We start from the raw sequence: 115,343 nt of genomic DNA on the forward strand, positions 1-115,343 counted from the left end.
AGTTGTATATCTATATTTGGTCAGAACAAAATAGATGGAAAAGTTGTGGGAGACGAGTCTGTTATGCTAACAGTAACTCCTGTAAACAATGACTCTATTCTTGCTTTTACTAATGTAGACGAAAATGGTAATTTCTCTCTAATAATAGATGCTCCTACATTCGCACAGTTAAAGATTATAGTAACGGGATTCAACGTAAAAACTATTGAAAAGATAATTAAGAACGAAACACAAAGTCTAACGTTTAACGTAAAACCAGAAGTAAAACAACTGAAAGAAGTTATTGTAAAAGCAAAAAAGATAAGAGAAAGAGGAGATACTATTAATTATGTAGCAGCAAGTTTCATTGACAAGAATGATAAAGTTTTAAAAGATTTGTTGAAAAAATTGCCAGGGCTGACCATAAGTAGTGAAGGTAAAATTTCTGTCAACGGACAATGGATAAAAGATTTTTATATAGAAGGAAATGATATATTAGGCGATAGATATAATATTGCAACTACTAATATTAATGTAGAAAGTATAGCTTCTGTACAGATATTACAACATCACGAGGAAGCCAATGTACTTCGTGGAAAAAAAACTAACGATCAGCCATCTATCAACATAAAATTGAGAAATTCTGCTAAAGGAGTCATTACCTCCAATGCTGATATTAAAGTAGGTGGAACTCCAATTGCACGCGATGTAAACCTAAATATTATGCAGTTTACACAAAAAAGACAAAACTTATCTTTCGTAAAATCTAATAATATTGGAAATGACCTACGCACGGAACTACATGCTCCCACAAAAATAAATTCTTCGTATGGCATTGGTCTCATTATTCCAAACAATGCACCTATCAATAAAAGCTGGTCTTACAATAACAATTCTACAGCAACTACAATAAATCAACTCTTCAAACTTAACGATACTCGTACGTTAAGTTGTAGTTTTAATTATCTATATGACTATGAACATCGAAAATCACATGATTATCTGCGTTATTATGCTGACAGTAAACAAGATTTAATTTATAACGAACAGAATAATCTCAAAAACAGAATGCATCATATTGCTACTTATTTGAATTATAAAATTAATTCACAAAGTTTATACTTAAAAAATTTGCTTGGGATTAATTTGAACTTCAACCATGCATTAGGCTCTGTCTTAGAGAATGACTCTTCTATTTCTCAACTATTGAAACAAAACGATTTTTCAATATCCAACAGTCTACTACTTAACACAAATTCTAAACATCTGTTTAACGAGTTTACCTCAGAAATGAAGTTTGAAACATCAAAATCAAATTTGAGATTTAACGAAACTACTCAAATATTCCGTGCACAGAATTTTATAATAGACAATACTCTTTCGATATTTAGTTTCCCTATAAATTTCGTAAAATTTGATATAAAGATACAAGGTAAATTAAACTATGAACACCTAAAGACAAGTTTACCCAATTCTATAAATGATATAAGGGTGATAAAATATGGTTACTACATTTTGCCAAAATTTGTTTACTATTCGCCAAATAAAATAAATTTTGCTGTTTACATACCAATTGGTATGATGGGATATAACCAAAAGGATATATTAGCAAATAGGAAAGAGAATAGACAGAAATTTTCTTTTAACCCATACGCCACATTTAGTTGGAAACCTTTAGAAAATTGGGAAGTAATATCTATTATCAGTCATGATAGACAATTTGGTAACGGCATAGATATTTTACCACAGATGTATTATCTGAACTATAGGAATGTATTTAACAATGCACAGCCTTATCGATTAGAATTGAACAAAACATTAAAAGGAGATATTGCCATAAGCTATAAAAATGTATTAAAGATGTTCTTTGCAAACGTTGGATTTATATATGTGAATGCAAAAGATGGCTATCTCCATGCCTATAATATTGTGAATCGCCAATTGGTTTTCCATCTTTCTCCTACAATAGGAAATTATCGCATTATGCAACTTAAACAAGAAGCATCAAAAGCCTTTTATCGTTGGAATACTAAAATTTCAGAACAATTAAGTATAGGAAAAAGTTACCAAAACTATGAAATCAACAATAATACATACGAAGGCAGAACAGACTTTTTTCAGACAGGAATAGATTTTAATGCTCAGTTCACCAAATGGTTTGGAATTTCTAGCATAAATCTCTATACATTCAACAAAACTTACATTAACAATAAAACGAGTGAAAAAAACATTTCTACATTCAATAGCTTGAATTCTGCGTTTATTAATCTAACCAAGAACCTGACTCTAAACGTAGAAGGGCAGTATTATTACAACAATTATTTTAGAAAAGAAAAAACTAGCCTATTTCTTAACTCTACACTTGAATGGAGACTAAAGTCTGTAACTCTAAATATGGAATGTATTAATCTATTAAATAAAAATGTTTTCCATAAGATAACAGACAGCAGTGTTCTTAAATCGGAAAATAGTTTAGAACTCCGTGGAAGGACATTCTTAGTTGGTATACGTTTCAGAATTATCTAAATCTTTAATAAAATGGAAAAAATGAATTTAGCAAAACGATTACTCATCGTAACAATTATGGCAATGTTCCATCAGAGTATTAAATCGCAAGTAACAATCACTTATGCGATGGATAGTCCAGGACTCGTTCTTATGAGTCAAGATGTAAGTAAGTATGAAACAATTGATAAATCATATCTTAATTTAATTTACCATGTTAAAATAAAAGCATCGGCAAATGACACTAAAATGCAATTTGAAGATGATATGATCTTACTTATTGGCAAAAAATACACATCATTCTATAGTAAGAACCTCCATGAACTTGATGTAAAAAGAGACTCTATCATAAAACTTTATGGAATGGCAACCCCTGAACAAGGTTGGCAAGGATATGAAATAAGGACAGATTTACAGAAAAAGGAACTCACTGTTGATAATCGTATCCCTTTTACAAAAGATGTATGCAGATATACAGAGCCTTCACCACAAATGAAGTGGAATATAGAAAACAGTGTTGATAGTGTGTTTGGTTATAAATGTAAGAAAGCAACAACCGAATATGGAGGACGAAAATATATTGTGTGGTTTACAAATGATATTCCAATAAGTACAGGTCCATGGAAATTTGCTGGCTTGCCTGGAGCTATTCTTAAAGTAACAGATACAGAACACAATTTTTCTTTCGAATGTATAGGACTTACACAACAAACGCTACCCATAGTTAATTATGATTGGAAGTATAAAAATATGTCAAAAACAGAGTGGATAAAGTTTGAAAAAAATATGTATGAACACGCAGGTCTTTTTATATCCAGCACAGGAGCACGTGTAATTATTATGGATAACTCAGAAAAAGGTAGCCACCCTATTTCTGAACAGCTGTCATTATTTTATAATCCTATGGAAAAATAAGAAATAAAGAAGATGATTAGTATTCTAAATGTATGCTAATCATCTCTTATACAAACAGAACTATTAGAAATATGAATATTATAAGAACAGATAATGGGTATTGTTATCTATCTTCTTCTTTTCGTTTTATTATAAACAAAAACAAATTTTTAGAATAGCTTTTTTGAGATAGCTCTCGAAATTGCTTCTGAAATATTTGTTACACCTAATTTTTCAAAAATGTTCCGTTTGTAGAACTTGATAGTATGTAACGAACGGCACATTTTGTTTGCAATTTCTGTCATTGTAAACCCTGTAGCAGACAATTTAAGCACCTCAACTTCTTGTTCGTTGAGCGCTATTTCTTTGCGTGCTTCCCAATTATGTTTTTCAAAAGAATATTCCCAATAATGTTCAAAATCTTTTTTATGAAATTCAGCATGTCCAATAGTCTTATGCGAAGATAAAGATACAACACACATAACAACTCTTATTTTTCCGTCGTCTGTCAATAATATGGGAGTGATTTGTTGATTTACCAAATTATTTTTTATTCCACTTTTCAAATGAAAATGATACGACATATAGCATTGAGATTTGTCGATATCATTGAAAGTTTCCCATAACTTAAGAGCATTACTATTTAACTCGATGAGCATTTCTCGTTCTTCCTCTGGCACATGTTCCAAGAAAAAGCTATATCCTAAATTTTTCACTTCTTTTGCAGTGTGTCCACATAGAAACAAAGGGTTGTTAGATACATAAAGAAATTCTTGTTTATAATAGTCTAACAAGAATATACTTTTATATGTAATACGCGAAAATGCCTCTGCTATATGAATCAATGTAGACTGCATATAGAAATCTTCTTTAGGTTCATTATATACAGATTTATCTTTTGAAAAGAAATTTTTAATATCTGTCATTTGCTTAATGTTAATAGTTCTTTGTTTTATCTATCACAAAGATACATTTTCTTTTTGAAATATTGCATAGAATACAATAGAAATGTGTAGAAACGCAATAGGAAAAAGAAAAATATACTTTTGTATAAAGCAATATAGCTGGCAGGAAAGAATATGGACAAAATATACCTTTAGCAGTATACGCCACATTTAGCTAAATAACATTTAATTGGCGTGTAAATACTATTATAACGATATTTAAACTACGAATGAATGCCATTGAACTGAACATTTATTCATAGTTATAACAAGCTAAACTATTAGTGGAGACGAAATAATAAAAAGTATTTTTATAAATCTTAGCCCAATTGAAGAATAAAAGACATATATCGTAGGTATAAAAGTATATATTGCTAAACACAAGTTGCTCTATAAAACAATTTACAGCTAAAGATTTACACCATACCCAAACAATGCAAAATCGCCTTTTAGGGGGTCGTCTGGGAATATTTTAAGTAAAACATCGGTCAATCGGCGTGCAACCGACATTGTTGTTGATGTTGTATTCAGCAACTTCAATCTATTTGCTTGCTGCAATACATGTGTGTCTAAAGGAATTATAAGCGATTGTTTATTGATAAAATCGTGCCATATACCCAAATCGACAGACGAATTGTTGCGTACTAACCAACGTAAAAACATACAAATGCGCTTACACGAAGATGAAGTATTTTTAGGTACAATGCCAATTACTTGTTGTTCTGCAAAGAATGTACAAAGAGCTTCTATTGCAACAATTGCTTCTATTTTTGTTTCGGAACTTCTTTCTTTTTCGTTAGCATAACATTTTATGTAGTTTTTAATACTACCAAATGTATTTAGCATTTTTTCGAGCGCAACAAAGAAAACATACATAGTGTGGTTTGTATAAAGCCGGTAGAAACAAGCATCGTTATCGGGAATATCTTGTCGAAAAATGCCCTCCCGAATCCACTCGTATGGATTTTCTTTTGCACAATTGAGCAAAAACTGAATGCGGGGCATAAATACTTTTCGCGAGCCATAACTTAAACAAGCTGCTATAAATGCTATAGTTTCCTTGTTTAGTGTACCATCTACTTGGTGCATAAACCACGATGGGTCGCCATTAATAAAATCTTTTGTTTCGTATAAAGCAGCAAAAGCTACGAGTTGTTCTTTCGTAGCTTTGCTTATTCTTTTTGTTTGTTTCACAATTGGTTTTTATTCTGCTCCTAATTTCAATATTTGTTCGGCATGCTCCTTTACCTTTATTTGTTTTGGTGTGAAGATTTCTTCAATCACACCTTCTTCGTTTATAATAAAGGTGGTGCGGAAGGTGCCCATATAAGTACGTCCACACATTTTCTTTTCGCCATAAACACCAAATGTTTCGTTAAGTTTCTTATCTACATCTGCAATAAGTGGAAAAGGCAAATTGTTTTTTTCTATAAACTTCTTATGCGATTTCTCGTCCTGAATGCTTACACCAATTACTACATAGCCACGTTTCAACATTAACTCGTAATTATCTCGTAAGTTGCAAGCCTCTGACGTACAACCAGGAGTAGAATCTTTTGGATAAAAGTAAAGCACTACCTTTTTACCTTTATAGTCGCTTAATCTTATTTCTTTTCCATCTTGGTCTGTTCCCAAATAATCGGGAGCTTTATCTCCTACTTTCATACTTTTATTTATTTAGTTTGTTTTTGTTAATTTACTACGAATGCAAAGTTAAACATTATTCTTCATTATTCCTGCTTCTATCATAAATATTCTCATACAAAAACATAAAGAAACAATGCGCACATATCCACTATTTTTACATAGAATTGTTTTTTGTGTATTGTTACTCAACCTTCACTATGATATATAAATGGCAAGAACTTTCAGATGGCTATAGAAAATGTAACAACTATTTTGTTAAAATATGATAACAGTACTATGTTTCGTAGAGGAAGAAAACAGTTACAATATAAAAAGTTGTACTTTTGTAGAATACATAATACAAAAACAAAAACAGTAGAATGGAACTTTTAGTGATTGCAGAATTGTTTGTGGTTTTAACCATGATATTTATTGGTGCAAGAGTTGGTGGAATAGGTTTGGGAATATATGGTATGATTGGCGTTTTCGTACTTGTTTATGGTTTTGGTCTTAAACCTGGCTCAGCACCTATTGATGTTATGATGATTATTGTTGCTGTTATTACAGCAGCAGCTTCGTTACAAGCTTCTGGTGGATTAGAATATTTAGTGGGTGTCGCTGCCAAATTTTTACGAAAACACCCCTCGCAAATCACTTACTTCGGTCCTTTAACTTGCTGGCTTTTTTGTCTTGTTGCAGGAACAGCACATACATCTTATTCGTTGTTGCCTATTATTTCTGAAATAGCACAAGCAAACAAAATACGTCCTGAACGTCCAATGAGTTTGAGTGTTATAGCAGCATCTCTTGGAATAACAGGAAGTCCTGTAAGTGCTGCCACAGCAGCTTTAATTAGTCAAGATATTCTTGGTGCAAAAGGTATAGAGTTAGGAACTGTTCTTATTGTTTGTGTTCCTGCATCGCTTATAGCTATTTTGGTTGCTGCTTTCATTCAGAACCACATTGGTAAAGAATTGGAAGACGATCCAGAATATAAGCGAAGAGTTGCTGAGGGAATAATTAATCCAGACGAAGACAAACGAAACTTAGAAAAGGCGGAAGAAGAATCTAATCCACGTGCGAAATACTCTGTTTGGGCTTTCTTTGCTGGTGTTTTATTGGTGATTGTTTTCGGTTTCTTCCCTAAATTGCGTCCGGAAGGAGTTACAATGAGCCAAACCATAGAAATGATAATGATGTCGGTTGCAGCTTTAATACTTTTTGTTGGTAAAGCTAAGCCAACCGATGCAGTTAATGGCAATATATTCAAAGCAGGTATGAATGCTGTAGTGGGCATATTTGGTATTGCATGGATGGGAAGCACATTCTATACAGGTAATGAGGAATATTTAAATCAAGCCTTATCGGGAATGATAGCTAGCGCTCCTTTCCTATTTGCGGTTGCTCTGTTTATTATGAGCATTATGCTATTTTCACAAGCTGCAACTGTTAGCACTCTTTATCCTGTAGGTGTAGCTTTAGGCATTAATCCTATGTTATTAGTAGCAATGTTTCCTGCTTGCAATGGCTATTTCTTCTTGCCAAACTATCCAACAGAGGTAGCAGCTATTGATTTCGACCGTACAGGTACAACACATGTAGGTAAGTTTGTTATAAACCACAGTTTTCAATTGCCAGGATTTGTAACAACTATTGTTTCTATTGCTGTGGCTGCGCTGATTATTCAATTCGTTTAATAAGGCTCCGGCAGCATATAAAAGAAAGCATATAAAAGAAAGCATATAAAAGAAGGTAACAAAAATTAAACAAGTAAATAAAACTTATCAAACTTAATTATTATGAGAAGATTTAAGATTTCACTTCTAATCGTATTGGCATTTGCAGTGTCTACAATTGCATTTGCGCAAAAACCTAAAATTCGTATTCTTGCAACAGGTGGTACTATTGCTGGTGTTTCTACATCGGCAACAAATTCTGCATACGGTGCAGGACAAGTTGGTGTTCAAACACTAATAGATGCAGTTCCACAAATAAAAGATGTTGCCGATGTTTCTGGCGAACAAATTGTAAATATTGGTAGCCAGGATATGAACGATGCTGTTTGGTTGAAATTAGCAAACCGTATTAATCAGCTATTAAACGAAGAAGGCTACGATGGTGTTCTTATTACTCACGGAACAGACACTATGGAAGAAACAGCTTACTTCCTTTCTCTAACTGTTCACTCTGATAAACCAGTAGTATTGGTTGGTTCTATGCGTCCTTCTACTGCTATTAGTGCCGATGGTCCTGCTAACTTGTATAATGGAATCTGTGCAGTTGCTTCTCCATCGTCAAAAGGTCAAGGTGTTATGGTTTGTATGAACAACGAATTGTTCGAAGCTAAATCTGTTATAAAGACACACACTACCGATTGCGCTACTTTCAAAGGTGGTTTGTATGGCGAAATGGGTTACGTTTATAATGGTAAGCCTGTATATTTGCACAAACCAATGGCAAAACAAGGTCTCCAATCAGAGTTCGATGTAAAAAATTTAACTTCTCTTCCAAAGGTTGGTATTGTTTATGGTTATGCCAACTGTTCTCCTATTCCAATGCAAGCATTTGTAGATGCTAAATATGATGGTATTGTTTTGGCTGGTGTAGGCGATGGAAACTTCTACAAAGATGTTTTTGATGTTGCGCTGAAAGCTGTTAATAATGGTATCAACGTTGTACGTTCAAGTCGTGTTCCGTTTGGTCCTACCAATCTGAATGGCGAGGTAGACGATGCTAAATATCACTTCATTGCTTCGTTGAACCTTAATCCACAAAAGGCACGTGTGCTTTTAATGCTTGCTTTAACAAAAACAAGAGATTGGCAGAAAATTCAACAATACTTTGCTGAATACTAATAAATAGAACAGAAATCGCAAGAGAACTGTGTTACTAAAACCTGCTCTTTTGCGATTTTGCGTTAGCTTTTTTCTCTTTTACTCACAAAAAAATGTTTTATACGTTCAACATAAAAAATAAACAATTATGAAACACTCTTTACTTTTAGGAATGTTGCTGGCAGTTGCCACTAGTAGTAATGCACAAGATAACCACGGTTATGGTGCAGGAGATGGCGATTTCAAATCGCTGTCGGAAGAAATTGCGAAGTTGAAGAAACATAACGATATGTTTAATGTCTATTTTAACTATGCTGCTTCTGGACAGGTTGCACAAGATGCCAATAAAGACTGGGGGACAAAGTTCGCTAACAAACAGCTTCGTATTGAAATTAAAGGTAATCTTACCGATAAACTTTACTATCGATTCCGCCACCGTCTAAACAAAGCTAATGGTGCACAAAGCGAAGACAACTTTGCAAAGGCTACCGATATTATGATGGTTGGATATAAGTTTAACGACAAGCTAAAAGTAGAAGCTGGTAAAATGTGCCAAATTTGGGGAGGTTTTGAGTTCGACGAGAATCCTATGGTTATTTACCAATACTCTGATATGGTAGACAATATGGATAACTTTATGGCTGGTGTTGCTGTTAGTTATAAACCTGTTGCTACACAAGAATTAGCTTTTGAGGTGAGCAATGCTTACAACAATAAGTTTGCTGCCGAATATGGAAGCAATCCTATTAGTCTAGAAAAGAACAGTGTACGCGACTTAGAAGCATCAAAAAATCCACTTACATACATTGTAAACTGGAATGGTAGTTTCTTTGGAAACAAATTGCTTACTCGTTGGTCGTGGGGCATTCAGACACAAGCAAGACACAAATACTCTCGTATGGTAGTTTTAGGACAAGAACTAAATTTACCTAAACTACAATGGTATTTCGATTATATGGGTGCATTCGATGGTTTAGACCGTTTGAAAATTGCATCAACCGAACTTACAGCTATGCCAGCATACACAGGCGGTTCTTATTTCAGCGATGTTCACTACAATTCATTCATAACAAAGCTGAATTGGCAGTTTGCTCCACAATGGAACCTTATGCTGAAAGCTATGTACGAAACTGCTAGTGTAACTAAGGTGAAACCACTAAAAGACTATCGTAAGAGCTATGCTTACATTGGTAGTATAGAATATTATCCGGTTAAGAGCCAAGACTTCCGTGTGTTCTTAGCATACGTTGGTAGAAAATACGATTATAATGAGGGTTCTGGTTTGAGAGACTTCAATACAAACCGTATTGAACTTGGCTTTATGTACAGAATAAAGGCATACTAAGTTTCATTGCTTACATTAAAACCACAGAAATGTTTGCCTAAAAATAAGGCTATCATACATTTAATTTAGCAATTTTGTGCACTAATAGAATAGGAGATAAACACTAAGTAAATAGTCCTCCCTTATAAACCTAATATTCCTCTGATTCATAGTATATTATGCTATAAATTATTTGCAAATATCTGCAAGTTTTTGTACCTTTACACTATAATTCTTGCAGATATTTATGCTTAAACGTACATCTAAACAGCTCTCTATGTTCTCTTCTTTAGAAGACATGCTTAGTCATCAACATCCCCTTTTCTAACTTAGTAATAAGATTAATTGGGAATGTTTTGAAAATGCTTTCTCTCCATTGTATTGCAGTACTAATGGTCGCCCCGCTCATCCTATTCGCTTGATGTGTGGCCTTTTAATTTTAAAACATTTGCGTAATGTTTCAGATGAAATGGTGGTTTCTCAATGGAGCGAGAATGCTTACTACCAATATTTCTGTGGTGGACTTGAATTTATGCCCAAACAACCCTGTGACGCTTCCGAGTTAGTTCACTTCAGAAATCGTATCGGTGAAAAAGGTATGGAGTTAATATTAGCAGAAAGCATCCGCGTTAATACCGACCATGATAACGAAGATCATTTTGATACGGCTTTCATTGATTCTACCGTGCAGGAGAAGAATATAACCTATCCTACAGATGCGAAGTTGCATAAAAAGATAATCAAAAACGTTCTGAAGATCGTTCATGACAAGAGTCTTCCTCTACGACAGAGTTATACGCGTACGTTGAAAGGCATTTACCGTTCCCAACGTTTTCGTAATCATCCCAAGAATCGTAAGAAAGCTCTTAAGGCAGATTGTAAACGAGCTGGTATAGAACCAACGGTAGGACATCTTAAAGCAGACCACCGATTATCTCGCAACTTTTATAAAGGTGTGAAAGGAGATGCTATCAATGTATTATTAGCTGCGGCAGCATATAACTTCAAAAGAGCAATGAGAGTTCTTTTGTACCTTATAAAAAGAATCAGCATAGAGCTTGTCAATACAAGCTTTATGCTGAAATATAGTTTTTAAGGGATGACTATTTATATACAGTTAGTTTTAGTTTTAAGTTGCTGTCACTTTTAACAATTCGCGTAATAGAGTAAATATTAAATGATTACATGCTTAAAGATGATGATAGCAATGACAGGAAAATAAGTTTTGATGGATTCTTTTCTCCACTTCTTCTTATAACACAAACAGCGTGGCGCATATAAGATTTACATACACATATATTAGGTCGAATGATAGGTCCGTTTCTAATCAGGGATGTATGAGCCGATTAGTTCAAAACATAAAATAATTGAAAAATGTAAACGATTAGATTTTAGGTAATATCATATAGCTGTTAGAAGGCAAGTTCTTTCTGGCAGCTATATTTTTATCGAATAGTTTTGATGTAAGAGACTTATGGTAAAAATGTGACCTATACGCCAAAAATGTAGCAGAAGATAAGAAGTTTAGGTTAATATTTTATAAATGTAATTTTTATTATCTAAATCGGAGGGGGTAAACTTGTTTATCTAAAAAAGTATAAATACTTTTGCCCTACTAATTCGATGACATCTATCAATAAATAATGTGATTTACAGAGATGCCGCATGTAGATTAGAGAGGATATAATCCTATAAAAAAAAACAGATATGCAAAGAAAAAATTATGTAAAAAAGGAATACTGTTGCCCCGAGCTTTCAGTTATTCCTGTATCGGCAGAACCAATCATGGGGACAAACTCACCCTTTGTGTCTGATCACAAAAAGGCAGATGATGACAACACTAACTCGTATGATGTTGACCCAGATTAACTCAAAATAATTATCAATAAGAATTATGAAGATTAACAAGTTCACAAGTTTGTTTGCTACATGCTTGCTTATGGGGCTGACGGCTTGTTCTAATGACAATGTAAGTGACGCGGATTATAGCAATAGTGCTAAGGATAAGGATTTAACAGGTAAGACTTCTTTCTCTATTACTTCGGAGGCTAAGACACGTACCTCAGGCGTTTATAATTCAGGGGTAGATTTCTACTGGACTACAAACGACAATATTTGGGTAAATAGTGGCTCTACAACATCTCCTACACTAACAGCAAGTAGTTCCAACAATATTACATCAACAACAGCTTCTGCAAAGTTCTATTTCGATGGAACTTATACGGCAGAGAGTTATCCTGTTAGATACACAGGAAACGCAAACACTTCAGGTAACACTGTTACAATAGCAACAAGTCAGAATCAGGACGTAGCCAACAATGCGACTCAGTTAGGAACTGTTGGAGACTGCGGTGTCGGTACTGCAACACGCCAAACAGATGGATCCTATAAGTTTACTCTCAGTCATGAGGCTTCGTACATAACATTTATGCCATACTACTCAAAAGAGGCGTTGGATGCTTCTGCTGTAGTAACACAAATCGAAGTTAAAGCGGCTAACGATGAAAAGCTTGCTGGAACGTTCAATTTTAGCGACAGCGGTTTAGGAGCTGCAAATAGTTCTTCTAACAGCGTAACCTTGACTTTGAACGGAACAAGTTCAACAACTGGTTTCCCTATTCCTACTACCGCTACAGCATCTAAGAATGCAGCCATAATGGTTGTAGCTCCAGGAACTTACTCAACCTTTAAGGTTACTTATACTCTATATGATTCCGTAACTGGTACAAAAAGCACTATTTCATATACATATAGTGGTATAAATTGTATTGCTGGAAAGAATCAGGTAATCAAGACTGACCTTGGCATGGCGACATATACTTCTTGCAAGTCCAATTATTACATGTGGGATGCAAAGAAAAATTATTGGGATGGGTTTGCAAGCAGTCAGCCTTTACTCAACAACGCTGCAAATACAAACTATGCAAAATCATCAGCGGACTCAAGATGGTACAATACTGCATTCACGCATAATGTCCAGACAAAGGCTATAAACTCATGCAAGGATCAGCCGACCTTCGAAGCACTTACATGGTATATTGAAGGAGGATCTCCACAGGTGGATAACAAAACTTTATGGGTATTTGCAAACCATCTTTATGCAGGAGGCATCTGGCTAAAGAAACAGAGTAAAATTCCAGGTTTTATTTCTACGATGAGCTATCCAAGTGCATTTACGTGGAATTTAGGTAAAGATATTCCATATAGTGTACCAATCTCTGGCAAACCAGAAGCATCAGTAAGAAGTAGTTATTTCTATCTTCCGGCACTTGGAAAATACGTTGATGGGAAATTAACCGGTTTAGGAGTTAGTGGCTATTACTGGGCAAGTACACCAAATCCAGTTAACAATGGTGACAGAAGTGCAGGTTATGGTAAGGTCATATCAGCCAACTGTCTTCGCTTTACGATAGATGAATCGAACATGGATAATGTCTATGTACGTAGTTACTATGAACGTTATGTAGGCATGCAGGTACAGAAATTTGAATAGGTTCCCACAATAATGTAAGTAAAAGAGAGGCTGGAAACAATACCAAGCCTCTCTTTTTTCATCTGGAACCTTTACTGAATAAGAATGTAGAGAACACATTTATAAAGAGAGTATAATATAAAAATAGTTCTCATTGTGGCTCTCCCGTTAAATACGTAGATTGGAAAAAGAACAAAGGCTTATACACTTGTAAGGTATGACTGTCCAAAATCGGACGGTCTCACATAAAGGGATAAAGCACAAGATAAGAATGCAGAAAAGGCAAATATTTACCATGTCCTTCCGTCTTCTACAAACAACTTATTCCCATATCACTCAACGTTTGTAAACTATTTTCATTATTATAGACTGGTAACCTATATATAAAGCATGTAGTTCATAGACTTCTTTAAGCTGTAATTTATCAACATGAAAAACAAATTCTCCATTTTTATCTGTTTGCGAAGATAGAACTATTTTCTTTTCATTATTATAAAGGCAGACTGTAGCAAACTCTATTGGAGTTTGAGAGGAATTGGCTTCAATAATTCTACCTTTTAGAGTTTGTGCATTACCAGGAATACTTAAAAGGAGTAATAATATAAAAGGTATGTAAAATGAAATCTTGTTTTTCATAACTATTTATTTTTCTATCATTAGTTATTTACACGTTTGCAAAATAGCAACATATTAAATTCTGGTGATTTTTTAAGTTTCTTTTTATTCTTAACCTTTTAGGGACTATTTTGTCTTTATTGGTCGGAAATAAATTGTTTAATTGTTAATGTATTCTTTTATTCTAATGTGATTGTCGGTTTACAAGAGTTTCTTCGTTGTTTAATATAAAAGAAAAGCTCTATCATTCCATTACGCTGCAAATGTAAAAGAAAAAAACGTTACGTCCAAATTTATTCAAAATATTTTCCATTTTATCTTTCTTTTGCCATTATTCTCTCTTGTTTTCTTATATTAAAAGTGGGACATGCTGGTTATGTTCAAAATAATAATAAGAAATTTAAAAATATTAATTACATTTCTCTTCATTTCTTATTAATATTCATCTGTGTTTTAATGAAAAAATTTTTAAATGTACCATTAGGTAATTGCAGACAGAGCATTTGTTCAGTTATATTGCCAGGACGTTTGTTATCGAATTTGACAAAAATAGCTATATCTACACTATCGGCTGCTGTATTTGTTTTTTAATTGGTACCATGAACATTTACCATTACAAATAGGAAGATAAAAACATTTCTTACAATTAGGATCATTAAAACAAGAGCAACTACTGTGGTAGCGATAGTATAACTAAGGATTTGTTATCACAATCTAATGTAGGAGCAACGACTACGCCTAAGGAACTTTTATCATTCTGTGAGGCCTCGCTGATAAATCTCAATTTATCAATAGTCATCATCTTCAGACTCATCGCTCCATTTTCATTAAATTAGGTATTTCCCACTTAATACTTCCCGAAGTAAGTATTTGGTCTGGCTTTTCAGTAGAACTACATTCTACACCAAGTGCACTATAAGTTGCTACAGGATCGTTGTAAAGGTTGGTAAGAAAACTAATGGCTTTTTCGCGTGTCATTTTTTGCTGCGGACGTGCAAATGTATAAATTTGTTCGTAATTTCTACCTTTTCTAATTCCTATTGCTTGCCAACTTGCGCCTTCTAATTCAATTTTCATAATCAATCCAGGTAATCCCATAAAACAATAAGGACCGGCATCGTATGGAAGTTCTTCAGAAAACCATGCAACTACGTTTTTGCCACGATAGGTTGTTGTTGCTTTTGAGCAAACATAACCTAAAATTTTTTGTTTTTCATCTTCGAAGAAACTCCATTGTAATTCATTGGCTGGTTGGATAAACGATATAATTAGATTGTCGAAAGGCACTCGATAACCTATTTCTACTGTCTTTGCTTGTATATTTGTCCAAACTTCGTATGGAATAGTAGGGTTAGAATAGAGCGGTACTCCTTTTGCACCTTTAGCAATGAGTGATGTTGCTACAGAATCATTTTGATAGAGTGCTTCGTTACGTGAATAGATATGGTTGCGCCCAATTAATAAAGTTCGTTGTTCTGTATGTGGCTGCGAATTGTTAGCATAAGTCCATGTGAATTGGTAACGCACTTCTAAGAGTACTGTATCAAGCGGTTTTTTATTTTTCATATTTAATTCCGTATACGAAGGAGAATTGCCAAACACAAATGCTTGTGAGAAGGAGGTTTCTGACAAACCAATTAGGAAAAGAAATAGACTTCCTCTACGTGCAAGGTTTTTAAAAGAAGATTTCATATTATCTAATAAGTTTATAGGTTGAACTTTAATGAAAGAATCATACTGCGTGGCACAAGAAAGAATGTGTTGCGCTGCTGCTCTTGTGCATTAACCGAAACTATATTCAGTTGTTGTGCGTTGAACAGATTACGAAGGTTTAAACTCCATTCAACTAATTTTGTCTTATAATACAATTTCGCATTTGCGAGAAAAGTATGTGTATGGTCTTGCTGCGAATATAAGGTGTTGCAGGAAATACTCCATTTTCTGAACGTTGCCATTATCTTCCCTATTAACATTGCACGAGTTGTAACAATGTTGGTATTTTTATTGGTGGGTTCTGACATGCAGCTTCGGTTGACAAACATCTGAATTTCGGTGAGCAAACCTTTTACAGGCGTAATACCTCCCTTCAGAGAGAAACTGCTTTCATTGATCTGAAAGGGATAACTAATATCATTTAGCATTTGTGAAGAAGAAAACCGTGTATGACTTACTTTTAAACCCACGTTTGTTTTCTTCCAATAAAAAGCTTTCGATAACTCGCCACTTAAACTCAATGAATGGGTATCAAAATTCAGTGGAATAAGATAAAGTGCTATGTGGTTATCCTTTACCACTTTATTTGTCATCATATCGCTGTTCAGATAATTATAATTTATGCGTAAATTACCAAAGAGTAATTTGAAAGCGTTGGCATAATTGATTTTTGCTGAAAGATAATGATTATTTGTTGAAGTTATATCGTTTATATTTGCACGAGTCTGCTCGTAGCTGTTACGGATAATAAAAGCTTGCAAAAAATCTTCTGGTTTATTGTCGTGAACCTCTCTAGACCATTGTAATTGCAGCGAAATATGAGATAACAAAGAGCGTTCTATCGTTAAATTCGGAAGGATATGTAGTGAATGTTTTTTGGGGGTGATATAAGGAGAATATACGGAGATATGTGAATAAACTAACGGAATATATCCATAGATTCGAAAATGTGCCATAACCGACTGAAACGATAAACCAAATCCAGCTTTCGCACGGTTATAATGCATATCGTCACTTAAAGCAAAACTACTTTCTGGAGAAAATAAACCTGAAGAATACAATGCAGTAGATAGCATATTTTTATCAGCAATGCCAAACCAATAAGGATCGAATGTACAATTGCCAAGTCTGATTGTAGAAAGCATCTCTTGTCGCAGTTCTGCGTAATAGAATTTTTGCTTTACTTCTTGCCGTGCTGTGGGCTGTGGCAAAGAGTTGATTCTCGCTTTTTGTGCTAAAAAGAGCAGTTCACGACTATTGGTAAATTGTAAGTTGAACTGCGTATCCAGTCCATTTACTTCGTTCCATTTGTATATTAACCTTAATTTATTATCAAGTGCAAATTCTCTTTGGTTGAGACTTTCGTCAAGTTGTGTAGTTTGTATAAGTTGTTGTACGAATGGCAACTCTCTATTACAAGTTCCAACCAATTTGTTCATAAAAAAATATCGCGATTTATTTTGTTCGTATTTAAGAAGGAAATCTATATTTCGGTAATTATTTCCAAATTCAAAACTTCGTTTATGCGTTTTCTCTTGTTGGTTAATATGATAAGTATATTCCATACTTGCGCACCCTTCGGTATTTTCGTTCATTGCTATTATTGCATAATTCCATTTGGAATCAGGAGTTTTATTGTATAGTCCGTTTATTGACAACGCCTCACTCTTATTTGTCATATAATCATTCTTGTTGAGCATACCACTTTGTGGTGTGGGAGAAGAAAGTAAATTACTGGATAGCGAGGTTAAAGGCACGGCATAAATATCTCTTAATTGTTCGCCACTATTATTTGCCGAAGCAGTGACAAAAATTTGATGTTTGGCATTAAATAAACCTCCATATAATCGTGCGGTATAAGCTAAATTATCTTTGTTGCCTTCTCTATAACCACCACCAACTTCCATTTTTCCAGTCAAAGTGTTTTTTGAATTTGGAGAAAGTTTCACATTAAGTGCTACATCATCTGTAATACGGCTACCCTGCAAAGCACGTATGGGCTGATGGTGTTGCATTATGTCTACTGCAATAATATCTTTTGGGTCTATACGTTCAAGTGCTATAGAATATTTTCCCTCAAAAAGATTGCCCCCTTCTATCTGAAATTCTGTAATTTCCCTACCATTATATAATACTCTTCCTGCATCGTTTATGGTAATTCCTGGTAAACGTTCTAAGGTTTCTCGGAGCTTTCTGTCATTTTTATCTCTAAAATGAGAAAGATGATAAGTCAGCGTATCGCCTTTGGCATTTATAATCGTCGGTTTTACATATACTTCCTCTAATTCTATGCTTTGCGATTCTGCAACAAAGTCTAAAGTTTGAGAAATATTGGCTATTTCCTTTCGAATGGGTTTGATATTGAAGTTGGAAATATATAAAACAATTTGCGGACTGCTATTTGAAAGTGTAAAAGCATAGTGTCCTTGTTCATCGGTTCTTGTATTGGCAACAATACGTTCTCCTTTTTCTGATGGAATTTTAGCTATAATAATGGCATTTTCAACAGGACTTCCATTATGTAATTTTACGCTACCTATAAATTTAACTTGTGCATTACAGATGGTACACAAGCACAAATAGAACAATATGATAGTAATGAATTTCATCAATTAGCGAAGTTACAATTGTTTATAAGTTAATGTAGGAAACTCTATATTAAAAAATAGAGAAATACACTATGGACTAAAGTTACTACAAATGTAAAAGAAAAAAGCGTTACGTTCAAATTTATTGCAAAATATTTTCCACTTTATCTTTCTTTTGCCCTTATTCTCTCTTGTTTTCTTATATTAAAAGTGAGAAATGCTGGTTATGTTCAAAATAATAATAAGAAATTTAAAAATATTAATTACATTTCTCTTCATTTCTTATTAATATTCATCTGTGTTTTAATGAAAAAAGCCATATAGCTATAGTGGTTTCAAAGTTAAAACACTTATTTTGCTTTGTGCCACTATAGCTGTACGGCTCGTACAAGAGATATTGTTGTATATTTTATTTTACAAGCACTTTTTTTCCATTTACAACATATACGCCTTTGGGTAAATGAGATGTTTCGGCTTTGTTACTTATTTTTTGTCCATAGAGCGTATAAACGCCCGATGTGTTTTTATGTGTATTGTTTTCTACATTTGTTATGCCGGTTACAACTTTAACAAATTTGTATAGTTGCACTGGTTTCTGTGTGGTTGTGGTGTAAGTAGCAAAACGTGCCATTTGTGTGTTATAGAATATGGAACGGTTGTCGGATAAGTTCGACTTTATTTCGGCATTTCCATCGTTAGAGAAAGTAATGGTCCACGATGCCGATTTATTTGTTACGCCTTCTAACACATTCTTTTTTGTTTTACTTATAAGGTAAACTTTTCCAGCAACATCGTATAATGCGTATGCGCCATCTGTTCCGCTTATGGTTATTTGGTGTGGGGTGTTGTTTCCATCAACTGCGGTTGTTATGGTAGAGTTGTTTATTTCTACATTTGCAGGCGCATAAAAGCTTGATGTTTTTGTTCCATCAGCCTTGCTTAGTGCTGTGTTTGCTTGTTCGCATACAATAATATATTGTGTTTCGGGCTGTAGTTCGCTACTTTTGGTTATTTTTTTAAACACATATTTATCGGTAGAATTTTCTGGATTAACAGGTTCTGTTGGATTTTCACCATTATGTCCTGGATAAACGCCTCCTATATCGGTAGGGTTTGCTGGGTTCGGGCTAACGTAATGGTCGTAGCTAAACTTATCGTTTACCTTATTTCCCCAAACATATTCTTCTAATCCGGGATAGTCTACATAAGGGTTGCGGTTTCCCTGAACTTTATAAACAGCTTCGTTGCGTAGAATTTCTTTTTGGCTCACGGGGTCTTCTTTAGCCCAACGCAACAGCATATCCATTTGCCACTTTACGTATGGCTTATATTCGTCGCCGCTCATTACGGGTGATTTCCAATTGGCAATGGCAGCTTCGTAAGCTGTAGCCATATAGAAGTATATACGTGCAAAGTCGCCTTTATATTCATCGGCAGGTTCAAACACTGTTCCTGTATAACCAGCGGTAGTGCATTTTCCTTTCTTTGCAAAGTTGCCTTGTCCCTTAAACATTTCACCATTGTTTTCGCCATAAGGTAAATTACCTCGCACGCTATTTACATACGTGTCTGACGGAACCACATGGAAAGCATCGTTGTGCATTGGAGTTTGCTTGTTAAACCAGCTCTTTGGTACGGAATGTTCACGATTATAACCATCGCCTTCACGACCGGAAGGGTGCCCCTGCGAAGAGCTACCAATTTCGTAGCTTGTTACTTTAGAATACATATCCCACAATTTGCCATCTGGACGCTTATCTGTTGTTTTGTAAGTTTGCCACAATCCGTTATAATCAGTAGTGTGCAGTTTTCCCACTATATGATACAACTTTGTTTTTAAAGTTTTACCAGAGAATCCATCTGCGCCTTTATAGTACGTTCCTGTACCATTAGGACCTTGTGCGTATACAGCTAAAGCAACGCTTAGAGCTACTAAAAGCAGCACTTGTTTTAGTTTAAACATAATTTTTCTTGTATTTATTCTTCAGTTTGAGTTATATCGTATCTATAAAATATTAATGTGCTTTAAGAGGCTAATACAGAAGTAACATTCCCGCTACTGCAGCATAACAAATCATTCTAATTGGATTTATCTTTAACCACATAGTTCCAATAAAAGTTGCAATAAACAAACCTATACTAATAGAAAATTGCCACACATTTATACTTGGCAGCGAGAAGTTTTCGGCATTGCAAAGCAACAAAGTAGCAGCAGCCAACAAGCCTACCACTACTGGGCGCAATCCCATAAATATAGATTGAACAGCAGGTGTCTTCATATATTTAAGAAACATCTTGCTGATAAGTAGCATCAAAATAAGCGAAGGTAACACTAAAGCAAACGTGGCGGTAATGCTACCAAATATAGCCATTGTGTTGGATAGTCCCATATTGTGCACAGCAGCGTAGCCACAATATGTAGCCGTGTTAATGCCAATAGGGCCAGGTGTCATTTGCGATATAGCCACAATGTTGGTAAATTCGGCAGACGACAACCAATGATGATGCATTACAGTTTCTGTTTGAATAAGCGAAAGCATTCCATAACCTCCACCAAATCCAAATAATCCTATAATAAAGAATGTATAAAAGAGTTGTAGAAATATTATCATCGCTATTCGGTTGGAACAATAAATTTACCATATAAATAGCCACCAATAGCGGCTGCAATAAGCACATATATAGGGTTCACGCCTAAATAAGCAATAAGCAAAGCTGTGAGAATTGGTATCCAACAGTTAGCGAGAGTTATCTTAGCACTCTTCGCAAGGCTAAACGTTGGCACAGCTATTAATGCAACAACTGCTGGACGAATGCCACGAAACATTGCCGCTACCCAAGCTATGTCCATAAAATGATGAAAGAACATAGCAATAAGAAGTATTATAAGGAAAGAAGGAAGTGCTGTACCCAAACTGGTGCACAATGCACCAGGAGTCTTTCGGATTTTGTATCCAACGAAGGTACTTATATTAATAGCAAATACACCGGGACAGCTTTGAGCAACCGCTATAAGGTCTACAAAGTCTTCTTTACTTATCCATTTTTGCTTATCTACAACTTCACTCTCTATAATAGAAATCATAGCATAGCCTCCGCCAAGTGTAAAGGCTCCTATTTTAAAGAATGTTTTAAAGGCATTCCAATAAATGGCAAGCCCATTCTCTTCTTTTTCAGAAGAAGATAGGCTTGCATTGTTAAGTTCTTTGTTTTTGTTGTCTAACATTTATTATTCTTATCGTTCGATTCTCACTCGTCGAAAAGTGCGTTTTCACGCTTTAGCAATACACTAAATAAAATTAGTATTCGCTCTTCCGACTTAATGAAGATGTTCTTCTACCCATTTGCGAGCATTCACAAATGCTTCTATCCATGGAGTAACCTCGTCGTTACGATGTTCCATAGGATACCAACCTTGTTGCCATGGAAAGATTGAACGCTCTAAATGAGGCATCATTGCAAGGTGTCTACCATCGTTTGAGCAAATACCTGCCACATTATAATTAGAGCCATTCGGATTACCAGGATATTGTGCATAATTGTATTTTGCCACAATATTATAACGGTCTTCAGGCTCTGGAAGCATAAACTTACCTTCTCCGTGTGCCACCCAAATACCAAGTTTATTACCGCTAAGCGAGCCAAACATTACACTCTTATTCTCTGGAATGTTCAGTCCTAAATAAGCACTCTCAAACTTATGACTATCATTATGCACCAGTTGTGTTCGATGCTTATGCTCTGGATTAATTAAGTTCAGTTCTACCATAAGCTGACAGCCATTACAAATACCAAGTGAGAGTGTATCTTTACGGGCATAGAACTTGTCGAGAGCTTGTTTTGCCTTTGGATTATAGAGGAAAGCTCCCGCCCAACCTTTAGCAGAACCGAGTACATCTGAATTAGAGAAGCCACCACAGAACACTATCATATTTACTTCTTCAAGTGTTTCGCGCCCAGAGATAAGGTCGGTCATTGTAACATCTTTCACCTCGAAGCCTGCGAGATAAAGACTATATGCCATTTCGCGGTCGCCGTTTGTTCCTTTCTCACGAATAATTGCAGCCTTTGGAGTTTGATGAGTTATAGGTGCATTATCTTTCCAACGGTTTGGATTTAAGCCATACTGTTGCAACGTACCAGTAAAGTCTGCATTGAATTTCATTTCAATAGGCTGTACCTTATAGTTGTTGTGGCGTTTCTCTGCTAATTCGTTTGCTGTTTGTTTACGGTCTAACAAATAAGATGTTTCATACCATTTCTCACGTAAAGCATCAATATCAAATTCGTGTTTCCAACTTCCGTCAGTAATGGTTAGCATTCTATTCTTAGTATTTGGATTACCAATGCGTGCAAAACCAATACAATTATCTTCTAAGAATGCCTTTACCTCATCGTTGTGTTCATCGGCAACTTGAATAATAACACCAGGATTTTCTGCAAATAACTTACGCACAATGTCATCGCCTTGCATATCGTGCAAATTAATATTCAATCCGCCTTCAGGATTTGCAAAGGTCATCTCGAGCAGTGTTGTAATCATACCACCAGCCGAAATATCATGTCCAGCAAGTATCCAACCACGTTGAATCATCTCTTGAATAGCATCGAAACAATCGCAGAAGTAGCGTGGTTCTTTTACAGTAGGAACGTCAGAGCCAACCTTTCCTAAACTTTGTGCAAAGGCAGATCCACCCAAACGCTGTTCATCGAAACTGAAGTCGATATGGTATAAGCGTGTTTTCTTATTATTTACTAACACTGGCGAAACCACCTTACGCACGTTGCTCACCTCTGCTCCACTTGAAACGATAACTGTTCCTGGCGAAACAATCTTCTCACCGTTAGGATATTGTTGTGTGAGCGATAGCGAATCTTTACCTGTTGGCACATTAACACCAATGGCACAACAGAAGTCTGACAATGCTTTCACTGCACTATAAAGGCGTGTATCTTCTCCTTTTTGTGCACGACAAGGCCACATCCAGTTTGCAGAAAGACTAATACTATCCATTCCTTCAGCAAGCGGAGCCCATACTATATTGGTTAAGGCTTCTGCTACAGATAGTACCGACCCTGCTTCTGGCGATGCCAATCCTGCCTGTGGAGCGTGTCCAATGGCTGTTGCTATACCTTTATAGCCACGATAGTCGAGAGCTACTACTCCACAATCGGATAGTGGCAATTGCACTTGTCCTTGACATTGCTGACGTGCTATGCGTCCTGTAACTGAGCGGTCTACCTTATTTGTTAGCCAATCTTTACAAGCAACGGCTTCCAATTGTAGCACACGTGCAACGTAATCGTCTATCTTTTCTATATTGTAAGTAACGTCAGCGTACTTGCGCTCTACTGTTTCGTCTTTCATTATAGTTTTTGGCGAATGTCCGAACATCTGCGCAACATCAAGATCAAATGGTTTCACACCATCTTTCTGAACAAACGAGAAGTGTGCATCGCCTGTAGTTTCGCCTACTACATACATCGGAGCGCGTTCGCGTTCAGCTATACGGCAAACGTGGTCTAAATGTTTTTCGTCTATCAACAAGCCCATACGTTCTTGCGATTCGTTTGCTATAATTTCCTTTGCGCTTAATGTTTTATCGCCAATAGGCAATTTATCCATTTCTATTTTGCCTCCGCAGTCTTCCACTAATTCGCTCAAACAGTTCAAATGTCCTGCCGAACCGTGGTCGTGAATAGAAACAACCGGATTTTCGTTTTCTTCTACCAATGCACGAACAAGATTATAAGCACGCTTCTGCATTTCTGGATTGGCACGCTGAATTGCATTCAATTCTATTCCGTTTGAATATCTACCTGTATCTACCGATGAAACAGAGCCTCCACCAAGTCCTATGCGATAGTTATCGCCACCCACCACAACTACTTTATTTCCTGGCTGTGGTTCTTTCTTTAAACAGTCGCGCTTTGTTCCGTAGCCTACTCCTCCAGCAAGCATTACAACTTTATCGTAAGCATATTTTTCACCATTTTCTTGATGTTCGAAAGTCAAAACAGAACCTGCAATCAATGGTTGGCCAAACTTATTACCAAAATCGCTTGCTCCATTAGAAGCTTTTGTAAGTATTTGTTGAGGTGTTTGATACAGCCATTTGCGCACTGGCAGAATGTCTTCCCAATCGCGTAAAGCTGGTGTCTTTCCATTTTCGTCTTTCAATCGTGGGTATGCCGTCATATAAACTGCAGTTCCAGCAATTGGCCAAGAACCTACGCCACCACCCATACGGTCGCGAATTTCGCCACCCGTACCCGTTGCAGCGCCATTAAAAGGCTCTACTGTGGTGGGGAAATTGTGAGTTTCGGCTTTTAACGAGATTACACTCTCTATGTTTTTTATCTTAAAATAGTCTGATGTGCTTTGGTTCTCTGGAGCAAATTGTTCTATTTCTGGACCTTCGGCAAAAGCTACATTATCTTTATATGCAGACAAAATTTTGCCCGGATTTTCTTTTGTAGTCTTCTTTATAAGGTTGAAAAGGCTGCTTTCCATTTTCTTTCCATCTATAACAAACTCTCCTCCGAATATTTTATGGCGGCAGTGTTCGGAGTTGATTTGTGCAAAACCAAACACTTCTGAATCGGTTAATGGACGGTTGTTTTGCTTCTCTACCTCATGTAAATATTCTATTTCTTCTGGCGACAGTGCCAATCCCTCTTCTTCGTTAAACTTTTCTAGGTTATCAATAAATTTTATGTCGGCTGGCTGAATGTCTACAGTAAAAATGTCTTGATTTAATCCATCGTAGTTTCTGAATATCATTCTATCTGGATTTGCCTCCATAGACTGTGTGGGGAAGTATTCTTCTATACGCGAAATGCCGTTGATACCCATGTTCTGAGTTATTTCAACGGCATTCGTACTCCATGGGGTTATCATTTCGCGACGTGGCCCAAGATAGTAACCCGACAGTTGCTTGTCGTTTATTAACTTTGCATTGCCGTAAAGCCAACTCAACTTTTCAATCTCTTCCTTTGTTGGATTATGGTCGATTTCAGTAGCAATTACTGTATCGTAAGAAGCCAAGAAAAATAGAATCATATTCGTTTTATGTAATTAGGTGTGTATCATAGAGGTGCTAAATATAATTAGTATACCTCTTATTTATAAGATTTTCTTTTGCAAAGATACACTTTAATCGAAGAAAGAACAAGAAAAAACTTCCTTTTTTAGGATAGTTAGCAAATTTAGTTACTGTATTTATTTAGTCTAAAAAAACTAATGCAAAGCCAAAACGACTATTAAACCAAAATTGGTCATTAGACTACAATATATATAGTTCTTATCACTATGGTATTGTTCCTAACATCTTTTATTTTCTTATCGGTATCTTGTCTGTCTTTGTAACTTTACATAATCCGCTACGCCTGCATTGCAGCAACAGGCAATCTGCTCGATAATAAAACAAAATTTGTTTAGGTTCTAATGAGTGATTTGGGGTAAACTGTAGCACCTTCATACCTTTTCAGCTACAACTTCGGTTACCTCTTGTTTTATGGTTGCAGTTTGTTTCTCTTTCTATCTTGCTACTGTTTGCTATGCCTTTGTTATAGGGTTAAATAACAGCACAGTTGGAAATATGCTAATAAATTATAAATAGTGCTTACTGCCTAACCAGCAAGTAATTAAAATTTTTCTTATGGTGATAAAAAAATGTAGAATACAGTTACCTTTGTTTTAGATATCTGAAACGATCGTCTTAGATATCTGTAACAATCGTCTTAGATATCTGTAAGTTGCAAATTAGATATCATAAAAAACTACAACCTTTATGAGGCTATATTCTAACACCTAAAAAATATTTCTTTTGTTGAACTGTATGAATTCTCTTATTATGTTATGTTGCTATTTAAGTATTATTGTAAAAGCCTAACCAACAATGTATAACGCCGAATTTAGCCATACTGCAAAGTTCGGCTATTGTTGTGTTGCAAACCCAAATATCAAATTAAGCAAAGCCACAACATTTATTAAATATGTATGTACGAAGAATAAGAAAATTCTATAACCGATATATAAAACAAATACGGAAACTCTCAACGAGCTTCCGCATTTATGTTGTTTAACTAAATTGTTATAGTCTATGAATAGAGAAAATCTCACGATTTCCTGATACCCTTTATTACAACCTGTTAAACTTTTACCTTTAAAAAATAACTAAAAACCTAAATCTATTACTACTAACCTAAACAATCTATTAACCTTTTGACAATGCAAAGGTACGCATAAATTAAACTTCCTGCAAATATTTCAAAGATTGTTTTGCCTAAAAAAGATAAATATTGATATAAATCAACGAAAATACGCAAAGAGGTTCTTATATTGCACAAAAATTGTATATTCTTGCTACATAAAGTCTTAACTAATTTGATGCCACTTAGATGGTTTTACAGAAATATTCATTGTTCGTTCTCCAAATGCCGTTCTTATTATCTTATATTTATGTATTTAATATTTCACTCTACATTTTTTTATACCAAGCAAAACCAGTCCAAATAATATTTCGTATATTTGCAACTGTTATTTACTTATTGTTGTCCATCAACATATAGATATAAAAACCAACCATAGACATGCAACAAGAGATGAAGAAATTTATTCTTTTATTGTTATTAGCTATCTGTTATAACATCTTACCAGCTTTAGCACAATATGAATATTCGCCTCAATGTAAAATGAATTTTGGCAAGGGAGAAGTATATTCCATAGAAGTGGGAGGCAACGAAAAGGAAAATAACGATACTATATTGGGCAATTCTGTTGCTATTATATTGCTGAAGAATGGTAAAGAGATATCACGTTTTAACACATTTACCATAGACGATAACTGTCCAGCCGATGGCTTCCGCGATATAAAAGTTAAAGGACATTACTTTACAGTAGAAGATTCGTACTGTGCAGGGTTCTATTTCGTATTAACTTACACTACATTCCGATACGACACAAAAAGAAAAGAGTTTGTATTGCATCGCTATGGTGAAAGCTATGTGTACAGAGGAGATCCTGAAAAGGATATACCCGACAACTCATACTTAGTGAAAGAGTATATTCCTTTCAGTAAAATAACAACCGAACTGTTGCTGGAGCTAAGAAATAATTTCAAGTAATCGAAAGAGTCATATACAAATATAATAAATCGTTCAAATGGATATATTATATATAAATAAGGAGAAAATACTCTGTAACTTCGAAGAATTGAGCAACGTATGGGATACTTCGACAAATATATCTCTACACCTGGACATTCAAATACCAGACTTTGAACTTATCGTTACTGAATTGCTGAAGAAGCCATTAAACGACTTAGCCTATAGCATTCTGGCAGAAATTGCAGAAAAGAACGGTTTAGACGAAAGATTGATGCGCTTGATTTATGAGCAAGGAGACAAGGCTTGCAAAGTTGCAATCTGTCTTCGGACCGACTTGCCAATAGATTTGAAAATAAAATGTGCACACTCTGACGATGCAGACATTAGAGAACATTACGTCAATATACCATAATTTGTATTAAACTAAAGAAACGATGAAAGTATCTAAACAAGAACTTGAAGCTGTAATAGCACTATCGCCAGAGAAACGTTACAACTACTTTGTAAAACGAATATGCGATTGGGAACAAGTATGGACGCTTTATGAAGACGATTATATCGTGCTGAACGAAGCAAAGAATGGCAAGCTCTATATACTATTGTTTCCGTTTAAAGACTTTGCTGAACACTATGCAACAAACACAAGGGGAATGAAAGGTGTTTCGTATAAAAGTTTTGAGATTAACGAATTTCTAGAAACAATTATAAAAAAGCTACAAGCAAACAACGTTAGTAATGCTTTGGTGTTTCCAGTTGCCAACGGTTATGGACTGAATGTATCTATGACAGATATGGTTAAAGATATTCAAAGCGAATTAGAGAACTATAAATAAAAGTATGAAGCAAAGCATTATTAAGAAATTGAGCGCCTTCTTTAAAGAAAATCCAACTCTATTGGGCGTTGCCGCTACCAACGAAGAAATTGAAAATGCCGAAAAAGAACTTCACTTAACAATAGATAACGACTATAAAGAGTTTATCTTGAATTTCGGAGGTGCGTATGCAGGCATAGCTATTTATGCTTTTAAGAACGGAACATCAATAGGGAAAGAAACTATTATTGACCTAACGATGAATGCGCGGAATCTTTTTAATACGGCAAATCTCTTCCCTGAAATAAATAATTGTCTTGTTTTCTCTGATGATGGAGCAGGTAATCCAATAGCAATAGCGCCGAATGGCGAGGTTATACTCTTTGACTACGACACTGAAGAAAAGCAAACGCTTGCCAATAGCTTTGAAAAACTGATTGAAGACAACTTTATCAACTGTTAAAACAAGACTCAACAAAGAAGCAAAACTATGAGCGGAAACAGAGAAAGATGAGGTAAGAACAAATAAAACGACTATAAAAAAAGTCTTCAAATATTGCATATTGCACATTTGAAGACTTTTCTATTGATAGATTTTTCTCAATCCTAATGTAGCAAATAATAAGTTGCTTCGCCAACCGATTTACCCGCATAGTAAATTACATAGCAACACAATGCAACAATGGTATAGCGTTTCATCAATCGCCTATATAATTTAAATGTGAGATAGATTTGCAGGAGATTTTGAAATTCTATCTATTGTTAAACCAAATTAATTCTATTTCTCAGCAGACTCTGGAGCCTTACCAATGAGGTCCATAAACTGATCGAGCTTAGGAGTAATTATAATTTGTGTGCGACGATTACGTTGCTTTCCAAGTTCTGTATCGTTGGTTGCAATAGGATTAAACTCGCCACGACCGCCTGCAGTTAAACGTTTTGGGTCTACACCGAAATGATTTTGCAAGTATTGTGCTACTGATGATGCGCGCAAACAAGAGAGATCCCAATTGTTACGAATATTCTTCATCTGTGCACTTTGTGTGTTTACAGGTACATTATCTGTGTTACCTTCTATCAAAACATCATAATCTCTGTAATCGGTAATAATCTTTGCTATCTTGCTAAGTGTTTGTTCTGCTCTATCGTTTACTTCGTACGAACCACTCTTATAAAGCATATTGTCTGCCAAAGATATGTAGACTACACCTTTCAACACTTGAACATCAACTTCTTTAAGTTCTTCTTTGCTAAGGCTCCGAGTAAGATTGTTGGTAAGAACAAGATTAAGAGAGTCGCTCTTCGTTTTTACTTCCACAAGATGTCTGATATATTGGTTACTCTCATTTATTTGATCTACCAACTTAGATATATTGATATTGTTTGAATTTGCATTATTCAAACTCTTATCAAGACTACCTTGCAATGCTGCAGCACTAGCCTTTGCCTGAGCCAATTGGTCTTCTAAGCTTCTAATTCTAGCATTATTTGCTGCAATTGTTTCCTTTGCATTCTGATATTCACTCGTTAATCGTTGATTTTCTGATTGGCAGTTTTGCAAATCTTTCTTGCTAGCACAGCCTGTCATTAACAGTGCGCCAGCACACAAGGTTAATACTAAAATGGTCTTTTTCATATTACTAATAGTTTTTTATTTATACTTTTTAAAAATCAACTTGCTACATTCAGCAAGCGCAGACACATTATGCCTGCTTATTGTACAAAGATATTCATTTTGTTGCAGATAGCTATAGAAGTAAGAAAGCTTTAGCTTATTTTAAGCGAGTTTAAGCATTTTCAAAGTAAAAACACTTATTTTCGTCATTCTATTGGTTCTACCTTAGGTGTTTTAATATCAGACGATGTTGTGCTATTATCGTTTGATTCTTCTTTTGTTGAAGGTGGTGGCGTAGCTGAAACATTAATTGGATCGGGTTCTGGAATACCTTTTACATTGCTATTAGCATCTTCTGTCTCAACATAATCTACCTTCTTATTTTCTTTTACTTCTACTTCTTTCGCTTCTTCTTTTGTTAATACTGGTATCTTCGATGTGGTATCTACGCCTATTACTGTTCCCGCCATATCTACTTCATACTTGCGTGGTGGTGCCATTGTACGTGTAGCCATAAGCACTGAAAGCAATATTGAGCCAAAGAAAAGTACTCCAGCACAAATTGCAACAATTTTAGTGTATGTTGGTTTCTTATTTTCTTGTGAGTTCATAAGTGCATTGTAGAATAACGAACGTATGCAAAAGCAATGTTACTACCATTGTACAAAAGTACCTAAAATATCTAATAATACCAAAGGAATATACTAAATGCTACTATTTCTTCTTATTTATCTGGCGATCGGATACTGCATCACTCGCATTATTGAGTGTCGTTCCTAGTTTATTTCCAAATCTTTTACCAGCATCGCTTATCTTTTTTAGAAACTTTTTTCCATTCTTTTCAGCTTTACCAGCTATTCGTCCAATAGCTTCAGACTCTCGCTCCATAAATAGCTCCATTCCATCTCCAATGGTACTAAGTCCTTGCTTTATTTTCTCTTCCGATGTATTCTTTTTATGCAATATAGTATCAGTTGTATTGATATTATTGTCTATAGTATTGTAAGTATGTCTTTTAACTTCCGTTCCTGTGTATTGTTTAATTTGCTTCTGTGTAGAAACTTGCTTTTTTGCAGGCATCGGATAGTTTAAAACAGCATTTGTCTGTGCGCACATACGTGTACCAATTCCTATAAACAGGAAGAATAGTAGCGTACAAATAATCTTTATTTTCATATCATCAGAAAGTTTGATTTATAGAAATAACGCAGAAATACTAATAATATTACTTTTTTGTAAACAACCTAACTACAAACCAAGCATGTTTTGCTATTGTTGGAAACACGCCATAATGTTTACACATAACTCGAAAACGCTCATAAAGCGATGCTCGATGATGTTTTGTTGTTTGTCCCTCTTCCAAATAATTGGCTATCACAGCGTGAACATTTCGTAATAACAGTCCTTCTTTCTCGCCTTCACGCATTATTTTTATGCACCAATCTATATCGGCAGAATAACGAAAATGTGTATTAAAGGGAATCTTCTTAGCTATATCTAATCGAGCATAAAAAGCTTGATGACATACCAACATACCATCACGAAACGAACGCCAAGTTAGTTTTTCTGGAGGCTGTAATCTACGATGATATAAGAAATTTCCTTTTTCATCTATAATGTCTGTATCTCCATACACTACAACTGGACGTTTTTCACCATCTCCAACTTCAGCTGCTAAAGCCACTTTTTCTATTGTATCGGCAGTAGGAAAACGGTCGCCAGCATTTAAAAACACTACATAATCGCCATTTGCACGTGCTAAACCTTTATTCATTGCATCGTAAAGACCTTTATCTGGCTCACTCTTTATACGAACAATGTGCCCATTTTCTGCACTATCCGATAGTTCTTTATAAGCGTTTGCTATTGCTAAAGTGTTATCGGTTGATGCCCCATCTACAATTATATGTTCTATTGTGGGAAAACTTTGTCGTAATACACTATCGAGTGTAGGCTTTAATACATCGGCAGCATTATATGTTATGGTTACTACAGAAAATGTTATCATTTTTGTTTATAGTTTGAATTAGTAAGTGCTTTCTTATAAATATCTATATATTGTGTAGCTACACGTGTTTGCGAATAGTTCTCTTTGACTTTCTTTATCGCTTCAGCAGACAACTCATTATAGTTGGCAATATTCAAAACCCAATATATACCATTGGCTAAATCGGCAGAATCTTTCAGACGAACGATATATCCATTGCACTTATGATCTATCATTTCTGGTATTCCTCCTACTTCAAAACCAACGCAAGGAACGCCACATGCCATTGCTTCCATAATTGTATTGGGCAAATTGTCTGATAAAGATGGAGTAACAAACACATCTACAGCATTGTAAACGTCTACTATTTTTTGAGTATCAACCACGTAACCTAATGGATACATCGGCAATCTAAAGCTATTACATAGTTCTTCTGCATGTCCACCAAGTACAACCACTGCTGTATTTACTAATATTTCTGGATGCTGTTTTGCCATTTTCTCGCATGCTTCAACCAGATAGCTCATACCTTTATTATTATTTGTTACGCGTTGAGAAGCGAAAAGTATCAGACGTTTATCGGTAGGCAAGCCTAATTTTTTACGTGCTTCGTTCTTATTAGTTTTGCAAAAGATATTAGTATCTATAGGATTTGGAATGCTTTCTATGACATTCGTTCCTATTAATGCGCTCTTTTTAGCTTCGTTCTGTAGCCATTTACTGCATGCTATATATATAATGTGTGAACGTCCTTTTATTAATTCCTTTCGTTGCCACGTTCTTTTTGCAATATCACACCCAATAGGAAGAGGTAACAAATAACATTTTTCGCATTGCGTTTCAAATTTTCGACAATCTAATGTTATATGGCAAATTGCTGTAGCTGGCCATATATCGTGCATTGTCCATATAAGAGGTTTTCCCGAATTTAGTATCTTTTCTATATTGTTGAGCGATAAAAAACCTTGATTTACCCAGGCTAAATGAATAATATCTGCATTCTTAAATTCTGGCAATTGGGTAATATCGGTTCCTGTATTTGCTATATCTATCGCAAAAAGATTTCGCTTTGAAAAACGTAAATGACAAAAAACACACCAACGTTCCCACAATTTGTTCCATCTTGTACGCCAATTATTTTTAATAGCAAATACTGTTTTATCGTTACTCAACTTATCTCTAACAAGCATAGACGCATCTATTCCATTTTTATTCAATGCATCTTTTAAACGATTTGCAGCTACTGCTGCCCCACCCGTTCGTTCACTTGTATTTACAATTAATACTCTCATTCTACCTTTTTTCGTATTACAAAGATAAGAGTTTTAAACGAAACAACAGAAAGATGCTTCAAAGAATGATATAAAAGTTAGTTTACAGATGGTTGTATAGAATAAAAATAACAAATTCATTGGCTCTTTTAAGAGTTGTACCTACATTATTTTAATAGTATCCAACTTTATACGAATATTGTAAGTAAATACATAATATCAAACTTATTCAGGCTTTATCATAACGTGGGAATGCTTTCCCGAAACATAAAAAAAGAATAAATAAACTGCATCTTTCCAATAAAACAATGGAATTTATAAAGAAATAAACTACATTTGCATATCTCTAACAATTAAATATAAGCAATGTCAATCGCATTATTAAGAGCTATTATACACTACGGGCTACATTTTCTTTCTCCTTTATTGTTTGCACAATTTTTTAAACGTGAGCACAGAATAAAGGCGTTTTGGATTATGTTAGCAACAATGGTTGTAGATATAGACCATTTATTGGCTACGCCTATGTTTAATCCATACCGTTGTAGCGTAGGTTTTCACCCTCTCCACTCCTATTTTATGGTTTGTATTTATGCGCTTTTATGCGTATTGCCCTACGAAAAGCTAAAACTACCGTGGTGGATTCGCCCTATTGGAATTGGATTATTCTTTCACATGCTCACCGATTTACAAGATTTTTATTTATGGAAACAGTGGTTATAACACGTTTAGAACCATAACACTGGGCTCCATTAAGTATCTTTTTAAAAGGATTTAATGCCTATTTGGTGCTTTCATCTCTTTTTCGTACTTTTGCAATAATAAAATGTAAGGACTATGATACTATCAATGACAGGATACGGCAAGGCTGTTGTAACCTACAAAGAAAAGAAAATAAGTGTTGAAATAAAATCGCTAAATAGCAAGAACTTCGATCTTTCAACTCGTATTGCTCCTTTATATAGGGAAAAGGAAATGGAAGTACGGCAAACTCTTGCTAATTTGTTGGAACGTGGCAAAGTAGATTTTTCGCTTTGGATAGAAAAAGATGCTGCTTTAGATGCCACACCTATTAATGTACAATTGGTAAAAAACTATTATCAGCAAATAAAAAATATTGCTACAGAAATAGGAATTCCTGAACCAAACGACTGGTTTTCTACATTGTTACATTTACCCGACGTTACAACAAAAACAGAAATTGAAATTCTTGAGGAAGACGAGTGGAATGTTACAAAACAAGCTATCAATAAAGCTGTAGAATGTCTTATAGATTTCCGTAAACAAGAAGGAGCTGCACTTGAACGTAAGTTCCACGAAAAAATTAATAACATAGAAGCTCTTCTAAAAAGCATAGAACCTTACGAAGAAAGCCGTGTTCCAAAGATAAAAGAAAAAATTATAGAGGGATTAGAGCAAGTTGCAAAAGTAGATTACGACAGAAATCGCTTAGAACAAGAACTAATTTACTACATAGAAAAGCTGGATATTAACGAAGAAAAACAACGCTTAGCAAACCATCTGAACTATTTCCGCGAAACAATGCAGGAAAAAGGACACGGTGTTGGAAAAAAATTGGGTTTCATTGCTCAAGAAATGGGACGCGAAATAAATACAACTGGCTCAAAAAGTAACCAAGCCGAAATGCAAAATATTGTGGTTAAAATGAAAGATGAGCTGGAACAAATAAAAGAACAAGTGCTGAATGTACTGTAAAAGAACAACAAATGCAAGGTAAACTAATAATTCTCTCAGCACCATCTGGAGCTGGTAAAAGTACCATTGTACAATGGTTAATGAAAGAACACCCCGAACTAAAATTAGCTTTCTCTATAAGTTGTACTACACGACAACCACGCGGCACAGAGAAAGATGGTGTAGAATATATATTTCTCTGTCCCGAAGCTTTTAAAAAGAAGATAAACGATAACGATTTTTTGGAGTACGAAGAAGTTTATACCGACCGCTTTTATGGTACTTTAAAAAGTCAGGTTAATACCCAAATAGCAAAAGGACAAAATATAATCTTCGATGTTGATGTGAAAGGTGGTTGCAACATAAAACAGTTTTACGGCGAAAAAGCATTAAGTTTGTTTATTCAACCGCCTTCTATCGACGAACTTCGCAGACGTTTAATGGGAAGACAAACTGATTCGGCAGAGGCTATAGAATATAGAATGGCAAAAGCTGAACATGAATTGACATTTGCTAATAAATTCGATTATATTATTGTGAACGACGATTTGGAAAAAGCTAAGTGTGAAACCTATAAAATTATAAAACATTTCATAGAATCGTAAACTGCAATGAAGGTTGGAATATACGGTGGTTCGTTTAATCCTATTCATAACGGCCACATAAAACTGGCTGAAATTTTCTTAAAGAAACTTGAATTAGACGAAGTTTGGTTTATGGTTTCACCGCAAAATCCTTTTAAAATAAATAATAAATTGCTTAACGACACTCTACGCTTCCAATTAGTTGAGAAGGCTTTAAAGAATAAAAAGTATATGATTGCTTGTAACTACGAGTTTAGTTTACCAAAGCCATCGTATACTTGGAACACTTTACAACAACTTTCTTCTGACTTTCCTACCAATAAATTTATTCTTTTAATAGGTGGTGACAATTGGTTAGCGTTTAATAAATGGTATCACGCAAACGACATTTTAGATAACTATAGTATTGCCGTTTATCCGAGAATATGTAGCGAGAGTACAGATAATTGCAATTTATTTTCTACTAAAAATGTAACCTTACTGAACATTCCGCTTATTAATATAAGCAGCACCGATATTCGACAACGTATAAAAAAGGGAGAAACTATAAAAGGATTGGTTCCTGAATGTATTGAAAACGATGTAAAAATGTTTTATAGCAAAATATAAAAACTATAGAAAGATGCTGACAAGCTATACTAACAAGCACATTGTTTAACCAAAATTATAGTAAGATGGCAGAACAAACTTTAAAAGAAAAAACGGCAAAAGGTCTTTTCTGGGGAGCATTGAACAATGGTACAATGCAAATTCTTAATGCGCTTATTGGCATCTTATTGGCTCGTATACTTTCTAATTCCGACTATGGGCTGATTGGAATGTTAGCAGTTTTCACAGCTATTGCAGGTGCATTACAAGAAAGTGGCTTTACTTCTGCAATAGCAAACCTTGAGAATCCCACCGATAACGACTATAATTCTGTGTTTTGGTTCAGTACATTTGTAAGCTGGTTTTCTTATATTGTACTTTTCTTTAGCGCTCCTCTTATTGCCGATTTCTTCCATCATGCTGAATTGGTAAACCTTTCTCGCTTTTTATTTGTTTCCTTATTATTTTCTGCTATCGGCACTGCACCGACGGCATATCTATTTAAGAATATCATGGTAAAGGAAACAACGATTCTGCGAGTAACCTCTTTGCTTATCTCAGGTATTGTTAGTGTTGTGTTAGCAATACAGGGTTATGGCTATTGGAGTTTAGCTTGGCAGCAGGTTTTGTATATTACTTTGACAAGTTTAGGGCGCTTTTTCCTTATTCCTTGGCGGCCTTCGCTGAATAAAATAGACTTTGGTCCTGTGCGTCGCATGTTCTCTTTCAGCTACAAAATACTGATTACATCGATAGTTAACGTTATTAGTCAGAACCTATTGACCTTTATTTTCGGACGATTATATACTGCTAACGCTGTAGGAAACTTCTCTCAAGCGTTCAAATGGGACACAATGGCAAGTACAATGATATCAGGTACCACTTCACAAGTGGCACAACCGATATTGGCAGAGGTGAAATCAGAACGTGAAAGGCAGACTCTTGTTTTCCGAAAAATGCTTCGTTTCACTGCATTTTTGGCTTTTCCTGCTATGTTTGGATTAGGTATGGTATCGCAAGAGTTCATTATTGTGCTCATTTCAGAGAAGTGGGCAGAGAGTATTCCGCTACTTCGTATACTTTGTATAAGTGGTGCTTTCCTACCTTTTTATACATTATATCAGAATTTAATGATAAGTCGTGGTAAATCTGATGTATATTTATGGATAACAACTTCGCTTATTGCAGTTCAATTATTACTTGTTTTGTTATGTTATACTAAGGGAATGATATTTATGGTGAGCGCATATACTGTAGCAACTGTGCTTTGGCTTTTTGTTTGGCAAGTTTTTGCCTATCGCGAAATCTCTATTCGCTTATACGATGTGTTACGCGACATTATACCTTATATGTTTATCTCGGCAGTAATTATAATTGCTGTTTATTTTGCCACAAACGGTATTCAAAATCTCATAGTTCTCTTATTAACACGAATAATATTGGCTATTGCTGCTTATTTTATTACTATGAAACTATTAGGTTTTAAGATACTTGACGAATGCGTTAATTACTTATTCCATAAAAAAATCAAATCGTAAGACTTTAATATTACCATTTCAAATAGAGTAATTCAATGTAGATTTCTAGTATATATAGACAGAAACCAATTAGCTTTCTAAAGTTTGCAACTAAATAATGTATAGTCAAATCAGAGAGAACCATTCTATCAATAATTATGCATAGATACAAAAACAGCTCATCTGAAACTAAAAATAGTTAAAATAATACTATTTATGTTGCTGTTTTAATAAATATGTCTATTTTTGAATGGAACAATTTATTAAAATCAAAAAAATCATTATTACTATTATAAAAGAAATTATATGGTAGGAGTTATTTTAAGTGTATTACATATACTATCAGCTATCTTTGTCGTTTTCTTGATTTTAAGACATTTATATAAAATGTACAAGAAAATTAAGGTGAAAGATTGGCGTTCTGTATTATTAACCTGAACTCGGGATAAGTTTCTTTTTATTACTCTAATTTATTTATCCTAAAACCCATTTAGCCTCAATCGTCTTAGATTGAGGCTACTCCTTTTTATCAAAAACAAACTGTTTTTTTAGAACAAAGAAAGTTGACCGTTGTGTTGTTCTATGCAGAAATCTAAATTGACTTCAGGTTTCTTTTCAAAGAAGCTATATGCAGCCATTGCTGATAATACATTCATAGCAAAATTAAGTACACTTCTATGTCTAGAGTGGACCAATTGTGCTACATTTTTCAGTTCGTCATTGATAGTTTCAATTACAGATCTTTTTCTTAAAAGCAGTCTATCATATATTGGGATTAACTTGTTTTTCATATTACTTCTTATACCTGTTACCAAGTTAATGCCATCATTGAATAATTTTTCAAATAGTCCCTTAGAGATGTATCCTTTATCGGCAAATAATTTTCCAAAAACATTATCAGTCAGCCTATTAAAGACATTCTCATCTCTATCATCTACATTGGCTTTGGTAAGCATAAAGTTGAGAATTTCCCCTCGTTCATTGCATATAAGGTGCAGTTTAAATCCAAAATACCAACCCATTGTGCTTTTGCCTCTGGTAGCATAATCCTTAAAAACCTTATTGCGGTAAATACGTTTATTATGGCAGACTGGGATACAGGTAGAGTCAATAAAGCTAATACCAGTACATCTGCCAAAACAACATATTTGCAAGAACATCATCATTTCTACCGAAACTCTAGCTTCAAGCTCCAAAAAACGATTATAGGATAACAGATGAGGAAACATATCTGCAAGATGCTCCTTGATAAAGAACATATAATAATGTTGAAAGTTACGATAAGAATTAAAATGAAAACAGATCATTATGGTTATGATTTCTGACTTGCTCATACGCCATTTACGAAGGCGATGCTTACACTTGGTATCATTAGGAAGCCCTATTTTATCAATTTCTGACTCAAATTCTTTGCAAAAGTCATCTGCAATACAAAAGATTTCGGTAATTTTGTCTTTGGTAATCATCGCTATATTAATTGTAAGTTATTGATTTTCAACTATAAAGTTACAAAAATATAACGAGATTACCAACTTTTTTGAGTATTATTCTTATCCCGAGTTCAGGTTATTAGATGTCATAACCTTAGCAATATGTGTCCCTATTTTTTATCATCATTTTTTTGTGACGTTTGACGTAAGTGAAGAGTTCACTGAAATTACAACTTATTTTAGCTAAGAAAAAAGCTCTAACTTATACATAAAAAAGATGGAAGTAGGAGTATTATTAGTTACATTTTTTTATAACAGTTGCTCCTTATAGGCTTTTCATATTTTTAGATGAGCATAATCTGTAGGTATGAACATTTAAGAAAAGGATATTTACAACTTATTAGTTCTCAAACAATTATACGAAGGGTAAAAAATATAATAAGAAAATATTTTTTTTATATTATAAATGCATCGTTTTTATATTACAAAGAAATAGTTTTTCATATAAAATTTTGAAAGGCATAATTTCGTCGAAATCTACCATATATTATTTTAAATCCAGACTATTTATTTGATACAAAAATTTTAAGGAGTAATGCTAACAAGAATAAATAGAAAATAGAAAGCAGTGTTACTTCTATGGTATTTAAATTGAACAATTGACGCAGTATTTTACTTAAAAGCATAAAAACAAGTGCGCCTAATATTGGAAGAACTTCATCTTTAGGTTTAAACTTAATGCCATACATTACCACAAGTATAAAAGACAGAATGACGAAACCAAAAATTTGTGCCAGCATATTTCTTCTTATTATTTTTTAGAATTTATTTAAAACAAAATTTGTTTACATAATTTTTAGGGTGGGTTGAATAACAAAGCAACTATTGTGCATACATTTGTAGTTGCATAATTGGGTAAAGAGCAGCACGAATTAATCGTAAAAATCCTTTTCCTTCGGTATGAAATAGGTGCTTATAATTCTTCATACACTGATATTGCAATTTCAGGAAAGGTAAAACACCATTTTGCAATTCTAATTCGAGTATAGTTTTTGCAGCTTTTGCCTCATCGTTATTTGCATTTACATAATTTAAAAGCAACAGTTTTGCTGCAAAAATAGGGCGTATGCGCTTTCGTGTTTCCTCGTAATGCTTTATTCCCCACCACAACATATATAAAGCATTCTGCCACGATGGTAAACTTTTTTTATAATCGTTATAAGTAGTAGCTGCAGAATGTCGGCGAAAATTAACCAGAATTTTATCGATGAATACGATGTTTTTATGTGCAGCCGCTACTATTGAAAGCGCAGCATCGTACATAGAATATTTAAAAATGGAATGTTCTAATGGTGGTAACATATTTATAAGTTCACGGCGAAGTAATAATGTATGTCCGGGGAGCCCCAAAAAACACATTCGAACAACATTTACATTACGTTTTCGATGGTCGAAATAAGCAAACGAACCATCGGTAGAAAAAGGACGCGAAAAACCAGAACAAAGTAAGTTTTTACCAATACTTTTCATCTGATTTTCTATTTTGTCTGTTTCCCAAATATCATCTTGGTCAGAAATTGCGATATAATCGCCTGTGGCTCGTTGCATAGCAGAAATAAAATTACCATTTACACCATGCGCAGAATTATTTTCAAAAAACTTTATAAGACTATATTTACAAGCATATTCGTGAATAATATTAACGGTTTCATCGGTAGAATTATCGTCTTGTATTATTATTTCGTGCAGCGGATATGTTTGTGCGAGAATAGACTCTAACTGTTCGCTGAGGTATTTTGCCCCATTATAAGTACATAAAACAATAGAAACACTTGCTTTCATAACTACCAATATTTAGAAATACAAATACTTAATGAGCAATGAACCGTTGTAAACCATAAGATACAGCGTAAGTAAAACAAGCAAAACACGCAATATTGGTTTTGTTTTGTTACGGATATAACGAACAAGATACGCTATAGATAGAGGAATTACATAAATCCAATGAGCGGTCATTATATACACTTCGTTTATGCCAAAGCCTAAACCTATGTGCAACACCATATCTAATGCGGCAAAAGAAAGGAAGAGCCACAAAAATTTAGAATACCGTCCGCACCATATTCCTACGATGAAAAGGAGGAAAATAATAGATTCTACAATATAATTCAGTGCCCAATTATAAGAAACAATAACAGGACGTGTCTTCATTATATCTTCTAATTTATGCGTTTGATGTAGCTGTATGGATTCGCCAAATAAATTTTCCACAATTGTTTCTGTACGAGAGGTAGAAATATCTGTCCAATTCAGGAAACGTAGCTTACTTACTGGTTTACCCGAATGTGCTTTTTGTGGTTGTTTATCTTCTGCTCTCAACACATTTCTGCGATGTTCTCTCCACATATTTTGGAAAACTTTCTGTTGTTTTACACTATCTTTAATGTGGGTAGTATCTTTAAATGCTGCAAACATAGCTTTGCGTTCTGCTTTAATGGCATTACGCTTTTTAAGTTTTAATGCTGCTACTTTATCGGCAATAAACTGTTCGTGTTGCCATTCTCCAATTGTAAAGACGGCTGCAAAGGGTAGAATAATAGCCAAAAGAAGGTTCTTTATAGTGAAAAAGCGTTTACCACGTGTAAAAAAATTGGCAAGAAATATTTTTAAGCCATTATTCAGAGATATACCTGCAGTAAGCAAAAACAACAAAACAGTTTGCCAAATGCCCATTTCTTTCTTTTCTTTCAGGTGCTTTCCTGCAATATATAGCGTAAGCAAAAGCATAAACATCGACAAAAAGAAATGGTCGGGAGCTATACTTGAAAGTAAAACGTGAGCAAAAGAATAGAGAAAGAAGGCAAGAAGCGCTGAATCGAAAGAAGATATGCCGATGATTTGGCGCAAAATACGCAACATAAGAACAAAACCACCTACAGAGAAGAATAGCAAAACACATGCAACTATATAAATGGCAAAGTTTGTTCCCGTAATACAAATGAGCAATTTGTTTAACAACGAAAAAGGATAATAAAAGAGAGCCAACAGTGGGTGTCGATTTACATCGAATGCTAACGACCAATCGGAAATAACCAAATAGGTTAAAGGATCGAAACCAGAAAGATGATAGTTGTCTACAAACAATTTGTAGTAATTGTTCGATGGATTCGTAAATAATGGAAGATACTTTGTAATGGCAAGAGCTTGTAACAATAGTTGCCACACAAAGAATAAGCCAACTGGTAGGCGTTCTTCTCTCTTAATATTAAGGAAACCTACAATAGCTTTCATTGAATAAGATAATAAATAATTTGTCCGCCATTATAAATCCACAACCAACTTGTTAGTACCAGCAATATAATGCGCAAAACAAATCGAGATTTATGAGAAAGAATACGCAGCAAATATCCCATAGAAATAGGAATTATGAAAGCCCAACCTGCCGTCATTATATATACTTCGTTGATGGCAAACCCCATTATAATATGCAATGTAAAATCGGAAGCAAACCATAACAAAAGCATTTTCATAAATTTGTAATGCCAACCTGCAACAATTCCCATTACAAAAAGCAAAACTATCAATGCTTCTATTACGTAATTGGCTATCCAACTATATTCTACAAATATGGGACGATCCCACGAAACATCTTTTAAAAGAAATTTTTGATGCAACTGAATAGGTTCGCCAAAGAAATTTTCTATTAAAGTTTGGGTTCGCGAGGTGGAAATATCCATCAATTTTCCAATACCTTCACTACTTGCTGCACGTCCTGTATGAGCATGTAGCCACGCATTTCTTTCTTTTGTATGAGTTTCAAATTTTCCCGGCTGTTTCTTTTTGTTGGTATTTACAATTTTCTGTGTAACTTCTTCTTGTGGAATTTCTACTTGATAATATTGTAATTGTTGAATTGCAAATAACAATGCCAATGGAAGTAGAATAGCAACTACAAGATATTTAAAACTAAAGAACTTTTTACCATTTGTGAAAATACCAGCCAATATAGTTTTCCCTGCATTCGAGGCAGCTATTCCTGCAGTAAAGAACATTAGCAAGAAAGATTCCCACGTTTTTATTAACTTTCCTTGTTTTTGTCTCTTTCCTGCAATATAAAGCGTAAGTGTAAGCAACATTAACGATATTATAAAATGGTCGGGGATCATTGCAGGAACAAGAATATGTGCGAAAGAAAAAAAGAAAAGTGTGAGCAAAGTTGCATCTTTCTGTTTCAATTCGAGCACTTCACGCAATATGCGATAAGTGAAAACAACAGAATAGAACGCCGAAAAAAGTATGATTATCGCCATAAGAAATACAGCGAAATTGATGCCTACTGTATTTATTAGCCAATGGTTGAGCCAATAAAGTGGATAAAGAATTGTGAGAAATAATGGGTGTCGAATAGTTTCGAAATGAACTCTCATAGAAGAAATGGTAATCCACGACCAATTATCATAGCCCGACATACGGAAGTTTTTGGTAAATAACGACCAAAATCCTCCGTGCGCTCCCATTGTATAAACACCAAAATGGCTACTAATAAGCAACACATTAAATGCTAAGAATACTAAAAGCATAGCAAAGGCTAATATTCTTTCTTCTTTTTTTATTGCAAATACACCTAATATAGACATTTCTTTCTTAATTAAGAGTTGCAAAGATACACATTTATAACATACCTTACAAGCGTTAGCAGGTAAGTATTACCTATAAACGTATTCTATTTTCGTTTTAAGAATAAACGCACTAATAAAAAATTAATAGGAACACATATACCGAAAACAGGAATCATGGCTATTGTTTTAGGTAATCCGAGCCAAAGAAAAAGAGTTAAAAAGACAGTTTGTAGCCCGAAATTAACAAGATGGGCAAACGCAAAGCCTATTCCACGTTTTGTTGTTGATTGAACTTTAAATGTAAATTTAGTTGATGCTATATAGTTAAACATAAAGCTTAACAAATAGCCTACTGTATTAGAAATTTGTGGTTTAAACCATTTAATTAATAAAAGATATATTCCATATTGAAGGGCTGTAGCTAAAACACCTACAATACAAAAACGCACGATTTCATCGAAACTTCGGCTTCTTTTAGTTCGAAAAGGTTTATAATAGCTTTCATCGGCTTCTTTTAGTAAATAACTATCGCCTTTACTATCGCCAAAAGCAATCAATTTATATACGTTTCTATATGGGAATGCACTTTTTAATCGTTTTATTTTTTCTTTGCCGTAGCAATTTTTTGTTAAAAAGTTGCCAGTTACAATTCCTAATCTTACATCTATTTGTGTGCCTTCGATTTGTATTTTATTTTCAAATTCTTTAAAGAAAGGTTTCACCCAGTTTTCTATACTTGCCGTAATAATAATTACACTATCTTCTTGAATAAGAGCTTTACGAATTGTGTCTAATCCACCTTGACGTATTATGTTTTGTTTTGCTACTGCAAAATTTTGACAGAGTTTATTAAATTCGTCTATATTCATTCCTTTAAAGAACCATGAAAAGATACGTTGTTTGGCTTTCCAATTAGGATATAGATGTAGTTTCATTAAAATAAGTATGGGGGAAAATAGTAAGAGTCCAAAAAAGGTTTTCTCATATCCTTTAGAATATTCGATAAATTCGATGAATGTGTCCTTTTTTGTCAATGTTCCATCAAAATCGAAGGCGTATACTTTCATACTACAAGAAATATATTATAACAAGAAATGTTAGTCCAAAGCTCAATACAATAAACTGAATGAAATGGTCGTGAAGGAGAACTTTTGTAGGATCACCGCTTCTTTTGTCTACTACTGCAAGCTGAATGTAGCGCAACAAGCCTAAAAGCACAAAAACACTTGTAAGATAGAGATTATCTGTATGGAAATTTGCGATTGTTTCAGGGCTTACCGTATACATAATGTAACACACTAAAGTTACACTTGCAGTTATGGTTATGGCTTGATTAATGAAGGTTAGATTATAACGAATAGTATTTTTTCGAGGAGCTTCGCCAGTTTCATTCATTCGTAAAACATCGTCTCTACGTTTTGCAAACGAAAGGAAGAGCATTAAGAGAAAAGTCATTAAAACTATCCATTTACTCAATCGAATATCGGTTGCAATACCACCTGCAAGAATACGTAATACGAAACCAAATGCAACAACACAAACATCTATAATAGCATGTTGTTTTAGAAATAAACAATAAGCAACGTTTAAAGCCCAATAAAAACCAATAACTCCACCTGTTTGAATGCGATGATCTGGTAAAAAAATAAGCGAAACCATCGACAAAATAACCATTATTATCATAAGAAAATATCCTTGTGTAATGCTTATTTTTCCAGATGCTAAAGGTCTATTACACTTTTGTGGGTGTCGTCGATCGTCGTTTACATCAATTATGTCGTTTAAACAATATATAGAGGAAGCTATAAAAGAAAAAGCTATCACGGTTATACAACCTTCGTAAAGCGATTCTATATTACCCAAAGCCCTACCAAAGAAGATAGGAAACAACACTACAAGGTTTTTTATCCATTGATGTGGACGTATTAATTTAATTATCTCCTTCATTGTTCTAATTCTTTTTTATTATGGTTGTTAGCTTTCCTACTGTTTTATGCAAAAGCCAAGCAAGTGGTAGCACTATAATGAGTGTTGCAAAAAACTTTAACCAATAATGCCAATCGAGTTGTTCTATATAGTCAAGAATAAAGTGATTGTGCAGCAAATATATTTCTAAACTTATACTTCCTACGAATGTGAGTATTTTGTTAAGATGTTTATTATGCAGCCTATTTAACGTTATACAAAGTAGAAATATTCCTGTTATTGTGAGCGGTATGTATATTAAGCGTTCCAAAAATAGAGGAAAACAACCGTGTCGTATTTGTTCTAAATAGACACAAGAAGCAAATGTACCCACAAAAACCAAAAGAATAAGCCAAATAGAGCTATATTCTATTGTTTTTTTGTCTTTTACAGCTGCGCCGAAATTTAGTCCGATAAAGTAAATTGGTACACGACTCCAGAAAATTTCAAGGTGCCCAACTACATTATAAATAGGTAAAACATATTGTACTATTATACACCAAACTATCATAACAACAGGAATCCAACGATATATAGGGTGCTTTATTATGAGCGACAAGTAAAAAGGAGTAACCAAATACAACATCATTGTTGCAGGAATATACCAGAATGTTAATTCATCGTGTAGCCAAAAATCTAAGTTTATCGTAATATCACCGATTAAATCGAATATATTTATACTATTTCCGCTATGCTGAATCCACGAAATAGATAGATAATCGGGAATATAATATAGCGATGCCACGATAAGCCATGTGGGATAGATGCGTAAAAGTCGCTTTTGATAGAAGTGCTTTGTATTAGGATTTTTTGTCCATGAATGCCAAAGTCCAACACCACTAAGAAAGAAAAACATATCGACACCAATGTTTCCTATACGGTGAAGTCCAAAAAACATATCTGTACGAGGCAAACCCACATGAAAAAGCATAACAAACAATATTGCTAAGCCCATAAGTTCGCCACGAAACCTACTAATATCTGCAAGTTCTATTCCTTTTCTTTTCATCTCACAACTTAGGCGAAGGTACACGTTTCATTATTTCTTTAAACAACCAAGCTACGCATATAGAAGTAATAATATAGAGCAAAAGCCCTGTCCAATAATCTCCGTTACGAGATATTGGGATTATTATTTTTCGTGTAATAGGGTGTGAAATAAACAATGCTGCTGAAATTACTCCTAACCAATTAAACATTTTTGCTATTCCAAAAGTATATTTCGGATAATTTAAATTCCAATATGATAGCAATTTTACAAAGCTAATGCCTGCAAAACATACAAACATTGGAACAAAAAGCCATGCAAAAAAGCTATTACTACCATACCAAATAAGGAGTAAAGAGCACACAAACATTATTACATAAGCATATAAAGTGGTATTTCGCATATATTTTGCGTAGAGCAAACCTAAGCCAAAAGGCAACATTCCACCGACGAAATTGTATCTCCAACGGTTTAAAGCTTCTCCGTTAGGAGCACACTTCAATTCAATAATAGTACAAATAGCAATTAAAAGCACTATCCATATCCAGTTTTTCTTGTATAAGAACAAGCGATAAACAATATATAACTGAAGCATTAATCCAAAGAACCAGTAAGGACCAGGCCATATTATATCGTCTGGGTTAGGCAAAACATTGTTGAACAAACCCATTTGCGCAACAATATCAATCACCTTATAATGATGTTGTCCCTCAGTAATAGCATCAACCAATATAAATGCAGAAAATCCAACTATCATCATACGGAATAGTTTCAGCCAATGGAAACGCAAGAAACGATATACTGTTGGTTGATTTTCTATATTATTGGTTGTTTCATACTTTATTACCAACCCATAAGCAGATAGAAAAAGAAAAATGGGCACACCATAATGTCCAAAAAAAGATAGAAGATGGAAGATTGTTAGTTCGTTAAAGCTATGCGTAATAATATTATGGAACCAATCTACATTATGCTGGTTGAATTGATATTCATTTTCTTGCACAATGTGACGAAGCCAATGACAATAGTTATGAAGTACTATTCCAACAATGGCAATACCTCGCAAGATATTGCATTCTGTGCGACTCAACATCATATTAACAGTTGTTCGGTTATTTATAGTGTGTGTATTGCTATTCATATTTACCATACTTATACGCTAAAAAAACTACCGTTTTATCGCTATTTTCCGTCTGTGTTCTGCTACCAAATCGTCGTAATTAGTTTTGTTTTTAAGAATTCTAGGACGCTTCTCGTTGTATTTTGGACTCAGAATATCGTATTCTTCGTGATAGTCTTTCGTCTTTATACCACCTAAATGTAGCAACAAGTGAGGTAAAGCATCGGTCATAAAACGTTTGTGTCTTATTACTTTTATTTGTTCAAACTCTTTTGGGTGTTTCGCAATGTATTTTTGTGAGCAGTATATCCAAAATGGAACTTCAAATTCGTAGTGTGCTAAATCATAATCGATTTTTGCAGAATGATTACGACAAATAATGTCTCGTTTACCTTCAAAACACTCTTCTCCATGATCGGGCATATATATTACTACAGCCTCTTCATTGGCAAAACGTTTCACAATTTGATTTACTATTGAGTCGTTATACAACACAGCATTGTCGTAATGCGCCAACATATAACGTCGTTGTAAGGTAAGTTCTGGACGTTTTTGTTTATAATCAGATGCTTTAAAATGCTTTCTGTCTGCTGGATAACGCCTATTATAGGACACATGGCAACCTATAAGATGAAATATTATAAGGTTATATTCTCTATTCTCAGCTTTCAGTTTATTGTCATAATCGGCGAGTAAGCCTTCATCGTAAGTATGTAAACGTGTATTACGTGTATCGAACATTGATTTAGAAAGTTCTTTATTATTTAAAAAGAAGCCACCACTAAAGTCATAAACTGCTTCTTTCGCTTGTGGAAGAAACTGATTAGTAATAAAAGACACATGATAACCTGCCTTACGAAACAGTTGCGGAAAGAGTGGATAATCGCACCATTCGCCTTTTTGTCCCACAACATGCATTGAAAAGATGTTTTTAAAAACGAAACTCGTAAGATTCCAAGGCGCAACAACATCGGTGAAAGGTATTAAGTTTCCAGCCTTTTCCAATGCAATTTGACGCGGTGTTGTCTTCATAAAATATCCATATTGCTGCGAATGATGTCGTCCAAGACTTTCGCCAATAATTAAAACGATATTTTTTGTATTAAAAGCACAGCTCTGAACAGAGGCACGATCTTTCGCTTCTACTAATCTATCGACTTGTTGCGATGCTAAATGATTGGCATACAAACTAAATATTAGTCGATAAACAGGGGTATAAAATACGGCACAATCGGATGTTGTTAGTTCGTGTTCTACACTTCCTATTGTCTTTAACGAGAACATTTGCACCATTTCGCATTTATTATGGAAAGACGAAACTGCCGATGTTACAAATAAAGAAACCGTAATTAGACCGATGAAACCGGCACTTTTATCTCTTACAATAATTATCCATAATGGTTGTTTTATGTCTTTTTGCTTGCAATAAATTCTCAATATGGCAACCAAACAATGCAAAACTATTATTAGTAATAATAATCCTACGCTCGATGTGAGAACTTCAGTATTAATATAACTACTAAGAAACTCGCTTGCCTCACGTTTATCGGTTTCTGCAGCCAATAATAACATTGATGGATTTAAAGAAGATTGGAAATTCACCCAACAGAAAAGATCGGCTATACTGGTAGAATAGGCTATTACATAAAACACACCTACTATCCAACAACGCAGTTTTTTAGGTATTAACGAAAGTATTACACAGATAATATAAAGGTCAAAAAATAGTTCCAACCAGATATTTCCATAAACTGAAACATCGTCGCGATTGGTAGGGAGTTCTGCATACGAAACTACAATACCAATGAGATACATAAAGAAGAAAAAGCAAAAATTACTTCGAATAGGATAGCTTGCTTTCTTTAAATATTTGGTAATACCGCTTAAAACTGTCATTCTCTATACTTTGGGGCAAAGGTACGGCAAAAAAAAAGATTAATCAAGTTTTATCAATTAATTATCTATTTTGTAGAATAAATGGAAGGATTCTTTTTTATCTCAAGTATTAACGGATAAAGTTATCGCTCATAAACTCTTATGACATTTTGAGCACTATTTAATGTAATTGATAATTGGTAATTACATACAGAATGTTTTGACGAACAACTAAATTAGATTTATAGGACACTTGTATGTCATTTCTTTTTTGTTACTTTGCACCTATGTACGCAAATGTACAGACACGCTTTAACTTAGCTACTGCTAATAAGGTTCCTTATTATGAACTTAAGGATTTATATCGTAATATGGTTGTACATATACGAATAGCGTTAAACTTGGGTTAGATATATAGCGAGGAGAGATATGTGTGAACATTTAAACTTTTAGATAATGAGAAAAACATCTATTATTTGCTTAATACTTCTAATGGTATTATCATTATGGGCTACATCAATACCTCAAAAAAAAATTAAGATAAGTCCTGAACAAAAATTCAAACTATGGCTTAACGATACTATTAAGCATATTAAAGGCAAATACACTATTAGTTCTGACTCTACATTATTAACCATAACCGATAGCTTTTCATATATAGTTAGGAAAGGCAAAGTAGCTTATAGCACCAATAAAAAAAATTCAGAAGCCATACAATATATGCTAAAAGATGTCCATGAACCTCCGTATATTAATTACAGAGTGATAGCTAATAGATATGATGAATTTACACCATCTGAAATAGACCAGCTAAAATACGAGGCTTATACAGAATTTCCGCTTATAAAGGTTTTTGCAAAAAATGTGGTTATAAATTATAATGAAAATAGAGCTAGCATCAAGAGCGCCTATATAATAAATAAACAAACAAAAGATACAACATTAGTTGAATTTAGCTATAAAGGAAACAAAATTATAAAAGATATTATTAAGAACTTTCATTACTCTCGGTAAAGTTTAATATGACTTCTACTGGTATTCTGAATTAGAAATTCTGATGCAGCTTTTGCCTCATCGTAAACAAGTAACACATCGTCCGTCTGGCTTTTTTCTGTTTCTGTTCTTTCAGTATTTCTCAGCTGAATAATCTTCTTTTACACATTATAATATAGGTATATAAAGGATGCTGTGTGCTATGATATCTAATTTACAACTGACAGATATCTGAGACGAATGTTACAGATATCTGAAACGAACACGATAGATATCTAAAACAAAAGTAACTAAAATCATAGTGGAATAACTATGTTATTCTTTATATTTAACAAGATACAAATAGAAATATAAGAAAAATAGTAAATTATTATAGGAAAATAAGTACCTTTGTGCACTTAGTAAATAATATTTTTAATCTAATTTATAAAATGAGACTAAAACATTTTCTTTTTGCAGCCTTATTCTTTGTTGCAGGAATGGCAAACGCACAGCAGTTTGGTCCTATTCCAATCAACAAGAATGTTAGACAAGGTAAACTCAGCAATGGACTGACGTATTACATTTTGCACAACAACTGGCCAGAACACGTAGCAAACTTCTATATTGCACAGCGTGTCGGCTCTATTCAGGAAGAAGAACCACAGCGCGGTTTGGCTCACTTCTTGGAGCACATGGCGTTCAATGGTTCAGAACACTTCCCCGACTCCACTTTATTAGAGTTTACACGCTCGCTTGGAGTACAGTTTGGTAGCGACTTGAATGCATATACTTCTATCGAAGAAACTGTTTATCGTGTTTGCAATGTTCCAACTAAGCGCGAATCGGCACTCGATTCTTGTTTATTAATACTAAAAGATTGGTCGAACGGTCTGACACTCGACGATAAGGAGATTGATAAAGAACGTGGTGTTATTCACCAAGAATGGCAATTAAACCAAAACGCAATGATGCGTATTTACGACCGTTCGTTGCCTAAACTATATCCTAACAATAAGTATGGACTCCGTCTACCTATCGGTTTAATGAGCGTAGTAGACCATTTTAAATATCAAGCTCTACGCGACTATTATCGTAAATGGTATCGTCCAGACAATCAATGCATCATAGTTGTAGGCGATGTAAACGTAGACCGCATAGAAGCAGAGATTAAGAAGTTATGGGCAAATGCTAAAGTTCCTGCAAATGCAGCCCAAGTAACAAAACTTCCTATAGCCGACAATGCACAAGCCATCTATGTATTCGATAAGGATAAAGAGATGCAAAACACTACTATAGGTATTATGATGAAGCACGATGTATTTCCTGATGAGATGAAAACAAGTCAGGCATATTACATTGACACCTATATGAAGGAAATGATTACTTCAATGCTGAACCAACGTTTCAGCGAAATGAAACAAAAAGCCGACTGTCCATTTACCAGTGCCTATTGCGAAGATGGCAGCTATATGCTTTCAAGTACAAAAGACGCATTTTCATTAGGGGCTTCAGCTAAAGAAGGTAAAGACATTGAAGCCTTCAAAGCTATTTATCGCGAGGCACAACGTGTACGTCAATATGGTTTCACACCAACCGAATTTGAACGTACAAAACAAGAGTACCTCTCACAAATTGAATCTGCATACACTAATCGCGATAAGACAACCAATAACCAATATGGCGACGAATTGCGCGATCACTTCTTGAAGAACGAGCCTATACCTAACAAGGAAGACGAATACAAAATAATGAAGCAACTCGTTGAGATGCCAGCACTGAACTATCAGGTAGTAAACGAGTATGCTAAAGAACTTATTTCAGATAAGGATAGCAACCTTGTTGCATACATCTTTGCACAAGATAAGCCTGGAAAAGTAGATATTACAGAGGCACAAATGGCACAAGCCATAAAGGAAGTACGTGCAGAAAAACTTTCGCCATACGTTGATAACGTAAAGAGTGAGCCATTATTGGACGTTAAGAAGTTGCCAAAAGCAGGTAAGATAGTAAAAGAAACAGAGAACAAGAAGCTCGGTTATAAAGAACTTACATTGAGCAACGGCGCTCGCGTTATTTTGAAGAAGACAGACTTCCAAGCTAACGATGTTCGTTTCTATGCTACAGCTAAGGGTGGTAGCAGCTTGTACGATAAGGCAGACTTTGACAATCTTAAACTATTTAATTCTGTAATGGGCAATAGTGGCCTTGGTAACTTCTCTAAACAAGACTTAACCAAAGCGCTTTACGGTAAACAAGCAAGCGCTAACTTGGCATTGGGTACATACTATCAGTCTGTAAGTGGACAAGCAATACCAAAAGATATTGAGACCATGATGCAACTGGTTTATCTCAAATTAACCAATGTAACAAAGGACGAACAAGCTTTCAACGCTATGATGAAGCAATACGAACAGGCCTTAAAACATAAAGATCTATCGCCAGAAAGTGTATTCGGCGATTCTATTACAGTTTCGCTCTACAACCATACACTTCGTTATGCACCACTTTCTGTAAATACTCTAAAGGGCGTAAACTACGACCGTATACTCCAAATATGGAAAGAGCGTTATGCTAATCCTGGTCAGTTTGTTTATTACTTTGTAGGAAACTACGACGAAGCAACTCTCCGTCCACTTATCGAAAAATATATAGGCAGCTTACCAAAGGGGAAAGCAGAGAATTGGAAAGAAGTTTCTGGCTTTGCAACAGGTAAAGTAATTAACCATTTTGCTCTAAAATCTGAAACGCCAAAAGCTATGAGTTTCGAATTCTGGCACCAACCAATGAAGTATACTTTAGAGAATTCTGTGCTTGTAGACGCTGCAGCTCAAGTTTTGTCTATGGTTTATCTTAAAGATATACGCGAAGACCAAGGAGCAGCTTACTCTGTTGGTGCAAGTGGCGGATTAAATCAATCTGGCAATAAAACATTTGCCATTATTCAGGCACAATGTCCAATGGATCCAAACAAGGCAGAACTTGCTGTTAAGCTTCTTAACGAAGGCATTAAGAATAACAGTATGAAGGTTGATAACGACAAACTACAAAAGGTTAAAGACTTTATGCTAAAGCAAGCAGACATCAGTGCAAAGAACAATGGTCATTGGATTAATGTCCTTAACGAATATATTACATTAGGTGTTGATATTCAAAATGGATATAAAGAGGCTGTCGAGGCACTTACAACACAAAAGATAGCAGCTTTCTTAAAAGGACTCCTTGCAACAGGAAATCATACAGAAGTGGTGATGACACCAGCTAAATAAAAAATATTGCACAGGTTTGTTATTATAACACTTGTGCAATAAAAAACATTCACACATAAAAAGCCTACGATTACTTGTGTAATTGTGGGCTTTTTTCTAAAATAGTTTATTAGCAACAACATCTACCGAAACTTTAATAAGCTATTGAAGATAATGGTAGTGTTTAAAATAGAGGTACACTTACAATACAATTTACCCCTAGCAAAGAAATTAGCAAGGTAGTGTCTAAAAAAGTGTGTAAGCCCATATTTTTCTTCTCTTTGCATTTGAAAAGAACAAAATAAATAAACAATAGAACTTACACAATTACAAAATTCATAAAGACGATTTTTGTTTTTAAAGCTATAGTTAAAAGTAACAAAGCAGCTGTATATTAATTAATAACTAATATATATGAAATTTATAGACATTTAGTTAATATTAGCAAATATAGACATGCATGTTTGTATTAAAAACGAATTAATACGTACATTTGCACAGCTAAAAAATGATGCATATAGTGTCAACGACTATTTTGTTAGGTAATTTTTAATTTAATAAATAACTTAATTATTTGATGAAAAGAAAAAACTTTTTCTCCCGGAATGGGCTTAAGTTTCATGCTTTGATTTTATTATTACTATTATGTAATATTGGAATTTCAGCACAAACAGGTAGTAAGGCCGTAAAGGTTACTATTAGCCCACAAACAGGTAACATTATCTCTGTACGTTCTGAGAGTAGTCTAGAGGCAGGATCTCAAAGTGGATATGGCTCTATGTTTATTCACAATCAGGCGCCACTTACCTACACAACAACAGATAATCCAAAATTTTCTGCTGATGGTATGATGCGTAACCACACTGGTAACATTCGTTTCTATGAGAAAGATAATCGAATGGTACACATTACTGGTGTGTACAACTCTTATGCAGCCTTAGCTGTGCCTAAGGGGTTTTGTATCACAAAGTACACCATTAAAATCAAGAACAACCTGCAAGGTAGCTATGGAGGAGCTGATTATGATATTCTTGATGGAGCATTTGATGGACACCTAACATGGGGACGAAACCTCCCTTGGTACTTTGGTGAAATCAAAGAAGATTATATCAAGTCGAATAACAAACCAAATTCCATCAAAACAGATGATAATATTGCTACAAAATGGGTAGGAAGTCCTGTAGAACTAACTCATGATGCAAGTGGACAGGCAAATACATACACGCTCACTCGAGGTGATGGAACAACCAGTCTTGGATCTGTTTTGTATTTTACCTTTATTGGAAACCATAATAATATCAATAAGGGATATAACGTCCTCACTGGTTTTGAATATGAGTCTATCGAAGTAGAATATGCCCCAGACGTAGAGTTCACTGTCTCTATGACTCCTTCTAATGTTTCTGAAACCAATACCAACTTAGTTGAGAATGGTTTTGAAACTCAAAAAATTGATGTCGGAGAAATTAAGAAGGTAACAAAGGCTGGTAAAACTTTCTTAGCTTATGTACCAGAGAACATTAAGCAAATGGAGGCTAAGGTAAAGCTCTTCCATGAGTCTGCTGTTGAAAATGGAACATGGAAGAAGAAAGATGGTACTAATGAGAATATTTCTGTTGTTCAGAACGACGGAAAGGTTTGGAATGCTTTGAAGAGTGGTATTTACTACATCGAAAGTCCTACAAAGGTTGAAAACAACTATAAAGATGGAACTACAAAGGTCGTTCCTATTGGTTATCGTATCACTGGTGCTACCTTTAACTTCTCATTAGGTAAGAATGAGAATTATGGTACAAAAGGATTTAAGATTAAGGGAGATAACAACAAATATCTAACCTTTAGCAGCACACAATATCCTAAATGGAGTACAAGTACACAAGCTACGACATGGGAGCAAGATTCTGAAGGTTATGTCTACACTAAAGATGCGTATGGTAACATCCAGTACCTTGCTATGGGTGGTAGTGTGGCAACTGGTACCTTTTACGCCATAACTACACCATCTAAAGCATGGGCTTACGGAAACTGGTACTTCGACAGTGAAGGAAACCTTTATAACTCAGTTTATAGAACAAGATACTACCTACAAGGTTATGGAAGTAATGCTGTTCTTTCTTACTATGACCGATCAACTTTCTACGGAAAACGTGAGTCTTCCGGTGCAAGCTACACTCCACAGACCTACACTATAAAGGTGTATGACAAGACGGGTAAAACTGTTTATCAGGAAGTGTCAGTTTCTCCATCTGCTTCAAATGGTTCTATTACCATTGATGGTCTTAACAACGATGCTGTTAAGTTTGAGATTGCAAACACAACTGGTACAGCCTTAGTAAATGTAGATGTAAAGATGGAGCCATTGAACCCTTATATCAGTACAGCCGATATCGTCTGCACAGGTGAGCAGGGTGAGGAGATGACTCGTACCTTTACAAATGCTGTCGACTTTAAGATGGGTGGTGACCTCTTTGAATATAAGGTGCCTGCAGGTTTCTCTACACCAGCACAGGGCACATTTACATTCCGTAACTTGAAGTCACTCTTTGCTGACGACACTTATCTAAACTGTGATTCACACGATGGTAAGGCTCGTTATAGCTTCGTAGGTTCTGCTTATACTCCTGTAAACGGCAAAGATTTGTATGCAAGTGATTATGATCCAAATCATAGTTACTTAGATAAGATTGATGTTAAGGTAGCTGGTAATCAAGCATTCATCTTCAACAACTCTGCACAACTTGACCGTAACAGAAACACACAGGCGACATTGTATCTCGAAGAGACACCATTTAGTGGCGCTGCTTATAGTTCACAGGGTGGTAACTTCAACCCACAGAATTCTATCGTGCCAATGGATGCAACGAAGACTCTCTACCTCTTCACAAAGGATGAGACACGTTACAACATTGCACCAACAGTTAAGGAGCAGCACGAGGCTTTCGCTTACTACACAGCAACTATCAAGTTGACTTCAGGTGAGTACACTCCAAATGTTGAGTGGGTTAAGATCTACGACAAAACCAACTACTATAAGGCTGATAATGATCAGGACAACGAGGAGGCTATGTATGGTGCAAAGATTACCACGACTGCTGCTGGCTTCGACACAGAATCGGGTAACAGCTATGGTTATCTGACACTGAGCCAGATTAAAAATGCAATGACTGCTGCACTTGGTGGAACTAATGCACCTACATCACTTGACCAAGTACTCTACGTAGACAACTCTCAGCTGTTCAGCGTTATTGGTAGTACAAACGATGCTTCAACAGGTATCATGAGTATGAATACTTTCCGTGATGCATTGGCAAAGAATGCTATCGTTTACCTCCCTTATCGTTCTGCAACACAGGCAACAGCTAACAATGTTGCTGTTGCGAAGGAAGGAAGCACATCAAACTTTACATCACCAGTAGAGTTTAAGCTCATCGATAAGAATCCATTCTTTGCACCATACGATATCAAGTTGGCTGACAACAAGTTTGCTACCTACGAGCGTAAGATGACTTACAACGGTTATGGTGCAGATACTTATGCTTCTATTGTACTTCCATTCAAGCTCACTGTTGATGCTAATGGTGACCACAAAGATGATAATGGTGGCTTCTTTGAGTTTACAGTTGGTAAGATGAAGGAGAATGGTTTGACCTATACCAGCACTCCGCAGAATCAGGGAACAGACTATCAGGCTACTGCTCAGTTTGAGAAGCTCAATGCTGCAACCGAAGCAAATAAGTCTTACATGGTACGACTCCCACGTGCAAATGCCTCAAACAACATCCTCTTCACTGTACGTGAGAAGGCTGCCCTCATTGAAAAGACAGCATCAAATGACAAATTCATTGAGGACGGAATGATTAACAACATACTTAATGGTGCAACAGCTAACTTCAAGAGCTACCATACCTATTCAGGTTTACGCATGAACAAGGCTGATAAGCCAAGTGTATTCTACTTCTCTTACAATAAGTTCGTTGCACTGCGCAACCTTCGTAAGGAAGTTCTCTACCTCTGGCCATTCCGTGCAGCTTATGAGTTCAGTAGTTCTGCTGGTGCTAAGATGTTCAGCATGTTCAATATAAGTTTCGATGAGAATAACACTGAAACTACTGGTATTACAGACATCGCCAATGAACCAACATTAGCTATCACAACGACCTATAACACCATTATTGCAACAGCTAATAAGGACACTGATCTGAAGATATACAATGCTGCAGGACAGAACATCACAAGAACCGTTGTAAAGTCTGGCGAAACTCGTACATTCTCTGTTCCAACTGGCTTGTATATTATTAATGGAAAGAAGATAACTGTAAAGTAAAAAGAAAAGAAATGAAGAAAACTTATATTCAGCCACTTGCTACAAAGTATCAGTTAGAGATAGACTCTCTATTGCTGGTCGAATCTGATCAGGGCGATCACGCTGAGAGTAAACCACAGATACTCTTCGAGGAAGAGGCTACAGAGGACTATCCTAACTGGGCAGATAATGATTAAGCAATAAAATTTATTCCTTCAAACTAACTCTGGAGGCTGTATCAAGAGTATAATAACTTACGATACAGCCTTTTTTCATGTCCAAAAGTATTTGTTTGAAAAGTCAAAGAAGTAGCTTGTTTTTGGTTCTTCCGAGATATGGAGTGATAAACTAAAAGTCTATATAATAGGCACACGGAGTCACAGAGGGGACGGAGGTTACGCAATATCACGGAGGTGCCGACGGCACAAAGAGCGACGGAGGTGTAGCGTACTGATTCTTGATAACTTTTCGGATAAATGCTTTGGTCATAAAGTTACTAAAAAAGTGGCTTAATGGTCAAATGTTATTTACTCTTTACAGTAAATCTCTTATCTACTACACTAAGTTTGAAAACTATTTGCTGTCATTTTTAACATTTGCGGTATTTGATTGATTTATAAAGTGTTATAAGTCGTAAGTGGGTGACAGGAGTGACAGCAAAATAAAAATAATTCGTGAAAAACTTGACAAGGGGTATCTCTGTTTTGTATCTTTGCAAGCGAAAATAAGGAAGAGCTATGATACGCTTAGTATGATTTCCTACAAACTAACGGCATCTTCCTTTTTGAATTTGTTTTCTTAAATCTTTTATTCATGTGTACAGATTTTTTTAATATGCCCACAAATAGGCTAGTGCGTTTTATGCGCAATTTCATTTTTATATGAGGAATGACAAATGGATTGGGCAGGAAAAGACATAGCAACAGTTTTGCTTATTTCCTTTCTCACAAATAATTTATCTATTCATCAACTTAAAACAATCATTTATGAAAAGTAAGAACCTTAAAAACATTAAAGCTGAAAATCAGCGAAACAGACAGTCGGAAAGACTTAAAAACGACATTACTCGTCGGTTGCTCAACTATCTTGAGCGGAAGTATGAAATGAGATTTAATACCGCCTTAGGGTGTACAGAAGCTCGCAAGGCTGGGAGTAACGAACCTTTTGTGGCTGTAGATGAACGAATGCGCAATACTATTGCTATTAAGGCGCGTCTTGATGGGATTGATGCGTGGGACAAAGATATCCGACGATATATGGAGTCGGATTTTGTTAAGGCTTTTAATCCTGTGGATATTTTCCTCGAAGGATTGCGAGGACGATGGAACGGAAAGAATCATATTGAAATGCTGGCAGACTGTGTACCTAATGACAACGCACGGTGGGCAGAATGGTTTCACACGTGGTTTCTTGCAATGGTGGCACAATGGTTGGGGCTGAATATCTCACATGGTAACAGTGTGGCACCGTTGCTCATTTCACGACAAGGCTATCGGAAGTCTACTTTCTGTAAACGTCTTCTACCAGAGGCGTTGCAATGGGGATATAACGATAATCTTATCATTAGTGAGAAGCAGAATACATTGCGCGCAATGACACAGTCGTTACTGATTAATATTGATGAATTCAATACGCTGTCAGCAAAGACGCAAGACGGATTTTTAAAGAATGTTATGCAGCTTGCAAACATAAAAATCCGTCAGCCTTATTGCCAGCAACAAGTTACATTGCCACGCATTGCCTCTTTCATTGCCACGGCAAACGTTTCAGATGTTTTTAGCGATCCCAGTGGTTGCCGCCGTTTTATTGCAGTTACACTAACAGGTCCTATTCGTTTGCCCGAACACATAGACTATGAACAGCTCTACGCACAGGCTGTTGCCGAACTGGATAACGGTAGGCGATATTGGTTTGATGAGGCTGATACCCAAGATATTATGGAGAATAACGTGCAATATCAACAACGTACCCCTGCCGAAGCTCTCTTTTTAGATAGTTTCTCTATTCCTAAAGACTTAACCAAGGGTGCTTATATGACTGCAGCTTCTATTTTTAGCCTACTTCGTCAGCGGTATGGCAGTCAGCTGAACCTAACAAGTCTTTCCCATTTCGGTCGTGTTCTTGCAAATATCCCGAATCTCCATAGTAAGCATTCTTCGCATGGCACAGAGTATTTGGTTGCAGTACGTAGCAACGTGGTACAGTCTGGTCAGTCCAGCTTGAGTTGTTAGTTGCTATCTGAATGAGTATTCAAAGTTGCTGTCACTACTGTCACTCGCATATACACCATAAGTAGTTTATAATCTGTTTGTTGCGTGAAGTGTTAAAAGTGACAGCAACTTAAAAACAAAACAAAGTTATATATTAATGATATTAATCCCATAAAGTATAATAAAAAAAATCTTGGTTTATATAAAAAAAATTTTTTTATTTATTATTAATATGAGTTTTTTATATTTGCACTTGAAAACCTAAAAATTAAAGAATATGGCAAAAACAAGTTCTAATGTGATGATTTCCGATTTTAAGGAATGGTTAAAAGGAAATGGTAACTTAACACCAAACTCTGCAAATAGTTATATTTCATATCTTGGTGTAAGTTATAATAATGATTTGAGTTTAGTCTCTACAGATAATGTATATAGTCGTTCCTTAAAAACCATATTTCAGCATAAAGTTTGTATTGACAAGCTTTATGCTGATTCTTTTTATAAGGTACAAAAGAACTCTCATAGCTCTTTTGAAGTTATATGCTGCCGCAGCTAATAACACATTGATAGCATCTCCTTTCACTCCTTTATAAAAGTTGCGAGATAATCGGTGGTCTGCTTTAAGATGTCCTATCGTTGGCTCTATACCAGCTCGTTTACAAAATAGTTTGTGTTTCTTTCTCTTTTGGTAGTAGCTGTCTTTAGGAATATAATATCAAGCATATCCATGGCAAACCCTTGCTTCCTCAGACGCAGGGAAAGATAGAACGATATCACAGATCAATGAAAAATGTGATTAAGCTAAATCATTATTTTTGTCCCTCTGAATTGGAAAATGCTATCGATGGGTGGGTGAAATATTATAATGAGAGAAGGTTTCATGAATCGTTAGATAATCTTACACCCAAAGACGTATATTTAGGGCAAGGGGAGAAAATCAAAAAGATAAGAGAAATAATAAAGCAAAATTCAATCAACAAAAGAATTTTTGATAATAAAACAAGGAAATATCAGAGTAAATAACTACATTTGTAGTTGTGCAATTTTGTTTGACAACGTACAACTAACAATATATTAAGTAGAAGAAAAGGTCGTATAGCAAATGAAAAATTATTACGTATTTTTAGATGAATGTGGGGCCTATGGATTTGAATTCTCAAAATCAGGCACCTCAAAGTCATTTATTGTTGCTGCAATTCTTATAGAGGACTCTGATGTGGACATTGTTAATTCAGCTATTGATGCAGTACGAAAAAGATACTTTTGTGGAAGCGAGATTAAGTCAAAGAATGTAGGAGGTAATTATGAGCGCAGGCTAAGAATACTGAATGAAATAAAGGATTTGCCATTTAGTGTTTTCGCTTTAGTTGTTGATAAACAATCCATATTCGCGGATCATGGAATTACAAAAAATAAAAGGACATTCTACAAGTTTATAAATCAGATACTTTATCAAGAACTGAGAACGAATATTACATATTTGAATATAAGAGCAGATGAAGTCGGCTCAAATGAGTTTTGTATCGAATTCGCAAAGTATGTGGAGACCAAAAAATGTACTAGTTCACTTTTTGACCAACAGACTTATAACTTTGTAAATAGCAAAATGGACAATGGGGTACAGCTTGCTGATCTCATTGCCGGGACATTATCATATATTTATGATGAAGATAAAAGTGTAAATGTTCCTAATAAAGGAACGGAACTCTTAAACATCATTCAGACAAAATCGCCTCGTATACTGTTCTTTCCTAAAGAGTATGATGAACATTTGTTTGAACATCTGGAGGGAGATGTAAATTACAATAGATGTATAGCAGAGTTAGCATACCGTAGGGCTCAAGCCTTCGTCGACCAACATAAGACAGACAAAGATGAGAGAATGCAAAAGCAAAGGTTTGTCTTAAATTATCTATTGTTTCGATTCAAATATAATAGATATAGGAAATATATACCTACAAAGGAACTCATAAACGCATTGATTTCTAACGGATATAGTGTTAAATCAGAACAGGTTTTCCGCAATAAAATAATTGGCAATCTAAGAGATCAAGGTGTAATTATTTCAAGTTCTTCAAAGGGGTACAAACTGCCTTCCTCAGAAAGAGAGATCTCTGATTATTACCAACATGTTAATAGTGTTGTTGTTCCTATGATTCAAAGATTAAAAATTTGTAATGACCTCCTAAAATCAAGCTCAGAAGACCACATAGATTATATAGAGAAAACAGAATACAAGGCTTTGAAGTGTTTTTTGGAAGCTTACAGTAAGATAGAAAGAAGATAAAGATGTAACGGATAGTATGCGTAGCATAAATACTTCGCATACTGTCCCTTAATAAATCCCCTCTGTCCATTGTAACACAGTATAACAGCCAAGCCCAACCACAAACCGACTACACCATACTGGTACATGAACAGGGTAGCTAAAAGGCATTTCGTCACCTTGTCCGGCTGAAAGAAGTGGAACGCGCATATCAAGAGGATGCTGGAATATTCATAATCGACATGCAGCCAAGTAGCATTACCACAAATCGAGGCTATGATGACACACCAGAGTAGAGGCTTGTTGTCGATTCGGGTTATCAAGTCTATTGCCACCAGCCCAAACAGCAGGGTAAATAACTACATTTGCAGTTGTGCAATTTTGTTTGACAACGTACAGGCAAGTTAAGATTTATGTTGGTATTATAAAAAATAAAAGCAAATTTCAAATAATATTTATAAGATTACGTTTATCAGGTATGAAACTGTTTGTAATAAGGCTACTATATACTCTATATTGTGCAGAAAGATGGAGTTATCGCATCCCGATGCGAATACTTGAACCTTTTATCAATCGTGTATGCAAATGGCTATATTTTTGGAATCCGTTTGGCTATATTCAGAAAAATAATCCAACGTTAGAGCACTATATAAGAAATGTGTATAAAACGATGGAAGTCGTTTTTTATGATATAAATATAGGAGTAGGTATTGCGCGTGCAGAAGGAACATTAGCTTTTATGTTTGTTCCTTATGAAATGCTTATTCTTTCAGTTTTCAAGAAACTTAAAATACTTCCTATTCAGAATTCCCATTTCCATATATTTCTTATAATCGCTTGTGGTCTCTCCTTATTGTTTACCCACTTCATGGGTCTAAAAGATGATGAGTATATAGGCTATTTTCATAAATTTGAAAGTCATAAGAATAATACAGTTTGGCATGTTATCTCTTCTATATTTTTCATTGGCGCAGTTTGTGCAGGTATAATCTGCATTATGTGGTGGAATGAAAGCTAAAGCAGAATCTGAAAATATGAAAAAATTATGTTTTAGCTCAACAGCGGCTTTTGTTAGGTTCTTCCGTTAAATGCGTGGATGCTTTTCGTATTGCTTTAACGGAAAAACCGAAGTTACTTATTAAACAAAAATATAACTAAGACCATCGACTATCTATTCTTTTATCATCCTCTGACACTGAAAACCTTTTCATTTTAAGACTTCGAAAATCTGTTGACAAGGATTTGAAAAATTATTATATAGTCCTCCCTTAAAAACAATATTTCAGCATAGAGCTTGTATTGACAAGCTCTATACTGATTCTTTTTATAAGGTCCAAAAGAACTCTCATAGCTCTTTTGAAGTTATATGCTGCTGCAGATAATAATACATTGATAGCATCTCCTTTCACACCTTTATAAAAGTTGCGAGATAATCGGTGGTCTGCTTTAAGATGTCCTATTGTTGGTTCTATACCTGCTCGTTTACAAAATAGTTTGTGTTTCTTTCTCTTTTGGTAGTAGCTGTCTTTAGCTTTAGGAACGTCTGGAATGAGTATCTTTGTCTGCCAAATCTGCTTTACACCTCTATACCCTCTATCTCCTGCTAACTTATCAACCTGCTTTCCTGTCATCCTTTGGGTTTGTTCCAACGTCTTTTCGATAGTATGTCCATCATATTCATTCCTAAAAGAACATGCACCAATAATAAGTCCTGACCATGAGCGAAGAATAGATACTTTATTGCCAAACTCATATTGCTTATGTTCCTTACCTTTGCTGACGCAAACTACATCTGGTTCGTGCAGAGAATATACTTTGTTCTTTGACTTTCTATTCTGAGAAAGAACTTTGTAATATAGCTCAAACATATTCTCATACTCTTTCTTTCCCTCAAGATTACGCTCTAGCTCTCTTACCAATCTTCCTGCTATGGTCTTCAGTTGTCTATCTGCCTTAAGAGCTTTCTTACGATTCTTGGGATGATTACGAAAACGTTGGGAACGGTAAATTCCTTTCAGCGTACGCGTATAACTCTGCCGTAGAGGAAGACTCTTGTCATGAACTATCTTCAGAACGTTTTTGATTATCTTTTTATGCAACTTCGCATCTGTAGGATAGGTTATATTCTTCTCCTGAACGGTAGAATCAATGAAAGCCGTATCAAAATGATCTTCGTTATCATGGTCGGTATTAACGCGGATGCTTTCTGCTAATATTAACTCCATACCTTTTTCACCGATACGATTTCTGAAGTGAACTAACTCGGAAGCGTCACAGGGTTGTTTGGGCATAAATTCAAGTCCACCACAGAAATATTGGTAGTAAGCATTCTCGCTCCATTGAAAAACCACCATTTCATCAGACACATTACGCAAATGTTTTAAAATTAAAAGACCACACATCAAGCGAATTGGATGAGCAGGGCGACCGTTAGTGCTGCAATACAAAGGAGAAAAAGCATTTTCAAAACATTCCCAATTAATCTTATTACTAAGTTGGAAAAGGGGATGTTGATGACTAAGCATGTCCTCTAAAGAAGAGAACATAGAGAGCTGTTTGGATGTACGTTTAAGCATAAATATCTGCAAGAATTATAGTGTAAAGGTACAAAAACTTGCAGATATTTGCAAATAATTTATAGCATAATATACTATGAATCAGGAGAATATTAGGTTTATAAGGGAGGACTATTTAATTCTTCCATTCCATATTTTCCTAAGAAATATCTATGCACAGTATAGTAAAAGATGACAATAATATAACGTGAATTCAACGAAATCACGTTATATTATATTTAAACATAATGCTATCCGCCATGATGATTAAGATAATCGGATATAAAAAGCATAATAATGTCTACAATAAAAATACTATAGTTAAATATTTTGGCATTTTTCATCTTTCGTTTCATTGCAGGAGTATCTATTTGTTTCTCATACTCAGTAAAAATTTTAAGGTATCTGTCTTTCCGAAAAAATACAAGATACTCAAATAAAAGAGAAATAATTACATAAAAATACACGAAAGACTTATTGATAATATTTTGAATCTCAAGTAATTTACAAAGGAAGTGTGCAACCCCCAATATTAATCCACTGAAGAAAGTTAAGTTCAAGCAACATGCATAGAGTAAGCAAATGTCCCGGTCTTCAGTACTTCGCTTTCTATAAAACCGATACACTACGTAGTGTATCATAAAATAAAAGTCTATCATTTGTTCCAAAAATCTATATTTAATTCTTCCATTCCATATTTTCCTAAGAAATATCTATGCACAGTATAGTGAAAGGAGGCAATAATATAACGTGAATTCAACGAAATCACGTTATATTATATTTAAACATAATGCTATCCGCCATGATGATTAAGATAATCGCCTATAAAAAGCATAATAATGTCTACTAACCTGAACTCGGGATAAGTTTCTTTTTATTACTCTAATTTATTTATCCTAAAACCCATTTAGCCTCAATCGTCTTAGATTGAGGCTACTCCTTTTTATCAAAAACAAACTGTTTTTTTAGAACAAAGAAAGTTGACCGTTGTGTTGTTCTATGCAGAAATCTAAATTGACTTCAGGTTTCTTTTCAAAGAAGCTATATGCAGCCATTGCTGATAATACATTCATAGCAAAATTAAGTACACTTCTATGTCTAGAGTGGACCAATTGTGCTACATTTTTCAGTTCGTCATTGATAGTTTCAATTACAGATCTTTTTCTTAAAAGCAGTCTATCATATATTGGGATTAACTTGTTTTTCATATTACTTCTTATACCTGTTACCAAGTTAATGCCATCATTGAATAATTTTTCAAATAGTCCCTTAGAGATGTATCCTTTATCGGCAAATAATTTTCCAAAAACATTATCAGTCAGCCTATTAAAGACATTCTCATCTCTATCATCTACATTGGCTTTGGTAAGCATAAAGTTGAGAATTTCCCCTCGTTCATTGCATATAAGGTGCAGTTTAAATCCAAAATACCAACCCATTGTGCTTTTGCCTCTGGTAGCATAATCCTTAAAAACCTTATTGCGGTAAATACGTTTATTATGGCAGACTGGGATACAGGTAGAGTCAATAAAGCTAATACCAGTACATCTGCCAAAACAACATATTTGCAAGAACATCATCATTTCTACCGAAACTCTAGCTTCAAGCTCCAAAAAACGATTATAGGATAACAGATGAGGAAACATATCTGCAAGATGCTCCTTGATAAAGAACATATAATAATGTTGAAAGTTACGATAAGAATTAAAATGAAAACAGATCATTATGGTTATGATTTCTGACTTGCTCATACGCCATTTACGAAGGCGATGCTTACACTTGGTATCATTAGGAAGCCCTATTTTATCAATTTCTGACTCAAATTCTTTGCAAAAGTCATCTGCAATACAAAAGATTTCGGTAATTTTGTCTTTGGTAATCATCGCTATATTAATTGTAAGTTATTGATTTTCAACTATAAAGTTACAAAAATATAACGAGATTACCAACTTTTTTGAGTATTATTCTTATCCCGAGTTCAGGTTACTATGAAAATACTATAGTTAAATATCTTGGCATTTTTCATCTTTCGTTTCATTGCAGGAGTATCTATTTGCTTCTCATACTCGGTAAAGATTTTAAGGTATCTGTCTTTCCGAAAGAATACAAGATACTCAAATATAAGAGAAATAATTGAATAAGACCAAATAAAAGGCTTATTGATAATATTTTGAATCTCAAGTAATTTACAAAGGAAGTGTGCAACCCCCAATATTAATCCAATGAAGAAAGACAAGTTCAAGGAACAGGCATAGAGTAAGCAAATGTCCCGATCTTCAGTACTTCGTTTTCTATAAAACCGATACACTACGTAGTGTATCATAAAATAAAAGTCTATCATTTATTCCAAAAATCCATATCAAATTCTTCAAAGCCATATTTTCCTAAGAAATATCTGTGCACAGTATAGTGAAAGATGGCAATAATATAACGTGAATTCAACGAAATCACGTTATATTATATTTAAACATAATGCTACCCGCCATGATGATTAAGATAATCGGCTATAAAAAGCATAATAATATCTACAATGAAAATACTATAGTTAAATATTTTGGCATTTTTCATCTTTCGTTTCATTGCAGGAGTATCTATTTGCTTCTCATACTCGGTAAAAACTTTAAGGTATCTGTCTTTCCAACAGAATACAAGACTCTCAAATATTAGAGAAATAATTGCATAAAAACACAGGAATGGCTTATTGATTATATTTTGAATTTCAAATAATTTACATAGGAAATGTCCAGCCCCTAACAGTAAAAATCCTGAAAGAAGTATGTGCAAGCTAAAAGCATAAAGTAAGCAAGTGTCTCTATCGTAAGTACTTCGCTTTCTATAAAACCGATACACTACGTAGTGTATCATAAAATAAAAGTCTATCATTTGTTCCAAAAATCTATATTTAATTCTTCCATTCCATATTTTCCTAAGAAATATCTGCATACAGTATAGTGAAAGATGACAATAATATAACGTGAATTCAACGAAATCACGTTATATTATATTTAAACATAATGCTATCCGCCATGATGATTAAGATAATCAACTATAAACAGCAGAATAACGTCTAAAATGAAAATACTATAGTTAAATATTTTGGCATTTTTCATCTTTCGCTTCATAGCAGGAGTATCTATTTGTTTTGCATACTCACCAAAAATTTCAAGGTATCTATTTTTCCAAAAGAATACAAGAAATTCAAATATAGCAAAAATAATTATATAAGACCAAATAAAAGGCTTATTAATAATTGATTGATATCCAAGTAACCTGCATAACAAACCTCCACCCATAATCATTAAAGTTTCGGAAAATATCAGATGCAAACAGCAAGCAGTGATCATAGATGTAAGACTATCTTCATTATGCCGTCTATAATATCGATACATCACGTAGTGTATCATAAAATAAAAGTCTATCATTTGTTCCCAAAATCTATATTTAATTCTTCCAAGCCATATTTTCCTAAGAAATATCTGTGCACAGTATAGTGAAAGATGACAATAATATAACGTGAATTCAACGAAATCACGTTATATTATATTTAAACATAATGCTATCCGCCATGATGATTAAGATAATCAATTATAAACAGCATAATAATGTCTACTATGAAAATACTATAGTTAAATATCTTGGCATTTTTCATCTTTCGTTTCATTGCTGGAGTATCTATTTGCTTCTCATACTCGGTAAAAACTTTAAGGTATCTATCTTTCCAACAGAATACAAGATACTCAAATATAAGAGAAATAATTACATAAGACCAAACAAAAGGCTTTTTTATAATTGATTGGTATCCAAAAAACCTGCTTAATAAACTTTCACACAGCATAATTAATGCTTCAGAAAGCATTATGTGCAAGCTAAAAGCATAAAGTAAGCAAGTGTATCTATCGTAAGTACTTCGCTTTCTATAAAATCGATACACTACGTAGTGTATCATAAAATAAAAGTCTATCATTTGTTCCAAAAATCTATATTTAATTCTTCCATTCCATATTTTCCTAAGAAATATGCACCTGACACAACCCAACCATAAGGAGGAATATAACCAGCACCTGTCATTATTAGGTCTAAACCTCCTTCACCTATAAAATTCTTCTTCTTTTCAATCATTTCATATATAGTCATACCAATAGAAGCCAGTCCAGAAGCTATACCCACTCCCTTTGCAGTTTTTGCAATACGACTAATAACTTTAGGATTAAATTCATAAGAAATATTATTGAACTTTACCGATGGTCTTATAGAACTCAGATATCGTCCTGTTTTATCATAAAAAACATAAGCTGTACTTCTTTTTAATGCTTTTCCAAAATTAAATTCTATCAGTGAAGCACCTGTACCAAGCCCTGAATTAAAATTACCAATAGTGCTCCATTCCTTTGTTTCTACTAATCTTTCTGAAAAACGTCTCTCTAATGTTCCACCTGATTTATATCCTTTACCATCTTCTCCAAACGAAACATACCATTCTTTCCTATCATTTGCATAACGCACATTTCTAAAATCAACATTTTGCGCTTTCGCATAGTCCAATGCAGCATACCTTGTTGGGAACATTCCATAAAAATCTACTCGATTTACAGGATTATTGCCACCATAAGCATAAGGACTAACGCTATAATATTCCTCTGCCAAAGGATCTATTCTATCCCACGAAGGAAGAGCTGGACTATATTGCCGTGCTCCATAATCGTAAGTATTTAAACCATGCATTCTATCAAATTCTTTTCCATTATATTTGTAAGGTTGTAATGTGGCATTCAGACAGCTAAGAGAATCGCAAAAAGAAGAACCAAAGGGATAATAATTAGTAACTTGTATGATACGTCCTAAATTATCAACAACTTCTCTATTATTTCCTAAATGGTCTTGATTGTAAAAATAGGGTTCGAAAGTGCTAATGTTATTTAATGTGCTATGCATGTCATCTTTCATATTCATATTTGTTGTAACATTTCTATCTGCTGTTCCTAATCCTTCCTTTATTCTATGCCCAATATTACCAAAATAGTATGCTTGTGCATAGCCTCCATGAAATAAATATTTGTCAATTCGTCCATTTTTTAAAAGATGAGACGTCATATTTATCAGAATTAGACGTCATTTCCGTCAGATTGAGACGTCATATTTTAGAGTGTATGACATCATATATTGAATCTTAATGCTCATTCTTTAAGAATCAGGTAGTTATTGGGATAACTCCCGATTTGGAGCATTACCTGTGCTGTTCCTTGCCTACTAATTGTAGGTTTATTATCTTTGTATGCTTCATCTGATAATCGTCTAATTAAATAGGCCCAAAGACTTGCATTAATTGGTAAAGGAGATGTAACTGCTGACAATCGGTACTCGCCATATCTTTTACCATCAATATCCTTTAGAACAAAATAAGAATATCTTCCACTCGTATATTTAGTATCAGGCATTTTCGTTATAAAATCCGTGTGGTACTTGCTTAAATCAAATATGGGTTCTGCCTCTGATAGTAACTGCCGGTATTGCTCCTGTTGCTTCCTCTGTTTCCTGGTTTTTGTTTCTGCTTTTACAGGACGCATTTTATCTATTCGACCTAAGCTGTCTAAGGCTACATAATATTCCTGATAACAAGGATTACTTTTAATAATGACATAAAAATATTTATTGTCCAAAGAATATAAAAGCTTGGGAGCTATAACTGTATCAAAATGCTGCAATACTTTATCTGCTTTAGTCCTGCTGACCATTGCCATTGAGTCGGCTATGTTCCCTCTATCTTCCTGTGCTTTACACACAAGCGAAAAACATAGCATTAAAATTATGGAATACGCTGCTTTCATCTTGTAATACTTTATTGGGTACGTGGTAATTTCTGTGGGTCAACAATTCCTCCATTAAATCCACCTGCGTGGTCACTGCCATCTCGTTGTGGTAACCCTAATATTCGTCTAATTAAATTGTCAGTCCTGATGGCATTGGTATTATTATTTTCTTTGCATTCAATTCTGTCATAACTTACAATTGATAATGTTTATCAACTGTTTTACGTCGTTCTTTCCTGTTTATTGCTCACGGCTTTTAATACCCATATAAGGGTAATGATGAACACCCTTATAAGGGTATTACCCATTACCCTTATATGGGTGCTGGGGCATAACGTTTTTTATCAATACATAGGCAACTTTCCACTTTTTTTTATTATAGCATTAATCATATTTCTGAATTCTTCGTTTACTTCGTATATTTCATTCCGATAGTATATATAAAACATTCCTAAATAAAATGTATCCAAGATTTGTTCGTTCAAATAGAATATAATTTTTGCACGAACATTTATAGAAGGGCGTATTTCACTTGTTTTTTTAAGAGATTTTATGGTGTCGAAGAATTTGGAAATTTCCATATCTGACGCCACGATTACACTATCAAGCGAATGACTGACAAATCCCTTGTCAAAAAACTCTGGGGTAATACTAAAAATTGTTGTTAGGTCAGCTTGGGTGTAAACAATTTTGAGCTTGATATTACAAGCACTCAATGCATTAAAACCAAGTAACCATATACCAAAAACTATCAAACATTTAATACTATTTGTTATCTGTCTCATTATTGTCATTATTTGGATTTACATTTTAGATTTGGGTGCAGATATAACTATTTCATCCATTATAAATGGATTCTTTGGCATTTTTCCATCTTTTGCTTCTGTCGTAGTTGGCGATTTAGTTATATATGGGATGCCGTAGTGGTCTGTACGTGTAACCTCTCCTGCACTGATTTCATCAAGTGCTAAAGCTGTTTTCTGTTCAGATCCTGTTATAACTCTCATTTCCTCTTTATTATCATAATCGGGATCAAAAGTTTTAAAGTCTTGTGCATATTTATCAGGATTTTTGAGATATTGAAGTGTATGATCCGCTTCATGGTTTAATACAGCCGTAGGTGACATCTTTTTGTCAGAACTTGTAAGCACTCCCATATTAGGATCCCAATAAATAGTTTTTTTCGTCTCGCTGAAAGCAGAGGGTTCTCCAACTCTTTCTGTAATATAAATAATTGTAGAACTCTTATCTATCTGGGCTATGATGCCATCTGCGTTATGTTCATGTAAATACATAATAGCTGCACGAAATTTTTGTTTAAATGCCTCCGTTGTGCCTGATGCAAATAGAAGTTTTCTTCCATCTGGATCAATAAATCTTATCGGATTATTATTACAATAAGCATAAGGACTGACATTATAATACTTCTCCGCTAAAGGATCTACCACATGCCACCTACCCAAGGCTGCATCATAGTTGCGAGCACCATAGTCGTACCAATCTAAACCATTAATGCAGTCGAGTTCCTTACCATTATATTTGTAAGTCTGCGTGTCGCCACCCGTACTTTCACCCATAAGTCCACCAAAGGCATAGTAATGGTTCACCTGTTCCACCTCGCCATTAGTATTCACCACCATACGATTATTGCCCAAATGGTCTTGTAAGTAATAGTGGTAAACAGGCGTATCGTCAATCGAAGTGATGTAACCACCATCGAAATTCAAGCGTGTTGGAAATACAGATAAAGACTTTTCCATGAAATATTGTATGTTATCTGCGTATACATCAAAGCCTCGCCATTCTAAAAAAGCATTTTCAGGTAGAGTAGTTGAGCCCATAGGCACATATATATTGACAGGAGAAATTATGTGCCTTACGCTCAACTTTCTCCCCGCAGCATCATACCCATAGTGAGCTTGGTATCCGTGGCTATATTGTATCATTGACGGCAAATTTAGAGAATTATATTCAATTTTTGAAATTTTCTTGTTAAAATCTTGTGTCATGTTGCCATTGGCATCATAAACATACTCCGTTTCCGCATCAGCACCATCGACAAAATGAAAAGCACCATAATAAGTCACGGAGGAATCGGCAGTATCCGTAACCTTCATAAGTTGGTTATTATTGTAGACATACGAAAGATTGTCTATCAGTCCAAAGCCATTATCAGACTTCCCATATCGTTGGAGCGTTGTGATATTGCCCACCTTATCATAATCAATAAGCTCATCGTATTTGTTGTTCAAAACAATACCCTTGCCCTCACCATAGAGAGCTTTAGAAAGACGACCAATACCGTCATAAGAAAACTGATAGCCACGCTCCGCAGGTTCGCCCTCTACTTGCCACTTCATGGCACTGATGTTGCCACTGTAACAAGGAATGGAAGGAGTTACATCATCAATAGCCTCATTGTAAGTCAGCGTTTCTTTAAACTTGTTGCCAACGGCTTGCGTTAACCAGCCACGAACGTTATAGGCATAATTTGTTGTTTCCACTGGCGTTTTCCGCATTTGTAGTCGCCCAATTTCATCGTATTTGTTTTCGGCAATAACCACAGGGGCATTGTCATTCAGTTTGTGCTGAACAGTAAGCAGACGACCTGCATGGTCGTAATTATAACTATAAAGTTCAAAATTAACACTATAAAGATTACGATAAATTCCAATAGGTGTCGTAAATTTATTTTTCAGCAAATAGCTATGTGTTTTTAATGTATTTCTAACTTTTCCTGTAAAATCCAAATTGTGATATGCCACATCATAACCATTTAAATTATTTGTTGAGCGAGTTTGTATGACACGTCCCTTATCATCATAGAATAAGGTTGTAGTGTTAAAATAATTTCCATCATCTAACATATATGTACGCATACCCGTAAGGAGACCATTGGTATTAGCATATCGCTCACCATAACCAGCCTTGTTTACATAATTCAACAAATCATCTTTATAAAAATCATATTTGTCGTAATAATTCACGATAAGCGGAGAAATCGCTCCAAAAATGCCGTCATAGGTGTTCTCGGTATAGCCAGTGTTACTCGTACCACTGATATAATTTTCCACGACCAGTTTATCTTTTAATAATTCCTGATAGTTTTTTCCAGCATCATTCATCATGCCTGTATAAGCAATGCGCCCAAAAATATCATATTTAGTAACCAACCATTGTTTTTTGGCACGTTGATTACCGTCCTGACTGAGGACTAATCTATCAGCTCTATCATATACCATCTTGACAGGTTCGCACCCTGGTAGTTTCTTCAAAATACAATTACCATGACCATCATATTGATAATAGTAAGCATTATCATCAAGTAGCTGTTGTGAAACACGGAGAACATGTTCTTGACTTCCCAACAAATCAACCGCTACAGGGGGCAACACATAGCGCAGTCGTCCAAAGTCATCATAAACAAAATAGGTATCTTGCTTCTCATTTCCATTCATTACACGTTTCAAGACAACCTGACCTAACTTATCTTTGAATTCATAGGTTGTTCGGTTATCTTCGTCGGTTACCTTGGTAACATACAACTTTGAATTGGAATACAAACCATAGTTGATAAGGAAATAATCATTAAAAAGCACCCCAAAATCTGTACATGCCAAATCACCACTTGTTGTATTTAGCATATATTCTATCTTTACCGCACGATCCGCATTCTGCCAAGCCTGCCCCACACCGAATTGCTTCAAAACCCTATTGAGGGGTGATGATTCATACTGCGTTTCTGTGTAAGCCTTATTATCCTTATAAAATGTATTAGAAGCATCTTTTACCGATGATAATTCGCTAAAAATTCTAGAAACGTACATATTGAACATAAAAGGACTGGTTTCGCTCAAAGACAGCTCATCAAATAACTTTGAGTTCCAACTTTTTATAGGAACAGAAGACCATTTTCTATTCACTCTTCCCATATCATCGTACTCCTGATAGGTAACGATTTTTTGTTTACTTGGTGATGCTTTGTCAAATATTGTCTCCTTTGGACGTCCAAGTCCATCAAAATATTCTATTTTATCCATATACACCTTACTATCTTCGGTAAGCATAGTACGAGAAAAAATATAATTTTCGTTATCGATTGATATTTCCTTAATTAAAGAGTCATCTATTTTTGGCAATAATGGATTTTCAGAAATCAATGAAGAATCTTTTTCGACCAAATCCCTTTGGCTTTGAACAACCATTTGAGAAAGATTGAGCGAGGTACTTAATCCAGATTTGGCATTTATCTTTATATTGCAACAGCATATCAAAAGGAATGCGCCTGTTAAAAGTTTATGATAATCAATTTTCATAGTTATGAGAAGTTTCAATGCTTATAATGATATTGATATTGGTTCACGACTTTATCGTGCATGTCTTTTACCTCTACGAGACGCCCGAGCGTATCATATTTATAATAAGTAGTAACTCCATTAGGGGTTGTTTTACTTGCCATACCTACCAGCGGATTGTAACTATAATAGGTAATCTGAGTTTTTGGTAAAACATTAGTTTTTAGCATATTAGATAAAAGACCTTTAATATCAGCAAGAGAAGGGCAAATTCTTTTAGAAAATTCATCTACTCTTGCTTTACCACCTAATAATGCTTCGACTTGAGACAACGTAGCATTTCTTATTTCTGCTATTGGATAACAACCTGAATAACTCCATAGGTAACATATAGTCATACCATCTTTTCCTCGTATTTCTGATATGTTGCCGTTAGGACTATATTTTGTAAATTGAAATAGAGGAACTGTACCATAACGAGAATCTTTCGAAGTACCTGTAAAAGAAGAGAAATTTTCTACTGGAATTTGACTGCTTACATTCAACTGATAGGTTGCCGATGGAAGTATATTAGAGTTATTAAACTTCTCGTATGTTGTGAGCGTACCGCTTGTTACATAAGAATTTTTTAAAGTTAATTCTTCTATAGGATAATTGAGCATATTCTTGTTGACCATATCTGCGTAGACTGGGATTGAACCGTATGAAGAAGGATAAGTGTATGAAACTTTCTGTTTATTTCCATAATTGTCATCAACAGTCTTACTTGAAATTAGGTTGTTGCCATTATACTCGTATGTAGTGGTCGTGATGGAAGAATCACCTTTAGCGAAGATTTTACTAATCTCCTTAGAAGGAAGCATAGAATAAGTATATATCTTGTAAGCACAGCCTTCGTCATAAGAAATAGCATCAAAAGAAAATTCAGTACCTGGACATACGTTTCTATAAGCTGTTTCCATAGAGTTTACGTAAGATTTTCTTTCTGCTCCTTTGATATCTGTATCTTTTATATAAGCATAATCCTTCGAACTAACTAAACTTTTATTGGAATTATATGCCTCCTGACGGAGCAAAAGACCTCGCTCATGTTCTTTTGATGCATAATGCGTATAAGGGGTTCTACTGAACTGAATGATAGCATCGCAAGGAGCATCTAAATAACCATTATCAAAATTACTATAGATGTAGCGATTGAAAGATTTATCATTAAACTTTTCTATCACTTCTGTATAACCAATATGACTACCTGAATTGTTACAAGCTGGTAAGACAGAATTGGAAGAGAAAAATTTAATATTACGTTTTGCATCCATATCGTTAAAGGCTTTAACGATATAATTGGTAAAATAATATTGAAATTGTCCACCTAACACACCACTTGAGAAAGAAGAACTCTCTTTCTTCTGCAAATAATCTGAAGTGTAATAATATTCTCTTGACACAATCTCATCAGACGCATTTCCTGTAGCAGAATTTATAATCTGCTTTATTCTTGTACCTCCTGCATATTGGTTAGAAAATAAGGTCGGTTCACAGCCCTCCCATCTATTTAATTTTAACTGTTTACGATAATCATTAGGTTCGAAAACAAATCGTGTATATCCCCCCGTAGGGTATGTTATCTTTGACAAGACACCATAAGTGAGTAATTTAGGGCTTGGCTCCCTATATTTACTATATGCTTCTAAATAAGGACTCAATTCGGCATTTCTTCCATTATAGTACCCCCAATGATCTAACTCATTAGAGAGGTAAGGCGGTAGCTTCTCCATATCTGAATATTCAAAAGAATAACTTTTACTGCCAGAAACGCCAGCATTCTCTACAACAGATTGTAGTGATAGTCTTCTTTGAGGCATATCATCATAATTAAGATTTATATCTTTACATAAATTACCCTTTTTATTTTTAACATGAATTGAACTCAACTTATACCAAATCAACTTTTGGAGACATTCTGGATACCCCTCATCAAAATAATTCAATGGTGAATATTTGATACATAAAACTTGCAATATCGGCAAAAAACCTTCACCATGAGTATATTTCCTACCCCAAAAAAATTTTGATTCATATGCCTTAACAGGCCATTTTAACTCATTTGTAGAATCTCTTTTAAATTCTAAACTTCCTATGTCAAAACTAATATTATTCAAGTAAACAGGTGAAATTAGTTTACCATTATAACTATCCCTAAGACTTGGAGGTGAAAAACTACTGCATTCAGCATCATCACCATTTGAAAATGTATAAGATCCCAAATCTGCATAAATGGATATGTACATTTGAGAAACATAATCACCTCGTTCGTAAACAAAATTTATCGAATTTCCTTTAGGAGAAATGATTTTCGTTAAATACCAAGCATTAGCTACCCATTCATCATAATATTGGTCAAAAAAACCCATTGAGTATTCTATAGCATTAGGCGATTCTCCGAAAACATACTGTGTACCATCATCACTAATCAATGTAAAACCAGAGAAAACACAAGGGTTCTCATAAAATTCTCTATTAGTACCTCTCTTACTTAAGGGAACATCTACAAAATTATCATTAAAGATAACCTTAAATTTTGTTCTACTTTCAACCTCCCATTTACCATTCTCACTCATATAGAAATGACCTGAAAAACCGAGAAAATTGAAGGAGAATATATCTGGCTGCGTATCCGCTAATGAACCTTCACCTTGAGCTATATTACGCAAATAAGGTAATTTATTCCAGTCTGAGTTAGAAAGTAAATTATGATTGAAGTAGTAACCTATATTCGCTAAACGAGGGCGTTGTGTATTTGAATATTCATCAGGAAGATCCTGAACCGAGCGATAAATGGCACCACCTGCATTGAGATTCCAACCTAATCCTATCCAACCAGGATGTTGATCTGGGCGAACACTGGACGAATGATAAGATAACGTAATAGGAATCTTTTTGTCCTCTAAAGGAATTTCATAAAGAGGAATTTCAATAGACGGAGTTCCTGTAAAATACGAAACTGGAAAATCACCATATAGTCCTAAACTTGCTATATTGGGACTTTGTATATTCGTAACTTGGTATCTTGTAGATGCAGGAATGTTACCATTAGATTTGGGCTGAGCATACAAATTGAAAGCTAAAACAAGGCTAATAGCTAAAACTATAATTTTCTTCATGGTTCTATTTTTTTATAATTTTTTCGCTATAAATATTTTCATTCATTCGTACCCGCAATATATATACTCCATTTGCATATTGGCTCATATCAATTTGATGCTCATGTGCTCCACCCCGTATCTTTTCAGGGTTAGTCTTGTAAACGAGCATTCCTGAGAGGGTATATAATTCATAACAAATCACAGCTTCTCTGGAGAGATAATATTCAAATTCCAAAGTTGTATGCACAGGATTAGGATAAAAATTATATAGAAAAGCTAAATCGTCCAAAATTGGATTCTTTGAATCCTTATTTCCATTTTCGTCATTGTTAGATACTTCGCTTCGTAATCGCTCCTGTATTTTTTTATTCTCTTCATCGTTATCTAAATATTCATGGTCGGTTGGAGGGTAGTAAAATGCCGTTGAAAAATATGGCAACTTACCATTATCGCGCAAATTACCAGTGGTAACTGTTTCAAAAATAGGATAACGATAACCTGCTGCATACCATTTATAGGTATCAACCATCAGAGTAACACTATCATTGGCTAAACATTGCTGAATAGCTTTTATAAGAAGATTATCCATGACAGAGCTGTCACTACACAAAGTATCACTTTCTGATATGAACTTAGTTTTTTCAGAAATGAGTTTGAGCGTATGAACTCGTATCACATGACAAAGCGTGTCCCCTGTTGGAAGTATCAACATTCCATAGGAGTCGGCGACCGATTTAGAAGAGCCACATGACCTCATGTCAAATTTACCGCAATACTTTCCTGTACCATAATAATAGCTACCGATACTATCTCCATAGGTAACGGGAAAACGCAGTAGCAGTTCGGGGTGAAAGAAATTCATTACTGTTGTTTGGTTCTCATAGCCTGCTAACAACAAAGAATCGCCATGAAAATGGTAATAGTAGTTCGTCTGATGTTCCGTTCCGACGATGGAGTCTGCAGTAATCCCTTGAGAGCGATAACGAATATTATATTTTTTGTTTATCGCATTTAGTTCTCCAAAGTTCCAAAACACGTTTTTCCCACTCTTACCAGGATTTTTATATTCCACCTGCTGTTTGAAAATAGCATCATTAGGACGAGGAATGTTAGTAGACTTTTTTAGCTGCTCTTGGGCATTCAACTGGGATAGGATTCCCATTAACACGATTAAGCAAATACAGATTCTTTTCATAATAATATAATTAGATAATGAGTTTAAAATAAGATATTTACTAATATTTTCTATTTGAATCACCACGATGATTCAAGTAGGAAATAGGTATAAATTTATTTTTCAAGTGCATAAAATCCTTTTTAAAGTTAATTATTTTGCAGCCTATGATGACTCTTTAGAGAGAGTTGATATTCCTAATACTATAAAAAAAGTCGGAACTTGTGCTTTTGATTCAAATCGCATGCTTAAAGACATTAAACTACCAAATGGTTTGACATACATAGGACAAAATGCCTTTTATAAATGTGCATTTGACTCAATTGTTTTTCCAGTCTCACTTGAGTATTTAGGTGGGGGAAGTGGTGCATATTGGGAACACATAAAGAAGATATATTCTCTTGCCCCCACCCCCCCTTATTGTGCAGAGGACTTAATAAACCGAGGAAAGGGACCATTTCACGGATATACGCCGAACGATATTCCTCTCTACGTTCCCATCGGTTCAGGCGAAAAGTATCGTGAGGCTTTCGGTTGGAACTACTTCACGAACATCATTGAAACAGATAAGTTCCCAACTGGAATAGTTTTGCCCAAGATGGGTAATAACGAACTATGTAAAGTATATGGGAAAGACAACGAACTCGTAATAGAAATTCCTAATTTGCTTTCATCGCCTATTCATTATTCCATTTATAGTATAGAGGGAACCATGATAGAGCAAGGCAACCTCAAAAAGTCTTATACATTAAAGCCTGCAAAGGGAGTTTACATTGTACGTGTTGGAAATACTACACATAAAATATTTATGTAAGTGTACAATCATAAGAAGTAGGAATTAAGTTGGTTTTTCCTGTCTGCTTAAAAAGCTCTTTTGAGGAATAGAAGGAGTTTACTTTTAGTGATATGAAACCAATTTTACTTTTAGTGGTAGTCTGGAAATTATATTTACTGCTTCTAAACTTTTACCGGACAGCAATAGTAAAAAAGTAAGAAAAAGGGCTGAAATCCAAGGATTTCAGCCCTTAATTTTTTTATGTGCAAAAGATGTCTTCCTGTCTGTCAAATATCCATTATGGCGAGAATTGCAATATTTGCTGAAAAAATAAAATTATGATTTCAGAACTTCGCCTTAATTATGTTGCTTAGGCATTAATATCTTCTTATATTCTTGCGGATTTTCGAGCAACTTTACAGCTTCTTTCCATTGTTTGTCGAATTGCAAACTATTGGCAATTGCTCCACGCTGATAATAGTAAGCAGCAACAAGGTCGGCTGTAAGCACTTGCTTTATGGTTTGCTTGTGATGGTCAAGTTCTTTTGCTAAGTTATGTTGCAACTTCTTTTCTAACGCAGCAAATTCAGACTTCGCATCATCATAATAGCCTTCAAACTTTGCTATATCAATAAGATTCTTTATAACCTTCTCGCTTTGTCGGTCGTATTTAAAGCCACTCTTTATCACAGCAGATTTGAAATTTTCGTAGTCGGCATCAGAAATAATAAAGCTTTTTGGATCGCCAATGGTCGGGTGTTGTTTAATATAATTGAGTACCCAATTAGTCATAACCTCTGTAGAGTCCATTCCAGAATTAGCAAGATAAAATGCTATATTTGGAAGAGAGTCGGGAAGGACTTTCACATCAGGATTAATACCACCACCATCACGTACAATTCTACCATTTGCCGTATGAAACACTTTAGTTAACGAATCGGGTACATGTTCTAAATATCCACCTCGACTGTGTTTATAGTTTATGGCTTGAATACACCGTCCACTCGGAATGTAATATTTACTTGTTGTTAGCTTCAAATTCCCATTATATGGAAGTTCCATTGGGGCTTGCACTAATCCTTTTCCATAAGTACGAGTACCTAAGATTACTGCACGGTCTAAATCTTGCAAACTACCACTTGTTATTTCGCTTGCACTCGCTGTTTCGTCGTTTACTAACACAACAATTGGTATAAGTGTATCAATTGGTTCAACCGTTGTTTTGTATTCGCGGTTAGCACGTTCCAACTTTCCCTTTGTATTAACCAACACAAGTCCTTTAGGTACAAACATATTTACTATATTTATAGCTTCTTGCAGACTTCCTCCACCATTATTACGCAAGTCTAGAACTAACGATTTCATTCCATCTTTCTTCATTTCTAAGAAAGCTTTACGCACATCTTTCGAACAATCTACCGTGAACGAGTTTAAGTCTAAATACCCTATACCATTTTGCTGCAAACCATAATAAGGAACTGCAGGCATTTGAATAGCCTTTCGAGTAAGCTTAAACTTCATTGTTTTACCAGTTGATGGGCGTTTTATCTTTAATAAAAAGGTAGAACCTGCATCGCCACGTAGGTGGTCGCTAACATAACTTGTAGATTTTTTATACATCGAAGAGTCGTTCACAGACAATATTATATCGCCTTTCTTCAAGCCAGCCTCTGCTGCAGGCATATTCTCATACGGTTCATCTATTATAACATTATTCAATTTCAAATCGTATCGAATTAGTGCGCCAATACCTGCATATTTACCAGATATCATCATATCCAGTTCTTTTACCTTATCTTCTGGATAATAAACAGTATAAGGGTCGAGCGAACTCAACATAGCATTAATACCATTGCCTATAACTTCATCGGCATTTAGCGTATCTACATACATCAAATCAAGATATTTATAGATAGCAGAGAATGTCTCTAAATTCTTAGCAACTTTAAAATTATGGTCTTTGTTAGACGTACCTTGTGCAAAAACATTAGCTTGCGATAGGAAGGTAAACACACACAAGCAAAGCAATAATCTCTTTATCATTCTTTTGTATATACAAACGAGTTAATGTTTAAGAATCAGTGCAAAATTACACTATTATATTGAAATACTATAAGAAGTAGAACTAAAAATAACAAATACAGTGGCATTACGCTCATTTCTTAAATATCATCTTTTGGGGTAATTTCACCCATTTATTGTTCACAACTATCTCTATTGTACTTCCTTTTATCTGTTTAAAAGTATAGGTTCCATCGCCATTATATGTTAATGATGCTTCGAGGTCTTCGCTACCATAGTCGTTAATAATAGTGAGTTTGGCAGTATTACCACTAATTGAATAATCTACAATAATCCACTTCCGAGTGTCGCGCTTGGCACCAAGATAGCCGGGAACCTTGCCAAACACTTCCTGATTGGGTATTAATATGCTTGGTTTATAGAGGTCGATGTCGAGCCAAACTTGATATTCTTTATTCTCTATATGAGTTTTAAAGATAATAGTATCTGCAGGAGTTTCCTGTACACTCGCTGATTGTTCACCAATAGGAGTAATTGCTGCCGCCATAGTTACAAGCGAGCTAAGCGAGAACACTATTAACAATATATATAATTTTATTTTCATAACATTTGCAAAGATAATTCTTTTTCTTCTTTATTGTAGCAATAAGTCCGTTTCTTTTTTAAAGTTTAAATATTCCGTATAGAAACAACGTGATTTATATCATAATTTAAAGATTAAAACGCCTAAAATAATTCGTTCTACTCTTTGTGGTTCATTTTTTTATCGTACCTTTGCATTTATTGATAAGATAAAAAAAGATGTTCTTGGATTTCATTTTTGAAGCGAGTTGGGAAGTATGTAATAAGGTCGGAGGCATCTACACTGTACTTTCCACACGCGCAAAGACATTACAAGAGATAATGCAAGACCGCATTATCTTTATTGGTCCTGATTGTTTCAACGGAGAAGAAAACCCATACTTTATTGAAGACAAAGCACTTTTCAGCAACTGGTTGGCTGTTGCAAAGCAAGAAGGATTAAGTTTAAAAGTTGGTAGATGGAATATTCCTGGTTCTCCAATAGCTTTCCTTATTGATTTTAAGGATTACTACGCTACTAAGAATAACTTCTATGGTGAACTTTGGGAACGTTACAGTGTAGACAGTTTACATGCTTACGGCGATTATGACGATTCTGCTATGTTTTCTTATGCTACAGCAAAAGTTGTTGAAAGTTACTTTAGGTTCTATTTAAGCAACTGCAACAATGTTATATTCCATGCTAACGAATGGCAAACTGGCTTTGCTGCATTGGCATTGCAACACGATGTACCAGAAATTGCAACTATCTTTACTACGCATGCAACTGGGATTGGACGTAGTATAGCTGGAAACAACAAACCACTATATAGCCATTTGCAAGCATATAATGGCGACCAAATGGCAGACGAACTCAATATGCAGAGCAAGCATTCTATTGAGAAGAAAACTGCACATTATGTAGATTGTTTCACCACTGTGAGCGATATTACAGCAATGGAATGTAAAGAACTCTTAGACAGACCTGTTGATGTAGTGTTACCAAACGGATTTGAAGACGACTTTGTTCCCAAAGCTACTTTATTTACCAAAAAACGTAATGCTGCACGCAAACGATTGTTGCATATTGCTGAAACTCTTACAGGTTCTAAACTCAACGACAATGCTCTTATAGTGTCTACAAGCGGACGTTACGAATTTAGAAATAAAGGTATCGATGTCTTTATTGAGGCTATAAATAAATTAAGGTACGATGAGGAACTAAAGCGCGAAATTGTTGCTTTTATAGAAGTTCCAGGTTGGGTTGCTCGTCCACGTACCGATTTACAGGAACGTTTAGCAACAAACAAAATATATGATACAGCATTGTTCCTTCCACTTATTACGCACGAACTACATAATATGGATTCTGATGCTGTATTGAATATGGCACGTCATTTAGGTATAATGAATGCTCCAACCGATAAGGTGAAACTAATATTTATACCTTGTTATTTAAACGGGAACGATGGAATAGTAAATATGTCGTATTATGACGTAATATTAGGTAACGACATCTGTATTTACCCCTCATACTACGAACCATGGGGCTATACACCATTAGAATCAATTGCTTTCAAAGTTCCTTGTATCACAACCGATCTTGCTGGATTTGGCTTATGGGCTAACCATCTGAAGAACCGATATTGCGAAATAACAGATGGTGTGAAAGTAATACACAGAACTGACGATAATTATTTTGAAGTAGCAGACAGCATTAAACAAACCATTAAAGAATATGCTGCAATGGATAAGAAAACAGCTGATAAATGTAGAACTAACGCACAAAAACTTTCTAAGAAAGCATTGTGGTGCGAGTTCATACAAGCTTACAAAACTGCTTACGACATTGCTTTAAAGAATAGAGACATAAGATTAAGAAAAGAAATGTAACAACAAAATATATCCCGATATAGCGATAGACGGATTTAGATTGTAGGGATAAAGAATATATATAAATAACATAATAAATGAAATTATGAAAATTAAGTCTGATTATTCAAATGAGCCTCAATGGAGAGAGGTGAACATTAAGTCAAGTCTTCCTAAAGAATTGACTTGTTTAGATGAGATTGCACACAACCTCTGGTATGGTTGGACTCATGAGGCGCGTAGCCTTTTTACCCATCTGGACGAAGAACTTTACGAAAAAGTAGGACATAATCCTGTATTGTTGCTCGAACAATTGAGCTACGATCGTAAAGAGGCTATTGTAAAAGACAAAGAACTGATGAAACGCGTGAAGAACGTTTATAAGATGTTTAAAGACTATATGAACGTTAAACCTAACACAAAACGCCCATCAGTAGCTTACTTCTGTATGGAGTTCGGCCTCAATCAGGTATTAAAAATCTATTCTGGTGGTTTGGGAATGCTCGCTGGAGATTATCTCAAAGAAGCATCAGACTCTAATGTAGACCTCTGTGCTGTTGGTTTCCTATATCGTTACGGTTATTTCCGCCAGAGTCTTTCTATGGACGGACAACAAATAGCAAAATACGATGCACAAACTTTTAATTCTCTTCCTATAGAACGTGTTCTTAACGCCGATGGAAGTCAAATGGTTGTTGATGTTCCTTACACCAATTATATGGTTCATGCTTTGGTATGGCAAGTAAACGTTGGACGTATTAAACTTTACTTACTTGATACCGACAACGATATGAATTCAGAATTCGACAAGTCTATTACCCATGCTTTGTATGGTGGTGATTGGGAGAACCGCATTAAACAAGAAATTTTGTTGGGTATTGGTGGTATTCTTACATTGAAAAAACTCGGCATACAAAAAGATATATATCATTGTAACGAAGGACACGCAGCTCTTTGCAATTTGCAACGTCTGTGCGACTATGTTGAACAAGGATTAACATTTAATCAAGCAATGGAGCTTGTTCGTGCTTCTTCTCTTTATACTGTTCATACACCTGTTCCAGCAGGACACGACTATTTCGACGAAGCTCTTTTCAGCAAATATATGTCTGGTTTTCCAGAAAAATTAGGTATTAGCTGGGACGAATTTATTGGTATGGGACGTACTAATCCAGACGACCACAACGAACGTTTCTGTATGAGTACCTTTGCATGCAACACTTCACAGGAAATTAATGGTGTATCTCGCCTTCATGGTTGGGTAAGTCAAAAAATGTTTGCACCATTATGGAAAGGTTATTTCCCAGAAGAAAATAGTGTTGGCTATGTTACAAATGGTGTTCACCTACCAACATGGACTGCAACTGAGTGGCGTAAAGTATATGCTGCAAACTTTGACGACAGTTTTATGTCAGACCAAAGTAACGAAAAAATTTGGCACGCTATATATAATGTTCCCGATGAAGAAATATGGAACACACGTATGGCTTTAAAGAATAAACTTATAAAGTATATTCGCGATAAATTCACACAACAATGGCTTCGCAATCAGGGAGACCCTGCTAAAGTTGTGTCTATTCTCGAAAAGATTAACCCTAACGCATTGATGATTGGCTTCTGTCGTCGCTTTGCTACATATAAACGTGCACATCTTCTATTTACCGATTTAACACGTTTAGAAAAGATTGTGAACAATCCTGAACGTCCTGTTCTCTTCTTCTTCTCTGGTAAAGCGCACCCAGCTGACGGTGCTGGTCAGGGATTAATTAAGCGTATATTCGAAATTTCACAAATGCCGCAGTTCCTTGGTAAGATTATTTTCCTTGAAGACTACGATATGGAATTGGCACGTCGCCTTGTTTCTGGTGTAGATATTTGGATGAATACTCCTACACGTCCATTAGAAGCAAGTGGTACTTCGGGTGAAAAAGCTGAAATGAACGGTGTTGTAAACTTATCTGTGCTTGATGGCTGGTGGGTTGAAGGCTATCGTAAGGGTGCTGGTTGGGCTCTTCCTGAAAAACGTACTTATCAAAACCAAGAGTATCAGGATAAACTCGATGCAGCAACTATTTACAGTTTGTTAGAGAACGAAATTACTCCTTTATTCTTCAATAAAACAAAGGGTAAAACATATTCTGCCGATTGGGTTAAGGTAGTTAAAAATTCTATAGCTACTATTGCTCCACATTACACAATGAAACGTCAGTTAGACGATTATTATACTAAATTCTATAATAAGCAGGCTGAACGTTCGGCTAACTTACATGCAAACAACAACCGTTTAGCGAAAGAAATTGCATTGTGGAAAGAAACTGTAGCAGAACGTTGGGATAGTATCAACGTTGTATCGCACAATTTCGATTCGCTTTTCAATGCTGTTACTGGAAAAACAACTACTCTTACCTTCACTATAGACGAACAAGGTTTGCAAGATGCAATTGGTTTGGAACTCGTAATACTTAACAACACTCCTATTGATGATGTTAATATTCACAAAGTTCTACCATTTAAGCTCGTAAAGACCGAAGGTAATCTCTATACTTTCCAGTTAGATTTTGATGCTTCTGACGCTGGTGCATTCAAATGTGCTGTTCGTATGTATCCAAAGAATAGTTTATTACCACACCGTCAAGATTTTGCGTATGTTAAGTGGCTCAACTAAACCACTAACAATTTAGATAAAATTCCCCTCTCGATTCCATTTTCGGGAGGGGATTTTTATTTCCCTTTTTCACAGAATATTCTTCTCCCACTAATTTATAATTAAAATGCAGATAATTTTTAATTAAAATGCAGATAATTTATAATTAAAAATCCGTGAATTCAACAAGCAAGTGCAAATTTACTTAATTTGTTCGTGATTGCAGTTCTATGTTGAACTTGCGAGTGTTTCTTTCCTTTACAGATTCTTCCATCTGAAATTTCCTTTATCTGCTACAAATACAAAAAATTATCCCTTTGGAAATCAGGTATAGAGACCTCTGCAAAACCTCATATAGATGTAGATGGCAAAATCATAAATATAACTCATTGATTATCAATAGTAGCTTTTGGGTGTAAAAAGACTTTTGCAGAGGTCTCGTAATATCAAATAAAGTAACTATACTCGCACTTGTGCACTTTTATTTGACAACATACAGTCTATTATATTCTATTTCCTACGAATTTATTATTTTAATGAAATTAGAGAGTATTCCTATTGGTAGTTATTCTATTTTTCGATAATTTTACCGTCATCCCTAATTATATAAGTTTTAACTTTCTGAGAAGAATCTATAAATGTAGTTTTAACCTTAATAGAAAAGTTTTTGTCAATTCTAAAGGATGTAATCTCCTTAGACTCATCACTGTCTGGTTCAAACCAAATTCCTTCAACATAGAGGTTTGATATGATGGTATTATTCTTGATAGATAGTAAATAAAATCGATAGTCAAAATCTCCACAATCCATTGGAACCAAAATCAAATATATATCGCCTTTATTGGGCAACGGTAGGTATCTGAGTTTGTTCCCTGTATCACAAAGAAATTCAGAAACACCTTTCAGGTACTTACTTTCTATCAAATTGTATTTTACTGTCTTTATGTCAATACGCTTATCGTATGGCAATGTTTCGTTACTCTTCGCCAAGAGACTCTTATTCGTAATTGCTCTAAGGGATTTATTGTGCATATCCTCCGTATTGGAATAAAATCCACTTTGGGGATTCTTATAATGTAAGACAAATTCTTTTTTATATATCAAGAACAGATCTTTCCCATTACAAGGTATTGTTTGCCATAAAGTATAATCCTCCCAATCAAAAGCACCATTCTCTTCATCCAAATATCTTTCTATTTGTAAATATGGTATTGAATCTTTAATATTTAATGAAAACTCTTTATTGGCTTTAATGAAATAGTTATGTAAATCTTTTATGTAATATCGGGTATCATACATAAAATAGGATTTGGGTAGCTCTTTATGTTGGCTAAAAAGAATCTTTTGTTTTCCATTAATAATAAGCGTGTCCTTGTTTGTCTCTACTTTTGGAGGAACTGAGAGTCTCGTTAATAAGGAGGAAGCTGCTTGTGAGTCTGAATTATATATATTATCTAATGATATAAATTGCCAGTTAATACGTTCTCCTACACAAGAAGACTTCACTTCTTGTTCTGAATAAATTTCTCTTTGCCCAGATACATACACTTTCTTTGAAGGCGCTTTACACGCACATAGAGCTGATAAAAGTAAAATAATAACACACCTCATATCTAATTGTTTATGTAGTTGCTGTTGTTAAAGATGTCAACTTCTTTAAGTCTTCTGTTTCTTAAACCTTTTTCTGATGCCGTTCCTCTATTGATGATGTCCTTGAACTCCTCTGCTGCTGCTTGGTATTCTTTGTTCTCCAAGTGTGTGAACAACTTGGGTGCTTTAAGATCTACTCCTGCATTATACAACAAGCTAACCAAGACATCAAATTCACATTGGAATAAAGGGACTTTCACTCGCCTTCTTAACCCCTCTTCTGTTACACTAAGGTCAGATATGAATAAATCGTTTGCCTCTTGCTTAGTTATACCATTTCTATATTCCTTTGGCATAGAATTGTTTTTAACAAGTTTTTCAACACTTCTCGAACTAATAAGATGCGTGAATCCAACAAGCAAGTGCAAAGTTAGTTAATCTTTGGGAGACAGAGGTCTCCCTTTTTTATTTTTATGCATTGCTTGTTGATTTTCTACTTATGGGAGCTGCTCGCCCCCAACCCCCTCGGTGTTTTCTGGTATAGATTATTAAGCTAAACCTACACTTGGGATTGCAGTTCTATGTTGAACTTGCGCTCTAATAATTATCCAAAAACTATAAAACAGTAATAGCTTGTTATTTAAATAATTGTATTATTTCTTCTCTTCTTTTATTTTTCATTTATTCAATACCCTAATAGCCTTTTTAGCTTAAGTTAAACCGAAGCAACATAAAACAATTTGCTTTGAATGTTTTTGGGGGTAGACTATATAAAACGTAAAAAAAACTTGCTACATATAAAAATTATTTATAATATTGCAACAAAATAAGAACATCAAAACAATAGAATAACAATACATGGGGCGGAGAACACTATTTGTAGTCTACTTATTGATAGCAATATTTATAAGTGCACAAAACTTATTGGCGAATACAAAAAAGCAAGATAATTGCTTGAATGAGAAATACAATACAACCAACAAAAAAAGTGCACCTACTACCAAGAAGTATACTGCTAACAACTTAATAACAAATTTAAAAACACACTCTAATAGCAAATTGCTTAAAGAGGCATTGGCATATATTAGCCAAAAAAACAATATAGATAGTGCCTTAATTTGCTATAGCATTGTGTACAAAAGATATGCTGATGCAAAAGAAACTATAAACGACACAACATTAACAAAAACGCTCAGCGGTTTATGGTATATTTACTTCTTTCATTACTACGATTATATAAAGGCAAACGAAATTCTAAAAGAAAGTTTAAATGTATGCAAAGAACGTAATCTGAACAGTTCGTGGGTTTACTTAGATTTTGGTTTTATGTATCAAATGATTGCTGAACAAAGTTCAGAAAAATCGCTCTACAATAAAGCTCTTAGTCATTATAAAGTAGCATACTACGGGGCACGCCGACATAACGATTGGGCGGTAATGTTAGATGCTTTTGGAAACATAGTTATGGTTTCTGCCGAACTACACAAACTATATGCTATGCAAAACGAAATGGCTTTGCTGAAACAAATTCCTAAAAATTTCAATATTGCAGAATATAATTACAATACTCTACTCTATTCTGGAATGGTTGCATTAGATAAAAAAGATGCACCAACAGCCATAAAATGTTTTAACAAACAATTGTTGCTGTTTAAACAGCTTTCTCACGAATATGCACGTTACATACATTTGGCACACATAAACCTTGCAAAAGCATATAGTCTACAAAAAAACTACAAAACTGCTCTGCAAGAATTGAAAAAAGGAGAATATATTAGCATTCAGTACGAAACAAAAGATACTAAACTGGAGGCATACAAACTGTTGTATAAAACATTTGCTAAAATTGGCGACAGTAAACAATCGGCAATTTATCTGAACAAATATATTCTGCTAAAAGACTCGTTATTGAACTATAGGCTTATTGCAAGTGTAAACGAAATGGAGTTTGAAAACAAAATGAAAGATGTAACCTTTCATCTTAAACAATTGGAACACGAAAAAGAAATGCAACGAATGGTTATTTGCCTATTTATGATTATAGGTTGCACCATAGTTGTTTCGCTTTTTGCAGTTGCATCGAAAAATAAAAAATTAAATCAATCTAATAAAGCATTATTCCAAAAAAATATAGAGCTTTTCCAATCGGAAGAAAAAGAACGAATGCGTAGAAAAGCTTTAGAAGAACATTTTGCAGAAGAGAAAGTAGAAAGAAAATATAAATCGAGCACGCTAAGCGAAGAACGCAAAGAAGAGCTACTACAAAAAATTCTTTCGCTAATGGATAACGATGAATGTATATTTAGCTGCGACTTTTCTGCCAATCAACTAGCAAACCAAGTTGGAGTAAACTACAAATACATATCGCAAGTAATTAACGAACTTATGCAATGTAGTTTCTCAAACCTTCTTAATAAGTACAGAATTAAAGAAGCTTGCAAACGAATAGAAGATAAAGAACACTACAGTGGCTATACATTAGAGGCTATTGGCAACAGTGTTGGCTTTAAATCGCGCTCATCGTTTATTGCAGCTTTCAAACAAATAACAGGACTTACACCGCTCGATTTCCAAAGAAATGCTAATGCTAAATAGCATTTTAAGTTTCTAATTTGTCTGAATTCACGAATTTAAACAATCAAACGTGCCCGATTAGTACACTTTTCTGGTAAGAACTACTATCTTTGCGAACAACAATCTAACAAACAAATACCGAAATATATACTATTTATGAAATATCAATTTTACTTTTCGTTAATTGGTGCAGCACTTTCTTTCCAACTATCTGCCCAAGCACAAACAGAAAACAATACAGAAATAATTTTTACGGGCACTTCTATTAACGTAAAAGGCATATCAAACAACGGAAGATATATATGCGGAGCACGTATGTACGAAGAAGCTTACCGCTTTGACCTAAAAGAAAAGAAACTTATAACAATTCCTGCTGCCGATTCATATTCGGATATGGCAGCTTTAGACGTTACAGACGATGGAACTTTGGTTGGAAAAAACGATAAGAAACAACCAGCCATTTATAGAGACGGAGAAATTGGCTGGGAAGCACTACCATGTCCGGAAGGAGAATGGAAAGATGGAACGTGCGCACAATGTACAGGCGATGGAAAATACATAACAGGATATTTAATTGGTAAAGGAAACTCTAACAGCCCATATAAAACAATTCCTGCATTATGGGAGAAACAAGACGACAACGAATATAAATACATTGCACTACCTAATCCAGAAACAGACTTTTTAGGTGGTAAAACACAATTTGTTTCCCCTCGTACCATCTCGCCAGACGGTAAAACCATTATTGGTGTAATGATGGAACAACACGGTTTCTACTCTCAACCCATAATTTACCATAAAAAAGATAACGGAACATGGGACTTTGAAACTCCTTTTGTTGCCCTTTCTTATAATATGGAAGTTTATAAAACATGGGCTGACAAAGAACCACAAACAAAAGACTTTATAACTGCGCATCCTGGAGAGGCAGATTATAGCGAACAAGTAAAAGCATACCAAAGAGCACATTCTAAATGGCAATACGAATTCTTTAAAGCCTGGAAAAAAGGCCCAGAATTTACATCGGTACCAGTTATAATGAGCGAAAACGGAAAGTATCTTGCCCCAACTGTTGTAATAAATCAGTATTCGTATACAGAAGGTGCTACCAGTATTGAACGAACAGGACAATTAGTTTACCCATGTCGCTACAATACTGTTACGAAAGAAGTTGAAATAATAAAAACTGTTCCCGATTTTGTGCCAATAGCAGTATCTAACGATGGTGATATGCTTTCGTCTGATGGAAATAAAATAATTCTACTATTACACGAAAACAACGAAAAGATAGAACTTTCTGAATATCTTAAACAAAAGTTCGGATTTAATTTATACGATAAGTTGCCAAGCAATACAGAATATTTAGATTGTCAAACTGTTGGTAGCGGACTCGACTTAATTGTTGCCTCTTATCGTTCTGTAGATTCTAACGGAGAATTAGAGAAAAAAGAAGTTATTTGCATTAAAACTCCCATAGTAAACGAGATTATTCAGACACTTAACACACCATCGTTGGCTTTTATATATATAAACAACAATATGTTGGTATGCTCTCAAAAGGCTACAAAAGTAAGTATCTACGATTTAGCAGGAACAGAAGTGTTTAATTCTGCATTAAGTCAAACCAATTACAATATAGATGGTCTGGCTAAAGGTATTTATATTGTAAAAGCACAAATTAATGGGCAAACCATTAAAGCCAAAGTTTACAAGAAAAACTAAATGTAGAAATAGAATATACAACTATGAGAAAGCTGCTAACAATTCTTTTTACCTTTTTTGTGCTCTTACTATCGGCACAACCACAAGCAATGTTGAAAAACGAGAAAATAAAAACTCGCCGCATAAAATTTCAACAAGCTCCCGATGGTACATTAGTTAAAACAGAAGACGATAAAGTATTAGAACATTTCTTTTATAACAAACAGGGACTTTTAGCACAAAGCAGTAAATATAATTATACAAGAGACGGAAAATTACAAACTCCTGTAAATACTATTTATATATACGACGCACAATTGCGTTTGCTTTCTGATAGTACAGACAGAGTAAAATCGTGCTACTATTATAATGGTAGCGGACTTATGTCGTATTCAACACAATATAGCTATAAAACCAATGTACCTTATAGAATAGATTCTGTTGCGTATACATACAACCAACAAAACAAATTGGCTACAATTGTACACTATTCGCCAAAAAACGAAAAGAAAACAGAAGAACAATACACATACAATACCGAAGGAAATTGTGCTACCATTACTTATTTCTCGTATAGTAATGGGAAAACAGAAGCTAAAAAACAACGACAAACGCTTTTCTATTATAATGCAGACAAGCTATTAAGCGAAACAAAACTAATTGTATTTACCAGTAAAAGCGAGGAAATGCAAGAAAGAAAAGTGTTAGCTTACGATAATCAAAAACGTTTGGTTTGCGATACTTTATATAAAAAGGTGAATGAACCAAATGGGACTTCTGCTTTCCGCCTATATCAAAAACATAATTACACATATATACTTTCGGATACTATCCCAACAGAAGTAGAAGAATTTAGGTTTAATACAACCTCGCAAGAGTTCTTACAAACCTACAAATTTGTTTATCAGAACCATCTTTATAGCGAAAAACAAACGCCAAAAGCAAGCATAACAACGCAAGCCGACGCACCAAGCGATGTTATTTTCCAAATAACACCACCCGAATATACCACAGGTTTAAAAGGTTATAAGGTTCTTGCTGATTACACTTTACAAGATGAATTATATACCGATACACATTTCACATTACACAATCAGCCTCGTGGTATTCATTTCTATAGCGTTGTGCCTGTATACGAAAAAGATAATATTGGCAATTGCAGCGATATTATTCAGCAGACAATAAAATTGAATTTACCAGCTCCAACAAATCCTGAATTGGTTTACAAGGAATATTACACCAAATGGAATGTGAAATTTAAGTTTGATGCACCAAAATATAAAAATCTTACACTAAAAGGTTATAGATGGGTTGCTTCTAATAAGAGCCATCAAGCAACAGGAAAAACTGATAATCCGGAACAACTCTTTGGTACATTCGCATATTACGATAAAGAAAAAGTAAAAGTAGAGCTTTATGCCATTTACGAAGAAGGAGAATCGGACCCACTTACATTCGAAATTGACTTAACTAATGTTGCCGAACAAGTTACTGCACATTGGCAAAACGAATATTCTACTGTAAAAAACGAAGATGGCGACATAAAACAAACCAACAAATATTATTATACAAGCACTTCAATGGGCGAAACTTTATCGTTCTATATTGCATACGATGCCTTCGGTCAGCCTAAAAAACGCACAAAAGTTACTATACGTAAGTATTCTACAAAGACTGAATTGGAAGAAGTTGATTTGTATAACCCTGCAAAGAAGAATTGGGAAAAACATCAAAAAACACAATATCTGTACAATTCGGCTGGTGCGTTATCGGCTAAACAAGTATTTGTTTTCGATAAAGATAAGCAAATATTCGTAAAAGATAATGCTGAATACTACTTTACAGACCCTAGCATTTCTTACCAATATCCTATACAAACTGTTGCTTACAAATTTAACGCACAAGGAGATTCTACTGTAACTGCACTTACAAACAGCTCATTAAAATTTAATGGTAAGTATCTTTCGCACCAGTTAGACAGTGTTTACGCCTCAACCGATATAACGGCACCGCTAATTGCACGTATAGAAACAACTTTCGGCAATAAAGGAGAGGTAAAAACACGCATAGAAGAATGTAGCAATAATGGAAAACTTGTGCCAAACAAACGCGAGAACTATAACTATTCTACAGAAACAGAATGTATAACACGCATTACACACGACGACTTCCGCAACAATAATTGGAAAAATGTATCTACCGAAGAGTTCGTTGCATCGAAAGAATATCACTTCACTCGTATGCCAAAATCGCTAACTCTTACGAAAGATACTCTACGATGGAAGGAACCTGAAAGAATTAAAGATTTAACGGGTTACAAAATATTAGTGAATGGCATAGAAACTGGCATTGCAGATACTTGTCGTTGGTCGGCAATGTCGCTACCTAATGGTATTTATACGTTCCAAATTGTGCCATTGTATAACGATAGAGAAGCGAGCATTTCAGAAGAACTTAAAGTTAGATACAAAAACAGCACTATTCTAAACGATATTGCTGCCTTGCGTAATGCAAAAACAAATGTAGATTATAACTATACTCTTATAAACGAAATGCTGGTTACTGGGCAAGCTGGCAACAATCCTAATTATACTTTCTTCGAAGATAATACTGCTGGCATTGCTATAGATACACACTCTCTTGCAGGCTACAATGTTAAAACAGGCGACAAGATTGGTAAACTAAAAGGAAAGTTAGTAAAAGAAGACAACGGAATGTTGCTTTTTATACCAACCTATCTCTCTATTCTCTCGTCTAACAATACGGTTACAGCACAAAATGTAGAACTAAAATCGCTTTTAGACAATGCAAAAACTCTCGAAGCACGTTTAGTTAGTCTAAAAGGCATTACTTTTAAACCTGCCAATACAAACGAAATGCTTATAACCGATAACGAAAACGAACTAAAGTTACTTATTTCAGAAGGCGTTTCAGAACGTCCAACTAACGGAGCTACTGGAGATATTGACGGATATATTTGCCAGAAAGATAAAGAACTTATATTCTTACCTACCCGAATATATAATGTAACGCGCATTCAAACTGTGAATAACGACTCACAACCCATAATAAACAATGGAAAAATAGTGTTAAAGCAAACAAGCAAAGTTAGTATATTCTCTCTAAATGGAAGTTTAATAAACACGCTTTATACAGATTGTATCAACCTTTCGGCACTGCCAAAAGGCACAATCTTACTACAGATATACCACGAAGACGGCTCAAAAAACGCATTTAAAATCTCACATTAATCACTACTAATGACTGTGTAGCCCCCTCATTTTATGCTGTTCGAAGCATTTAATGAGGGGGCTTTCTTTTGGTTATTTATATGCAGAGAAACACAACACTACGAATAACTACTATTTCTCTCCCAATATTCTTACGCTTTTCATATAAATCCGCATAACCTTTATGCTGAAATAAAGCTATTACTTACACGTAAGTAAAGTTTTACTTACACGTAAATAAAGTTTTACTTACACGTAAATAAAGTTCTACTTACACGTAAGTAAAACTATTGCAACAGGCTGTCGCTAATATAGGACACGCATACAATAGTAGCAGAGACGCAAAGAAACAACATCAGAAACAACTCATCAACGCAGATTATAAAGTGTCCGATTGTTATTCAACTACCTCTCATTAATTTTCAGATACTTTTATAAGGTGTCTCAAATAATTCTCTTACAGCCCAAAATATTGTTTTTAACTACCATAAATATGTTAAAACATGGAGTTTAATAAGAACTTTTGAAATTATTTCATAACTTTGCAAAAAATATAAGAAATAATTCTACAAACAGAGAATAAAGATTGAAAGATTCAGAGTAACGAAAACATGGTTTCCTTAACCGTGTTAATGGATACCAATATACATAACAGACTCATTTCTATCTTAACAGTCCACCTGCAAGTTTGATTGTAGGTAGATTTAATTATGAATAAAAAAAATGAACACAGACGTAACTAAACAAAAATATCTTAGACCAGCCATTGCTGTCTTTGATATGATGGAAGACAAATTTCTTTTAGCAACAAGTCCTAATGTGAGACCTGGTGGAGGTGGTAATCCCTCAGGAAGTATTACCGTAGAACCGCTTACACCTGCAGTTGGAGATGATGGCGACGAGCTTGTTGGCTAATAGTTGGAAACAAAGAAAGTAAAAATAAAAAGGTAAAAAGATATAATGAAAAAGATTTCTTATTATACACTATCGGCATTATTTGTTGGTAGCATTGCATTATCAATGGTTTCTTGTGCTGACGATGACTTAGGCAATAACCTAAGTGATGGCGATAAAGAAGCTATTGTGCAATTTGAAATAACCGATGCGCAGGAAGAAGCACTTAGTAAATATAATGCATCAACTCGTGGTGCCATTACTGCCGGACTATCCGATAAGGACCTTGAAGGTAAAAAATTAGAAGCTCAAAGCAACAAGAGTCTTAATGTCTGCTTAATTGAAACAACCGTTGAAGGTGTTAATCCAGTGGTAACCGATGCAAAAACGCGTGCAAATATCATCGATTTGAATTCATTTAGCGACTTCTCTTCTACTGGTCTTCGTGGAACAAATGCATCAAATATAAAAGAAGAATGGTTTATTGATGCAAAGACAAAAAAGAATGGTGAACTCTATACTCAGATACCTTGGTCGTGGCAAAAACCTTATGGTTGTTTCTTTGCAGTATATCCAGAGCTTAACACTTATAAGAATAAGATGAAAATAAATAAGCCAGATGCTAATGGTTTTCCAAGTGTTGAATTTGAAATAGAAACTGACGTAAGAAAGCAAGTAGACCTTATGACTGCTTGTTCTGGTAATGTACAATATGCAACACGCTATCAAGCACCAAGAACCAGTCTTAATTTCCGTCATGCATTGACAGCTATCCGCTTTGCAGTTGGTCAGAATCTGTCATTCGACAAAACAATTAAGCAGATAACACTTAAGAATGTATTGTTAAAAAGCAAGTATGTAATTTCAAATCAATACAATGGTACTGGCGCAAAGTGGATATCTACTGGTTATACTTCTCGTGGTAATGTAACTCTCGATGGTCTTAATTACAAGACAAATGAAAATCCAAACAGCATTGTTAGAGATAGAAGTACATTTCCTAATGAAAATTCAAGAGATATCACTAAGTTGAACGACAACTACACCTTTTATATGATTCCACAGGAACTCGATAATAAGGTTACTGCCGAAATTACTTTTACCGATAACACTACTATTTCTGTACCACTTAAGGGTTCATGGAAAGAAGGTACCACCCGTACTTATAAGTTGAGTAATAAGAATTCAAGCTGGGTTTACTCTATCACAAGTGATAGTCCATCAGCTGTTGCTTACAACGCAACAAGTACAGGAAACTATGGTATTACAAGTTTTCGTCAAGCTCCTGATGGCACAAAGAAGCCAGTAGCATGGAAAGTTATTGGATATAGTGAAGATGATGGTAATAGTTGGACAACAACTAAGCCAGCATGGCTAAAGAGTTTAACTAAAGAGTCGGGAAATGGTGGTACTGCTGCAGAACAAGGCACAGCTACATTAGGCACAGATATAGTTGACCTTGTTGCTAAACGTAATAAAGAATTACAAGAAGCTAAAGCTTTAGGTTCAGCAGCAAAGCCTTACAACTTATCGAATAGCACAGGTGAAGCACAAGTACAGAATACTGCCAACTGCTATCTTATCTCTGCACCGGGATATTATATGATTCCATTGGTTTATGGTAATGCCATCAAGGATAACAATGCAAATTATGTAGCCTATCAATTTTCAGGTAGTGCTGGTCATATTAATGTAAATGGACAACAGAAAGAAAACATTCTTCCCAAACTTGTAGATCACGATGGAAAAGGTATTAATAACCCATGGATTGAGAAAACCAATGGTAATGCAAATAATGGCATAAATGGAGCACAAATTGTTTGGGCTGACGAAGCAAATCTCGTTAATTTAGCTTCTAATCCTATATATCGTGATAGTAACGGAAATGCTTTTGTAAAGTTTGAAGTAACAAAGGCAAATATAAAAAGCGGTAATGCAGTTATAGCTGTTAAGAAAGGTAATACTATTGTTTGGTCATGGCACCTTTGGTTTGCGCCTAAGAATGCACTTGATAAGATTCCTGTTACCAATAAGCAAAACAAGGTTTATAACTTCACAAATGAAGCATTAGGTTGGAAACCCACAAAATGGACAGGTACATCTTATTCAACACCACGAACTGTAAAGGTGAAAGTTGAACAAACTATTGCTAACAATGGTATTAAGCAAGAATCAGTCTTCACAATTACACAGAATGCTGGTATTACGGAAAGACGAGGTAATACTACACTTTACCAATGGGGTCGCAAAGATCCTTTCCCAAGTACAGATCCTGCTGTAGGAACACTATTTAAGAAAGATGCGGGTAATCAGATTTATATGCAAGCCATAATTCAAAATCCTGGTTATTTCTATGTAACAGAAGGTGGCGGCACTATTCCAGGTTATTCTTATTTAACACAGTACTATTATTTTTATAATTTGTGGTCTGTTAATAATACAGAAAGCAACGGGAATGATAATGCTGTTGTTAAGACCATTTACGACCCAAGTCCTGTAGGCTTCCAAGTTCCAGCTAGTAATGCCTTCACAGGTTTCACTTCAAATGGTGCGAACCAAGGGCCTAAAATGGTAGATGGTACAGAAGTTCCCGCAACATATAATTCTCAAACTGGACATATATTCTGGACTAATAGTGAGAAGAAAGCAACAATCTATTTCCCTGCTACAGGTTATCGTGAAAACGGAAATGGTAATATAGTAGATCTCAATGTTAGTGCAAACTATTGGACAGCCATTCCACAAGACCTTAATAATGGTCGTTGTTTTGCTTTCAGCCAAGCAGATGTATATCCATTACATAGTAGTGCCCGCACATTCGGCTTAGGCGTTCGTCCTGTTGCTGAATAATAAAATTAAGGCATTATAAATACCTAATATATTCTTTTTACTAAAATCCCTGTCCTATTTATTAAGGCAGGGATTTTTATTACTGCGAAAATACTACAATATAGAGCGTGGCATAATAGACCAATGTTCATTATGCCTGACACCTCTATTCAAGAGAGAATACATAAGAGTAATTAAACCTAATTATATAAGCACTTAATCTCTTTTTATGTGTATCTTTGCACATAAAGAAATAGAGAACATTTTCTATCATTATTAAAACCTTCATACATTATTCTAATGAAACAAATAGCATATCTGCTCTTATCTGGAATTGTAGGATTGACAGCTTGTCAAAACAAGCTTTCGAAGCAAACAGATAAAAATATTCAAGATATCGACAATATAAAGCAAGAAACAAATATCGATAGTCTTAAACAAAATGCCAAGCTAGATAGCGTTAAACAAGTTCTTGCACAAACAACCGACCCTTTGAAACGCATCAAGCTCCATCAGCAAATAATTGATATTAAGATAGAAGGAACATCGCCCGAAGAACGTTGTCAACTCTTTGACGATTATAGTACGGAAGTGCAAAAAGAATTGAATAAACTTAATGAGCGTGAGAGCCATTATATTGAGCACTATTATGATTATAGAATAGATGACGAGGGCAATGAAAGAGAACCACACGACTCCATCAAAAAGAAAGACTTATTCTATAAGAAGGCTGGGATAGATATAATAGATTTGGGAGAGGGTATCGTGGAATTGACCCTTCAAACCAAATTTTACACTAAGTATGTCAAACAATTACCAAAATATTACCAAGACTACTGGTACCTAATAAAGGATGCAGAAAATATAGCTCCAGATGCCTGTCTCATAATAACCTGGCATGAGTTGAGTAATCTGCTTGCTCGATATGAGGCTTATGTAAAGGAATATCCAACACAGAAAGAATTGTTCTGCAGACTACAAGATGCCTATAAATTCCTTCAGTCGGCTTTTCTGTTTGGCGTTGATAATACTTCTACAGTGGACTTTGATAGCGTAGTAGACAAAAAAGTAAAAGAGGAATGGAAACGATTCATAAAAACTTATCCTGATAGTCCGACAACACCTTTTATCAAGGAAATGCTTCTGCTAAATAAATACGAAGATATGTATTCTATTCAACAAAAGCTAATAAGGTTTCAAGAGACTTCAAACTATCCTTTACTTAAGACCTGCACTTTCAAAAGATAAAGGCTATTCAAAGATGATTTAAATATAGATAAAAGTAGTAAACTTATGAAATGAGGGTGAAGTTGAAACATTTGTTCTATTTCAGAAGATACCATTTTATTCGTAGGTTTTTAAATGCTATAAGAGTAGTAAATAAAAGGCTTAGAAGAGTTTTCAGCCTTCCAAATGTTCATTATGCCTGAAAAGTGGACAATAGCACTTGCTTGCTGGGCAGAGATATAGAAAGTATAGAGGATTATAACCGTCACACTGTTGAAATCACACTACATAAAAGGGCCTAATTCTATAAAAGAATTCAGCCCTTTTGCTATATTAACCAGCAAAAAAATATACTTATAAGCATTCCCATTGTAGCAACATTAATGCTTGTATGCCATATCTTACCTTATATATTTCTTTTGCTATATTGCATTGCTATGCTATTGCTTCTTTCACTATTATTTTTATGCTATCTAAAGCTAATAACTCCCTGAATTGCCTCTGACGAAGATTCTTCTTTCTTTTCAGGAACAGACTTTAAATCTTCTATCATTTGCTTTGTTCGCTTATAGGTTGGTGTATTTTCTATAGCGAGAATAATATCTTCGTTATCCAAATCGTCTTGAGAGAAAAGATATATGTGTGGGTGTCGTTTCGACTTTGCCGACTTGCTTCCACCATAGATACGGTCTCTACGGTCTCTACGTTCAGCCTCACGTTCTTCTTCTTCAGCAAGGCGCGCAGCTTCTTCCAACGATTGTTTCTTAATGTGGCTACCCATTCCCTCAACATCTTTAATGCCGAAGCCTGTAGCAAGAATAGTTACTTTTACCCTTTTATCAAGGTCTGGGTCGAGTGCTAATCCCCATTTCAGTTCAAATCCATTACCAAAATGGCTCATAAATTCGTTAATATCACTCATCTCTTCCATCGTCAATCCAGGATTGTCGTTGTTGTCGCTACTGAAATTGATAGAAAGAAGTATCTTTTTAGAGTTGTATATATCGTTATCGTTGAGCAACGGAGAATTCAAAGCATCTTCAATAGCTTGCTTTACACGCCCCTCACCTTCACCATAACCAGTGCTCATAATAGCAACACCGCCATCTTTCAACACTGTCTTCACATCGTTAAAGTCAAGATTAATGAGTCCGTGTACAGTAATAATTTCTGCAATACTTTTTGCTGCAACACTGAGTGTATCGTCTGCTTTTCCGAAAGCATTAAGCACACTCATCTCCGGATATATTTCGCGTAAGCGCTCGTTGTTTATCACCAACAAAGCATCTACGTGTTTCGACATTTCTTCTACACCATCAAGTGCTTGGTCTATCTTCTTGTCGCCTTCGAAACGAAATGGAATTGTAACGATACCAACTGTAAGAATATCCATTTCCTTACTTACCTTTGCAATAACAGGAGCAGCACCAGTACCAGTACCACCTCCCATACCAGCAGTAATGAATGCCATTTTGGTGCCATCGCTCAGCATTTTCTTTATGTCGTCGATAGTTTCTTCTGCTGCTTCTCTTGCTTTCTCTGGCTTATTTCCTGCTCCTAAACCTTCTTTACCAAGTTGCAAATGAATAGGAACGGGCGAATCGTTTAGTGCTTGTGCATCGGTATTACACAAAACAAATGTAACATCGTGTATACCTTCACGATACATGTGGTTTACGGCATTTCCACCGCCACCACCAACACCAATAACTTTGATAATGCTATTTTGTTCAGCTACACCAAAGTCGAGTATTTCTTTCTTCATATTATTATCTGCCATAACCTTCTTCCTTGTCTTATTCTATATTTCTTCGTTTAGAACACTTCCTTTTATTCATCTTCTGCTTCTAATATCTTTCCACTAATCTCTTTCATCTTGAGAGTGAATTTTCCCCAGAAACTATTCTTACGTTTTTCTTCTTCGTCGTGTTTACGTTTTTCTTCTTCTTCTTCTCTGCGTTTACGTTCTTCTTCTTCCATACGGCGACGTTCTGCTTCTGCCTTTTCTTTTTCGGCAGCAGTCAGCACTACACCTTGTCCAATTTCTGGAGCTTTTCTGGGTTCTTTATGCAAGTCGCTTGTTGTTGATGTAGTTGGTTTGGTAACATCATCAAACAATTTCTTATCTGAATTAATAGGAGCTCCTGCACAATTAATATCGCCTTTTGCCAACAATCCAAGAATAGTGTTCATTGTAGCATTCTTTGCATTAATATCTGCATTATTAGCATTAATGGTTTGTGTAACAAACTTAGCTATTCTTATTTTATCTACATGCGAATGAGTACGGAATGCTTGTTCAATATTCTTCATATTCGAACCACCACCTGTAAGAATAAAACCTCCTAATAGCTTATTAGCGTATTCGCTTGGTATTTGATAGATAACGTTTTTAATAATCTCTTCAACACGCGATTCTATGATATCAACAAGTTTTCGGCTTTCTATAGAAGAGTCGTTAGAGATTGTATAAGAGTGTTTGTCGTCTATATCTTCGTCATTAGTATAAGCACTTCCGTATGTTAGTTTCAGTTTTTCGGCATCTTTCTCTTCAATGTGTAGGCTTGCAATATCTTTTGTTATATTAGCTCCACCAAGTGGCAACACAACAAGGTGTCGTAATATACTTTTATAATAAACAGAAACTGTAGTTGTTTCAGCTCCAAGATCGACAAGTACACAACCTCCACGTTTTTCGTTATCTGTTAATATGCTATCAGCTAAAGCTAAAGGAGCCAAATACATTTCGGCAATAGCAATACCAGCCTTTTCAAAGCAACTATTAAGATTATCGTAGAACGATTTACGCCATAAAATATTTAAGAAGTTTCCTTCTAAATGGTTTGCTTTAATACCTACGGGGTCTATTGCATCTTGATTATCTACCTTATATTCTTGTGTGGCTGCATCGAGAATTTCCTGATCAGGATAACTCATATTACGATTTGCGTCCATCAGTTCGTTTATCATATTACTAGATATGATAGTTCCTGCAGGCAATTCTTTTACTATTACGTTTTTTACACTGCGAATAGATTGTCCGCCCACACCTACATAGACGTGTGTTATCTCGTGTTTAAGTTGCTTCTTTAGTTTGTTTATTATATTGGTTAAGCATTGTCCTGTTTTGTCGATGTTGTAAACAACACCTTTTCGAATGCATTGCGAAGCGTCTTCTTTAACAACAGCATTCACAGAAATACTACCATCTAGGTTTTTCTTTCCTGCTATACCAGTGATTTTTGATGAGCCCAGTTCAATGGCTACAATAAATTCTGCCATACACTAATTTTCTTATTATTTATTTTTATTCTTATTCTGATACTTCAGTTTGTATTTTTTCCTCTTGCTTGGGTTGTTGCTGTTCGTTTGTTGTTTGTTGTGCAGCTCTTCGTTTACATATAATTTGATTATCGAACTCCACATCAATATACGAGTATTTATTCCAACCTGCTTGTGATAGCCCATAACGATAGAATTTCTCGGTTCGCTCGAGTTTTTTCGTAACAAACTCGTCTATACCTTTATCGTTTGCTGCCTTATTTCGTCTTATTGGTAGATAACCTATAAATATTATATGATTTCCCACACGTGGCACGAGTTCTATTCCCCTATCTGGTCGAACATTTATTTGTTCGATTTGGTTGAGCCAAAACTCCGATTTATTTATTGCTTTTGCCATAGGTGTAATTGCAAAATGAGCAAACCATTTACTAATATCGCCTGTTGCTATAATTAAATCGCTTGTATATTTAGAGTTTGGTAAAATTCCTCCATTATCGTCCAGATAGTAGTCTTCGCCTTTATTATTTTTTATACGAATGATTGGCATTCGTTGCGAAATTCTAATATTAATATGCCCATTCTCTGTAATATAGCATTGTGCCGTATCAACAAATGGTCCCACCTTTAAAGCTTCTTCTATTTTTCGTGGTTCAATAGAACTTAGTTGCCTATTAAGTGGGTATAATTTATCTTTTTCAAGAATGGCTTTAATTTCTTCAGCACTAAGAAATCCAGAGTTATTGGAATCGGAAATATTTATATTCACTTTCGTACATATACGATGTTTCTTATCTGGCGTATTCCACGAAGTTATTGCCATAACAAGGTAGAATGTCAAGATGACATCTAACACATAAAAAATAATCGTCTTCCAACTTGTATTCATTCTCTTAAACTATTCTTTTTCTTTTATTATTTCTGCAAGTTTTTCTGTATAATTGTCGAGATTTCCTGCTCCGAGCACAACAAGAACATCAAAGTCTCTACTTTTAGCAAACTGTAATACGTCGTCTTTCTTTATCATTTGCTTTTCTACATTACTCTTCAGATTATCGTAGATAAGTGCTGATGTAACACCAGGCATTGGTTTTTCTCTAGCTGGATAAATTTCTGTGAGAATAACCTCATCAAAATGACTGAGAGCTTCTGCAAATTCCATATAAAAATCGTGCGTACGTGAGTAAAGATGGGGTTGGAATATTACCGTTATCTTTCTATCAGGATATATTTCCTTCAAACTTTTAGCACTTTGTATAATCTCTTTTGGATGATGTGCATAGTCGGAAAGTAAAACGTGTCGATTATTTTTTATCTTAAAGTCGAAACGACGGTCTACTCCTGCATAAGTTTTCATTCCATTTCTAAGTTCATCGGCTGTACAACCACAAAGTTGTGCCAATGACATTGCAGCTATTCCATTTTCAATATTTATTGGTATAGGCTGACCTAACTCTATGTTTGTTACATTTTCTATAGGCGAAACCATATCAAACACAATTGTTCCATTTTGTATTCGAACATTTTCGGCATGAAAATCACCAGTTTCCCTACTATATTCATACACTTTTACACCAGCTTGTACGTTTTGTTTCATTTCTAAACTTTTATGAATAACAAGCGTTCCCCCTGGTTGTATTAATTCGGTGTAATGACGAAAACTTTCTAAGTAGGCTTCTTTCGTACCATAAATATCTAAATGGTCGGGATCCGTAGATGTAATAACACTCATATAAGGACGTAACCAATGGAAAGAACGGTCGAATTCATCGGCTTCAATAACAACATAATCGCTTTTAGGCGAGAATATGTAGTTTGTACCATAATTTTTAGAGATACCACCAAGAAAAGCATTACAATCTAAACGACTTTCGTGCATAATATGGGCACACATTGTAGATGTACTTGTTTTACCATGTGTACCAGCAAAACAAAGTCCTTTGTGTGTTTGTGTAAGTCTACCCAACACTTGTGCACGTTTTTCTATTTCGAAATGGTTTTCGCGGAAATATATTAATTCACTATGCGTATTAGGTATAGCTGGTGTGTAAACTACTAATGTTGTAGATGGATTTTTGCACACATCTGGAATCAAATTTATGTTATCTTCGTAGTGCAGTTGTATTCCTTCTTTTTCTAAACGGCGTGTTAAATCGGTTGGTGTTTTATCGTAACCTGCCACCACAAGTCCTTTATGATGGAAGTATCGAACTAAAGCACTCATACCAATTCCTCCTGCTCCTATGAAATAAACTGCCTGTATATCCTGTAATTTCATTTTGTTATATTATTATTTGGAATATCATAACCATTCCAGATTGTTGGTATCTCTATTGTTTTATGAGTTTTATTACTTCGTTTGCTATTACATCGGCAGAATTATGAAGCCCCATTTTTTTCACATTTTGGCTTAAGCTTGTAAGTTTCTGTTCGTTGGTTACTGTATCTATTGCCAATTGTAAAAGCTTATTAGGTGCTTCTGCGTCTTTTACAAACAATGCCGCACCTTTGTTTACCAATGCCATTGCATTTTTTGTTTGGTGATCTTCTGCCACATTTGGACTCGGAACAAGTATAACGGGCTTACCAATTAGTTGAAATTCGCTAATAGAACTTGCTCCTGCACGGCTAATAACTAAGTCGGCTGCCTTGTAAGCTGCTCCCATATCGCTTATAAAGTCCATTATTTTCAGGTTAGGAAGTTCTTTTCCTTTCATTTCATCAAGAATAGACTGATGATAATACTTACCTGTTTGCCAAATAAACTGTACATCAGAAGATTCAATAAGCTCTAAATGTTCTAATACGGCACGGTTAATAGTACGTGCACCAAGACTACCTCCCACTAGTAAAATTGTTTTCTTTGTAGGATTTAGCCCGAATTGTTTTCTGGCGTCTTCTTTTGAGAGCGGTGTTTCTAGAACGTTTTGGCGTACAGGATTTCCTGTCATAAGAATTTTATCGGCTGGAAAAAAGCGTTCCATACCTTCGTAAGCCACACAAATTTTCTTTGCTTTTTTGGCAAGTAGCTTATTTGTTACACCAGCGTAAGAGTTTTGTTCTTGAATTAGGCAAGGTATTCCCATTTTCGAACATTCATATAAAGTAGCTCCACTGGCATATCCTCCAACACCCACTGCCACTTGTGGGTTAAAATCTTTTATTATTTTACGTGCCAAACGCAAACTTTTCCATAGCTTGTAGAGTACGCTAATATTTTTCAGTTTGTTTGCACGGTTAAAACCTTTTATGGGCAAGCCTTTTATTTCATAGCCTGCAGCAGGAACACGTTGCATTTCCATTCTTCCTTCTGCGCCAACAAATAATATTTTTGCTTTAGGATATTTAGTTCTTATGGCATTGGCTATTGACACAGCTGGAAAGATGTGTCCTCCTGTTCCTCCACCACTAATAATTATTCTTAACTCTTCGTTCATAACAGCTCTTTTTATCAACTTACAAAGTTAATCATTTTTTCTATTTTGTCGTAATATAAACCACTTAAAAATGTGAAATATAATAAATGTGGCGCAGAGTCAACCAGCAAGTGCAAAATTATAAAACGTATTTGAAGAATTCATACTTTGGAGTAGAAAAGTTTAATTTTTCTCTCGGTCTTTCGTTCAATTTCTTTTGTATCGACATAATTTTCTTTTCTGTATAATCCTTATTTCCGCAGCGTTTTTGCTTGCAAGAAATGCAAGTGCCTGATACATAAAAGTATTCAAACACTTGCGTATGTCAGAAATTTCACCTATATTGGTGCTGCAAACATAACAAGTAAGCAAAAATCTGACATGACAAAGGTCGCAATTGAAAACGAGAATATCACTCTTTCGGTGGAATTTATCATATTATGAACGTTTTCTCAAAGTTGGGCTTTGAAAAAACTTACCGAATCTGTATTGGGCAAACGTGGAAGTAGCGGCAAAGTATTCTGTTATGGAAGTATTTTTTGTGGTTTTTCATACTTCCCCATTGGTTTGGGTGTGGGATTTTATGTCTATGCGAGAACCAAGAACCCCAGAAAATCCCCATATCAATGGATAAATCCCAAAAATGTCACTTCAATATATAAAAGTACCTCACAAGGAATAATGCTGCGGAATTGAGGATTATCTTAAACTCGCATATGTTATTCTAATCTCATTTTTTTCTTTCCCTAAAGTTGTTATATATATAATTCTACCATAATTATCATATTTGTACTGACATCTGTAAATAACGGTCTCGTCAGAAAAATCTGGCATGTATTCATATCGAAACTCTTTAAGTAAGCCTTTTTCTATAACTATTGTGAGCGTTAAAACATAATCGACTCTTGCATTAATATATGTGTAATATTTGTTGATTTTTAATATATTAATTGTTTTACAATCGCCTTTTGTTTGAATAAAAGATTGAATTTCCGACTTATCATAATTGGATAATATATCAGAGATAATACAAAGGTCTTCGAAAATAACCTCTGGATATTTTATAATCACCCCCCACGATTCCAAGTATTTTAATTGTTCGAAAAAGATATTTTGCATATCTTTCTCGACTTTTGTGAGCCTTATAGGTTTCTTTTTCTTGCTTTTATAGACAGCTTCTTTCTTTCCATTTATATATAGACTCTTGGAAATATACCCAGATTCATACGATAAGGTAACATCCACCTGATGATCTTCCGCTACTTTACTGTTAAGAGGAAAATATAATAATAAAAGAAGTAAAAACACTTTCATCTTTAATTCCGCAGCATAAATTCTTGTGAGAACTCCAAGTGCCTGAGAAACAAAGTTCTCAAAACACTTGGATATGTCAGAAATTTCACCTATCTTGGTGCTGCAAACATAACAAGTAAGCAAAAATCTGACATGACAAAGGTAGCAATTAAAAACGAGAATATCATTTCTTTCGATGGAGTTTTTCATATTATGGACGTTTTCTCAAAGTTGGGCTTTGAAAAAACTTACCGAATCTGTATTGGGCAAACGTGGAAGTAGCGGCAAAGCATTCTGTTATGGAAGTATTTTTTGTGGTTATCATACTTCCCTATTGGTTTGGGTGGGGGATTTTATGATTATGCAAGAACCAAGAACCCCAGAAAATCCCCATATCAATGGATAAATCCCCAAAATGACACTTCAATATATAAAAGTACCTCACAAGGAATAATGCTGCGGAATTGAGGATTCTCATAAATATTTATCAGAGTAGAAAATAACCCTACTTTGATTAACTTCCAACATCACCCATCCTATCATCTATAGATAACGTTACAAGCCGATAATATTCAAAAAGATAATGCAAAAGTAAGAAAAAAACGAATCAAATGCTTGTCACAATACTAAAGATATATTGCCACATAGAAAAATACGTTCAAAGATAAGGCACATAGAACTACATATACCTCATTTTAGGTATTGCACGCTCTATAGAATATTAATACTTTTGCAAACATTAATTAACACTCATAGAATTGTATTTATATGAAAAAAGAAACAATTTATCTATCTCTCGCAATGCTTGCAATGGCAACCACACCTTGTAATGCACAATCAGAAGAGATTAAAGACTCCACACAACATCTCGAAGAAGTAATAATCAGTACTACACGTATACCTGAAATAAAGCAGAATGCGGCTGCTACAGTTACGATTCTTGACCAAAAGCAAATAGCAGAAATGAGCAAGGCGGCTCCCGATATCACTCACCTCTTAGGCATGCTCACGCCTGGTATGGCTCTATCAAGTAATACTACAAGCTCTCGGTCACAATCACTTCGTGGAAGAAGCGCACTTATCTTGATTGATGGTATTCCTCAATCAACTCCTTTACGTTCAACAGACCGTGACATCCGAACCATTGACATCGCTGCTATCGACCATATAGAAGTAGTAAAAGGCTCTACTGCTCTCTATGGTAATGGTGCTATCGGAGGATTGATAAACATCATAACTAAGAAGAATACCACCAACAAGGCTGTAGCTGGAGAGACGACTCTCTCGGGTTCAACTTATAACCTCTTCCGTCACGGAAAAGGGCAAGGTTATCGCATCAACCAGCAAGTTTATGGTCGTGTGGGGCAATTTGATTATCTCGTAAATGGGGCTTTTGGACGTACAGGTAGTGCTATTGATGGTGATGGGAAATTTATCTCTCCACGCTACGGACTCGGTGATACTTATACAACAAACATACTTGTTAATCTCGGTTATTCCCTATCTCCTAAGAACAGAATAGAATTGATGTATAATTTCTATCGTAGTTTGCAAGACACAAAATTGATTCCTTTCGGCGGAAAGTACCTCCAAAGTCCTTCTATTGGTATAATTGGTAACAAGGACCCACAGGCAGTTGACGAGGGAACAAGATACAATCACAATGCTTACCTCAAGTTTACTTCAAAGGATATATTCAAACATACCGACTTAGAAGCATCTGTTTATGGTTCGGGAATATATACTATCTTCGACTTCCGTAAGGCTAACCCTGCGCAGCCAAGATGGGAAGAAACAAGTGGACAGTCGGCTGTTAAGGATCGTAAGTTTGGTTTCCGCACCCAGTTTAATACTCGACTTGTATTCTCAGAGAATGCTTTTGCACACTTAGCTTATGGTTATGACTACCTTTATAATAAGACATCACAACCTTTGGTAGATGGTAGATACTGGATGCCATGGGTGACAAGTAACAACCATGCGCCCTTTGTTCAAATGAAGACCACACTATGGCAACATCTAAGCCTCAAATTAGGAGGACGTTACGACTTCATTAATATAAACGTACCAGACTATGATGTATTGCGCAATAAGCTCTCCGACCCACAGGTTCAGGTCAAAGGTGGAAAGCTAAAGTATAATAATATGTCTTTTAATGTGGGTGTTTCTTATAACAAATATCCTGCTTTTCAACCCTTCGTAGCCTACTCTCAAGGTTTCTCTATCTTTGATTTAGGTCGTACATTACGTGCTGCTAAGGCCGATGTACTCTCTAAGATATCAACAGAACCAGTAAAGACAAACAACTACGAGATGGGTGTTTACTCTGATATTAACCATTGGTTGCAGTTGAATGGATCTGTTTTCTACACCTATTCTAAGCTTGGAAGTGACCTCAAGATAGAGAATGGTTTCTGGGTAGTAAACCGTACTCCACAGAAGGTGTATGGCGTTGAATTGAGTGCAGATGCACAACTTCTCCGTAACTTAAAGGTTGGTGCTAACTTCTCATGGTTCGAAGGTAAGCTCAAATCAGCTACTGGTGATTGGGACACATATATGTCAAACATTTCCATCCCAGCCGCAAAGTTGGCAATGTATGTCAACTATGCTCCTGTCAAGAACACCTATCTCCAACTGCAATACATGCACACCGGTAAGCGTGACAGATTTACTCCTAATGCTTCAGGAGTATATAACGAGGGTGAAGGTATCGTAAATCGTATCAACTTACTAAACCTTACTGCAGGCGTAAAGATGAAGGCTTGCGACTTAAGTTTGGCTGTATCCAACTTATTGAACTACACTTATTACACACCAGCATCTATGATGATGGCACGTAATGCAGAGTATGCACATGCTGATGGACGCAAGATAACACTCACTGCAGTGTTCAAATATTAATCCTCAAACACTCGATAGACTTATTCTCAAGTGCTGGAAGGACATTAAAATACCAAGTAAAGGTGGATAAAGTTCACCTCTTGTGAGTACGCAAGGTTCCCTTCTAAATACAGAAGCAGCCTATAGTGTATCATAAACTATAAGCAGGGAAGACGGAATACAACAAGTATCGTATCGTTTCCCTGCTTTTCTTTTACTTCTCAAAAGCCCTAATTATATCTTTACACCTCATATAATACCAACATATAGACTGTCCATTATTACTATATAAGGAACATGCTACCATCTCTTTATACGTCAGAAGCCAATAGTTGCAACTCTACGAAAAGGCTACTTATGCAGAAAGCAACTATTAAAAAACGATTAAACTTTTGATAGATACCTTAATTCCGCAGCATAAATTCTTGTGAGAACTCCAAGTGCCTGAGAAACAAAGTTCTCAAAACACTGGATATGTCAGAAATTTCACCTATCTTGGTGCTGCAAACATAACAAGTAAGCAAAAAACTGACATGACAAAGGTAGCAATTAAAAACGAGAATATCACTTCTTTCGATGGAGTTTTTCATATTATGGACGTTTTCTCAAAGTTGGGCTCTGAAAAAACTTACCGAATCTGTATTGGGTAAATGTGGAAGTAGCGGCAAAGCATTCTGTTATGGAAGTATTTTTTGTGGTTTTTCATACTTCCCCATTGGTTTGGGTGGAGTCTTTTATGCTTAGAAAAGCCCCAAGAAACACCGAAGCACCTCATATCAACATATAGAGTCCCCAAAAAGACATCTCAACATATAAAATTTTCTCACAAGAAAAAATACTGCGGAATTAAGGGAAAATAAATTTGTTATTATAATTTTTTTATTTATAATTATAATTTGTGTGATTTATAATTATAATTTTTCAGCGTCAAGAATAAAAGAATAGAATCTTTGCAATCCTACTTAGTTTAGCCAAAAGATTATATTCTTTTAGATAGCTTTGAAACAAAGGGTAGTTTTTTTACAATCGGGAAATAGGAGAGGTTTTGAGCTTGAACTTGGACAGAAGTTGATTCATTTTCAGAATGGCAAACATCAACTACAGTGGAGAAGTTTTAATTCTTTCTTGGAATGGTTTTGCGAATAGAATAAGAGCTAAATGTCTGTTTTATAGATGATGCTATGATATTAAATCAAAGAAAAAAAGAGGATGTATCAATTTTGACACACCCTCAATATTGTTTTTAAGGGAGGGCTAATTACAAAATTTGGATTTTCTTGTTTTTGCTAAACTCGTTTTTGGTTTATTAGCTACATCTGTAGCCTTTTTCTTATTATGTGTGCTGGAATGTTTTTCTATGATTTAATAAAAAATAAATTCTACTCAAGCGGTAGAACCTAATTTTAGATGAATAAGGTATACCTATATAATGATGTTGTGGCTATTTGAGCTTAATTTCTAAACAATGTGTAAGAACAACATATGTGCTATTGGCTTATTAACAATCTGTATTTAGGGAAGTAAGTAGGTGTAAAAAAGAATCGCCTACTTACTTTTAAATAGTATATTTCGTATTATCTTATTCGCTATCTGAGATTATTTCTTCGGCTGTATCGTTATTACGTTTCTTTGCAAACCTACTAATGCTTAACAACATTCCAATATAAATACAATTAATAATGGTTGAAGTTCCACCTTTACTAATAAGTGGTAATGGCTGACCAGTAACAGGGGCTAAACCTACTGCTACTGCCATATTGAAAAGCGCTTGTGTTACTAATAAAAAAGCAATACCCATTGCAAGAAATGCAGGAAACGAATTTTCGCACCTACTTGCTATTTTTCCTGCTCGCATTAAAATAACAATATATAAGAAAGCAACAAAAACAGCACCAATAATTCCCATTTCTTCAATGATTATGGCATAAATAAAGTCGGAGAAAGCCTGCGAAAGAAAATCGCGTTCGTTAGAATTTCCAGGACCTTTACCTACAATATTCGACGATGCAATAGCAATATTGGCGTGTCCTACCTGCCCATCTTTATCAAGATCGTAATCTTTTGGCGCTACATATTTATTGTCTAAGAACTTATTAATACGTGCTTTCCATGTATCGGCACGGTGAAATAGCTTACTGAATAGGCCAGTATCGGTATTTTCTTCTGTATCTACAGTTTGTTCGGTAAGATTTTGCTTCGGTGGATTATCTTCTTTGTCGGTACCTACAGCCATAACCAATACAAGTGCAAATACAATTAACAGAGCAAATACTCCCAATAGTTTTCCAATTTGCTTTAAAGGAACACGCCCCACAAACATCATTAACAAAACTGTTAAAGCTGCTAACAAAGCTGTTGAGAGATTTTCGAAACTGATAGGGATTATAATGAGTGCCGATAAAAATAAAATGTATTTAAAAGCTTTTTTTGCTGCTCCGGTTTCAGTTTGCATAGCACTTAAAATTTGAGCAACTGCTAAAACTAAAGCACCTTTTCCTAATTCGGAGGGCTGAAACTGTATGCCCATAATATCTATCCAGCGACTTGCACCATTTGTTACACCACCAGTTAGCCACACCACAATTAAGAAAAAGAAAGAAACACTTAATACAGGTAATGTAGCTATTTTGAAATACCTACACTTTGTATTCATCACAAAAATCATTGCGAAAAATCCTATAACAAGCATTCCAACATGTTTAAATAATGGAGCCCAATAGTTTCCACCTTTATATGAAAGTGTACTCGAAGCAGAATAAACCTCAACAATACTAATCATACAAAGAATAAAGAAAACCATCCATATAACTTTGTCGCCTTTGAAGATGTTATTAAGGGACTTTAAGTTCATTTTTATCGTATTTGAAGTTATAAAAATTCAGAGACAAATATTTTATGCTTTTGTT

General features: G+C 35.0%; 78 protein-coding genes and 6 pseudogenes (1 of these 84 only partly in view). 36 read left to right on the forward strand and 48 right to left on the reverse strand.

Annotated features, from left to right (window positions below):
* Window positions 1-2,505, forward strand: partial view of a hypothetical protein gene (locus DX009_RS08195; RefSeq protein ID WP_040595369.1) — the 3' portion only. 36 nt of this gene lie to the left of the window's left edge; 2,505 of the gene's 2,541 nt are visible here — the last part of the coding sequence; the start codon falls outside the window, past its left edge; the stop codon is at window positions 2,503-2,505.
* A gap of 12 nt (window positions 2,506-2,517) precedes the next feature.
* Entirely contained in the window at window positions 2,518-3,399 is an 882-nt protein-coding gene (locus DX009_RS08200; RefSeq protein WP_006044289.1) for a GLPGLI family protein, read from the forward strand.
* A 149-nt stretch (window positions 3,400-3,548) separates the two neighbouring features.
* Here the strand turns inward: DX009_RS08200 and DX009_RS08205 are convergent, their stop codons facing one another.
* The 3 genes from DX009_RS08205 to bcp form a co-directional block, all read right to left on the reverse strand.
* Window positions 3,549-4,304: a response regulator transcription factor gene (locus DX009_RS08205; protein ID WP_006044287.1), complete on the reverse strand. Its 756-nt coding sequence runs from the start codon at window positions 4,302-4,304 to the stop codon at window positions 3,549-3,551.
* A gap of 426 nt (window positions 4,305-4,730) precedes the next feature.
* Window positions 4,731-5,516, reverse strand: a complete 786-nt coding sequence (locus tag DX009_RS08210; protein ID WP_115083654.1) for a TIGR02757 family protein — start codon at window positions 5,514-5,516, stop codon at window positions 4,731-4,733.
* Window positions 5,517-5,525: 9 nt separating this feature from the next.
* Window positions 5,526-5,987: a thioredoxin-dependent thiol peroxidase gene (gene bcp, locus DX009_RS08215; RefSeq protein WP_115083655.1), complete on the reverse strand. Its 462-nt coding sequence runs from the start codon at window positions 5,985-5,987 to the stop codon at window positions 5,526-5,528.
* 341 nt (window positions 5,988-6,328) lie between these two features.
* Here bcp and DX009_RS08220 point away from each other — a divergent pair, with 341 nt between their 5' ends.
* The 5 genes and pseudogenes from DX009_RS08220 (at window position 6,329) to DX009_RS08240 (ending at window position 13,599) form a co-directional block, all read left to right on the forward strand.
* Window positions 6,329-7,645, forward strand: a complete 1,317-nt coding sequence (locus DX009_RS08220; protein ID WP_006044281.1) for an anaerobic C4-dicarboxylate transporter family protein — start codon at window positions 6,329-6,331, stop codon at window positions 7,643-7,645.
* A 102-nt stretch (window positions 7,646-7,747) separates the two neighbouring features.
* Window positions 7,748-8,803: an L-asparaginase 2 gene (gene ansB / locus DX009_RS08225; RefSeq protein ID WP_115083656.1), complete on the forward strand. Its 1,056-nt coding sequence runs from the start codon at window positions 7,748-7,750 to the stop codon at window positions 8,801-8,803.
* Between the two features lie 127 nt (window positions 8,804-8,930).
* On the forward strand, window positions 8,931-10,127 hold the full coding sequence (locus tag DX009_RS08230) for a porin (RefSeq protein ID WP_115083657.1): 1,197 nt from the start codon (window positions 8,931-8,933) through the stop codon (window positions 10,125-10,127).
* A 226-nt stretch (window positions 10,128-10,353) separates the two neighbouring features.
* Window positions 10,354-11,202: pseudogene (locus tag DX009_RS08235) on the forward strand (transposase).
* A gap of 798 nt (window positions 11,203-12,000) precedes the next feature.
* A complete protein-coding gene (locus tag DX009_RS08240) occupies window positions 12,001-13,599 on the forward strand; it encodes a fimbrillin family protein (protein WP_115083658.1) in 1,599 nt (532 codons plus the stop codon).
* 315 nt (window positions 13,600-13,914) lie between these two features.
* On the opposite strand, the gene DX009_RS08245 is transcribed toward DX009_RS08240, so the two are convergent.
* The 7 genes from DX009_RS08245 to purL form a co-directional block, all read right to left on the reverse strand.
* Complete coding sequence (locus DX009_RS08245; RefSeq protein ID WP_115083659.1) at window positions 13,915-14,214, reverse strand: carboxypeptidase-like regulatory domain-containing protein; 300 nt, start codon at window positions 14,212-14,214, stop codon at window positions 13,915-13,917.
* A gap of 789 nt (window positions 14,215-15,003) precedes the next feature.
* Complete coding sequence (locus DX009_RS08250; protein ID WP_115083660.1) at window positions 15,004-15,885, reverse strand: GLPGLI family protein; 882 nt, start codon at window positions 15,883-15,885, stop codon at window positions 15,004-15,006.
* Between the two features lie 14 nt (window positions 15,886-15,899).
* The gene (locus DX009_RS08255; protein ID WP_115083661.1) at window positions 15,900-18,515 is read right to left on the reverse strand and encodes a hypothetical protein; all 2,616 of its coding nucleotides are present in this window, start codon (window positions 18,513-18,515) and stop codon (window positions 15,900-15,902) included.
* 388 nt (window positions 18,516-18,903) lie between these two features.
* A complete protein-coding gene (locus DX009_RS08260; RefSeq protein WP_006044268.1) occupies window positions 18,904-20,457 on the reverse strand; it encodes an HNH endonuclease signature motif containing protein in 1,554 nt (517 codons plus the stop codon).
* A gap of 70 nt (window positions 20,458-20,527) precedes the next feature.
* A complete protein-coding gene (locus DX009_RS08265; protein ID WP_115083842.1) occupies window positions 20,528-21,103 on the reverse strand; it encodes a chromate transporter in 576 nt (191 codons plus the stop codon).
* Window positions 21,104-21,108: 5 nt separating this feature from the next.
* Window positions 21,109-21,720: a chromate transporter gene (locus DX009_RS08270; RefSeq protein ID WP_006044266.1), complete on the reverse strand. Its 612-nt coding sequence runs from the start codon at window positions 21,718-21,720 to the stop codon at window positions 21,109-21,111.
* Window positions 21,721-21,813: 93 nt separating this feature from the next.
* Window positions 21,814-25,557, reverse strand: a complete 3,744-nt coding sequence (gene purL / locus DX009_RS08275) for a phosphoribosylformylglycinamidine synthase (protein WP_115083662.1) — start codon at window positions 25,555-25,557, stop codon at window positions 21,814-21,816.
* A gap of 1,544 nt (window positions 25,558-27,101) precedes the next feature.
* On the opposite strand from purL, the gene DX009_RS08280 reads away from it, so the two are divergent.
* The 4 genes from DX009_RS08280 to DX009_RS08295 are packed head-to-tail and all read left to right on the forward strand — an operon-like array spanning window position 27,102 to window position 28,880.
* Window positions 27,102-27,623, forward strand: a complete 522-nt coding sequence (locus DX009_RS08280) for a hypothetical protein (protein WP_115083843.1) — start codon at window positions 27,102-27,104, stop codon at window positions 27,621-27,623.
* A 37-nt stretch (window positions 27,624-27,660) separates the two neighbouring features.
* Window positions 27,661-28,017: a hypothetical protein gene (locus tag DX009_RS08285; RefSeq protein ID WP_115083663.1), complete on the forward strand. Its 357-nt coding sequence runs from the start codon at window positions 27,661-27,663 to the stop codon at window positions 28,015-28,017.
* A gap of 22 nt (window positions 28,018-28,039) precedes the next feature.
* A complete protein-coding gene (locus DX009_RS08290) occupies window positions 28,040-28,438 on the forward strand; it encodes a DUF2750 domain-containing protein (protein ID WP_115083664.1) in 399 nt (132 codons plus the stop codon).
* 4 nt (window positions 28,439-28,442) lie between these two features.
* Complete coding sequence (locus tag DX009_RS08295; protein WP_115083665.1) at window positions 28,443-28,880, forward strand: SMI1/KNR4 family protein; 438 nt, start codon at window positions 28,443-28,445, stop codon at window positions 28,878-28,880.
* 315 nt (window positions 28,881-29,195) lie between these two features.
* Here DX009_RS08295 and DX009_RS08300 read toward each other — a convergent pair whose 3' ends face one another.
* The 5 genes from DX009_RS08300 to DX009_RS08320 form a co-directional block, all read right to left on the reverse strand.
* Window positions 29,196-30,053, reverse strand: a complete 858-nt coding sequence (locus DX009_RS08300) for an OmpA/MotB family protein (protein ID WP_006044258.1) — start codon at window positions 30,051-30,053, stop codon at window positions 29,196-29,198.
* A 185-nt stretch (window positions 30,054-30,238) separates the two neighbouring features.
* Window positions 30,239-30,643, reverse strand: coding sequence for a hypothetical protein (locus DX009_RS08305; RefSeq protein WP_115083666.1), 405 nt, complete (start codon window positions 30,641-30,643; stop codon window positions 30,239-30,241).
* A gap of 103 nt (window positions 30,644-30,746) precedes the next feature.
* The gene (locus DX009_RS08310) at window positions 30,747-31,208 is read right to left on the reverse strand and encodes a serum opacity factor (RefSeq protein ID WP_115083667.1); all 462 of its coding nucleotides are present in this window, start codon (window positions 31,206-31,208) and stop codon (window positions 30,747-30,749) included.
* 49 nt (window positions 31,209-31,257) lie between these two features.
* The gene (locus DX009_RS08315; RefSeq protein ID WP_006044255.1) at window positions 31,258-32,040 is read right to left on the reverse strand and encodes a glycosyltransferase family 2 protein; all 783 of its coding nucleotides are present in this window, start codon (window positions 32,038-32,040) and stop codon (window positions 31,258-31,260) included.
* Window positions 32,037-33,311, reverse strand: coding sequence for a glycosyltransferase family 4 protein (locus DX009_RS08320; RefSeq protein WP_006044254.1), 1,275 nt, complete (start codon window positions 33,309-33,311; stop codon window positions 32,037-32,039). The genes DX009_RS08315 and DX009_RS08320 overlap by 4 nt, the downstream gene beginning before the upstream one ends.
* A 345-nt stretch (window positions 33,312-33,656) precedes the next feature.
* Here DX009_RS08320 and DX009_RS08325 point away from each other — a divergent pair, with 345 nt between their 5' ends.
* From DX009_RS08325 to DX009_RS08345, 5 genes are all read left to right on the forward strand, one after another.
* The gene (locus DX009_RS08325; protein WP_006044253.1) at window positions 33,657-34,013 is read left to right on the forward strand and encodes a DUF6122 family protein; all 357 of its coding nucleotides are present in this window, start codon (window positions 33,657-33,659) and stop codon (window positions 34,011-34,013) included.
* 114 nt (window positions 34,014-34,127) lie between these two features.
* Window positions 34,128-35,006 carry a YicC/YloC family endoribonuclease gene (locus tag DX009_RS08330; RefSeq protein ID WP_115083668.1) on the forward strand — a complete coding sequence of 293 codons (879 nt, stop codon included), beginning with the start codon at window positions 34,128-34,130 and terminating at the stop codon, window positions 35,004-35,006.
* A gap of 11 nt (window positions 35,007-35,017) precedes the next feature.
* Window positions 35,018-35,590 (forward strand): guanylate kinase, encoded by a 573-nt coding sequence (gene gmk / locus DX009_RS08335; RefSeq protein WP_115083669.1) that lies wholly within the window; start codon window positions 35,018-35,020, stop codon window positions 35,588-35,590.
* A 6-nt stretch (window positions 35,591-35,596) separates the two neighbouring features.
* Window positions 35,597-36,178 carry a nicotinate (nicotinamide) nucleotide adenylyltransferase gene (nadD, locus tag DX009_RS08340; RefSeq protein ID WP_115083670.1) on the forward strand — a complete coding sequence of 194 codons (582 nt, stop codon included), beginning with the start codon at window positions 35,597-35,599 and terminating at the stop codon, window positions 36,176-36,178.
* Between the two features lie 65 nt (window positions 36,179-36,243).
* Window positions 36,244-37,695, forward strand: coding sequence for a lipopolysaccharide biosynthesis protein (locus tag DX009_RS08345; RefSeq protein WP_115083671.1), 1,452 nt, complete (start codon window positions 36,244-36,246; stop codon window positions 37,693-37,695).
* A 527-nt stretch (window positions 37,696-38,222) separates the two neighbouring features.
* Here DX009_RS08345 and DX009_RS08355 read toward each other — a convergent pair.
* The 9 genes from DX009_RS08355 to DX009_RS08405 form a co-directional block, all read right to left on the reverse strand.
* Window positions 38,223-39,140, reverse strand: coding sequence for an IS982 family transposase (locus DX009_RS08355; RefSeq protein ID WP_115082805.1), 918 nt, complete (start codon window positions 39,138-39,140; stop codon window positions 38,223-38,225).
* A gap of 846 nt (window positions 39,141-39,986) precedes the next feature.
* On the reverse strand, window positions 39,987-40,946 hold the full coding sequence (locus DX009_RS08370; protein ID WP_115083673.1) for a glycosyltransferase: 960 nt from the start codon (window positions 40,944-40,946) through the stop codon (window positions 39,987-39,989).
* Window positions 40,947-40,958: 12 nt separating this feature from the next.
* Complete coding sequence (locus DX009_RS08375) at window positions 40,959-42,395, reverse strand: DUF6080 domain-containing protein (protein ID WP_115083674.1); 1,437 nt, start codon at window positions 42,393-42,395, stop codon at window positions 40,959-40,961.
* The gene (locus DX009_RS08380) at window positions 42,392-43,741 is read right to left on the reverse strand and encodes a DUF6080 domain-containing protein (RefSeq protein WP_115083675.1); all 1,350 of its coding nucleotides are present in this window, start codon (window positions 43,739-43,741) and stop codon (window positions 42,392-42,394) included. The genes DX009_RS08375 and DX009_RS08380 overlap by 4 nt, the downstream gene beginning before the upstream one ends.
* Window positions 43,742-43,827: 86 nt before the next feature.
* Window positions 43,828-44,790 carry an HAD-IB family phosphatase gene (locus tag DX009_RS08385; protein WP_115083676.1) on the reverse strand — a complete coding sequence of 321 codons (963 nt, stop codon included), beginning with the start codon at window positions 44,788-44,790 and terminating at the stop codon, window positions 43,828-43,830.
* A 1-nt stretch (window position 44,791) separates the two neighbouring features.
* Window positions 44,792-45,670: a decaprenyl-phosphate phosphoribosyltransferase gene (locus DX009_RS08390; RefSeq protein ID WP_115083677.1), complete on the reverse strand. Its 879-nt coding sequence runs from the start codon at window positions 45,668-45,670 to the stop codon at window positions 44,792-44,794.
* Window positions 45,671-45,674: 4 nt separating this feature from the next.
* Window positions 45,675-46,697, reverse strand: coding sequence for an acyltransferase family protein (locus DX009_RS08395; RefSeq protein WP_006044242.1), 1,023 nt, complete (start codon window positions 46,695-46,697; stop codon window positions 45,675-45,677).
* 1 nt (window position 46,698) lies between these two features.
* Entirely contained in the window at window positions 46,699-47,826 is a 1,128-nt protein-coding gene (locus DX009_RS08400) for an acyltransferase family protein (RefSeq protein WP_181792323.1), read from the reverse strand.
* 18 nt (window positions 47,827-47,844) lie between these two features.
* The gene (locus tag DX009_RS08405) at window positions 47,845-49,692 is read right to left on the reverse strand and encodes a sulfatase-like hydrolase/transferase (protein ID WP_115083678.1); all 1,848 of its coding nucleotides are present in this window, start codon (window positions 49,690-49,692) and stop codon (window positions 47,845-47,847) included.
* Window positions 49,693-50,163: 471 nt separating this feature from the next.
* Between DX009_RS08405 and DX009_RS08410 the strand changes: the two genes are divergently transcribed.
* The 6 genes from DX009_RS08410 (at window position 50,164) to DX009_RS13165 (ending at window position 60,960) form a co-directional block, all read left to right on the forward strand.
* Entirely contained in the window at window positions 50,164-50,685 is a 522-nt protein-coding gene (locus DX009_RS08410; protein WP_245944611.1) for a hypothetical protein, read from the forward strand.
* A gap of 410 nt (window positions 50,686-51,095) precedes the next feature.
* Window positions 51,096-53,912 carry a M16 family metallopeptidase gene (locus DX009_RS08415; protein WP_115083680.1) on the forward strand — a complete coding sequence of 939 codons (2,817 nt, stop codon included), beginning with the start codon at window positions 51,096-51,098 and terminating at the stop codon, window positions 53,910-53,912.
* Between the two features lie 556 nt (window positions 53,913-54,468).
* Window positions 54,469-58,215: a T9SS type A sorting domain-containing protein gene (locus DX009_RS08420; protein WP_115083681.1), complete on the forward strand. Its 3,747-nt coding sequence runs from the start codon at window positions 54,469-54,471 to the stop codon at window positions 58,213-58,215.
* An 11-nt stretch (window positions 58,216-58,226) separates the two neighbouring features.
* Window positions 58,227-58,391 (forward strand): hypothetical protein, encoded by a 165-nt coding sequence (locus tag DX009_RS13315; protein WP_181792324.1) that lies wholly within the window; start codon window positions 58,227-58,229, stop codon window positions 58,389-58,391.
* A 789-nt stretch (window positions 58,392-59,180) separates the two neighbouring features.
* Window positions 59,181-60,425, forward strand: coding sequence for a VapE domain-containing protein (locus DX009_RS08425; protein WP_115083682.1), 1,245 nt, complete (start codon window positions 59,181-59,183; stop codon window positions 60,423-60,425).
* A gap of 256 nt (window positions 60,426-60,681) precedes the next feature.
* A complete protein-coding gene (locus tag DX009_RS13165; RefSeq protein ID WP_147278671.1) occupies window positions 60,682-60,960 on the forward strand; it encodes a hypothetical protein in 279 nt (92 codons plus the stop codon).
* On the opposite strand, the pseudogene DX009_RS08430 reads toward DX009_RS13165, so the two are convergent.
* Window positions 60,847-61,107: pseudogene (locus tag DX009_RS08430) on the reverse strand (transposase); the annotation flags it as partial. The gene DX009_RS13165 and the pseudogene DX009_RS08430 sit on opposite strands and share 114 nt — an antisense overlap.
* A 20-nt stretch (window positions 61,108-61,127) precedes the next feature.
* Here DX009_RS08430 and DX009_RS08435 point away from each other — a divergent pair.
* On the forward strand, window positions 61,128-61,427 hold the full coding sequence (locus DX009_RS08435; RefSeq protein ID WP_115083683.1) for an integrase core domain-containing protein: 300 nt from the start codon (window positions 61,128-61,130) through the stop codon (window positions 61,425-61,427).
* Between the two features lie 79 nt (window positions 61,428-61,506).
* On the forward strand, window positions 61,507-62,691 hold the full coding sequence (locus DX009_RS08440) for a DUF3800 domain-containing protein (protein ID WP_115083684.1): 1,185 nt from the start codon (window positions 61,507-61,509) through the stop codon (window positions 62,689-62,691).
* Here the strand turns inward: DX009_RS08440 and DX009_RS08445 are convergent.
* A pseudogene (locus DX009_RS08445) lies at window positions 62,667-63,026 on the reverse strand (TraX family protein); the annotation flags it as partial. The gene DX009_RS08440 and the pseudogene DX009_RS08445 overlap by 25 nt on opposite strands.
* Before the next feature lie 314 nt (window positions 63,027-63,340).
* Here DX009_RS08445 and DX009_RS13320 point away from each other — a divergent pair.
* Window positions 63,341-63,688, forward strand: coding sequence for a hypothetical protein (locus tag DX009_RS13320; RefSeq protein WP_181792325.1), 348 nt, complete (start codon window positions 63,341-63,343; stop codon window positions 63,686-63,688).
* Window positions 63,689-63,938: 250 nt separating this feature from the next.
* Here DX009_RS13320 and DX009_RS08455 read toward each other — a convergent pair whose 3' ends face one another.
* The 10 genes from DX009_RS08455 to DX009_RS08515 form a co-directional block, all read right to left on the reverse strand.
* Window positions 63,939-65,246 (reverse strand): IS5 family transposase, encoded by a 1,308-nt coding sequence (locus DX009_RS08455; RefSeq protein WP_115083686.1) that lies wholly within the window; start codon window positions 65,244-65,246, stop codon window positions 63,939-63,941.
* Between the two features lie 944 nt (window positions 65,247-66,190).
* Entirely contained in the window at window positions 66,191-67,108 is a 918-nt protein-coding gene (locus DX009_RS08465) for an IS982 family transposase (protein WP_115082805.1), read from the reverse strand.
* Window positions 67,109-67,700: 592 nt separating this feature from the next.
* A complete protein-coding gene (locus DX009_RS08475) occupies window positions 67,701-68,090 on the reverse strand; it encodes a hypothetical protein (protein WP_245944613.1) in 390 nt (129 codons plus the stop codon).
* A gap of 152 nt (window positions 68,091-68,242) precedes the next feature.
* Complete coding sequence (locus DX009_RS08480; RefSeq protein ID WP_245944614.1) at window positions 68,243-68,518, reverse strand: multidrug transporter MATE; 276 nt, start codon at window positions 68,516-68,518, stop codon at window positions 68,243-68,245.
* 667 nt (window positions 68,519-69,185) lie between these two features.
* On the reverse strand, window positions 69,186-70,316 hold the full coding sequence (locus DX009_RS13535; protein ID WP_245944615.1) for an RHS repeat domain-containing protein: 1,131 nt from the start codon (window positions 70,314-70,316) through the stop codon (window positions 69,186-69,188).
* A gap of 83 nt (window positions 70,317-70,399) precedes the next feature.
* Window positions 70,400-71,050, reverse strand: a complete 651-nt coding sequence (locus tag DX009_RS08495; protein WP_004364009.1) for a hypothetical protein — start codon at window positions 71,048-71,050, stop codon at window positions 70,400-70,402.
* Between the two features lie 326 nt (window positions 71,051-71,376).
* Entirely contained in the window at window positions 71,377-71,817 is a 441-nt protein-coding gene (locus DX009_RS08500; RefSeq protein WP_112316999.1) for a hypothetical protein, read from the reverse strand.
* Between the two features lie 18 nt (window positions 71,818-71,835).
* Window positions 71,836-75,348, reverse strand: coding sequence for a DUF6443 domain-containing protein (locus tag DX009_RS13455; protein ID WP_220182388.1), 3,513 nt, complete (start codon window positions 75,346-75,348; stop codon window positions 71,836-71,838).
* Window positions 75,349-75,362: 14 nt separating this feature from the next.
* Window positions 75,363-78,488 (reverse strand): RHS repeat protein, encoded by a 3,126-nt coding sequence (locus DX009_RS08510; RefSeq protein ID WP_115083688.1) that lies wholly within the window; start codon window positions 78,486-78,488, stop codon window positions 75,363-75,365.
* Window positions 78,489-78,492: 4 nt separating this feature from the next.
* On the reverse strand, window positions 78,493-79,665 hold the full coding sequence (locus tag DX009_RS08515; RefSeq protein WP_147278673.1) for a T9SS type A sorting domain-containing protein: 1,173 nt from the start codon (window positions 79,663-79,665) through the stop codon (window positions 78,493-78,495).
* A 136-nt stretch (window positions 79,666-79,801) separates the two neighbouring features.
* On the opposite strand from DX009_RS08515, the pseudogene DX009_RS08520 reads away from it, so the two are divergent.
* Window positions 79,802-80,458 (forward strand): annotated as a pseudogene (locus DX009_RS08520) (leucine-rich repeat domain-containing protein); the annotation flags it as partial.
* 318 nt (window positions 80,459-80,776) lie between these two features.
* Here the strand turns inward: DX009_RS08520 and DX009_RS08525 are convergent.
* Both DX009_RS08525 and DX009_RS08530 read right to left on the reverse strand, forming a co-directional pair.
* On the reverse strand, window positions 80,777-82,462 hold the full coding sequence (locus DX009_RS08525; protein WP_181792327.1) for a S41 family peptidase: 1,686 nt from the start codon (window positions 82,460-82,462) through the stop codon (window positions 80,777-80,779).
* A 112-nt stretch (window positions 82,463-82,574) separates the two neighbouring features.
* Complete coding sequence (locus DX009_RS08530) at window positions 82,575-82,988, reverse strand: hypothetical protein (protein ID WP_311148229.1); 414 nt, start codon at window positions 82,986-82,988, stop codon at window positions 82,575-82,577.
* Between the two features lie 254 nt (window positions 82,989-83,242).
* Between DX009_RS08530 and DX009_RS08535 the strand changes: the two genes are divergently transcribed.
* On the forward strand, window positions 83,243-84,895 hold the full coding sequence (locus DX009_RS08535) for a glycogen/starch synthase (protein WP_115083693.1): 1,653 nt from the start codon (window positions 83,243-83,245) through the stop codon (window positions 84,893-84,895).
* A gap of 85 nt (window positions 84,896-84,980) precedes the next feature.
* Window positions 84,981-87,539, forward strand: coding sequence for an alpha-glucan family phosphorylase (gene glgP / locus DX009_RS08540; protein ID WP_115083694.1), 2,559 nt, complete (start codon window positions 84,981-84,983; stop codon window positions 87,537-87,539).
* A 549-nt stretch (window positions 87,540-88,088) separates the two neighbouring features.
* Here the strand turns inward: glgP and DX009_RS08545 are convergent.
* Window positions 88,089-89,129 (reverse strand): hypothetical protein, encoded by a 1,041-nt coding sequence (locus tag DX009_RS08545; protein WP_115083695.1) that lies wholly within the window; start codon window positions 89,127-89,129, stop codon window positions 88,089-88,091.
* 2 nt (window positions 89,130-89,131) lie between these two features.
* The gene (locus DX009_RS08550) at window positions 89,132-89,536 is read right to left on the reverse strand and encodes a lysozyme (RefSeq protein WP_410525570.1); all 405 of its coding nucleotides are present in this window, start codon (window positions 89,534-89,536) and stop codon (window positions 89,132-89,134) included.
* A gap of 496 nt (window positions 89,537-90,032) precedes the next feature.
* Here DX009_RS08550 and DX009_RS08555 point away from each other — a divergent pair, with 496 nt between their 5' ends.
* The 6 genes from DX009_RS08555 to DX009_RS08580 all read left to right on the forward strand — a co-directional run bounded on the left by DX009_RS08555 (window position 90,033) and on the right by DX009_RS08580 (window position 101,584).
* Complete coding sequence (locus DX009_RS08555) at window positions 90,033-91,703, forward strand: helix-turn-helix domain-containing protein (protein WP_245944616.1); 1,671 nt, start codon at window positions 90,033-90,035, stop codon at window positions 91,701-91,703.
* Window positions 91,704-91,838: 135 nt separating this feature from the next.
* Entirely contained in the window at window positions 91,839-93,404 is a 1,566-nt protein-coding gene (locus tag DX009_RS08560; RefSeq protein ID WP_115083697.1) for a T9SS type A sorting domain-containing protein, read from the forward strand.
* Window positions 93,405-93,427: 23 nt separating this feature from the next.
* A complete protein-coding gene (locus tag DX009_RS08565; protein ID WP_115083698.1) occupies window positions 93,428-96,634 on the forward strand; it encodes a hypothetical protein in 3,207 nt (1,068 codons plus the stop codon).
* 702 nt (window positions 96,635-97,336) lie between these two features.
* On the forward strand, window positions 97,337-97,528 hold the full coding sequence (locus DX009_RS08570; RefSeq protein WP_115083699.1) for a hypothetical protein: 192 nt from the start codon (window positions 97,337-97,339) through the stop codon (window positions 97,526-97,528).
* 45 nt (window positions 97,529-97,573) lie between these two features.
* On the forward strand, window positions 97,574-100,357 hold the full coding sequence (locus tag DX009_RS08575; protein ID WP_115083700.1) for a hypothetical protein: 2,784 nt from the start codon (window positions 97,574-97,576) through the stop codon (window positions 100,355-100,357).
* Window positions 100,358-100,636: 279 nt separating this feature from the next.
* Complete coding sequence (locus DX009_RS08580) at window positions 100,637-101,584, forward strand: hypothetical protein (protein ID WP_115083701.1); 948 nt, start codon at window positions 100,637-100,639, stop codon at window positions 101,582-101,584.
* Between the two features lie 448 nt (window positions 101,585-102,032).
* On the opposite strand, the gene ftsZ is transcribed toward DX009_RS08580, so the two are convergent.
* From ftsZ to DX009_RS08625, 7 genes and pseudogenes are all read right to left on the reverse strand, one after another.
* Window positions 102,033-103,343 (reverse strand): cell division protein FtsZ, encoded by a 1,311-nt coding sequence (gene ftsZ / locus DX009_RS08585; RefSeq protein ID WP_115083702.1) that lies wholly within the window; start codon window positions 103,341-103,343, stop codon window positions 102,033-102,035.
* Window positions 103,344-103,393: 50 nt separating this feature from the next.
* On the reverse strand, window positions 103,394-104,845 hold the full coding sequence (gene ftsA / locus DX009_RS08590; protein ID WP_006044221.1) for a cell division protein FtsA: 1,452 nt from the start codon (window positions 104,843-104,845) through the stop codon (window positions 103,394-103,396).
* Between the two features lie 31 nt (window positions 104,846-104,876).
* Complete coding sequence (locus DX009_RS08595; RefSeq protein ID WP_115083703.1) at window positions 104,877-105,734, reverse strand: cell division protein FtsQ/DivIB; 858 nt, start codon at window positions 105,732-105,734, stop codon at window positions 104,877-104,879.
* A 9-nt stretch (window positions 105,735-105,743) separates the two neighbouring features.
* On the reverse strand, window positions 105,744-107,123 hold the full coding sequence (gene murC, locus DX009_RS08600) for a UDP-N-acetylmuramate--L-alanine ligase (RefSeq protein WP_115083704.1): 1,380 nt from the start codon (window positions 107,121-107,123) through the stop codon (window positions 105,744-105,746).
* Window positions 107,124-107,175: 52 nt separating this feature from the next.
* Window positions 107,176-108,282, reverse strand: coding sequence for an undecaprenyldiphospho-muramoylpentapeptide beta-N-acetylglucosaminyltransferase (gene murG, locus DX009_RS08605; RefSeq protein ID WP_115083705.1), 1,107 nt, complete (start codon window positions 108,280-108,282; stop codon window positions 107,176-107,178).
* A gap of 118 nt (window positions 108,283-108,400) precedes the next feature.
* A pseudogene (locus DX009_RS13540) lies at window positions 108,401-108,508 on the reverse strand (IS30 family transposase); the annotation flags it as partial.
* Window positions 108,509-108,960: 452 nt separating this feature from the next.
* A complete protein-coding gene (locus tag DX009_RS08625) occupies window positions 108,961-109,764 on the reverse strand; it encodes a hypothetical protein (protein ID WP_245944617.1) in 804 nt (267 codons plus the stop codon).
* A gap of 558 nt (window positions 109,765-110,322) precedes the next feature.
* On the opposite strand from DX009_RS08625, the gene DX009_RS08635 reads away from it, so the two are divergent.
* Both DX009_RS08635 and DX009_RS13885 read left to right on the forward strand, forming a co-directional pair.
* The gene (locus DX009_RS08635) at window positions 110,323-112,458 is read left to right on the forward strand and encodes a TonB-dependent receptor (RefSeq protein WP_006044215.1); all 2,136 of its coding nucleotides are present in this window, start codon (window positions 110,323-110,325) and stop codon (window positions 112,456-112,458) included.
* A gap of 512 nt (window positions 112,459-112,970) precedes the next feature.
* Window positions 112,971-113,166 (forward strand): annotated as a pseudogene (locus DX009_RS13885) (hypothetical protein); the annotation flags it as partial.
* Between the two features lie 850 nt (window positions 113,167-114,016).
* Here the strand turns inward: DX009_RS13885 and DX009_RS08655 are convergent.
* Window positions 114,017-115,288, reverse strand: coding sequence for an FtsW/RodA/SpoVE family cell cycle protein (locus DX009_RS08655; RefSeq protein WP_115083706.1), 1,272 nt, complete (start codon window positions 115,286-115,288; stop codon window positions 114,017-114,019).
* Window positions 115,289-115,343: the final 55 nt, after the last annotated feature.

Source organism: Prevotella pallens, from assembly GCF_900454935.1.
Taxonomy (GTDB): Bacteria; Bacteroidota; Bacteroidia; order Bacteroidales; family Bacteroidaceae; genus Prevotella; species Prevotella pallens.

Bases quoted from the DNA above. Each gene is read 5' to 3' on its own strand.
- DX009_RS08200 (WP_006044289.1), top strand. From the start codon at position 2,518: ATGGAAAAAATGAATTTAGCAAAACGATTACTCATCGTAACAATTATG.
- DX009_RS08205 (WP_006044287.1), bottom strand. From the start codon at position 4,304: ATGACAGATATTAAAAATTTCTTTTCAAAAGATAAATCTGTATATAAT.
- bcp (WP_115083655.1), bottom strand. From the start codon at position 5,987: ATGAAAGTAGGAGATAAAGCTCCCGATTATTTGGGAACAGACCAAGAT.
- DX009_RS08220 (WP_006044281.1), top strand. From the start codon at position 6,329: ATGGAACTTTTAGTGATTGCAGAATTGTTTGTGGTTTTAACCATGATA.
- ansB (WP_115083656.1), top strand. From the start codon at position 7,748: ATGAGAAGATTTAAGATTTCACTTCTAATCGTATTGGCATTTGCAGTG.
- DX009_RS08230 (WP_115083657.1), top strand. From the start codon at position 8,931: ATGAAACACTCTTTACTTTTAGGAATGTTGCTGGCAGTTGCCACTAGT.
- DX009_RS08240 (WP_115083658.1), top strand. From the start codon at position 12,001: ATGAAGATTAACAAGTTCACAAGTTTGTTTGCTACATGCTTGCTTATG.
- DX009_RS08245 (WP_115083659.1), bottom strand. From the start codon at position 14,214: ATGAAAAACAAGATTTCATTTTACATACCTTTTATATTATTACTCCTT.
- DX009_RS08250 (WP_115083660.1), bottom strand. From the start codon at position 15,885: ATGAAATCTTCTTTTAAAAACCTTGCACGTAGAGGAAGTCTATTTCTT.
- DX009_RS08255 (WP_115083661.1), bottom strand. From the start codon at position 18,515: ATGAAATTCATTACTATCATATTGTTCTATTTGTGCTTGTGTACCATC.
- DX009_RS08260 (WP_006044268.1), bottom strand. From the start codon at position 20,457: ATGTTTAAACTAAAACAAGTGCTGCTTTTAGTAGCTCTAAGCGTTGCT.
- DX009_RS08270 (WP_006044266.1), bottom strand. From the start codon at position 21,720: ATGTTAGACAACAAAAACAAAGAACTTAACAATGCAAGCCTATCTTCT.
- purL (WP_115083662.1), bottom strand. From the start codon at position 25,557: ATGATTCTATTTTTCTTGGCTTCTTACGATACAGTAATTGCTACTGAA.
- DX009_RS08280 (WP_115083843.1), top strand. From the start codon at position 27,102: ATGAAGAAATTTATTCTTTTATTGTTATTAGCTATCTGTTATAACATC.
- DX009_RS08285 (WP_115083663.1), top strand. From the start codon at position 27,661: ATGGATATATTATATATAAATAAGGAGAAAATACTCTGTAACTTCGAA.
- DX009_RS08290 (WP_115083664.1), top strand. From the start codon at position 28,040: ATGAAAGTATCTAAACAAGAACTTGAAGCTGTAATAGCACTATCGCCA.
- DX009_RS08295 (WP_115083665.1), top strand. From the start codon at position 28,443: ATGAAGCAAAGCATTATTAAGAAATTGAGCGCCTTCTTTAAAGAAAAT.
- DX009_RS08300 (WP_006044258.1), bottom strand. From the start codon at position 30,053: ATGAAAAAGACCATTTTAGTATTAACCTTGTGTGCTGGCGCACTGTTA.
- DX009_RS08305 (WP_115083666.1), bottom strand. From the start codon at position 30,643: ATGAACTCACAAGAAAATAAGAAACCAACATACACTAAAATTGTTGCA.
- DX009_RS08310 (WP_115083667.1), bottom strand. From the start codon at position 31,208: ATGAAAATAAAGATTATTTGTACGCTACTATTCTTCCTGTTTATAGGA.
- DX009_RS08315 (WP_006044255.1), bottom strand. From the start codon at position 32,040: ATGATAACATTTTCTGTAGTAACCATAACATATAATGCTGCCGATGTA.
- DX009_RS08320 (WP_006044254.1), bottom strand. From the start codon at position 33,311: ATGAGAGTATTAATTGTAAATACAAGTGAACGAACGGGTGGGGCAGCA.
- DX009_RS08325 (WP_006044253.1), top strand. From the start codon at position 33,657: ATGTCAATCGCATTATTAAGAGCTATTATACACTACGGGCTACATTTT.
- DX009_RS08330 (WP_115083668.1), top strand. From the start codon at position 34,128: ATGATACTATCAATGACAGGATACGGCAAGGCTGTTGTAACCTACAAA.
- gmk (WP_115083669.1), top strand. From the start codon at position 35,018: ATGCAAGGTAAACTAATAATTCTCTCAGCACCATCTGGAGCTGGTAAA.
- nadD (WP_115083670.1), top strand. From the start codon at position 35,597: ATGAAGGTTGGAATATACGGTGGTTCGTTTAATCCTATTCATAACGGC.
- DX009_RS08345 (WP_115083671.1), top strand. From the start codon at position 36,244: ATGGCAGAACAAACTTTAAAAGAAAAAACGGCAAAAGGTCTTTTCTGG.
- DX009_RS08355 (WP_115082805.1), bottom strand. From the start codon at position 39,140: ATGATTACCAAAGACAAAATTACCGAAATCTTTTGTATTGCAGATGAC.
- DX009_RS08370 (WP_115083673.1), bottom strand. From the start codon at position 40,946: ATGAAAGCAAGTGTTTCTATTGTTTTATGTACTTATAATGGGGCAAAA.
- DX009_RS08375 (WP_115083674.1), bottom strand. From the start codon at position 42,395: ATGAAAGCTATTGTAGGTTTCCTTAATATTAAGAGAGAAGAACGCCTA.
- DX009_RS08380 (WP_115083675.1), bottom strand. From the start codon at position 43,741: ATGTCTATATTAGGTGTATTTGCAATAAAAAAAGAAGAAAGAATATTA.
- DX009_RS08385 (WP_115083676.1), bottom strand. From the start codon at position 44,790: ATGAAAGTATACGCCTTCGATTTTGATGGAACATTGACAAAAAAGGAC.
- DX009_RS08390 (WP_115083677.1), bottom strand. From the start codon at position 45,670: ATGAAGGAGATAATTAAATTAATACGTCCACATCAATGGATAAAAAAC.
- DX009_RS08395 (WP_006044242.1), bottom strand. From the start codon at position 46,697: ATGAAAAGAAAAGGAATAGAACTTGCAGATATTAGTAGGTTTCGTGGC.
- DX009_RS08400 (WP_181792323.1), bottom strand. From the start codon at position 47,826: ATGGTAAATATGAATAGCAATACACACACTATAAATAACCGAACAACT.
- DX009_RS08405 (WP_115083678.1), bottom strand. From the start codon at position 49,692: ATGACAGTTTTAAGCGGTATTACCAAATATTTAAAGAAAGCAAGCTAT.
- DX009_RS08410 (WP_245944611.1), top strand. From the start codon at position 50,164: ATGGTATTATCATTATGGGCTACATCAATACCTCAAAAAAAAATTAAG.
- DX009_RS08415 (WP_115083680.1), top strand. From the start codon at position 51,096: ATGAGACTAAAACATTTTCTTTTTGCAGCCTTATTCTTTGTTGCAGGA.
- DX009_RS08420 (WP_115083681.1), top strand. From the start codon at position 54,469: ATGAAAAGAAAAAACTTTTTCTCCCGGAATGGGCTTAAGTTTCATGCT.
- DX009_RS13315 (WP_181792324.1), top strand. From the start codon at position 58,227: ATGAAGAAAACTTATATTCAGCCACTTGCTACAAAGTATCAGTTAGAG.
- DX009_RS08425 (WP_115083682.1), top strand. From the start codon at position 59,181: ATGAAAAGTAAGAACCTTAAAAACATTAAAGCTGAAAATCAGCGAAAC.
- DX009_RS13165 (WP_147278671.1), top strand. From the start codon at position 60,682: ATGGCAAAAACAAGTTCTAATGTGATGATTTCCGATTTTAAGGAATGG.
- DX009_RS08440 (WP_115083684.1), top strand. From the start codon at position 61,507: ATGAAAAATTATTACGTATTTTTAGATGAATGTGGGGCCTATGGATTT.
- DX009_RS13320 (WP_181792325.1), top strand. From the start codon at position 63,341: ATGGAAGTCGTTTTTTATGATATAAATATAGGAGTAGGTATTGCGCGT.
- DX009_RS08455 (WP_115083686.1), bottom strand. From the start codon at position 65,246: ATGCTTAAACGTACATCCAAACAGCTCTCTATGTTCTCTTCTTTAGAG.
- DX009_RS08465 (WP_115082805.1), bottom strand. From the start codon at position 67,108: ATGATTACCAAAGACAAAATTACCGAAATCTTTTGTATTGCAGATGAC.
- DX009_RS08475 (WP_245944613.1), bottom strand. From the start codon at position 68,090: ATGATACACTACGTAGTGTATCGGTTTTATAGAAAGCGAAGTACTTAC.
- DX009_RS08480 (WP_245944614.1), bottom strand. From the start codon at position 68,518: ATGGGTGGAGGTTTGTTATGCAGGTTACTTGGATATCAATCAATTATT.
- DX009_RS13535 (WP_245944615.1), bottom strand. From the start codon at position 70,316: ATGACGTCTCATCTTTTAAAAAATGGACGAATTGACAAATATTTATTT.
- DX009_RS08495 (WP_004364009.1), bottom strand. From the start codon at position 71,050: ATGAAAGCAGCGTATTCCATAATTTTAATGCTATGTTTTTCGCTTGTG.
- DX009_RS08500 (WP_112316999.1), bottom strand. From the start codon at position 71,817: ATGAGACAGATAACAAATAGTATTAAATGTTTGATAGTTTTTGGTATA.
- DX009_RS13455 (WP_220182388.1), bottom strand. From the start codon at position 75,348: ATGAAAATTGATTATCATAAACTTTTAACAGGCGCATTCCTTTTGATA.
- DX009_RS08510 (WP_115083688.1), bottom strand. From the start codon at position 78,488: ATGAAGAAAATTATAGTTTTAGCTATTAGCCTTGTTTTAGCTTTCAAT.
- DX009_RS08515 (WP_147278673.1), bottom strand. From the start codon at position 79,665: ATGAAAAGAATCTGTATTTGCTTAATCGTGTTAATGGGAATCCTATCC.
- DX009_RS08525 (WP_181792327.1), bottom strand. From the start codon at position 82,462: ATGATAAAGAGATTATTGCTTTGCTTGTGTGTGTTTACCTTCCTATCG.
- DX009_RS08530 (WP_311148229.1), bottom strand. From the start codon at position 82,988: ATGGCGGCAGCAATTACTCCTATTGGTGAACAATCAGCGAGTGTACAG.
- DX009_RS08535 (WP_115083693.1), top strand. From the start codon at position 83,243: ATGTTCTTGGATTTCATTTTTGAAGCGAGTTGGGAAGTATGTAATAAG.
- glgP (WP_115083694.1), top strand. From the start codon at position 84,981: ATGAAAATTAAGTCTGATTATTCAAATGAGCCTCAATGGAGAGAGGTG.
- DX009_RS08545 (WP_115083695.1), bottom strand. From the start codon at position 89,129: ATGAGGTGTGTTATTATTTTACTTTTATCAGCTCTATGTGCGTGTAAA.
- DX009_RS08560 (WP_115083697.1), top strand. From the start codon at position 91,839: ATGAAATATCAATTTTACTTTTCGTTAATTGGTGCAGCACTTTCTTTC.
- DX009_RS08565 (WP_115083698.1), top strand. From the start codon at position 93,428: ATGAGAAAGCTGCTAACAATTCTTTTTACCTTTTTTGTGCTCTTACTA.
- DX009_RS08570 (WP_115083699.1), top strand. From the start codon at position 97,337: ATGAACACAGACGTAACTAAACAAAAATATCTTAGACCAGCCATTGCT.
- DX009_RS08575 (WP_115083700.1), top strand. From the start codon at position 97,574: ATGAAAAAGATTTCTTATTATACACTATCGGCATTATTTGTTGGTAGC.
- DX009_RS08580 (WP_115083701.1), top strand. From the start codon at position 100,637: ATGAAACAAATAGCATATCTGCTCTTATCTGGAATTGTAGGATTGACA.
- ftsZ (WP_115083702.1), bottom strand. From the start codon at position 103,343: ATGGCAGATAATAATATGAAGAAAGAAATACTCGACTTTGGTGTAGCT.
- ftsA (WP_006044221.1), bottom strand. From the start codon at position 104,845: ATGGCAGAATTTATTGTAGCCATTGAACTGGGCTCATCAAAAATCACT.
- DX009_RS08595 (WP_115083703.1), bottom strand. From the start codon at position 105,734: ATGAATACAAGTTGGAAGACGATTATTTTTTATGTGTTAGATGTCATC.
- murC (WP_115083704.1), bottom strand. From the start codon at position 107,123: ATGAAATTACAGGATATACAGGCAGTTTATTTCATAGGAGCAGGAGGA.
- murG (WP_115083705.1), bottom strand. From the start codon at position 108,282: ATGAACGAAGAGTTAAGAATAATTATTAGTGGTGGAGGAACAGGAGGA.
- DX009_RS08625 (WP_245944617.1), bottom strand. From the start codon at position 109,764: ATGAAAAACTCCATCGAAAGAAATGATATTCTCGTTTTTAATTGCTAC.
- DX009_RS08635 (WP_006044215.1), top strand. From the start codon at position 110,323: ATGAAAAAAGAAACAATTTATCTATCTCTCGCAATGCTTGCAATGGCA.
- DX009_RS08655 (WP_115083706.1), bottom strand. From the start codon at position 115,288: ATGAACTTAAAGTCCCTTAATAACATCTTCAAAGGCGACAAAGTTATA.